The sequence below is a fragment of the Leptospira kanakyensis genome (assembly GCF_004769235.1).
Lineage (GTDB): Bacteria > Spirochaetota > Leptospiria > Leptospirales > Leptospiraceae > Leptospira_A > Leptospira_A kanakyensis.
This window is the reverse complement of record NZ_RQFG01000005.1, coordinates 403701-519043: the sequence shown is the minus strand read 5'-3', so window position 1 is coordinate 519043 and position 115343 is coordinate 403701. Positions and strand designations below refer to the sequence as shown.

Annotated in this window: 103 protein-coding genes, 2 tRNA genes and 1 pseudogene (2 of these 106 cut by a window edge); 50 read left to right on the top strand and 56 right to left on the bottom strand. The window is 38.7% G+C overall.

The genetic code is table 11. From position 1 onward, the window contains the following. Window positions 1-275 carry the final stretch of an SDR family oxidoreductase gene (locus EHQ16_RS02990; RefSeq protein ID WP_135636479.1) on the top strand. It extends 436 nt beyond the left edge of the window, so 275 of the gene's 711 nt are visible here — the last part of the coding sequence; its start codon lies off the left edge, out of view; the stop codon is at window positions 273-275. Between the two features lie 8 nt (window positions 276-283). On the opposite strand, the gene EHQ16_RS02985 is transcribed toward EHQ16_RS02990, so the two are convergent. From EHQ16_RS02985 to EHQ16_RS02965, 5 genes are read right to left on the bottom strand one after another with little or no spacing between them, the layout of a single operon-like run. Beyond that, entirely contained in the window at window positions 284-802 is a 519-nt protein-coding gene (locus tag EHQ16_RS02985) for a Crp/Fnr family transcriptional regulator (RefSeq protein WP_135636481.1), read from the bottom strand. Next, window positions 792-1226 carry a Crp/Fnr family transcriptional regulator gene (locus EHQ16_RS02980; protein WP_135636483.1) on the bottom strand — a complete coding sequence of 145 codons (435 nt, stop codon included), beginning with the start codon at window positions 1224-1226 and terminating at the stop codon, window positions 792-794. The genes EHQ16_RS02985 and EHQ16_RS02980 overlap by 11 nt, the downstream gene beginning before the upstream one ends. Beyond that, window positions 1226-3160 carry an ankyrin repeat domain-containing protein gene (locus EHQ16_RS02975; RefSeq protein ID WP_135636485.1) on the bottom strand — a complete coding sequence of 645 codons (1935 nt, stop codon included), beginning with the start codon at window positions 3158-3160 and terminating at the stop codon, window positions 1226-1228. Before EHQ16_RS02975 ends, EHQ16_RS02980 begins: the two co-directional genes overlap by 1 nt. Next, the gene (locus EHQ16_RS02970; RefSeq protein ID WP_135636487.1) at window positions 3157-4719 is read right to left on the bottom strand and encodes a peptidoglycan DD-metalloendopeptidase family protein; all 1563 of its coding nucleotides are present in this window, start codon (window positions 4717-4719) and stop codon (window positions 3157-3159) included. Before EHQ16_RS02970 ends, EHQ16_RS02975 begins: the two co-directional genes overlap by 4 nt. Window positions 4720-4769: 50 nt before the next feature. Beyond that, window positions 4770-5285 carry a helix-turn-helix transcriptional regulator gene (locus EHQ16_RS02965; RefSeq protein ID WP_135636489.1) on the bottom strand — a complete coding sequence of 172 codons (516 nt, stop codon included), beginning with the start codon at window positions 5283-5285 and terminating at the stop codon, window positions 4770-4772. Between the two features lie 132 nt (window positions 5286-5417). Between EHQ16_RS02965 and EHQ16_RS02960 the strand changes: the two genes are divergently transcribed. After that, window positions 5418-5777, top strand: coding sequence for a hypothetical protein (locus EHQ16_RS02960; RefSeq protein ID WP_244241904.1), 360 nt, complete (start codon window positions 5418-5420; stop codon window positions 5775-5777). Between the two features lies 1 nt (window position 5778). Here EHQ16_RS02960 and EHQ16_RS02955 read toward each other — a convergent pair whose 3' ends face one another. The 4 genes from EHQ16_RS02955 to EHQ16_RS02940 are packed head-to-tail and all read right to left on the bottom strand — an operon-like array spanning window position 5779 to window position 13508. After that, a complete protein-coding gene (locus EHQ16_RS02955; RefSeq protein WP_135636492.1) occupies window positions 5779-7866 on the bottom strand; it encodes an adenylate/guanylate cyclase domain-containing protein in 2088 nt (695 codons plus the stop codon). Then, entirely contained in the window at window positions 7863-11600 is a 3738-nt protein-coding gene (locus EHQ16_RS02950) for an adenylate/guanylate cyclase domain-containing protein (RefSeq protein ID WP_135636494.1), read from the bottom strand. Before EHQ16_RS02950 ends, EHQ16_RS02955 begins: the two co-directional genes overlap by 4 nt. Window positions 11601-11650: 50 nt before the next feature. Continuing rightward, the gene (locus EHQ16_RS02945) at window positions 11651-12649 is read right to left on the bottom strand and encodes an SPL family radical SAM protein (protein WP_135636496.1); all 999 of its coding nucleotides are present in this window, start codon (window positions 12647-12649) and stop codon (window positions 11651-11653) included. Further along, window positions 12642-13508, bottom strand: coding sequence for a phosphorylase (locus EHQ16_RS02940; RefSeq protein WP_135636497.1), 867 nt, complete (start codon window positions 13506-13508; stop codon window positions 12642-12644). The genes EHQ16_RS02945 and EHQ16_RS02940 overlap by 8 nt, the downstream gene beginning before the upstream one ends. Window positions 13509-13517: 9 nt before the next feature. Here EHQ16_RS02940 and EHQ16_RS02935 point away from each other — a divergent pair, with 9 nt between their 5' ends. From EHQ16_RS02935 to EHQ16_RS02895, 9 genes are all read left to right on the top strand, one after another. Beyond that, window positions 13518-14078, top strand: a complete 561-nt coding sequence (locus EHQ16_RS02935) for a glutathione peroxidase (protein WP_135636499.1) — start codon at window positions 13518-13520, stop codon at window positions 14076-14078. Next, window positions 14062-14934, top strand: coding sequence for a ChaN family lipoprotein (locus EHQ16_RS02930; RefSeq protein ID WP_135636501.1), 873 nt, complete (start codon window positions 14062-14064; stop codon window positions 14932-14934). The genes EHQ16_RS02935 and EHQ16_RS02930 overlap by 17 nt, the downstream gene beginning before the upstream one ends. 15 nt (window positions 14935-14949) lie before the next feature. Next, a complete protein-coding gene (locus tag EHQ16_RS02925) occupies window positions 14950-17547 on the top strand; it encodes a transglycosylase domain-containing protein (protein WP_135636502.1) in 2598 nt (865 codons plus the stop codon). Then, the gene (locus EHQ16_RS02920) at window positions 17548-18516 is read left to right on the top strand and encodes a hypothetical protein (protein WP_135636504.1); all 969 of its coding nucleotides are present in this window, start codon (window positions 17548-17550) and stop codon (window positions 18514-18516) included. Beyond that, entirely contained in the window at window positions 18516-18977 is a 462-nt protein-coding gene (locus EHQ16_RS02915) for a hypothetical protein (protein WP_135636506.1), read from the top strand. The genes EHQ16_RS02920 and EHQ16_RS02915 overlap by 1 nt, the downstream gene beginning before the upstream one ends. Window positions 18978-19297: 320 nt before the next feature. After that, complete coding sequence (locus EHQ16_RS02910) at window positions 19298-19522, top strand: hypothetical protein (RefSeq protein ID WP_135636508.1); 225 nt, start codon at window positions 19298-19300, stop codon at window positions 19520-19522. A gap of 10 nt (window positions 19523-19532) precedes the next feature. Further along, window positions 19533-19811 (top strand): hypothetical protein, encoded by a 279-nt coding sequence (locus EHQ16_RS02905; protein WP_135636510.1) that lies wholly within the window; start codon window positions 19533-19535, stop codon window positions 19809-19811. 141 nt (window positions 19812-19952) lie between these two features. After that, window positions 19953-20261, top strand: coding sequence for a nucleotidyltransferase domain-containing protein (locus EHQ16_RS02900; RefSeq protein ID WP_208742223.1), 309 nt, complete (start codon window positions 19953-19955; stop codon window positions 20259-20261). Beyond that, window positions 20251-20640: a HEPN domain-containing protein gene (locus EHQ16_RS02895; RefSeq protein WP_135636514.1), complete on the top strand. Its 390-nt coding sequence runs from the start codon at window positions 20251-20253 to the stop codon at window positions 20638-20640. The genes EHQ16_RS02900 and EHQ16_RS02895 overlap by 11 nt, the downstream gene beginning before the upstream one ends. 473 nt (window positions 20641-21113) lie before the next feature. On the opposite strand, the gene EHQ16_RS02890 is transcribed toward EHQ16_RS02895, so the two are convergent. Continuing rightward, window positions 21114-21195, bottom strand: a tRNA-Tyr gene (locus EHQ16_RS02890). A gap of 12 nt (window positions 21196-21207) precedes the next feature. Next, window positions 21208-21282, bottom strand: a tRNA-Thr gene (locus EHQ16_RS02885). An 84-nt stretch (window positions 21283-21366) separates the two neighbouring features. Here EHQ16_RS02885 and EHQ16_RS02880 point away from each other — a divergent pair. Genes EHQ16_RS02880 through EHQ16_RS02865 form a run of 4 tightly spaced genes read left to right on the top strand, consistent with a single transcriptional unit; the run spans window position 21367 to window position 24478 of the window. After that, entirely contained in the window at window positions 21367-21756 is a 390-nt protein-coding gene (locus EHQ16_RS02880) for a hypothetical protein (RefSeq protein ID WP_135636516.1), read from the top strand. Between the two features lie 9 nt (window positions 21757-21765). Next, complete coding sequence (locus tag EHQ16_RS02875) at window positions 21766-22578, top strand: transketolase (RefSeq protein ID WP_135586449.1); 813 nt, start codon at window positions 21766-21768, stop codon at window positions 22576-22578. A gap of 49 nt (window positions 22579-22627) precedes the next feature. After that, the gene (locus EHQ16_RS02870) at window positions 22628-23521 is read left to right on the top strand and encodes a transglutaminase-like domain-containing protein (protein ID WP_135586450.1); all 894 of its coding nucleotides are present in this window, start codon (window positions 22628-22630) and stop codon (window positions 23519-23521) included. A gap of 3 nt (window positions 23522-23524) precedes the next feature. Further along, complete coding sequence (locus tag EHQ16_RS02865; protein WP_135636518.1) at window positions 23525-24478, top strand: polyprenyl synthetase family protein; 954 nt, start codon at window positions 23525-23527, stop codon at window positions 24476-24478. Here EHQ16_RS02865 and EHQ16_RS02860 read toward each other — a convergent pair. Together EHQ16_RS02860 and EHQ16_RS02855 are read right to left on the bottom strand one after the other, a co-directional pair. Continuing rightward, window positions 24475-26679, bottom strand: coding sequence for an ATP-binding protein (locus tag EHQ16_RS02860; protein WP_135636519.1), 2205 nt, complete (start codon window positions 26677-26679; stop codon window positions 24475-24477). The genes EHQ16_RS02865 and EHQ16_RS02860 overlap by 4 nt on opposite strands. A gap of 24 nt (window positions 26680-26703) precedes the next feature. Beyond that, window positions 26704-27411, bottom strand: coding sequence for an LIC10920 family plasminogen-binding lipoprotein (locus EHQ16_RS02855; protein WP_135636521.1), 708 nt, complete (start codon window positions 27409-27411; stop codon window positions 26704-26706). An 88-nt stretch (window positions 27412-27499) separates the two neighbouring features. Between EHQ16_RS02855 and EHQ16_RS02850 the strand changes: the two genes are divergently transcribed. Genes EHQ16_RS02850 through EHQ16_RS02835 form a run of 4 tightly spaced genes read left to right on the top strand, consistent with a single transcriptional unit; the run spans window position 27500 to window position 32430 of the window. Next, a complete protein-coding gene (locus EHQ16_RS02850) occupies window positions 27500-29308 on the top strand; it encodes a chloride channel protein (RefSeq protein ID WP_135636523.1) in 1809 nt (602 codons plus the stop codon). A 38-nt stretch (window positions 29309-29346) separates the two neighbouring features. Next, window positions 29347-29895 carry an ATP-dependent zinc protease family protein gene (locus EHQ16_RS02845; protein ID WP_135637316.1) on the top strand — a complete coding sequence of 183 codons (549 nt, stop codon included), beginning with the start codon at window positions 29347-29349 and terminating at the stop codon, window positions 29893-29895. Window position 29896: 1 nt separating this feature from the next. After that, complete coding sequence (locus EHQ16_RS02840) at window positions 29897-31483, top strand: 7TM domain-containing protein (protein ID WP_135636525.1); 1587 nt, start codon at window positions 29897-29899, stop codon at window positions 31481-31483. Then, window positions 31480-32430 carry an alpha-L-glutamate ligase-like protein gene (locus tag EHQ16_RS02835; protein ID WP_135636526.1) on the top strand — a complete coding sequence of 317 codons (951 nt, stop codon included), beginning with the start codon at window positions 31480-31482 and terminating at the stop codon, window positions 32428-32430. The genes EHQ16_RS02840 and EHQ16_RS02835 overlap by 4 nt, the downstream gene beginning before the upstream one ends. Before the next feature lie 15 nt (window positions 32431-32445). On the opposite strand, the gene EHQ16_RS02830 is transcribed toward EHQ16_RS02835, so the two are convergent. Further along, the gene (locus tag EHQ16_RS02830) at window positions 32446-32958 is read right to left on the bottom strand and encodes a DUF6580 family putative transport protein (protein ID WP_135636528.1); all 513 of its coding nucleotides are present in this window, start codon (window positions 32956-32958) and stop codon (window positions 32446-32448) included. 83 nt (window positions 32959-33041) lie between these two features. Here EHQ16_RS02830 and mazG point away from each other — a divergent pair, with 83 nt between their 5' ends. The 3 genes from mazG to EHQ16_RS02815 are packed head-to-tail and all read left to right on the top strand — an operon-like array spanning window position 33042 to window position 34816. After that, complete coding sequence (mazG, locus tag EHQ16_RS02825) at window positions 33042-33959, top strand: nucleoside triphosphate pyrophosphohydrolase (protein ID WP_135636530.1); 918 nt, start codon at window positions 33042-33044, stop codon at window positions 33957-33959. A gap of 2 nt (window positions 33960-33961) precedes the next feature. Then, window positions 33962-34345: an LIC_13241 domain-containing protein gene (locus tag EHQ16_RS02820; RefSeq protein WP_135636532.1), complete on the top strand. Its 384-nt coding sequence runs from the start codon at window positions 33962-33964 to the stop codon at window positions 34343-34345. Next, window positions 34346-34816: a hypothetical protein gene (locus EHQ16_RS02815; protein ID WP_135636534.1), complete on the top strand. Its 471-nt coding sequence runs from the start codon at window positions 34346-34348 to the stop codon at window positions 34814-34816. A 131-nt stretch (window positions 34817-34947) separates the two neighbouring features. Here EHQ16_RS02815 and lpxD read toward each other — a convergent pair whose 3' ends face one another. The 4 genes from lpxD to EHQ16_RS02795 form a co-directional block, all read right to left on the bottom strand. Further along, window positions 34948-36006: a UDP-3-O-(3-hydroxymyristoyl)glucosamine N-acyltransferase gene (gene lpxD / locus EHQ16_RS02810; protein ID WP_135636536.1), complete on the bottom strand. Its 1059-nt coding sequence runs from the start codon at window positions 36004-36006 to the stop codon at window positions 34948-34950. 95 nt (window positions 36007-36101) lie between these two features. Next, window positions 36102-36536 carry a DoxX family protein gene (locus EHQ16_RS02805; protein ID WP_135636543.1) on the bottom strand — a complete coding sequence of 145 codons (435 nt, stop codon included), beginning with the start codon at window positions 36534-36536 and terminating at the stop codon, window positions 36102-36104. A gap of 80 nt (window positions 36537-36616) precedes the next feature. Then, on the bottom strand, window positions 36617-37258 hold the full coding sequence (locus tag EHQ16_RS02800; RefSeq protein ID WP_135636549.1) for a RibD family protein: 642 nt from the start codon (window positions 37256-37258) through the stop codon (window positions 36617-36619). After that, window positions 37255-37452 (bottom strand): (2Fe-2S)-binding protein, encoded by a 198-nt coding sequence (locus EHQ16_RS02795; protein WP_265370187.1) that lies wholly within the window; start codon window positions 37450-37452, stop codon window positions 37255-37257. The genes EHQ16_RS02800 and EHQ16_RS02795 overlap by 4 nt, the downstream gene beginning before the upstream one ends. 111 nt (window positions 37453-37563) lie before the next feature. Between EHQ16_RS02795 and EHQ16_RS02790 the strand changes: the two genes are divergently transcribed. Beyond that, complete coding sequence (locus EHQ16_RS02790; RefSeq protein WP_135636554.1) at window positions 37564-38919, top strand: MFS transporter; 1356 nt, start codon at window positions 37564-37566, stop codon at window positions 38917-38919. Continuing rightward, window positions 38916-39143, top strand: coding sequence for a hypothetical protein (locus tag EHQ16_RS02785; protein WP_135636560.1), 228 nt, complete (start codon window positions 38916-38918; stop codon window positions 39141-39143). The genes EHQ16_RS02790 and EHQ16_RS02785 overlap by 4 nt, the downstream gene beginning before the upstream one ends. Here the strand turns inward: EHQ16_RS02785 and EHQ16_RS02780 are convergent. From EHQ16_RS02780 to EHQ16_RS02765, 4 genes are all read right to left on the bottom strand, one after another. Then, window positions 39140-39949, bottom strand: coding sequence for an LIC13212 family protein (locus EHQ16_RS02780; RefSeq protein WP_135636565.1), 810 nt, complete (start codon window positions 39947-39949; stop codon window positions 39140-39142). The genes EHQ16_RS02785 and EHQ16_RS02780 overlap by 4 nt on opposite strands. Before the next feature lie 70 nt (window positions 39950-40019). Further along, complete coding sequence (locus EHQ16_RS02775) at window positions 40020-41066, bottom strand: alpha/beta hydrolase (RefSeq protein ID WP_135636571.1); 1047 nt, start codon at window positions 41064-41066, stop codon at window positions 40020-40022. After that, window positions 41066-42571, bottom strand: a complete 1506-nt coding sequence (locus EHQ16_RS02770) for a DUF2779 domain-containing protein (protein WP_135636574.1) — start codon at window positions 42569-42571, stop codon at window positions 41066-41068. Before EHQ16_RS02770 ends, EHQ16_RS02775 begins: the two co-directional genes overlap by 1 nt. After that, entirely contained in the window at window positions 42564-43556 is a 993-nt protein-coding gene (locus EHQ16_RS02765) for a helix-turn-helix transcriptional regulator (protein WP_135636576.1), read from the bottom strand. Before EHQ16_RS02765 ends, EHQ16_RS02770 begins: the two co-directional genes overlap by 8 nt. Window positions 43557-43619: 63 nt before the next feature. On the opposite strand from EHQ16_RS02765, the gene EHQ16_RS02760 reads away from it, so the two are divergent. Continuing rightward, entirely contained in the window at window positions 43620-44384 is a 765-nt protein-coding gene (locus tag EHQ16_RS02760) for an LIC13411 family adhesin (protein ID WP_135636578.1), read from the top strand. Between the two features lie 2 nt (window positions 44385-44386). Here EHQ16_RS02760 and EHQ16_RS02755 read toward each other — a convergent pair whose 3' ends face one another. From EHQ16_RS02755 to EHQ16_RS02700, 12 genes are all read right to left on the bottom strand, one after another. After that, window positions 44387-44749, bottom strand: coding sequence for an LIC13410 family lipoprotein (locus EHQ16_RS02755; protein WP_135636580.1), 363 nt, complete (start codon window positions 44747-44749; stop codon window positions 44387-44389). A 33-nt stretch (window positions 44750-44782) separates the two neighbouring features. Further along, entirely contained in the window at window positions 44783-46036 is a 1254-nt protein-coding gene (locus tag EHQ16_RS02750; protein WP_135636582.1) for an MFS transporter, read from the bottom strand. Between the two features lie 4 nt (window positions 46037-46040). Further along, a complete protein-coding gene (locus tag EHQ16_RS02745; protein WP_135586495.1) occupies window positions 46041-46721 on the bottom strand; it encodes a biliverdin-producing heme oxygenase in 681 nt (226 codons plus the stop codon). A gap of 78 nt (window positions 46722-46799) precedes the next feature. After that, window positions 46800-47930 carry a hypothetical protein gene (locus EHQ16_RS02740; protein WP_135636583.1) on the bottom strand — a complete coding sequence of 377 codons (1131 nt, stop codon included), beginning with the start codon at window positions 47928-47930 and terminating at the stop codon, window positions 46800-46802. After that, the gene (locus EHQ16_RS02735; protein WP_135636585.1) at window positions 47927-48703 is read right to left on the bottom strand and encodes a GNAT family N-acetyltransferase; all 777 of its coding nucleotides are present in this window, start codon (window positions 48701-48703) and stop codon (window positions 47927-47929) included. The genes EHQ16_RS02740 and EHQ16_RS02735 overlap by 4 nt, the downstream gene beginning before the upstream one ends. Window positions 48704-48858: 155 nt before the next feature. After that, window positions 48859-49512: an SOS response-associated peptidase family protein gene (locus EHQ16_RS02730; protein WP_135636587.1), complete on the bottom strand. Its 654-nt coding sequence runs from the start codon at window positions 49510-49512 to the stop codon at window positions 48859-48861. Window positions 49513-49595: 83 nt separating this feature from the next. Beyond that, window positions 49596-51296, bottom strand: coding sequence for a hypothetical protein (locus EHQ16_RS02725; RefSeq protein WP_135636589.1), 1701 nt, complete (start codon window positions 51294-51296; stop codon window positions 49596-49598). Beyond that, complete coding sequence (gene polA / locus EHQ16_RS02720; RefSeq protein WP_135636591.1) at window positions 51283-54102, bottom strand: DNA polymerase I; 2820 nt, start codon at window positions 54100-54102, stop codon at window positions 51283-51285. Before polA ends, EHQ16_RS02725 begins: the two co-directional genes overlap by 14 nt. Then, the gene (locus tag EHQ16_RS02715) at window positions 54099-55205 is read right to left on the bottom strand and encodes a glycosyltransferase (protein ID WP_135636593.1); all 1107 of its coding nucleotides are present in this window, start codon (window positions 55203-55205) and stop codon (window positions 54099-54101) included. Before EHQ16_RS02715 ends, polA begins: the two co-directional genes overlap by 4 nt. A gap of 1 nt (window position 55206) precedes the next feature. Next, window positions 55207-55749 (bottom strand): ATP-binding protein, encoded by a 543-nt coding sequence (locus EHQ16_RS02710; RefSeq protein WP_135637318.1) that lies wholly within the window; start codon window positions 55747-55749, stop codon window positions 55207-55209. 159 nt (window positions 55750-55908) lie between these two features. After that, a complete protein-coding gene (gltX, locus tag EHQ16_RS02705; RefSeq protein WP_135636595.1) occupies window positions 55909-57459 on the bottom strand; it encodes a glutamate--tRNA ligase in 1551 nt (516 codons plus the stop codon). Then, window positions 57456-58169 carry a hypothetical protein gene (locus EHQ16_RS02700; protein WP_135636597.1) on the bottom strand — a complete coding sequence of 238 codons (714 nt, stop codon included), beginning with the start codon at window positions 58167-58169 and terminating at the stop codon, window positions 57456-57458. The genes gltX and EHQ16_RS02700 overlap by 4 nt, the downstream gene beginning before the upstream one ends. 239 nt (window positions 58170-58408) lie before the next feature. Here EHQ16_RS02700 and EHQ16_RS02695 point away from each other — a divergent pair, with 239 nt between their 5' ends. The 5 genes from EHQ16_RS02695 (at window position 58409) to EHQ16_RS02675 (ending at window position 66886) form a co-directional block, all read left to right on the top strand. Further along, window positions 58409-59779, top strand: coding sequence for a DNA gyrase subunit A (locus tag EHQ16_RS02695; protein ID WP_135636599.1), 1371 nt, complete (start codon window positions 58409-58411; stop codon window positions 59777-59779). Window positions 59780-59785: 6 nt separating this feature from the next. Beyond that, complete coding sequence (locus tag EHQ16_RS02690; protein WP_135636601.1) at window positions 59786-61912, top strand: toprim domain-containing protein; 2127 nt, start codon at window positions 59786-59788, stop codon at window positions 61910-61912. A 122-nt stretch (window positions 61913-62034) separates the two neighbouring features. Then, complete coding sequence (locus EHQ16_RS02685; RefSeq protein WP_244241901.1) at window positions 62035-63966, top strand: serine hydrolase domain-containing protein; 1932 nt, start codon at window positions 62035-62037, stop codon at window positions 63964-63966. A gap of 96 nt (window positions 63967-64062) precedes the next feature. Beyond that, window positions 64063-64722, top strand: a complete 660-nt coding sequence (locus EHQ16_RS02680) for a hypothetical protein (RefSeq protein ID WP_135636603.1) — start codon at window positions 64063-64065, stop codon at window positions 64720-64722. Window positions 64723-64891: 169 nt separating this feature from the next. Then, window positions 64892-66886, top strand: coding sequence for an Lnb N-terminal periplasmic domain-containing protein (locus EHQ16_RS02675; RefSeq protein WP_244241900.1), 1995 nt, complete (start codon window positions 64892-64894; stop codon window positions 66884-66886). 38 nt (window positions 66887-66924) lie between these two features. Here the strand turns inward: EHQ16_RS02675 and EHQ16_RS02670 are convergent, their stop codons facing one another. The 3 genes from EHQ16_RS02670 to EHQ16_RS02660 are packed head-to-tail and all read right to left on the bottom strand — an operon-like array spanning window position 66925 to window position 69456. Beyond that, a complete protein-coding gene (locus tag EHQ16_RS02670) occupies window positions 66925-68256 on the bottom strand; it encodes a DUF445 family protein (protein ID WP_135636605.1) in 1332 nt (443 codons plus the stop codon). 1 nt (window position 68257) lies between these two features. Next, a complete protein-coding gene (locus tag EHQ16_RS02665; RefSeq protein ID WP_135636607.1) occupies window positions 68258-69031 on the bottom strand; it encodes an SDR family NAD(P)-dependent oxidoreductase in 774 nt (257 codons plus the stop codon). Then, window positions 69028-69456 (bottom strand): GNAT family N-acetyltransferase, encoded by a 429-nt coding sequence (locus tag EHQ16_RS02660; protein ID WP_135636609.1) that lies wholly within the window; start codon window positions 69454-69456, stop codon window positions 69028-69030. The genes EHQ16_RS02665 and EHQ16_RS02660 overlap by 4 nt, the downstream gene beginning before the upstream one ends. 50 nt (window positions 69457-69506) lie before the next feature. Here EHQ16_RS02660 and EHQ16_RS02655 point away from each other — a divergent pair, with 50 nt between their 5' ends. Both EHQ16_RS02655 and EHQ16_RS02650 read left to right on the top strand, forming a co-directional pair. Continuing rightward, complete coding sequence (locus tag EHQ16_RS02655) at window positions 69507-70424, top strand: tetratricopeptide repeat protein (RefSeq protein WP_135636611.1); 918 nt, start codon at window positions 69507-69509, stop codon at window positions 70422-70424. Between the two features lie 11 nt (window positions 70425-70435). Further along, a complete protein-coding gene (locus EHQ16_RS02650) occupies window positions 70436-71362 on the top strand; it encodes a DNA-processing protein DprA (protein WP_135636614.1) in 927 nt (308 codons plus the stop codon). On the opposite strand, the gene EHQ16_RS02645 is transcribed toward EHQ16_RS02650, so the two are convergent. Further along, complete coding sequence (locus EHQ16_RS02645; RefSeq protein WP_135636616.1) at window positions 71352-72386, bottom strand: calcium/sodium antiporter; 1035 nt, start codon at window positions 72384-72386, stop codon at window positions 71352-71354. The two genes, EHQ16_RS02650 and EHQ16_RS02645, sit on opposite strands and share 11 nt — an antisense overlap. On the opposite strand from EHQ16_RS02645, the gene EHQ16_RS02640 reads away from it, so the two are divergent. After that, complete coding sequence (locus EHQ16_RS02640; RefSeq protein WP_135636618.1) at window positions 72385-73026, top strand: hypothetical protein; 642 nt, start codon at window positions 72385-72387, stop codon at window positions 73024-73026. The genes EHQ16_RS02645 and EHQ16_RS02640 overlap by 2 nt on opposite strands. Window positions 73027-73151: 125 nt before the next feature. On the opposite strand, the gene EHQ16_RS02635 is transcribed toward EHQ16_RS02640, so the two are convergent. From EHQ16_RS02635 to EHQ16_RS02625, 3 genes are read right to left on the bottom strand one after another with little or no spacing between them, the layout of a single operon-like run. Next, the gene (locus EHQ16_RS02635; RefSeq protein ID WP_135636620.1) at window positions 73152-75416 is read right to left on the bottom strand and encodes an arginine/lysine/ornithine decarboxylase; all 2265 of its coding nucleotides are present in this window, start codon (window positions 75414-75416) and stop codon (window positions 73152-73154) included. Window positions 75417-75465: 49 nt separating this feature from the next. Further along, a complete protein-coding gene (locus tag EHQ16_RS02630; RefSeq protein WP_135636622.1) occupies window positions 75466-77784 on the bottom strand; it encodes a hypothetical protein in 2319 nt (772 codons plus the stop codon). Next, entirely contained in the window at window positions 77781-79055 is a 1275-nt protein-coding gene (locus EHQ16_RS02625; RefSeq protein WP_135636624.1) for a valine--pyruvate transaminase, read from the bottom strand. Before EHQ16_RS02625 ends, EHQ16_RS02630 begins: the two co-directional genes overlap by 4 nt. Before the next feature lie 133 nt (window positions 79056-79188). Here EHQ16_RS02625 and EHQ16_RS02620 point away from each other — a divergent pair, with 133 nt between their 5' ends. Together EHQ16_RS02620 and EHQ16_RS02615 are read left to right on the top strand one after the other, a co-directional pair. After that, window positions 79189-80283, top strand: coding sequence for a DegT/DnrJ/EryC1/StrS family aminotransferase (locus EHQ16_RS02620; protein ID WP_135636626.1), 1095 nt, complete (start codon window positions 79189-79191; stop codon window positions 80281-80283). Window positions 80284-80391: 108 nt separating this feature from the next. After that, entirely contained in the window at window positions 80392-81435 is a 1044-nt protein-coding gene (locus EHQ16_RS02615) for a hypothetical protein (RefSeq protein WP_135636628.1), read from the top strand. A gap of 21 nt (window positions 81436-81456) precedes the next feature. On the opposite strand, the gene EHQ16_RS02610 is transcribed toward EHQ16_RS02615, so the two are convergent. Beyond that, complete coding sequence (locus EHQ16_RS02610) at window positions 81457-82245, bottom strand: NADase-type glycan-binding domain-containing protein (RefSeq protein WP_135636630.1); 789 nt, start codon at window positions 82243-82245, stop codon at window positions 81457-81459. 50 nt (window positions 82246-82295) lie between these two features. Between EHQ16_RS02610 and cutA the strand changes: the two are divergent. Next, window positions 82296-82619 (top strand): annotated as a pseudogene (gene cutA / locus EHQ16_RS02605) (divalent-cation tolerance protein CutA). Here the strand turns inward: cutA and EHQ16_RS02600 are convergent. Continuing rightward, entirely contained in the window at window positions 82589-83326 is a 738-nt protein-coding gene (locus tag EHQ16_RS02600; protein WP_135636632.1) for a glutathione S-transferase family protein, read from the bottom strand. The pseudogene cutA and the gene EHQ16_RS02600 sit on opposite strands and share 31 nt — an antisense overlap. 102 nt (window positions 83327-83428) lie before the next feature. Here EHQ16_RS02600 and EHQ16_RS02595 point away from each other — a divergent pair, with 102 nt between their 5' ends. From EHQ16_RS02595 to EHQ16_RS02585, 3 genes are all read left to right on the top strand, one after another. Then, a complete protein-coding gene (locus EHQ16_RS02595) occupies window positions 83429-84634 on the top strand; it encodes a M23 family metallopeptidase (protein ID WP_135636634.1) in 1206 nt (401 codons plus the stop codon). Then, window positions 84631-85836 carry a M23 family metallopeptidase gene (locus tag EHQ16_RS02590; RefSeq protein ID WP_244241899.1) on the top strand — a complete coding sequence of 402 codons (1206 nt, stop codon included), beginning with the start codon at window positions 84631-84633 and terminating at the stop codon, window positions 85834-85836. The genes EHQ16_RS02595 and EHQ16_RS02590 overlap by 4 nt, the downstream gene beginning before the upstream one ends. Window positions 85837-85990: 154 nt before the next feature. Beyond that, window positions 85991-86371: a DUF2237 family protein gene (locus EHQ16_RS02585; RefSeq protein ID WP_135636636.1), complete on the top strand. Its 381-nt coding sequence runs from the start codon at window positions 85991-85993 to the stop codon at window positions 86369-86371. On the opposite strand, the gene EHQ16_RS02580 is transcribed toward EHQ16_RS02585, so the two are convergent. Both EHQ16_RS02580 and EHQ16_RS02575 read right to left on the bottom strand, forming a co-directional pair. Then, window positions 86368-87621: a phospholipase C/P1 nuclease family protein gene (locus EHQ16_RS02580; RefSeq protein WP_135636638.1), complete on the bottom strand. Its 1254-nt coding sequence runs from the start codon at window positions 87619-87621 to the stop codon at window positions 86368-86370. The two genes, EHQ16_RS02585 and EHQ16_RS02580, sit on opposite strands and share 4 nt — an antisense overlap. 4 nt (window positions 87622-87625) lie before the next feature. Next, window positions 87626-88468 carry an SH3 domain-containing protein gene (locus tag EHQ16_RS02575; RefSeq protein ID WP_135636640.1) on the bottom strand — a complete coding sequence of 281 codons (843 nt, stop codon included), beginning with the start codon at window positions 88466-88468 and terminating at the stop codon, window positions 87626-87628. Between the two features lie 119 nt (window positions 88469-88587). Here EHQ16_RS02575 and EHQ16_RS02570 point away from each other — a divergent pair, with 119 nt between their 5' ends. Continuing rightward, on the top strand, window positions 88588-89454 hold the full coding sequence (locus EHQ16_RS02570; protein WP_135636642.1) for a hypothetical protein: 867 nt from the start codon (window positions 88588-88590) through the stop codon (window positions 89452-89454). A gap of 121 nt (window positions 89455-89575) precedes the next feature. On the opposite strand, the gene EHQ16_RS02565 is transcribed toward EHQ16_RS02570, so the two are convergent. Beyond that, a complete protein-coding gene (locus tag EHQ16_RS02565) occupies window positions 89576-90232 on the bottom strand; it encodes an HD domain-containing protein (RefSeq protein WP_135636644.1) in 657 nt (218 codons plus the stop codon). A gap of 239 nt (window positions 90233-90471) precedes the next feature. Here EHQ16_RS02565 and EHQ16_RS02560 point away from each other — a divergent pair, with 239 nt between their 5' ends. Beyond that, window positions 90472-91203, top strand: a complete 732-nt coding sequence (locus tag EHQ16_RS02560; protein WP_135636646.1) for a PmeII family type II restriction endonuclease — start codon at window positions 90472-90474, stop codon at window positions 91201-91203. A 9-nt stretch (window positions 91204-91212) separates the two neighbouring features. Here the strand turns inward: EHQ16_RS02560 and EHQ16_RS02555 are convergent, their stop codons facing one another. The 3 genes from EHQ16_RS02555 to ilvC form a co-directional block, all read right to left on the bottom strand. Beyond that, the gene (locus EHQ16_RS02555) at window positions 91213-92637 is read right to left on the bottom strand and encodes a DNA cytosine methyltransferase (protein WP_208742222.1); all 1425 of its coding nucleotides are present in this window, start codon (window positions 92635-92637) and stop codon (window positions 91213-91215) included. 120 nt (window positions 92638-92757) lie between these two features. After that, a complete protein-coding gene (locus EHQ16_RS02550; RefSeq protein ID WP_135636648.1) occupies window positions 92758-94077 on the bottom strand; it encodes a thiolase family protein in 1320 nt (439 codons plus the stop codon). Between the two features lie 51 nt (window positions 94078-94128). Further along, window positions 94129-95130 carry a ketol-acid reductoisomerase gene (ilvC, locus tag EHQ16_RS02545; protein ID WP_135636650.1) on the bottom strand — a complete coding sequence of 334 codons (1002 nt, stop codon included), beginning with the start codon at window positions 95128-95130 and terminating at the stop codon, window positions 94129-94131. 240 nt (window positions 95131-95370) lie between these two features. On the opposite strand from ilvC, the gene EHQ16_RS02540 reads away from it, so the two are divergent. The 3 genes from EHQ16_RS02540 (at window position 95371) to EHQ16_RS02530 (ending at window position 97256) form a co-directional block, all read left to right on the top strand. Beyond that, a complete protein-coding gene (locus tag EHQ16_RS02540) occupies window positions 95371-95781 on the top strand; it encodes a hypothetical protein (protein WP_135636652.1) in 411 nt (136 codons plus the stop codon). Window positions 95782-95998: 217 nt separating this feature from the next. Next, the gene (locus tag EHQ16_RS02535; protein WP_135636654.1) at window positions 95999-96688 is read left to right on the top strand and encodes a hypothetical protein; all 690 of its coding nucleotides are present in this window, start codon (window positions 95999-96001) and stop codon (window positions 96686-96688) included. A gap of 61 nt (window positions 96689-96749) precedes the next feature. Then, window positions 96750-97256: a hypothetical protein gene (locus EHQ16_RS02530; RefSeq protein ID WP_244241897.1), complete on the top strand. Its 507-nt coding sequence runs from the start codon at window positions 96750-96752 to the stop codon at window positions 97254-97256. Window positions 97257-97274: 18 nt separating this feature from the next. On the opposite strand, the gene EHQ16_RS02525 is transcribed toward EHQ16_RS02530, so the two are convergent. Together EHQ16_RS02525 and EHQ16_RS02520 are read right to left on the bottom strand one after the other, a co-directional pair. After that, a complete protein-coding gene (locus EHQ16_RS02525) occupies window positions 97275-99035 on the bottom strand; it encodes a PP2C family protein-serine/threonine phosphatase (RefSeq protein ID WP_135636656.1) in 1761 nt (586 codons plus the stop codon). Next, window positions 99032-100909: an ABC-F family ATP-binding cassette domain-containing protein gene (locus EHQ16_RS02520; protein ID WP_135636658.1), complete on the bottom strand. Its 1878-nt coding sequence runs from the start codon at window positions 100907-100909 to the stop codon at window positions 99032-99034. The genes EHQ16_RS02525 and EHQ16_RS02520 overlap by 4 nt, the downstream gene beginning before the upstream one ends. 144 nt (window positions 100910-101053) lie before the next feature. Between EHQ16_RS02520 and epsC the strand changes: the two genes are divergently transcribed. Then, on the top strand, window positions 101054-101920 hold the full coding sequence (epsC, locus tag EHQ16_RS02515) for a serine O-acetyltransferase EpsC (protein ID WP_135636660.1): 867 nt from the start codon (window positions 101054-101056) through the stop codon (window positions 101918-101920). Between the two features lie 15 nt (window positions 101921-101935). On the opposite strand, the gene EHQ16_RS02510 is transcribed toward epsC, so the two are convergent. The 3 genes from EHQ16_RS02510 to EHQ16_RS02500 form a co-directional block, all read right to left on the bottom strand. After that, window positions 101936-103459 (bottom strand): family 2A encapsulin nanocompartment cargo protein cysteine desulfurase, encoded by a 1524-nt coding sequence (locus tag EHQ16_RS02510; RefSeq protein WP_135636662.1) that lies wholly within the window; start codon window positions 103457-103459, stop codon window positions 101936-101938. Next, window positions 103446-104381, bottom strand: a complete 936-nt coding sequence (locus tag EHQ16_RS02505) for a family 2A encapsulin nanocompartment shell protein (protein ID WP_135586579.1) — start codon at window positions 104379-104381, stop codon at window positions 103446-103448. The genes EHQ16_RS02510 and EHQ16_RS02505 overlap by 14 nt, the downstream gene beginning before the upstream one ends. A gap of 138 nt (window positions 104382-104519) precedes the next feature. Beyond that, window positions 104520-108014, bottom strand: a complete 3495-nt coding sequence (locus tag EHQ16_RS02500) for a PAS domain-containing protein (RefSeq protein WP_135636664.1) — start codon at window positions 108012-108014, stop codon at window positions 104520-104522. Between the two features lie 56 nt (window positions 108015-108070). Between EHQ16_RS02500 and EHQ16_RS02495 the strand changes: the two genes are divergently transcribed. From EHQ16_RS02495 to EHQ16_RS02480, 4 genes are all read left to right on the top strand, one after another. Further along, a complete protein-coding gene (locus EHQ16_RS02495) occupies window positions 108071-110680 on the top strand; it encodes a hypothetical protein (RefSeq protein WP_135637328.1) in 2610 nt (869 codons plus the stop codon). A gap of 174 nt (window positions 110681-110854) precedes the next feature. Beyond that, entirely contained in the window at window positions 110855-112225 is a 1371-nt protein-coding gene (locus EHQ16_RS02490; protein ID WP_135636666.1) for a hemolysin family protein, read from the top strand. Next, window positions 112226-112756 (top strand): phosphopantothenoylcysteine decarboxylase, encoded by a 531-nt coding sequence (locus EHQ16_RS02485; RefSeq protein WP_135636669.1) that lies wholly within the window; start codon window positions 112226-112228, stop codon window positions 112754-112756. After that, the gene (locus EHQ16_RS02480) at window positions 112753-113430 is read left to right on the top strand and encodes a phosphopantothenoylcysteine decarboxylase domain-containing protein (protein ID WP_135636671.1); all 678 of its coding nucleotides are present in this window, start codon (window positions 112753-112755) and stop codon (window positions 113428-113430) included. Before EHQ16_RS02485 ends, EHQ16_RS02480 begins: the two co-directional genes overlap by 4 nt. Here the strand turns inward: EHQ16_RS02480 and EHQ16_RS02475 are convergent. Both EHQ16_RS02475 and EHQ16_RS02470 read right to left on the bottom strand, forming a co-directional pair. Further along, window positions 113416-113772, bottom strand: a complete 357-nt coding sequence (locus tag EHQ16_RS02475; RefSeq protein ID WP_135636673.1) for a DMT family protein — start codon at window positions 113770-113772, stop codon at window positions 113416-113418. The two genes, EHQ16_RS02480 and EHQ16_RS02475, sit on opposite strands and share 15 nt — an antisense overlap. A gap of 98 nt (window positions 113773-113870) precedes the next feature. Further along, on the bottom strand, window positions 113871-114626 hold the full coding sequence (locus EHQ16_RS02470; protein WP_135636675.1) for an SIR2 family NAD-dependent protein deacylase: 756 nt from the start codon (window positions 114624-114626) through the stop codon (window positions 113871-113873). Window positions 114627-114700: 74 nt separating this feature from the next. On the opposite strand from EHQ16_RS02470, the gene EHQ16_RS02465 reads away from it, so the two are divergent. Then, window positions 114701-115343: the 5' portion of an aminotransferase class I/II-fold pyridoxal phosphate-dependent enzyme gene (locus EHQ16_RS02465; protein ID WP_135636677.1), read on the top strand. 515 nt of this gene lie beyond the right edge of the window; 643 of the gene's 1158 nt are visible here — the first part of the coding sequence; it begins with the start codon at window positions 114701-114703; its stop codon lies beyond the right edge, outside the window.

The following is a 115343-nucleotide window of genomic DNA, read 5'->3' as shown; positions in this document are numbered from 1 at the left end:
CTCTCAAAGCAGGGATCCATCACTATGCTAGGGAATTATTTGCTGAGTTAAGAAAGTTTGGTGTAAAAGTTCATTTGATCATTCCTGACATTACGAAAACCGATTTTTATAACCATTTGAATTTTGAACCCGATGAAGATCCAAAGTCATATTTATTACCAGACCAAATTGCAAGTGTGATTAAAGATTTAGTTTTAAACGATCAAGGTTGGGTGGTTCCAGAAATTCAAATTTCACCAGAACTCTTTAAATTAAAAAGAAAAAAACAGAATTAACTGAAGGATCATTCTCCTACTGGAGTTTCATTTTCCACAAATGGATCGGGAGGAGTTTCGGATCCATCACCTTCTGCATTTTCAGCAGAAGAACCATTTGATGCTGAAGTTATTTTTGCAACGATAGAATCTTCATCTTGTTGTCGTTTGATCGCTCTGATTTTTCCATCTGTTTCATAAAGTCGTTCGATTACTTTTTTAAGAAGTAAAAATAAAAATTCCGGACTTTCCTGACTCATCTGCACAAAAGTAGTTCGGTTGATGATCCCGAGTTTTGCAGTTTCTGAAACCACTACGATGGATGCGGCTCTTGGGCTGTTATTGATAATTGCCATCTCACCAAAGAATTCTCCTGGTAAGATACTTCTTAACTTTATATGTTTCCCTTCAATTTGTTTGTAAATATCTAGCTGCCCTTCAAATAAAAAGAACATTGCGCCGTTAGAAGGAACTCCCTCTTTAAAGAGAACCTCTCCACGTTTGATATTGATCATACTAAGTTTTGCGAGAGATTCTTTAAGTCCCATCACTTGACTCCGTAAGATCTTTTAATTTTTGTTCTGCTTCAATCAAACGTTCCACGTAAGTTTGTAATAGAGCATAAACAAACATAGGGTTCGAATTTGCAATTCGAGTTAAATTCTGTTTATCTAAAATCCCAAGTTGGGCTCTGTCTGATTCAATAAAAACTGTCATGGCCCTTGGATGGCTGGAGATCAGGGCAATCTCTCCAAAAAATTCTCCAGTAGCAAGTTTTCTCACTTCATGGAAATTTCCTTGGTCAGGTGCTCCCATACCTACAGAAAGAGAACCACTTAAGATGAAATACATTTTCTCGTTAGACGGTTCACCTTCTCTAACTATAATTTCTCCTCGTTTGAATGTCTTTGTAGGGACAGTATTCACGAAGTCAAAGATGTTGATTCGATTGTCTTTTTTAGGAATGGACATTAAAGGCCGCGGTAAATCTCAATCAGTTCCGGTAATCTTTTTTCCTCTGCATATTCCAGAGGTGATTTTCCTGTTTTATCTTCTAATTTAGAATCTCCGCCGTTCAAAACGAAAACTCTTGCCAATTCCAAAATGGAATCACTTTTACCAGGATCAAACTGGATTGCTAGTTCGGAAAGTATAGTTTTCCCTAGTTTGTCTTGTTGGTTGATGTTCGCTCGTCTTTCTACTAGGAATAGTACTAGTTTCTTATACGATTCCGTTTGTGTGTTTTCTCTTGAGGTTAAAAACTTTTGGATGGCTTTGTGTAAAACGGTTAGACCATTATTGTCTGTTAGGTTAGGGTCGGCACCTAAGGTAATCAGTTGTGACATGGTTTCGATTCGATTTCGATTTAAAGCAATATGGAGAGCACTTAACCCTCGTTTGTTTTTTGTGTTGGGGTTTACTGATTTTGTGACAAGTAGTTTGATTGTTTCATCAGCAAACTTTTGTTCTTTTTTATCAATATCCAATTTACAAACCGTTGTAATTAAGTTTTCACCTTCTTCGTTTAAAGATTGGAGGTCAGCGCCAGCACTAACTAAGAGTTTAAATCCCTCAGCATCCTTTCTTTCAATGGTAGCAAAAACCAAACTGGAACCATCTTTTTGTTTGTGATTAGGATTGGCTTTCTTTGACAAAAGAAATTTAGTTATGTTTAATCCTTTGTTTTCTAAAGCTAAACTGAGTGCTGTTTCCCCAGTTTTTTCATTTAATACATCAACTGGGACATTTTTTTTCAGTAACTCTTCTACAATTTTTAGCCCAGATTTCCGGGATGCCAGATGGATGGGAAGGTATCCGGCTGTGTTAGGTGTTAATACATCTGCATTTTTTTGAATTAGAATTTCGGCAACAGACCATTTTGCAGATTCGATAGATTCTTCTAATGGATTTTTGTTTGTGGAAAGAATTTGGTTGGGATTAGCACCAGAATCCAAAACCAATTTTAATAGATTGGAATCATTTTTTTGTAATGCTAGTTCGAATAAAGTTTTTCCACTTAAGTTTTTGGTATCAACACCCAGACCTTTTTTTAATAATAAACTGATTGCGGTTAGGTTCTTTTTTAAGGCTGCATAAAAAAGTAAGGATTCTCCTTCTGGAGTTTTTGAATTCGCATCGGCGCCACGGTTCAGTAGAACTTCTAAACCTTGCGTAAAACCTTTTTCAATCGCAAATACAATCGGTCGGATGGACTTAGTGTCTTCTGTATTTGGATTGGCATTAGAATCTAAACTTAAGTTTAAAAGTTTTAAGTTTTTTTGATCGATAGATACAAAAACAGCAGTCCTTCCTGTAAGATCCGGAAGATTGATATCGGCTCCATTTTGTAGAAGGTATGTGATAGAATCAGTTTTTGATTTTTCAAAAGCCAAATACAGTGGAGATTTTCGTGGATTGTTTCTTAGGTTTACATCGGCTTTACTTTCCACGAGTAACTTTTGTACCGCGAGATTTGCTTTTAAAACGGCAACATGGAGCGCTGTATTTCCGTCCGCATCATAAGCATTCAGATCAGCCCCTTTTTCCACAATGGTTTTGATTTGGTTTGTGAATCGAGAAGTCACTACATAGTGTAACAATGTTTTGCCGGATAAATCTCTTTTGTTGAGATCTGCACCATGGTTTAATAAAATTTCAAACTGTTTTGTTTTATTTTTTTCGACCGCAAGGACTAACAAAGTTTTTCCTGATTCATCACTGGCATTGATGTCACCACCGCTAGTTATGGCAGTTTCGAATTCCTTCAGATTCCCTTTGGTTAAAATTTGTACCATATCGGGAGGGGTCGTTTCTGTGTTTGTTTCCGCTGGGTTATTTTGGGAAAAAACGCTGTTAGCGGTAATGAATAAAAGGAGAAAACTAAAAGTAAAAAGTTTATGTTTCATTTGGGTAAATAGGCATCTGGATCCAAAGCTTGTTGGTCGGGGCCTTTCCTAACTTCAAAATGTAAATGTGGGCCGGTGGATTTTCCGGTATTTCCAACCTGACCAATGATATCGCCAGATCGGACACTGTCACCTTCTTTTACTTGTCGTTCATTTTGGTGAGCGTAGTAGGTGAATATATTGTTTTTATGGCTTAGAATTGTGAGCATCCCATAACCACCGCTAGTTGTAATGGTTCGCCAAACCTTTCCGTCACTAACTGCTTTAATCGGAGTGCCTATGGATGCTGGCAAATCAATCCCTGAATGAAAAGCACCGACTTTTCCGGTAACAGGATCTACCCTTGTTCCAAAGTTAGAAGATACATAACGATCGTTATCGACTGGAATTTGAAAGTATTTGGAAATGTCATCGTTATCCACAAGAGGGCCGCGGTCTTTGGAAACAAATCCACCAAATACCCAACCTTCCCATTCATCATTCCAAGATACATACAACCATTTGGATCTAACACCACCGATGGTTTCTATTTCCTTTTTTGTATCAATGATTTTGATTTTCTCGTCACCAGGAATTGTTGTCACAACCGAACCATAATCGTTTGGTTCGTCTCGCATTCTTAGACTTGTGGAACGAACATATCGTTTTTCACCCGTTTTTAGTTCATCTGGGTTTTCTTGTGGATAAGAAATTTCTCCTGGTTGCACTTCGTAAGATACAACTTCTGATGCACTTAGATAACCACCGAAAACCCATCCATTTCCATACGCAGAAGAAATCTGGTGCCACTGCGATGTGATTCCGTCAATGGTTTCTTCATTGGAACTTGAGGTTTCAATTTTGACTTTCAGACCTTTTGGTAATCTTGCTACCACGTAGGCGTTGACATCTGGTTCTCCTCTCAGATTAAGTGAACTTGCCTCTACCCACATGTTTTTTCCTTTTTTTGAGTCCGAGTATTGATTGTTAGGTGTTTCTGAAATCCTTCCAGAGAGAGAGGATAAATCTAAAGACAATCCATCTGTGTTCCTTGATTTAACTGCGGGTTTATTCGTTGAGAGCAGATCCTGGGTAATGTAACCTTCTTGTTTGGATTTGGTTCGCAAAAGCACCCAATGAGGTTTTTCTGTTTTGGCTGTTACGTCTTGTTTGAGAACCATCACCACTTCTACGGATTCTCCTTTTTTGACTTTTATCTGTGAACGAGAGGAAGGATTTTGAGAAGGTTCTAATTGTAGATAAAAACTTTCGGCTGCAGTGGCAGATAAGGATTTGGATTTTTTATCTTTAGCCCCGGGGTTTGCGTTATGGTCGGAAATCCCTTCTGCCGATTTTAAGTCGATAGGGGAAGATGAGATTTTGAGGCCAGGAAATCTGTTTTGGATACGACTGACGAAGTCATTGTATTTTTGTAAAATTTCTTCCTGTTTCTTTTGGTTTGTGGTAACAAGACTGGATTGTCTTTGTTTGTCTTTTTCCTCGAGATTGTTTTGAGAAAAAAGGGGTAAGGAACCAAACAATAGAAAAATAGACGTGATGAGGATTCTCTGATTTTTCATAAAACAACCTAAAAAAACCAAAGAAAACGGGAATGGTCAAGGTTTTTTGTTCACTCTTCCTCGGGCAGTAGGGGTGTTAAAAAATAAGAGATAAATTCCAATTTTCCTCTCATGGAAGATTTTTCATAGATAGAGGCAGTTTGGTTTTCGATGGTGCGGAGGCTTTTTTTGCGAACCGCAGCAATTTGTTTTTGAGAGAACCCACGAAGGAGTAAGATGGCGATTTCTGTTTCTGCTTCGGACAATTTCCATTCTTCCATTTGGGCTTTTGCTTCAGCCCAGAATCCTAGTTCTGGATTTTTTAAAATTCTGTTGGTACGTTTTAAATCATGGATTTGAGATTTGGCGTGAACGTTTTCGACAGCCTCAGCCTTCAATTCTTTGTAAAGAATGAAAACCACAAGAAAGGAAGAGATAGCAATGAAGGATTCTACCGTGGCAATGATGATCCGAAAACGATCAAAGTATACTGGATTTGTTAAGGTGAATGCTTCCTCAGCAATCCATACCAGAAGAGATAAAACATAAAATGCTAAAAAAAGAATTCTTACCTGGCGAGTCTCCATGTTTCTTTATAAACTTTGTGACTACTCCCTGGATGTGCAAGCTAGTTTCTTAGGTAGTACCCACATTTGCGGTTTTCCTCCATGGAAGGATTCCAAAAACCGTGAGATAGTAGTTACATGAACCGATGGAAATTGAAAATTTGGTTTCTTTGTTTCGGAATTGTTTTGGTTTTTTGGGGATGTTCTTCTTCCAAAAACTATGAAACAAGGTCTCAGTGTATGGATCGTTGTGTCCGCGAACAATATGTTTGTGCCCTTGCTTTGGGCCCACAATTGGATAATGCGGCAGCCACCACAGTGACCTGTGTGAGTTTGTACATGATTTGTTATGAAAAATGCCCAGTGACTTCCTCAAGAAGTGGCTCTTACTCTCGCTCCAGTAGTTCTTCGTCTGGTTCAGGAAATAGTGGAGGAGGAAACTCTAGTTCCGGTTCTGGTTCAGGATCTGGATCGGGAAGTGGTTCGAGTTCTTCTTCGGGAGGAGGGAATTAAACTAAGATCCAGTTTGTCGGTAGATGATCTTGGCACCAATCTGCAGATTTTTATATAAGTCTAGAAAGATTTGGTTGGGAACCATACCTTCTGCGTCTCTTGAAAATTCAGGACGCAGTCGTTTTAAAAAATACATCCCTAGTTCCCCTTTGTTTTTGGCCTTTACCTTTCCCCTGTATTCACATTCAAAAAATCGTTTTACCTTGTCGTAGGTAGTTTCGGAAAGATTGATTTCACCAGCATCTCCCGAACTTTCCATACGACTAGCTGTGTTGACAGTATCTCCCCAAACATCATAGGCAAATTTTGTTTTTCCAACAACTCCTGCAACAACAGGTCCAGTATGGATTCCAATCCGAATTTCCCAAAATTCTTGGCCTAACATTTGTTTGAAGGAGCGGATTTGTGTCATAAAGGATTTAATTTCCATAGCGAAAAGACAAGCATCCACGGGATGAGTGAAATTTCCTTGAGGGATCCCACCGGCTGCCATATAAGAATCACCAATGGTTTTTAGTTTTTCGAAATTGTGACGAACTGCGATATCATCAAATTGAGAAAAACATCCATCTAATTGTTCAATGAGATCTTCCGGAGAAAGCGATTCTGCTGCGGATGTGAAGTTTTTAAAATCAGTAAAAAGGATACTGACAGATTCGTATTCCATAGGAACAACTTCTCCACGTTCAATGAGTTCATCTGCTAGATCACCAGGAAGGATGTTCCGAATGAAATGGAGAGTTTTTTCCCTTTCTTTTTCTAAGTCTCGCCTAAGGTTTGCATTGTGGATCGCACCGGCTACTTGTTCACAAAAAGATGTGATTTCTGCGAACTCATCCTTTGTCCAATCTTGTTCTCTGGTAAGCCTTGTAACACAAATGATCCCGATGGTTTGTCCTTGGACAACAAGTGGAATTTGTCCAAAAAGTTCTAATTTAAAACTATCTACAATCGAAGTATCAATGGTGGATAGTTGTTTCCATTTGATTGATTTTTTTAAGTAAACAGGTTTTTGTTTTTCGTAAGTTCTAAAAAGCGAACCTATGTTTGGTGAAAGGACGGGCCGAAAGGTGCGGAGGAAATTACTCACAAGAAGGCCTTTGTTGAACACTTCTGCACCTTCCATAAGAGGAACCAAAGAGTTAGTTTTGGGATCTACGAGAAGGATAAAACCTAACTCCACTCTGTGGTTTATTTTAAGGTAAGTGAATACTTCTCTCGTTATATCTTCAATTTGTGAAAAAGAGTTAATTTTCCTATTGAACCGGTGTAAGTTTTCTAACTTTAATCTGTTGGTTTCAATATTTTCTTTTTCTTTTTGGATTGTGATATTCCCTTGTTTGAGTTCATCCAATAAGTATCCTGTTTCGATGGTTCCCGCTATATAATCTGCTATGATTTTGATTTGGTTGAGTTGTTGTTCGGTGAGTTCAAATATCCCTGAATAATCTAATAAATCCAAGGTGCCAATGAATTTGTTACGTAAGTAAAGAGGTACAATCAAAAGGGATTTTAAATTGGCTGATTGTTTGTTGGCAAGTTCTACCCCTTCCGTTTTGTAAGATTCAAAATCTTGAATGTAAAAACTTCTTTTTCGTTTTCTAACATATGCATGTGCATACATGGTTACGTAAGGATCCGAAACAGGAATTGGTCTGCTGATAATTTCTTCTTTTGTCTTTGTTGTCAGTTCTTCGGGGAAGTTACTGTGAAAAAATTCCAAGGCTTCTGATTCTTGTTTATAAACATACAAAAGATAATGAGGAACTTTGAATTTTTCCCGAATATAACGACCTAAAATTTTTAAAATTTCTTTTAAATCAGAAGCGGAATTGATTTCCCGAAGGAGCCCATCCAAATCAGAAAGTTGGCTATAAGAATCGACAAGTTTATCGGAAAAATCTTCGGAGATGGATTTTGTGCTGACTAGTTCCTTTTCTTTTTCAGCCAATTCTTCTTTTAAGACAATAACTTCCTCTTGTAATTGGAAGATATTTTTTTCTTTCTCTTCTTTTTGTTTGTATAAGGAATACATTCCATAAAGAATTCCAACAAAAAGAATCGCGATGGCAAAAAGACCGTAGATCATTTGATTAAAATTTTAGCTCCACGTTTTTGTTGGGTGTATAATCTTCCAAATTTTTCATTCGGCATAGATCCTGTATCATCCGACAAATCCGGTTTTAAAGATAACAATTCATAAATAGGAACTTGGTCTCCTTCGTATGTATTGATTTGTCGTTGGTTGCCGATATGGAATAATCGTTTTACTTTTTCCATTGTTTCTTGTGAGATATTGATTGGAACTCCTACACCACCTCGCCGTATGGCTTGGGTTTGTGTGACTGTTTTTCCCCATACATCATAGTTAAATTTAGATTTCCCAATCACTCCTGCGACTACCGGCCCTGAATGGATTGCAATTGTGATTCCGTTGGGACGGAACGGAATGTCTCTAAAGTCTTCAATCATTCGGTTGACTTCATCTTTGATCTGTAAGGCGGCAAGGCAGGCATCCACTGCATGAGTGAAATTTCCTACAGGAAGTCCTCCGGCCGCGAGATACATATCCCCTGTCATACGAAGTTTTTCCATTCCTTGTGCTTTGATGATTTCATCAAAACGAGAGAAGTATAAATCCAAACCTTCGATGAGTTCTTCTGGAGTGAGTTGTCCCGTAATCTGTGAAAACCCAGGGAAACTGGTCATAAGTAAGGTTACGTTTTCAAATTCAACAGGGTTTACTCTGCCTTTTTTCTGTAACTCTTCGGCAACGTTTTTCGGAAGGATATTGAGTAGAAGAGAATCAGATCTTAGTTTTTCTTCTTCGATTTTTTTTAGTAAAAAATGATTGTTGATCGCACTGGCAATATGTTCCGAAACACCTACAATGGAATTCACTTCATCAATATTCAATTGGATGTTTTCATCGCTGATCCCATAAACTGCCATAGCAACCACCTCGTCGTTGTTAACGAGTGGAGAAATCAGAAATCCTTTCATCCCCGATTTGTCTGTGATTTGTTTGTCGATGGCAAAGGGCATAGACTTAGGAACATGTTTCATATAAAAATGGCGTTTTCTTTGGTAACATTTATATATGAATCCACTTTCTTCTCTGAGGGGAAAACGAAGGGATTTAAAATAATTTATATTCTCATCAACTAATAGATCGAATCCAGAGTGATTTAAATATCTGAATTCATTGTATTCTTTATCGAGAAAATAGAGAACACAATGTTCGATTTTGTAGTTTTTGCGAATGAATCCAAAAATTTCTGCGAGAATATTTTCTAAATTGTTCTGAGAGTTTACAGTTTTTGCAAACTCATTCATTTTTTGAATTTCAGCTTTTGCTTGTTCTGATTTTTTACGTTCAGCTTCCGTAATTTGTAATAAAAGCGAGTTTTGAATGGCTCCCGCAATTTGATCACAAAATCCGGAAATCCGTCGGAGAACTTCTCGTGTGACTTCCATTGGTTTTTGGTAAGAAGTGAAATAAGCCATACCAATCACTTCGTTTTGTACCACAAGAGGAACCGCAACAAAAGAAGTAAGACTTAGTTTTGTAAAAATCTGTTCGTCTAACTCGGATTCGTATTTTTTTGGTGGTTTGGGAACAAACAGTGCTCTTTTTCTGGCATAAGTTTTATAAATGATCCCACCTTTTTCGTTTAGGGGAACTCTAAATGATTTTGCAAATAACAATTGTTCTTCTGTTGCATAAGGTGGAATGGTCGTATTGTAGGTGTATAACTCTTTTTTCTTTGTATCAATAAGTTGTAGGAGAGTGGCTTCGATTTCGAATGTTTTTAAGATATAGTTAAACATCTCTTCGATGATTTGTGAGAGACTTGACTCCGAATTGATTTTTTTGGTGAATTCGTTTAGTTTGACTACTTCGTTTTTTGCATTCTCCATTTGCATCCTTGCATTTTCTGCGATGAACTTTTCTCGGTTCATTTCTTCGACAAGGATGGAGTTGGTTACGGCTGTTGCGATGTTTTCTGCCGTATTCTCGACTAACTGGAGTTGGGATCTGGAAAAACTAGTACCTTTTAATACACTAAAAAGAGCTAACATGGCAATGACTTTCCCTTGTGAGCTGAGGGGGATGATCATTCCTGGATGTTTTCCAATCAGTTGCACAAACTTTTGATTGGATTCGTTGAGACGTGATTCCCAAACTTTAGCAAATCGGAAAGGCCGGTTCCTTTTGTAGACATGATAAAAAAGTCCTGCACTTGGATCGAGAGGGAAACTCACACCTTGGAGTTTAGATTCTAAGGTAAGTCCAGAGTTTGGTGATACAACAGATTTATGATAAATGAGTTTAGAATTTTCAGAATCTACGAGTAATAAAATCATCGAGTCACAATACACTTCATCATTCAAATAATCGAATGCTTTGGCGAGAATACTATCTAATTCGAGAGAGGTATTGAGGGTTTTTGCAAATTCGTTCAGACGTTCAATGTTGGCTTTAGAACTTTCTAATTCTTGAGTTCTTTCGACAACAATGTCTTCTAATCCTTCTTTTAGGATATTTAATTCTTTGTTGGAAACTTCCAAACGTTCTTTTAGTTTTTCAATAGAAAGGTAGGCTCTTGTGAATCCATAAGAAAGGATATAACCTTGGAATAAAATAAAACCCAAAAAACCAAATGGGGTTAAGTTCATTGTATTGATGACATTGTTTTGGTAGAGGATGTCATGAACCACCGTTCCAAAAACAAAACTAAATCCAATGAGAGATAAACCAGCCCCCACAGTGTCAGAACGGTATGCCATAATGATGGCTATGGTGATTCGGACGCAGACTGAAATGAGAAAGATTTGGAAAAAATGGATTTTGGCACTGAAGACTGCAACTGGTAAAAATAAAGAAATAAGAAAAGGTGTGATGAGGATGTATAACACCCACATGGTTCTTTGGCCCACTGTGTTTGGAAAAACCAATCGGTAAAAGTAAGCGAAAACAATTGTTGCAATATAGATGGTTGCAAATTCCAAACGAATGAGAAAATCCATCGGCATATCCGGAAATATACTGAGAATGTTCCTTTCTCCTATCGTGAGAAGTCGCATAACAATGAGTAAACTAAATAACGATATAAAAAGACTGGCTTTGTCTTGTCTGCGCATGACAAAAAGTCCCAAATGGTATAAGGCCCAAAGGAAGATACTTCCTGCTAGAAAGGAAGTAATTTGGTAACTGCGATTGACTTTGTCATATAACATTCGTCTTTCGCCAACTTCCATACTTTCCCAAAACCCACCTTTGGAATAATGAAAGTTGGAAATTTCATAAACAATTTCAGTTTCACCAGAGAGAGGTTCTAAATCCATAAGAACCGATTTATAGGATGGTTCAAAATAGTTGGGATTGATTCCGAAACTACCTTGTTCTACGATTAGTTTGCCGTTGATGTACAATCGATAGGCAGAAGAAAGGTCTAAGTTATGAAAGGCCAAACTAGGTGTGTTTGGTGGGAAAAAAACTTTTAATTTATATGTCGCATAACCAAATCCATCTAAGGTTTCGCCAAACCAATCTACACCTTTCCAATTAGAAGGAACAGTTTGGTAGATGTATTTTGGTTCTTTTCCAAATTCGGAATCAATTTGAATGCTAGTGTTTGTTTGTTTCCAATAAAATTCCCATTCTCCATCTAGAGTGATGTTTCCATCTTTGTTGAAATCCCATGAGGACAAGTCCATCTTTCCTTCTTTCGCGATTGGTTTGTTGCGATTGACTTCCTTACAATGAGACAATCCAAAGAACAGGCCGAATAGGAATAACAAAAAGACTCTTTTCTTCATAGGTAGGCTACTAAGGTTAAGAACTAGTGATGGAAAAGAAAAGGAAAAATTCAAGAATAGCTGACTTTTATTTGAGAAGGAGAAAAATGTTTTTTTAGTGCTCCTGACATAAGATTTAAAATTTCTTCTGTTTCTAATTTTGAATAAGAAACTATTTTATCTTTTTTTTCAAAATCATGAAATAAAATGGAAGAGTCCTTTCTGACATCAGTCATCCTCTTCAAAAAATCAATATTCATCCGAAATCCACCTATACTAATGTCAAGAATGCCTTCCATGTTTAGTTCTTTCCCTAAAGTGTCGGCTAACGATTGGTAATGGGTTTGCCATTCGGGCACTCGTAAGATGGGATCAATGCATATTCGAACCTTCCATCCATCTTTTATGGCTTGGCCTATTGCCTTTAGCCTTGCTTGCAGTGATGGAGTTCCATGTTCAATCGATTCAATGATGGATTGTGGGCTAATCGTCCAGGCAAGGATGACATTGGGATTTGGGGAATATTTGGCAATTTGACCGTAGTTAGTTGACTTAGTTCGGATTTCTAAACTCAAATTTGGTTCGTTTGTCGCAAATTCCAACCATGCTTTTGTGGCAGGAAAGAACGATTCTAGAGCCAAAAGGTCTGTATCGTAGGATAAAGCGAGATATAAGGATTTATTTTTGTCCAAAAACTCTTTTGTGGCAGAAAAAAAATCTTCCCAATTGACAAATAACACGAGATTGGCGGAAGGAAACATCCCTTGTAAATAACAATATTCGCAATCATAAATACAGTTGAGGGCGAGTGTGTTGTAGTAAAAATGCGGATGAGAGAAGTTAGGTGAAAAATCACTTCCTTTGTATAAAAATTGGTCTTTTTTTTCGGCTAAAATCAGCTTGGGAGATTCTTTTTGGATTCTAAAGTTTTGGGAATTCCGATTGAAACTATCTTTGTAATGTCGAATTGAGATAGGAATGGCATTGGGAAATCGATTTAGAATTTCCTTTGTACGAAAATGATCTAAAATACTTTCTTCAATGTAAATATGAGAAAAAGCCTTAAACATGGAGAGTTTCCCTCCACTGGTCGAAGTAGTTTTTGAGATCGGTTTTGGATTTTAAATTGATTTTGTCAGATTCCTCAGGAAAAGGAAGTTGCGAATTGGGATGGCGCAATCGGAAAAAACGGACGGATTTTTTTAAGTCATGCCTCATTGTCTCTGTTAGGCGTAGGTTTTGGATGAAAGATTCAACCAAAGGCCAATCCACGGTTTCAATGGAATCGGCATTCACCCAAGGAAGAGGTCTTGTCCATTCTTCAAAAAGTCCCTCCATTGTTTTAGCCATCATTGTTTCCACATCTTCTGCTTGGCAAAATTTTCCTTCTAAATGATCAGACACCAATTTCCCGACAGCAATGTTTTCCAATGGAAAATAAAGAGAAGCCGCTTCAAAAAATCCTGACCCTTCCATATCCACAAGGTTTAGGTTTTCTAACTCTTCTGAGTTTAAAGATATAAAACGATCTCTTTGTTTTTCTTTGGTGACTGGTCTATCAAAAGTTTTGAGATTTGTTTCTTTTTTGAAGTTTGAATTTAGAATGCGATCGGGATAAAAATCTTTAGAAGAACTCACATCAGATATTTTATTGATCCAAAAAAAATCACCTAATTTGTGTTCGGATCTTCCTGAACCTGCAATTCCTAAATTCCAAACCTTCATTTGGTTTCTTTCTGGTTTGCTGAGGGTGTGGGCAAATTCGGAAACTGCCAAAGCCATAGAAAGTTTGCCTGTTCCAGAGATAATGATATAATGATTATCTTTTTGGAAGATCCTAAATTTTCCAGAATGGGAAATGGGTTTCGCTTCTAGTTTTGTCAGCCAGGGTTTGGCCTCAGAAAGAACAGCGAAAAACAATGCAGACATAGTCTAAACATGAAACAGGGGGGTTCCATGCAAAGAAAAGTTTTGTTTGCTATTTTTCTCTTTATCGGTTTTCATATCTATGCTGGAGGAAAAAAAATGTCATTCCATGATTTTAAATCCGTATCCATCCAAGGGAAGGAAGTTTCTCTTTCCGAATACAAAGGGCATCCTGTCCTTGTTGTGAACGTTGCATCTAAATGTGGTTATACGCCACAATACGATGGTTTAGAAAAAGTCCATCAAACATATAAGGATAAAGGTTTGAAAGTGGTTGGATTTCCTTCTAATGATTTTGGTGGCCAAGAACCAGGAACCGAATCCCAAATTGCTGAGTTTTGCAAACTCAACTTTGGAGTGAGTTTTGATCTAATGAAAAAAACAAAAGTTCTTGGAAACGATAAAGATCCCATTTATCAGTTTTTAACCGAAAATGCAAAAGAAAAAGGGGATGTGAAGTGGAACTTCGAAAAGTTCCTCATCGATAAAAATGGAAATGTTGTTGGTAGATTTCCTTCGGGAACCAAACCGGAATCTGCGGAGTTAAAACAAGCCATTGAAAATCTTCTTTAATCGATTTGTTTTATCGTTTCTTTTTGTATTTTTAAGTATTGGAATCTCTGCCGAGGAATCTACATCGTCCGTACAAATTGTCCGGACATCCACGGCAGAAACTGTTTCGATTTCTGATATTGTTAAAGAATCTTCCAAATACAATGTCATTGTTCTTGGCGAAGAACATGACAATCAGGATCTCCATCGTTTTTATGAAACTTTGTTTAAAGGAATTTCGGATCTAGAACCTACTTCCTTGTCTTTGGAGATGTTGGAACAAGACGGGCAAAATATAACCAACGAATTCTTAAATGGAACCATCACCGAGTCTCACTTTCTTTCTTCTACTACCCATTGGAAATCCTTCAAAACCGATTATTTACCGTTAGTTCTACTTGCGAAAGATAAAAAATTGAATGTGGTTGCTGCCAATCCACCAAGACGGTATGTAAATTTAATTTCTAGAAAGGGTTTGGCTGCCTACCGCGAGTTTTCTGATTCGGCGCTTACCTTCCTTCCTCCTGCTTATAGTTTAGAAAAATACTTAACAGAAGATTACAAACAGCGGTTAACTGATTTGTTTGCGGGAGGGCATGGAACTGGCCACGGTTCTGAAAATTCCTATTTGGTTCTCGGCCAAGCAACTTGGGACCAAGGGATGGCGGAATCAATTTCCCGCGAATTTTACAAAACTAGAAAGAAGGTGGTTCATTTGAATGGTCGATTTCATTCCGATCGGAACGGTGGTGTCGTACATAGACTACGAGAAATGGGGCTTTCGGTTCTAGTCATCTCTGGGTTTGTCAAAGATCGAGAAGAAAGCCGCGAATTTATGAAAATCGCTGATTTTGTAATTTTAACAAACGTCCGATAAGAATAGGGAGAACCTATGTCGGAACCTTCTCCTAAATATCTTTGTCCACATTGCCAAAAAGCGTCACGTTTACCGGAACCAATTCCCAAAGAAGGTAAATTCCAGCTAACGTGTGCTCATTGCAAAGAGAAGGTGATCCTTAATTTTTCCGATTATCGTTTTGAAATTTTAAAAGTGGTTCCTAAAGAACCTGTATTTTCGGATACGGCCCAATCGTTCCAATCTTTTAAAATCCCAACAGAATCCATCGGAAAATCAAATTCGATTAAAGAAAAAACAGACACTAAGTCCAAACCGTTTTGGGAAAGAAAGGTAGTTTTTGAAAGAGAACCAGAGGTTCGAACTTTCAAACCAAAACCACTCAAACAAAGACTGAGCGGTGTTAACAGTGGGCGGGGTAAGTCCCAAAAATTTTCTTATCTGAAACTTACGTTTACCGTCACTTCCATTTGTTTATTTTTGTTTATACTTGGCTTCTCTTACTTTGTCGCAGGAGTGCTGGCTACTAAAAAAGAAGTGCCTCTGTATTTAGAATCTCTATCAAAAAACATTCCTACAAAAATTTTGGATCGGAATGGACAGATGGTGAGTGAAATTTTCCAAAAAAGAACTTCCACCTTACGTTTGCAAGATTATCCGGAAGATATGATTTCAATTCTTTTGAATATTGAAGATCAGAAGTTTTTCTTTCATGGTGGGATTGATTATTCAGCTATCCTTAGAGCATTTTTTAAAAATATTGTTAATTTAAGTTATAAACAAGGTGCCTCCACCATCACACAACAGTTAGCAAGAATTATCTTGGATGACCGTCGTAAAAGTTTAAATCGTAAATGGAGAGAAGCACAACTGGCTTTTGCTTTAGAATCAGTCCTCACTAAAGAACAAATTTTAGAAACTTATATGAACCATGTTTATTTAGGGCATGGTGCCTTTGGATTTGGAGAGGGAGTTAAGTTTTATTTCCAGAAGAATCCAATGGAATTAAACAAAGAAGAAATGGTGCTCCTTGCATCCCTTCCTTCTGCACCTAATAAATACTCTCCTTTAAAAAATCCCGAAGATTCTTACACTCGTGTTCGCGCCATTTTACAGATGTTTCGTAATCGAGGCATTTATCCTAACTTAGATCGAGACAAGTTTGTTAGTTTTTATCATAACCTATCCACTCGGTCTCCGAATGAAACTGTTTTTGGATCCAGGCAAGACATTGCACCGTATGTAACAGAACATGTTCGTGGAATTCTTTCTTCCTTGGAAGGAGACAAAAATATTTACGAAAGTGGTGGTTATACAGTGGAAACTACTTTGGATCGTGGGGCACAAGAACTCATTGGCCCCATGGTTCGTGATTACTTGAATCGTAATCGTAAATCTGGAAAAATCCAAAAAAAACGTGTCCGAGTAAAACCGGAATCTCCTATGGATTTAGCATTCCGACAAAAGATGGAAGAAGTATCTATTTTAAATGAAATGGTTTGGAATCCTGATAGTTTGGAATCCGAAAAAGATACAAGTTCTGTCCAGGCAGCGATTGTCGGCATCCAACCAAACACGGGTCAGGTGTTATTTCTACATGGTGGGGAAGAGTTTAATTCACAAAACCAATTCAACCGTGCCACTCAAATGCGTAGACAAACGGGAAGTTCCATCAAGGCAGTGTTATATGCATCAGCAATTGATGCCGGTGTCATTCAATCCGGAACAAGAATTTTAGATGCTCCATTGTATTACAGAGGTGGTGGTGGGAAAGAATGGGCTCCTGAAAATTTAGGAGGAAGTTTTGATGGAGAAATTTCTCTACGCACAGCCCTTGTGAAATCCAAAAACACAGCAGCCGTCCAAGTGGCGGAACGATTGGGTAGTGCAGGCATTGAACGTTATTTTACAAAATACTTTTTTCCAAATGATGCAGAGAAAAAAAATAGATACAGAGGAGATTTGTCTTTGGCTCTGGGAACCCTAGAGATTTCTCCCTTAGAGATGGCCTCAGCTTTTACTGGTTTTGTCAACCAAGGAACAGTCAAACGTCCTTATCTCATCCAAAGGATTAAAAATGCAAAAGGTGTGGTTTTGTATGAAGTGGGCGGCACCGATGAGTTTAAATTAAAACTTCCGCCAGAACGCCAAGTGATTCGTCCCGACACAGCAGAAGTGATGGTATCTTTACTCAGAGACAGTGGCCGTGCCAGTGGAGTTCGGAACGGTGGTTATGCGGGTGATTTAGTTGGAAAAACCGGAACCACAAACGATTATAAAGATGCATGGTTTGTGGGCGCAAGACCCGATTTATCATTAGCCATCTGGATTGGTTATGACAATCCAAAATTTGGAATGGGCCCCAGTGGACTTGGTGGTGCAGTGGCAGCTCCACTTTGGGGAGAAATTGTATCTTCCATTGATAAAAAAAACATCATTCCTAAAATCCAATTCAGCCAACCTGTTTATGCGAAACCATATAAAATTTGTTCCTTAACAGGAAAACAAGCAGGTGTCAATTGTCCAGTGGCAAATGAATTGTATCTTTCTGATTATCCACCTGAAGGAATTTGTACAGAAGACCATAAAGCAACACATTCAGAGAACAAAGATTTGATGAAAGGATTGTATTAGATGAAATTAGCAAACCAAACTTTCATTTGTTTCATTCTAATATTATTTTTGTTTGGTTTATCTCCGTCTTTGGTTGCCAATTCATTTTATGAAGAAGGGTATGAGATGGAACAGTTGAATACTCTTTTCGCTATCCCTTTGTATGAAAAAGCATTAACACAGAAACCATCCGGAAAATTACAAAAGGCAGTAGTATCCAGGCTTTTCTTTTTGTATAAAAAACATGGAAAGTTATTAGATGCATTGTTTTTAGGAAGTAAGTTCCCTCCACTCATCCCTTCGAAAGAAAGAGGTTGGATTTGGACTCATTTAAGCGAAATTTATAAACCAATCACCGTTTCTGAACTTTCTGCAACTTATGTGCTCGCAGCCAAGGCCGCTCCTGATAAATTTACGGAACTATCAGAACATCTGAAAATTACCAACTCACAAAAGTTATATGAATTTGCCTCGATCATTCTTTTGAAACGAAAACAATACAAAGTGATTTTATCGATTTATGCAGAAAACCCTGCAATGGCAAAAACTCCATTGTTTATTGGTATTTCTGAGTTTAAAATTGGAGCCGATGCCGGTAAGGAATTTTTAAAAACCATTTTGGGTGAATCAGAATCAGAAAGATCTGACCAGGAAAAATCGGATGTATTGTATCTGATGGGTGTGTACTATCGCCAAACAACGGAATATGATCTCTCTGCAAGATATTTTCGAATGAGTGGAAGTTTTGGATCCAAGCCAAGAGCGGATTTAGAAACAACAAAATCTCTGGTTCTAAAAGGTAATGCCAAAGAGATGTGCTCTACATTTAAATTTTCACCATCTTCCACAGATGAAATCGAAACCCTTTTGCATTTTTATTGTTCGCCAAACGCCAACAATTCTTGGAAACCTTTTGAACCAAGCATTCGTATCTTAGCCGAAAGAGAAGGGAATGAATTTTTAACATTACTCTTTCCGGGGACAAATTAGTGAAGTCATTCTCCCTTTCCTTTATTTTTGTTGTTTGTTTGATTCTATTTTCCATCTGTCCCGTGTTCTCTAATTTTTTAGTCACACCGGAACAGAATCTACGATTGGAACTTGTGGGATCTGCCAGGGATCAAATTCGTTTTTGCAAACAGAAACCGTTACAGGTATTTGGACGCAATCAAATCGCTCCGTCGGTGACTTGTCAATTTTTACCAGAAGTAGAAGTGAGTTTGGATCATTTTTTTATGGAAGAATTAACAGAGACAGAAGAAACGCAGTGGGCTTTCTATGATTCCTCGGGCAAACAATTGTTTCCGACTGTATCTTGGGAAGGACAAGAACCATTGAATTTCATTTCGGTCGTGCGGTCTAAACGCGGTCAGTTCGGGGTGCAGTTGCAGAGAAAAAAAGATGGAGCTTATTTTTTCTATCGCACGAAGATTCAGAACTGGATGATTTAGATTTTCTGTTATTTATAATCCTTCAATTCATTCAAACAAATGATCAGATAAAAAAGTTTCTAAAAACCGTTCTTTCTGTTTTAAAAACGTTTGAATTCCGTTCAAAACGGTTTGAAGGGAAGTTTGATTGGAAAAGTGAGTTGAGTCATATTCTAATTTACGAATATTTTTTCGGAAGTATGAAGATGAGAAAGATTGGGTCGAAAATTGGACATAATCAAAAGAGAATATTCGTATGTGCGGTGCTACCAAAGTTCCTTGGCGTTGTTTTATGGATCTTGTTCTCCATCGTCAATTGCACGGATCAAAAATTTTATTGTATGGAAAGCGTAAGAAGAGGAGGAGGACTCGAAGGTGATGCAGAATCACTTTGCTTAAGCTATTTGGCTTTAGAAAATTCTGTAAAAATCGATGAAGAACGTGGACGCCCTTCTTCGGCTACTCGTTTTTTGGCAGATCAAAATCTAGTGGGTTGTCTATATAAAACCATCGAAGAACGGAAATGTGAAAACAAATCTGAATACATCCCGCATTTTGGATATTAGGTGAATTGATATGAAGCTGATTCAAAATGTATTTTATCTGGTGATCATTGTGATTCTAACAAACTGTTCCGTTGGCAAAAAGGAAGATGCGTGTAAATACTATCTGGAAAGAGATTATAAATTTTATTGTAATGGACTCGCTTTTTCAGTTGCAACGTATAAAGAAGATCGAAATTTGGCACAAGTGATTACCTCCAATATTACCTTAGTTGGTTGTGCCACGTATTTCAAAAAGAAAAAGGAATGTGAAAGCGAAGAAAATCAATACCTCCCAGGTTTTTATGAATGAATTTATTTTTTGAAATATCTGAAATTGACATAATCTATGTCAATTGATATGGCAAACTGTTTGATCTTACTGAATCAATTAAGATGAAAAGAATCACTGATTCCTACTTGATTTTTTATTAAATCGTTGTATTCTTTGGCTATGGAAGATGAGTTAGAAATTCTAAAAAGCCAAATTATTTCACTCGTAAATCCATTAAAGATTATCCTTTTTGGATCAAGAGCCACTAGCACTGCCGGAAAGAATAGTGATTACGATCTTTTAATCATTATGCCTGATGGTACAAATAAAAGAGAAATCGCACAATATATTTATAAGAAGGTAGATCATATCAAAATCTCATTTGATATTGTAGTGGCAACTCCGGAAACTCTCAAAAAATATTCAAATAACCGTCATTTAATTTATTTTCATGCTCTTCAAGATGGTTTAGAACTTTATGCAGCATGATGACCCAGGTTCTCCAGAGGCTTGGTTAGTTCATGCAAAAAGCGACTTACTTCTGGCAAAACTTAGCGATAGAAATGATATTTTATTGAACCAACTTTGCTTTCATGCTCAACAAACTGCTGAAAAATCTTTAAAAGCTGTCTTGATAAAAGAGAATGCCGAATTTCTATTTACGCACAATATTAAAACTCTAATACTTTCTTTACCTGATCGAATTGAAAAACCTAGTTTCTTCGATGAGCTTGCCATTTTAACTGACTATGCCGTCTCTACTCGATATCCGGGTGATTATGAAGAAATTTTTGAAGCTGAATATGCAAAGGCAATTGAATTAGCTGAACTTGTTTTTAAATGGGCTAATCATTTAATTAAAAATTAATTTTTATAAATGGACGACTACGCATAACAGGTAATTGTCTCGGCAGAGAAGGCATTCGCCCACCCTTCGCTCCGCCATCCTGGCTCCGTTCGCTCGGGCCCGTCACCACTCACTTTTCCGCATCCATGCGGAAACTTCTCCCTATGGGTCGAAGTCGTTCGGGTTCTATTCGAATCCTTCAATTAGTTGTTAGTTGGGGATTTGTTTGTGGTTAAAAGACTTCTTAGTTTGGGCAGGGAAGGATTCGCCCACCCTTCGCTCCGCCATCCTGGCTTCGCTTGCTCGGGCCCGTCGTCGCTCTTTTCCGCATCCATGCGGAAACTTCTCCTTCCACCCTTGGTTGTCTTCGACACCCAACCTCGCCTACGCTTTCTATAAAAGCTTCGCGGGGTCGAAGTCGAGCTTCCTCTATTCGAATCCTTCAATTAGTTGTTAGTTGGAGATTTTGTTTGTGGTTAAGGGACTTCTTTGATTGGGCAGGGAAGGATTCGAACCTTCGAAGGTAAAACCAGCAGATTTACAGTCTGCCCTCGTTGGCCACTTGAGTACCTACCCGAAGAAGTTGCATGGAGCCGCCTGAGGGATTTGAACCTCCGACCGGCTGTTTACAAAACAGCTGCTCTACCACTGAGCTAAGGCGGCATGCATATCCAATTTTTGGGAAAAGCGGTTAAGGTCAAATAAAAATTCTTTGAGTGGAGAAGGTTTCTTTCAGAATGACAGGAGATGGCACTGTTTTGGGTCAATTCTCTGATGACGCTCTCCCTAATTGGATTTTATTTGGGGTATTTTTTTCGAAAGAGAGACCAAAAACGGCACAGGATCTTCAATTCACTTGGGATTTTGGCAAATCTTTCTGCGGCTGTTTATCTCCTCAGCATAAAGTATCTGTTAGGTGGTATAACCGATCACCAAATTTATCCAACAGCCCCGGAAATTGTGATTCATATCCATCGTTTTTTTGCCGCGATAGCGCTTGTCCTTATGTTGTGTATGGGATATTTGGGATGGAAAAGAAAACGTAACTTACATGTAAAATTGCATTACATCTTTTTGCCATTGTACACGATTGTTTATATCTCCGGTCTGTTTTTATTTCAATCAAAACCGCTTTAAGGAATGTTCATGGAAAAAATTGAAGTCGCAAAGAAATTTGCAAAAGATATCCGAATCCAAGTAATCAAAATGGTTACGGCTGCTAACTCTGGTCACCCAGGTGGCCCTCTTGGTCTTGCCGATATCTACGCAGCACTTTATACTTCTATTTTAAATCATGATCCAAAAAATCCTGAATGGCCAGAAAGAGATCGCCTCATTCTTTCTAACGGCCACGTTTGCGCTGTACGTTATGCATCTATGGGACTTTCTGGATATTTCCCCGTAGAAGATTTACTTACATTTCGTAATATCAATTCTTACCTCCAAGGACATCCATCCACTCGTTACATGAAGGGAATCGAATCTAGTTCAGGTTCTCTTGGACAAGGTCTTTCTGTTTCTGTTGGTTTGGCTCTTGGTGCGAAACTAAAAAAAGAGACATATAAAATTTATACATGCATCTCTGATGGTGAATGTGGTGAAGGAATGACTTGGGAAGCTGCACAATCGGCAGTTCACTTCAAAACTGATAACCTCATTGCTTTTATGGATCGTAACTACATTCAAATTGATGGTAATACTGAAGAAGTAATGAAGTTAGAACCATTGGATAAGAAGTTTGAGATGTTTGGTTGGAACGTAATCAATGCAGACGGACATAATATGGAAGATATCTTTGCTGCATTTGCAAAAGCAAAACAACATACTGGTGGACCAACTCTCATCGTGTTTAGAACTATTTTAGGTAAAGGTGTTTCTTACATGGAAAACAATCCTAAATGGCATGGAACTCCTCCGAACAAAGAACAAGAAGCACAAGCACTTGCAGAATTAGTTTAATCTTTCAGATTCGATTGACAATTTTGTTTTTATATAGATAGTTTTTCTAATGGGACAAACTTCTTTTCCTGATTTTTATCCAGACGATATCACTCGTCTATTGTATGATTGGGAAATTGCTCCTCCAGAAAAAAAACGTTTTTTATTAAAACTCATCGCATCTCGGGTTCCTTGGCAGATCCAATTGGAATCTGCTTTGGAAGAAGTAAAAGATCCTTACTTACGAGTTCAGGCCCGTAGTTTAAAATCAGAAATCACTCGCCATAGACTTCGTCATTCCTTCTTCAAACTCACGTTACGTGGGAATACAAATCATTATAAAGATCTGGAAGAGATGTGTGTGCAACTTTCTAGTATTGGTTTTCCTGATCAAAACTACGCGGAAATCAAACACGAATTGGATCGGATCGCTCTTCGAGTGTCTGAGTTGTATGATGATCATTCTGGATATCTGACAGATGAATTAAAAGTCCAAATCCTTTGCCAAGTTTTATTCCAAGAAGAAGGGTTTGTTGGAAATATCCAAAATTATAATGATCCCGGAAATTCTTATTTATTCCAAGTGATCAAAAGTCGGTTGGGGATTCCAATTTCTCTTTCCGTAGTGTATTTGTTAGTTGGTCAAAGATTGGGACTCCCTCTTTATGGAACCAATTTGCCACTTCATTTCCTTTTACAATATGAGTCGGAAGGATATTTTACCTACATTGATCCTTTTCACGGCGGTGTTTTATTAGATAAATTCACATGCGAAAAGTTTTTAGAAGCAAACGGATACACTAATTCACCTAAATATTTCACGAAAGCCTCTACACTTTCTATGATCAAACGTATGTGCAGAAATCTGATCCATATCTATCGGGACAACCAAACCAAAGAAATGGAAAATACGATTAAAGATCATTTGCAGATTCTAGAAAGCCGATCCACTCATGTGGAATAATCAATGAAATCAAATCTTCATATCCAATCTATATTATCTAAGTTTGATAAAAATTTAGATGGAATCATTACAGAAGACATTCCCGTTCTTAAAAAAATAAAAAAACATGTCATCACTTCTGGTGGGAAACGGATCCGGCCGTTTTCGCATTATCTATTTTGCCAATTTTTAAATGTTAAAGATGTTAGTTGGCTTGATGTAGGAAGTGTTGCGGAACTCATCCATGCGGCCAGTTTACTGCATGATGATGTGGTAGACAATGCTCCTATCCGTCGAGGCAAACCAACGATTGGATCTTTGTTTGGTAATAAAACTGCCATCCTCGCCGGTGATTATCTCTTGGCTTGTGGGATCAGTCGACTCAACTCACTGGGAAATCCTGAGTTAATGGAAATTTTTTCCCAAGTTTTGAAAGATCTTTCTGTCAGTGAACTTTTGCAAATGGAATGGGAAAAAAATCCTAAAATTTCCTTAAAAGTTTATGATTCTATCATTTATGGGAAAACAGCTTCGCTTTTTGGCGTTTGTACAGAGTCGGCAGCCATCCTTGCCGGTAAGTCGAAAAAAGAAAGGACAGTGATCCGTGATTTCGGTGTTAGGTTAGGAAAACTTTTCCAAAAGAAAGATGATTGTTTGGATTATTTTGTGGAATCCAGTGCGAGTGGTAAGGAATTTTTAAAAGATTTTAAAAATGGACTCTATACGTATCCCGTTCTTGTCCTGAGAGAAAGTTTGAGTCTTATCGAAAAAAGAAAGTTGGAATCTGTATTTAAAAAAGAAGAAAGAAGTTCAATCGATGAAACTTATATTCTTGGACTAATGGAATCTAAAAAAATTTCTGAAAAACTTCATAAAGAGTTAAACGCAGAAAAAAACTATCTTCTTGGTTTTTTAAATCAATTCCCTGCTAGCGGTGAACGTCAGTTATTTGTCGAACAATTGGAGCGTTTGACTTAAGTTTCTTCTACAAATGGTTCGTTGGGATCAATGAATTCAATGACTGGCAATAAAACAGAAAAACAAGTTCTGCCTGGTTCAGATTCTATTTGAATGTTTCCTTTGTGTTTTTCGATGATCGATTTTGTAATTCCAAGACCCATTCCTGTTCCTTCTCCGTGATCTTTGGTCGTAAAGAAGGGATCAAAAATTTTGTTCTGAATCTCTAGTGGAATCCCAGGGCCATTATCAATTACTTTGACCTCCACTTTATTTCCCTTTTGTTCGGTAGTGATCATCAGGTTTCCTTTTTGGTTCATGGCCTCTAAACCATTTAAAATCAAATTGGTCCATACTCGGATCAAATCTTCTGGCCAACCCAGTATAGTTGCATCGGTAATAAAAGTTTTTTTCAAAGAAACTTTTCCGCGCATTCGGTATTGATAAATGGTAATGACTGTCTCTATGTTTTCTAATAAAGTAAAAATTCGTCTTTCTTCTGCCTTTGTGACACGGGAGAAGTTTTTAAGAGCCAAAATAGTTTTGGAAGATCGATCCACTGCAATTTGGATGATGGATAAGTGAAGCCTAAAGTTCTTTTCTTCTAAAATGAGATTGGAAAGTTTTTCTTGTCCTTTTTTTAGTAATTTAATTTCGTCTTCGTATAAGTTTGTGATCCCTACATCTAAAAATCTTTCTAATACGGCTTCTTCAAATTCTAATCCATTGTCTTTAAAGATTTTTTTAAGATCTGCTTTTTTATCTTTCCTTTCTGTGTAACTGGCAACAAGTCCAAAGTCGGATTGGAAACTCATAATTTGTTTCATGGTTTTGATTTCTGAAGCTGTGAGTGAAGAATAAATATTTTCTTTGGAACCCAAGTTTTTAATTTCATTTTCTTTCGATTCAATGAGAGTTTCAATGGATGCTTTGATGGCACTTAAGGGGTTATTGATCTCGTGAGCCACACCAGCAATTAGTTTTCCTAACTCTGACATCTTTTCAGAAAACACAAGTTTACTTTCTGTATGACTAATCTGTAATAGGGCTTTTTCTAATTCTTCTTTTTGTGTTTGGATTTCCTTTGTCCTTTCCAAAACCATTGTTTCTAACTCTGCGTTTTCTTTGGTGACGGATTCTTCTTTTTTGATTCTTGTTTGGATTTGAAATTTTGAAATGGCAATGGTGAAGATTGTCATCTGTAGTGCTGCTCCAATTTCGTTGGCAGAACTTAAGAAGGGGTAAGATGGCAATAAACCCAGGTTTGTAAGAATCAGCAGGCCAGTGCTAATTTGTCTAACAAAGAAAGCATAAAAGAGTACGTTTGCATTTTCTTTCTTTGTGATTAAACTATAAACTGCATATCCAAAAGTAACAGTAGTCAAAATCAAACTATTGGAATATATAAATCGAAAGTAGATTTGTAAATCTATGAACACAATCAGAATAGAAACCAACAAAAACATTGCATAAACGATAAAATATTTATCAGCGTTTGGATATTTTTCTTTGGTGTGTAGAAACTCACGTAAAAAAATCACAAGCCCAAATGGTGTTAAGGAAATGAGTCCCGGTACATACCGATAAAACCATTCATAATTACTGGCACCATACTCATACAAAAGACCAGATCTTAAGGTGTTTGTGAATAAAATGGATAAAGTCGCAAAGGTAAGTAATAAATAAACTCTTTCTCTGAGTAATACAAACTGAGTTGCCGAAAGTAAACAAACTAAGATACAGAGCCCTAAATGAAATCCCTGCCAAAGAGATAAAGATTTTGTATATTGTAATAAACTAAATTCGTCTCGAATTGTAAAATTGATTCTATGCGCATCATCTGAATGGATTTTAAAGAGGTAAGTTCCTTTTTCTTTTGCAGGTAAAACAAATCCTCCTGTAAATAAAACATCTGGATTTTTTTTTCTAAGTAGTCCTGTTTGGATCTGAGATACTGGTTTATCGTTTTGAAATAACGTAAGGTCTAATTCTGATATCATTCCATTTTCAAAATGGAAGTATCTAGATGCATTTTCTTCTAATTGGATTTGGTAGTAGTGGTAGTTTTCTGTAAAGCCAAAGTAAAAGTGATTGTTATAGTCTTTGGGACTTAGATCGGAGAGTTTTGTATTAGCGTTTGTTCCTAAATGCCAAAGTCCCAAACTTCCTTCTGCCCCGAGGGCCAAAGGAAGTAAAAGAAGACAAAAAAGGATTCGATACAATCTTTATGGTCTGTTAGGTTAAAGTTATTGTGGAACGATATTTGGCGCGTTACACTTTATGGTTCCAGAAATAATCACGGGCTTTGCATCTGAGCTTGTGTCTTGCACCAAACAAGTTTTTGAATCCGCAGTAAAACATTGTGTCGTTGTTATCGCAGAAGTACAGTTAACTCCATCTGTAGTGTTACACTGACGCAAGATAGTTGTGCTTGCTGATGTTGAACTATACGTTCCGTTTAATTTGATTTCTAAATTGAAGAAAGAGATTTGCTGCGCGCTTTGGAGCGCGGTATCAATGTTGATTCCTTGGTTGAACCATTTCACAACCCCTTGTGTGCCTTGTACTGTTTTTCCGAAGAGGCCACCGGCTAATACAAAGCCTTGTTGCGGGTCTACTGTTCCTTGTGTTTGAGTACTATCGTAAGTAAACCTAAGATTAAGTGTTTCCTTTGTTTTGAAAATCAACTGAGAAATTACGGTAAATCGAGTGTTGTTAGTTGTGGATGTAGTCCCTGTGGTTCCTCCCGTAGTACCTGTCCCTGTAGTTGAGGTAGTAGCTGGACTTGCTTGCCCACAACTAGTCGTTACGCTGGTATCTACCTCCGCGTTAAACGGATATAGGGCAGGGGTACTATCATCCAGAATGGATAAGGCCGCATTGTTTTCGTTTTTAAGACCACAAGCGGCAAAAACGGAAGAAAATACCAAAAGGATAACAATCGATCGAAACATACCATCCAAGCGTGACAAGAATTCATTCCCTGGTCAAGAGGATTCAGAATTTCCTTGGGAAATTTAGACAAAATCAGAAACTTGACCAATGGGTTCAATTTTCGGTCTAAAAGGAGTGTTTTCTATCCAGGGACCGCGATCGATTTATGTCTATTCCCTATTCATTGGTCTTCTCTCTGGTTTTGGCGCCTATGGATTCAATTGGGCCTTAACTTGGACGGAATCCTTTACCTTCGGTAACCTTATGGGTTACAATCCGGGTATCCCTTCCGGTGATATGCATTTCCATTCCATCGGAAATGTCGGATCAATTTCCCCTTTTTGGATCCTTTTTTTACCAGCAATTGGTGGCCTCCTTGTTGGGATCATCACCAGTTTCTTTTGTATGGAAGCCCAAGGTGGTGGCACCGATTCACTCATTTATTCCTTCCATTTTAAAGAAGGAAAAATCCAGGCCAAAGTTCCATTTTATAAAGCTCTCGCCACCATACTTACATTAGGTTCTGGTGGGTCAGGGGGAAAGGAAGGGCCGACAGCACAAATAGGGGCAGGGTTTGGTTCTAGTTTGGCTGGATTTCTCGGTGCAGGTGCCAGAGCTCGTAGAACCTTGATGTTGGCAGGGACTGCGGGAGGACTCGGGGCCATCTTTCGCGCACCACTTGGCGGAGCCATCACTGCTGTGGAAATGGTGTACCAAGAAGATATCGAAAGTGATTCTCTGGTTCCTTGTATTCTTTCTTCTGTAACGGCATATTTAACTTATACAAGCATTGCAGGAAGTGGATCTATATTTTCCGTTCAGGAATATAGTCTGAATGATTACAGGCATATTCCTTTATACATTGTACTTGGGCTTCTTTGTTATGTGGTAGGTTTTTTCTTTGTGAAGGTCTATCATTTCGTACAGGATGTTTTTTCTAAACTTCCCTTACCAAATTTCTTAAAACCAGCGTTTGGTGGACTGATTGTTGGCTGTATTGCGTTATTATTTCCCGAAGTTTTGGGTTCTGGATTTGGACTCATCCAAAGAATGATCAATGGAGAAGTTTTAGAATCTACCAGTTTCGGTTTTTCTGGCCCATTCTTTTTATTGGCCGTTGCCTTATTTAAAGTTTTTTCTACATCCGTGACTGTGGGTTCGGGGAGTTCTGGTGGATTACTTGGCCCTTCTTTTGCCATCGGTGGTATGTTAGGTGCCTTTGTTGGTGCTATGGCTCAAACTTTATTCCCAGAATTGAATATTATTATCTTTCCTTTCCTTCTCGTGGGTATGGGTTCTTTTTTTGCTGGTGTAGCAAGGGCTCCGATTGCCGGAATGGTTATGGTTTGTGATATGATTGGAAGTTATGAACTTTTACCTCCACTCATGATTGTTTCTGTGATTGCCGTTGTTTTATCTCATAAGTTTTCTATTTATAGAAACCAAATCAAAAACAGATTTTTATCTCCCTCTCACCATTGGGATATGAACCAAGACATTATGGATCGGATTCGAATCACCGATCATTTTTCTGAATTTAGAAAATATGCAATGGTATCAGAACATGTTTCTTTGACAGAGTTACAAACCAATGCACCGGGGATCCAGGCCAGCGATTTCATTCTTGTTGGGCCAGAGGAAGAATATAAGGGGATAGTTTCTCTTCGAAAAAATAGAATCCTTCCAGAATTTGAAGAAGATTTAAAAAATCTCATTACCTGCGGAGAAATTGTGCAAGATGTTCCTTCTGTTAACAGAAATGACACATTAGGCAAAGCGCTACAAATTCTTTTAGAATATGATGTCGACAAACTTGCGATTGTTGAAGATGGTAAATGTTTGGGTTATTTAAGATACATTGATTTGTTCAATGCATACCAAAATGAAGTGAAAAATAAACAACGTAAGTCAGTATGAGATTCTCCAATCATTTTATGAAATTTAAATCCATTCTAATGGGCCGATTGATTCCGCGTTTATCATTACTAGTTTTATTTGGGATTGTGACTCTACTTTTCAATTGTTTTGGAGCAAGACAAGTGGTGGAGAAAAAACCTGACTCTCATATCAAACCCATTGTCATTCCGCCACAATATTTAAAACCCATTGTGGGTCGAGTAGAGTGGGTCGAATTTCCAAATTGGAAACTCAAACTGCGAGCCAGGGTCGATACTGGTGCAAAATCTTGTTCCATTCATGCAGTGAATATAGAAAGGATCACCGAAAATGGTGAGGTTTTTGTTTTTTTTGATACCTTTGTCGATGAAAAACCAGTTCGATTGAAAAGTAAGTTTGTTAAGGAAGCGAAAGTGACGAGTACTAGTGGTGTTTCAGAAACTAGAATCATTATTAGTGAAGTGATGAAGATGGGAAAGTATAAAGAAGAAGTAATTATCAATTTGAATGATAGAACCAATTTGACTTATCCTATTCTTATTGGGCGAAATTTTCTGATGGGAAAATTTCTTGTCGATGTTTCTTTATCACATGCGTTAGGGGATTAGTTTGGATCGTAAAACATTAATTACCGTCTCCATACTCATCATTTTACCGATAGTCTCTATTCTCTATAAGTTAAATGTTGCGGAACTTTCATTACTTCCTGTAGAAGTGGATGATACTGTGAATCTACAAGTGGTGATCCTTCCCAAAGAGAATGTAGCCATTTCAGAAGTCACATTCCCTATTCCAAAACAATTCATTCAATCCAGAGTTTTAAAATCCAATACCAAAATTGAGGATTTAGATTTTAGGCTCCAAAAGAAACAATATGGACATCTAGGGATCTGGGAAGGAGAGGATTGGAACTCATCGATTGGGTATTATGCAAAAATAAAAATCCTTCCTTATACACACACACAGCCGGAACCAGAAATTATAACGACTCCCGGCAAACAAAATGCGAAAGAACCTTATTACCTTTCTTTAAAAAACTTCTCTCCAGAAGAAATACGTTTAGCAAAAAAATTGTTTGAACAAATCCATCCCTACGACAAAGACAATGTTGCCTCTGCCAAACAAATTTATTATTTTATTTCAGAAGAAGTTTTGAACACTACGAAAGAAATTACTCTTTCTGATACAATTCGTTTGAATAATGGAAACGCTTATACGCAGTCCATTTTGTTTTCGTTACTTTGTCGAATGAAAGGAATCCAAGCGAGGACAGTTGCTGGTTTTGATCTGTCAAAACAAAACGGAAAGGACAATAAAACAAAACTTACTTTTTGGAATGAAATCCGAATTCATGGGAAATGGTATTTTGTTTCTACTTATAAAAACATATTTGCCGGGCATGTGAATGGTTATTTGCCACTTTGGAAATCAGTAGAGGAAAGGAGATCTCTCGGTGAAGATCCGGCTACTTTTCGTTATACTGCTTATATTACCAAATCGAATGTGAATCGTTATAATTTTAAAGAATATAGTGAAGAAGTGGCATCGAGTAATAGTTTCCTCAGATATTATTCTTTGTATAGTTTGCCAACACCCTTACAGAATTTGTTTCGATTGGTGATTTTGATTCCTATCGGTGCTTTGGTTTTGTCTGTGGCTAGGAATATGATTGGGATTCCTACCTTTGGAATTTTTACACCGATTCTACTTGCTATGTTTTTTTATGAAACAAATCTCCTATTTGGAATTTGTTTTTTTCTTTTAATGATTGGGCTTGGATTTTTCGAAAGGTATGCTTTGGATAAGTATTATCTACTCGCGGTCCCTAGGCTTTCCATCCTACTCACCATTACCGTCATTACCTTGATTTTGTTTTCTGTTTTGAATGAAGAAATTTCGTTTTTCAATCAAATGAGTGTTACTTTATTTCCTATTGTGATCACCACTATTTTTGTGGAACGTTTTTCCATTATGATCATTGAGGAAGGTGTATTGAATACCTTTGTCACTCTAGCAGGAACTTTACTGATTGCACTTATCAGTTATATGATTTTCTTTTTTGGTTCTTTACAAATTCTCTTTTTCACTCATCCAGAATTATTGTTCATTGTGATTGCCATTCAAATCCTTCTTGGGCAATACAAAGGGTATCGAGTTTCAGAACTTTTCCGTTTTAAGGAAATTTTTAAATCGTGATTTCGCTTTTTAGAAAATTTGAGGAAGAGGGAGTCCTTGGAATCAATCGTAGGGTGGGTGAATACATTTTACCTTATAATCCAAGAGAGTATTATCCATTAGTCGATGATAAATGGAAAACAGCTGAACTTGCCAGACAGTTCCATGTTCCTATGCCTCACCATTATGGAGTTGTAGATGCCTTCGGTGGGATACGGAATGTTCGGGAACTCATCCAAAACAGACCCGGTTTTGTTGTAAAACCAGCTAACGGCGGTATGGGAAACGGTATTCTTGTGATCGCCCGTGAGTCAGAAGGTAGAAATGGTTCCATCAATTATCATAAGGTGGATGATAAAACCATTTCTGAAAAAGAACTGTATCATCATATTTCAGGGATTCTATCGGGACTTTATTCCTTGGATGGTAATTCTGATTCTTGTGTATTACAAGAACGATTGGAATGCCATTCCTTCTTTCGGGAAATTTCCTTTCGGGGGATTCCTGACATTCGGGTCATTGTATTTTTAGGTTATCCAGTAATGGCAATGTTACGTTTGCCTACAATGGAATCAGGGGGAAGGGCCAACCTTCACCAAGGGGCTCTCGGTGTGGGTGTAGAACTTCGCACTGGAACTCTGACTCACTCAGTATGTAATGACAAAATCATCCATCTACATCCGGACACCAAACAAACATTAAGTGGAAGAGTGATTCCTCATTGGGAAACCATTTTGGAGATGGCATCTCGTTGTTATGATATGTCTGGTCTCGGGTATTTAGGAGTAGATATCGTACTCGATGAAATGAGAGGGCCGTTACTTCTTGAAATGAATGCAAGACCAGGGCTTGGAATTCAAATTGCGAATCGAATGGGGTTACGAGATCGTTTGCAGTTAGTGGAAAGGATTAGGAATTCGGCGGATGGTCCCAAAGACAGAGTCCACCGAATGTTTCAAGAGTTGTAAAAGAGAAACTTGTTTTTAAGCGTTTTGTTTTGTTGTAACAAAAACAGTGCGATTGAGAAAAGCCATCGATCCGAAAAGGATTCCTGAATATACTAAATCACCTGCAATGGAGTTTTGGAAAAAAGGAATGGCGAGTGTGAAACAAGTCACGAGGCCAGAAACATCCAAAGTATACATTCCACTTGTTGCCCAAACCGCTAAGTTTGTCAAAATAAAGAATACAACCGATCCAACGACTGTAAATCCAAAGGATTTTGTAAGAGAACTTCCAATTTGTTTTCCAAAGAGGACTGCAAGAATCATAAATCCATACACGACAGGCATTAGGTCATGAAACCCAATGAAAAAATCGGAAACAAACATCGCTAAAATAGGAACAAAAAGTGCCAGTCGTCTATCCGCCAAATAAGCACCAGAAAACAAAGAAACTGCCAAAATTGGCGTAAAATTCGGTGGGTGCGGTAGGACGCGGCTGATGACAGTAGCGATTACCATAAGGATGGCAATAGAGACACGGGATTGGAACATAGGGATAGACTCGTAAAGGGGGGGGCCTTTCGCAAGATAAAATTTCCGTTTGCTTCCCGCAAGGTTCGGGAAAAATACAATCAGTGAACCCTCCTAATTTAGATTCACCCTTGGAAAACCTGCTGGCGCTTACCGCTGATTTGCGTAGTCCCGAAGGTTGTCCCTGGGACAAAGAACAAACCCATCTTTCTGTCATCCCCCATTTACTCGAAGAAACCTACGAGGTTGTGGATACCATTGAACAAGGAGACGACAACCACTTAAAAGAAGAGCTGGGAGATTTACTTTTCCAGATCACTTTTCATAGCCAACTGGCCAAGGAACGAGGGGTTTTTAGTTTTCAGGATGTAGCCAATGATGTATTCCAAAAATTGGTTTATCGCCACCCGCATGTTTATGGAGATACCGATGGAATCCATTCAGGAGATCAGGTTCTTTCCCAGTGGGACAAACTCAAACAAAAAGAAAAAGAGAAAACAGGAAAAGTGGATACCGATAAAAGTATCCTTGCGGGAATTCCAAAGGCACTCCCTGCCATCCAACGTTCTGAAAAAATCCAAAGTAAGGTGACCAAACAAGGGTTTGATTGGCCTACCGTTTCCGGTGTGTTTGAAAAATTTCAAGAAGAAATCAAAGAACTAGATACAGAACTCCAAACGAAAGGATCCCTTAGTTCTAAAAAATTACCTTATGATGAACGTATTGAAGATGAGTTAGGTGATCTATTCTTTTTACTCGTTAATTTATCTAGGAAACTTTCTGTGGATCCAGAAACTTGCCTTCGTCGGGCCAATGAAAAGTTTGAAACCAGGTTCCGTATCGTAGAAGATTTGGTTTCACAAACTGGAAAAACTTTGAAGGATCACTCTTTAGAAGAACTCGATTTGTTTTGGGACCAAGCGAAGTTACAACTAAAAGAGAAGTCTATCATCCCTTCCCCTACCGATTTGATAACAAAAGAAAACAAAGGTTCTGTGAACCAAGGCCCGAATCAAGATTAACAATGAACTCTCTCGATTTAAACGATTTGCCATTTTTAAAAGAAGAATCCCTTCGTGTGTATCGTTGGTTACTTGTACAATTTCCAGAACTAGATACACTAGAAACAAACGAATCTTTTCAGTTTCCCCTCCGTTGGATGACGGAACAAAAAGGGCAAAGATTCGAATGGGTGGTCTCCGATATGGGATCCGTAACACTTAGATTAGGTGGATTAGAAGGGAATCGTAGAAACCCGGCTCCCATTTTTTATTTGAGTTTACGGAAATTAGACGGAGATGTGTTCCATTGGACAGATCCAGAAGGAAATCCCGTTCCTTTCCCCGACCCATCCATTTTGATAGATATCCAAAATCGAATCCAATTGTATTTGGACTCGGTTTCTTAAATGAGAAAGTTAGTTAGATTGATGAAAAATATCTGTTGCCAACAAATAAAGCGGAACTTAAAATCAAAACTTTTGTTTCTCGCGGTTCTATTGATAATACCTGTACACATCATTGCTCTAAATAACAATACACAATGTGATAGGTTCCATATTGGTACTTTTATATATGAGAGCAAATTCGGAAAGATAATCATCGTAAGAAGTGAAAAGGAAGAGATTGATTATAGAGTTTATCCCAATCATTATATTCGGCAATCGGTGAAATGGGTTTCTTCTTGTAAGGCTGAATTGGAGTATCTGGAAATAAATGATCCAATTATACCGGCTGATAATATGATAAAAAGCTCAAATAATAAAGGTTATTTATATATTTTGGAAACATATCCTGATGGTTATTCTTATAAAACAACTGACAATAATACTGGAAAACATAACTTCGGTAAGGTAAAAATCTATAAAGGTCCACTGTAAATAGAGGACAAATCGTCACTACAATGAATATAAAGTTTACTTTTGTATGAGGGTAAAAATGGTAAATATTGTTATTTTGAGACACAGCCTACTTAAAGTAAGCTGTGTTTGAATAGAATTCACAATCCAACTTAGGATTCTTTTGTTTCGATTCCTACTTTCTTTTCAACATTTTCAATACGTTTGAGCCACTTGTTTAGGTTCACAATATTTTTGATATTCACACGATATTTTTGAAATTCTGGGAAAGTGAGTCCCAAATCCCAACCAATATACACATCTTTTGTTTTTGGCGAAGTTCTTAGGCTTGATCCACCGGCAATGATGGTTCCTTCCAATAGTGTTAGGTGATCACTAATGGCACAAGCACCACCGATGATGACGTTGTTTCCTAATGTAACACTTCCAGCAAGACCAGATTGGCCAGCAATGATGACGTGGTCTCCCACCTTACAGTTGTGAGCAATGTGCACCATATTGTCAAATTTACATCCATTGCCTATGGTTGTATCCGTAAGGGCACCGCGGTCAATCGTGCAGTTACTACCTACTTCTACATCATCACCAATCACAACACGACCCACTTGTGGGACTTTATTATGTTTGCCTTCAGCATAAACAAATCCGAATCCATCACCACCGAAACTGGAGTTTCCAAATACAATGAAACGTTTTCCAACAATTGTATCATCGAAGAAAACGCAGTTTTTTCCTATTCTCGAACCGTCACCGATATGAACACGATCACCAATTTTGACTCCATCTTCAATGATACAATCATTTCCAATGACAGAATCTTTTCCAATGGTTACAAAGTGTCCGATGTCTGTGTTGGATCCGATTTTAGCAGATGGATCAAGGACAATATGTGTGCTATGTTTTCCCGATGGTTGTTTTTCTGGAAAAAATTGGCGGATGATTTTTGCGGTGGCCAATTCTACTTTGGGGACAATGATTAAAGCTTTTTCTGTTAAGGAATCCACTATATCAGGAGATACAATGAGTAAACTTGCTTTGCATGTTTTGGCGTCATTCACAAAGGTTTTAGCGGCAACAAAAGAGATTTCATTTGTATTTGCTAAACTAAGAGAAGTGAGTCCTGTAAAAGAAACAGAACTGATACTTTCTGTGTTGTGAAACTTTGCTTCTGGGAGTAATGACTGGAGAGTAGATAGATTGAGTTGGTTCATCTCCGATTCCTTATCAATGGTTTAAGACAAGGAATCAGAGAGGTCAAAGTTTGGCTAACACTATTAAGTAGTCTTAGTCAAGATTTAATAGGGTTTTATCCTTCGATTTTATGGGCAATGATATCATCTAGGGAGAATGAACCAGCACCTTTAATGATCAGAGGGATTGCCAAACCGAAAGTTAAAAGTTGAAATTCGTATCCACCTTTATCAGCAAAAAAACCGTTAGGGAAGTGAACGAGCGCTGCTGCTACGAACATAGTAGCGAAGATTCCAAAAGCGGCAACTCTTGTGAAAAGACCTACGATGAGACCAATCGCACCGAAAAACTCAGCGATGATGGCAAGGAGTGCAAAGAAGTACGGAATGCCCAGTTGTCCAGTGAAGAATCCCATTGTTCCTTCGAAACCGTATCCACCGAATGCACCTAGAACTTTTTGAGCTCCGTGAGGGAGGATGACCACTCCAAGAGTGACACGAAGGATGGTGAGTGTGATGTCTTTGTTTGTTGCGAGTAATTTGTAAAACATAGAACCTCTTATTGCTAAATAGTTTAATATCAAACTACTTAATAATGCCTAAATCCGTCAATCCTAATTTTTGCAAAAATTTAACCTTTTTCGTAAACGAGGAAGATTTCGTTTCCTTTGGTGAAATTGTCTTTGAGGGTCCAACCATTCTTATCGAATCCTGGAAGTTCCATATTCCGGTCAGCAATTCCAGCCAAACCATTTTTCCCGATGATATACGGGACAATCGTTAGATAAATCCGATCCACAAGATCTGCTTCTAAAAAGGAAAAGTTGAGTTTGGGCCCCCCTTCTAAAAGGACATTTTTGTAACCTTTGCGTTTTAGAATCCCTGTGACTTTTTTAGGATCAATGTCATCAGAATCCAAAGCAAAGATCTCTGCTTTGTTTTCTAGGCTTGTTTTGATTTCTTTCAAATTGGTTTTTGTGCAGATAATGAGAGGGATATGGTCAGATTCTTCAAAAACATGTTTGTCTGGGGGAAGGGTTCCTTTGCGTACTAAAATCACTGGCCTTGGGTTTAAGGCATTGGGCACGGCGCGGATTTTGACAATCGGATTGTCATTGATAATAGAGTTTTTCCCTACAAGCACTGCATCGGATTGGGAACGATAGACATCCATTTGAGTTTTATCTTCACTGGATGTGAGTCCATACCAACGGCCATCGGGTCGAACGACCTTTCCGTCCAAGGTCATGGCCATATTGATCGATAATTTCATGAAATTTTCCTCCGTGAGAGATTCTGCAATTCGCGCTGGAGGATGTGGTACACCTGCATGGAGCAGGTGCCGCAACCGGTAGAGGCCCTTGTGGTTTCTCTGATTTGTTCCATGGTCACGGCGCCAGCATGGATGGCCCGAACTAATTCATCTTCCGTCACCATTCGACATAAACAGACCCGTTTGGGTCTCATAAGGGAATTTAAATCGAAAGGATCCATACCTGAACTATTCATTTGACAGATTTACGAAAGGGAGGGAAACTCTTTAATTACTTTCAACCAAGGAAAATTCAATCACCCTCTATGTCCCAAGACAAAAACCCGGAAGCCAAAAAGAAAAAAAACCGTGAAATATTCGGATGGTGTATGTTCGATTTTGCGAATTCGTCGTACACAACGGTCATTATTAGTGTAGTTTACTGCGAAATTTTCACTAATTTAATCGTTCCTTCTGATCCCAATTCGGGTGACCCCTTTCAGTATGGTAGGTCGGTTTGGGCCTGGGCATTGGCGGCCTCTTATGTTTTCGTAGTTTTGACTGGGCCAATTTTTGGTGCCATTTCTGATTACAGTTCTAAAAAGAAATTTTTTCTTTTTTTAAGTTATATCGGCTGTATCATCGCCACCTTCTTGTTATACTATGTGGAACCTGGAATGGTTTGGTTGGGTTTCGTTTTGGTCGCCATTTCTAATTTTTTCTTTGCCTCTGGCGAAAACTTTGCATCCAGTTTTTTACCCTTCCTTGGATCCAAAGAAGACTTAGGAAAAATCTCCGGTTATGCCTGGGGGATTGGATACTTCGGCGGAATAGGTTCCGTATACATTGCTACAAAACTCGGAGCCATCTCGTTAGATAATTTCGAAAATTTAAAATTAGTGGGACCATACACTGCAATTTTCTTTCTTGTCGCGGCCATTCCTACCTTTCTTTTCCTTAAAGAACCTCATTTGCCTTTAGGAGTTTCTCATAGTGTTAACTATTTTAAAATTGGAAAGGATCGTGTGATTCAAACTTTAAAGGATGCTAGTAACTTCAAAGATTTGATGATCTATTTGGTATCCTTGTTTTTTACTATGGCGGCTCTTGCCATTGTCATCTCTTTTGCTTTCATCTATGGTTCTCATGAAATTCATATCGAAGCGGAACACAAAGAAGCTATGTTTATCTTTATCCAAATTTTTGCCGCTGTTGGTGCACTCGCGTTCGGTGTGATCCAAGATAGTATTGGAGCAAAAAAAACATTCAACCTGACACTGGTTCTCTGGCTCATAACTTGTGGATTGATATATTATGTGCATGATGTTACAAACCTGATCAATATGGTTCTTGGTAAAAATTGGACTGTGCAGTGGGTTTTTGTTTTTATTTCTTCTCTCGCGGGAATGGGACTTGGTTCCACACAGTCTGCTTCCAGAGCCCTTGTTGGTATTTTTAGCCCTGAGTCCAAATCGGGAGAATTTTTTGGGATGTGGGGACTTTCTGGAAAAATTGCAGGTGCTGCGGGATTATTTCTTTTTGGATACATCCAAACATTGGTAACTCTTAGAAATGCATTCCTTGTAGTTGCTTTCTTTTATTTTCTATCGCTACTCATTAACTTATTTGTAAACGAAGAAAGGGGAGTGGAGGCGGCTCAGACCTTCCAAGAAAAACCATGATCATAGAAGACGAGGACGATTTTGAATTACACCAGAGCCAAAGAAATTTGGCTCTCGCAACTATAGATGAACTGATGTTGACGAAGATGGATCTATTGGATGCGGAAAAAAAAGTGCCTCGTTTTATTAACAATGCCCTTTCGTATTTAAAGAGGAAGTATGTGACCGAGGAGCAAACGATTTCTCAGCTCCTCATCAGTCGGAGGGAAAAACAACAAAATTAGTTTGTGTTATAATCCAAAATTTTTGTAATCATTTGTTTTTGGTCTAACTCAATGTTTCTGAGTTTAAACGCAGTTTGTTTAGAAATCTTTCTCAACATCTTTTTGTAAGACATCATAATGTGTTTTTGTTTGTCATAAGGCAAAGGATCTTTTTCATCATTGAGAACCATTGCTATGTCTGGTTCAGCTGGTTGCACAGGTTCATTTGGCCAAATGGTATCAGAAGTAAGGGATCTGTAGTATTCCAATCGAATATCAGAATTTGTATCTAACTTTGCTTCTCCTTTCTCATCTTTTTCCGTACCTTCTGATTTCGGAGATGGGTTCACGAGCCTTCTCATTTCTTTTACATGGATGGTTCCATCTGCATTCACTCGACGAAATGCCAAAATGATTTTATCTAAGTCGCTATAGTCTTCTTTAGGATAAATGTATGCAACTCCGTCATACAAAAAAACTGTCGGATAATCAATGTAAGACTGTCCTTGCGGAAGTTTGATTTCCAAATATGGTTTTCCATCTTTATCTTTTTTATAAAGTTCTTTGTGTTCTTCTGGGGTATGTGCTAAATACTGCGCGGCAGTTTTATCCACTCCTAACTCTTGGAGTTTTTTGATTTTTTTAAGGTTCCCGATGATACTTGCGTGAAGGGTATCAATTTCGTTATCACCAAATCCATTTTTTCTTTGAAGATCGATTTGTTTTTGGGTCTCACGTTCTTTTAAGGTAGCAGATGCCGGTTTTTCAGCGTAAAGGCTTGAAATCGCAAATAGGAAAGAGAGAGCGATGGAGAATCGTAAAATCATGACGTACCTCAAGGAAATTCTGTCTTTTATAGTATCGAATCCTTCCTTGTCGATTCTTGAATGGATCGGATCAGATTTTTCTTGTCGAAAAAAAACGGTTTAGGGCTTGGAAGAGGTCTTGTTCCGCTTCTTTTGCCTTGGGAATGAGGCCTGTGAGTTGGATGTATCCGTGGATTAGGGATGGAAAATGGCGTTCTTCCACCTTCACTCCGGCCAATTGGAGGTGTTTGGCATAAGTTTCCCCTTCTTCTCTGAGTGGGTCGTAACCTGCGATCCCGAGGTAAGTGGGGGGTAGACCTTTTAATTCTTTGGGGTCTGCGAGAACGGGAGAGTTTGTATGGAGGAGTCTGTCTTTTTGGCTCGGCAAATAGTTTTGGATGAACCAACGCATAAGAGAACGGGTGAGAACATACTTCTCCCCAAAAAGTTCATAGGTCTCTGATTCTTTGGAGGTATCGAGCATGGGATAAAGTAAGGCTTGGTAGACGGGAACAGGAACCTTGTCTTTTTTGGCCCGAAGGCAAAGTGAGGTGGCAAGTAAGGCCCCCGCACTATCTCCACAAACAGCAATGGCATTTGGTGATCCGCCAAAAAGATAGGCGGAATTGCGAACATACTGGTATGCGAGCCAAACATCGTCATGAGCCGCAGGATATGGATGTTCTGGTGCCAGTCGATAGTCCACAGCAATCACAATACTTTTCGTGTAATGAGACATTTTGCGGCAAAAATTATCATGTGTTTCTAAATTGCCGATGGTGAGTCCACCACCGTGAAAGAAGAGTATGGTGGGAAGATTTCTTTTTTGTGGGTTTGCGTTGTAGACTCGGATAGGAATGAAAGAGGCGCTGGGAGTAGGGATGAGTTTGTCTTCGATGTGAGGGATAGGAAATTCCGGTTCATCGAAGATCCGCATTTGATCGCGGTAATGCCGACGTGCTTTTTCCGGGCTCATTTGTTCCATTTTAGGCAGGAACTTGGCAATGTTACACGCCAAAGCGCAGTGAGGATCTAATTGGTTTGTCTCTGGTTGGTTTGATTTACGAACCAAAGAGGAAATCCAATGTTCCGGTAACGAAAAGACAAGTTGTGCGACTGATTTTTTGATACCTAACATTAAATAACCGATAATCTTTCTTGTAACATTCTATAGATTATAAACAAACCGTAACTATCGAGTTTGCAATAAGCTATCAAATCCTCCAGAACACGTTTTTTTTCTTCGGCTGTCACCTGCTTTTTTATTAATCTTAAATATTGGTAGTTTGCATCTTGTCCTTCGCGAATGGAAAGGCCAAGATGACTCTCTGAACTAAAACACGGTAAAATTTCTTTTAACGACGCTTTCCCATTTTGGCCTGGATGGTAGATCCAAAGTTTTTTGAAAGGCATTGCAAGGTCGATAAACATCGATTTGACTCCTTCCCAGAATTCTAAAAACTCTGGGAAGGCCAAAGCTGTCTCTTGGATGATGAGTTTTTCAAAAAAATCATTAAAAGAGAAGATAGTGATCCCTGGCGGTAGGTCTTTTTGTAATTGGTTCAAAACAGAAACACGTGGATCTGTTCCCAAATCTTCATGTAAATAGGTTTTATGTGTTAGGAGATCCTTTTCACTGTCCCAAATGTGTAAGGAATACAGGTAAGGAACATGTTGGAAAGGTCTTGTCTGCGGATACAGTGGGAGATAAGGATTGATTGATTCAAAATCTAAAAAAGCTACCGTTTTTGTAACATTTGTTAGGTAATTTTCAAAATTTGTCCTGTCAAAATAGGTTTTTCCAGTGATATGTGCTTCTTTTTGAATCCTTTGGATGGGACTTAATTCAGAATTGGGAACAGATTCGTACGAATTGTACCCAAGGGCAAACCACCCTTTGGCTAGTTCGGAACTGTCTCGAAAATCAAATATCTCTTTTGCATTTTCTTTTCCTTTTGCACAATGAGTTGGAGACAAACAGGTTTTGAGTGAACGGCAACTTGGTTTAGAATCTAAAAAGGAAAACTGTACAGATTGTTCGGTGGTTTTATCGATTTCTTTTTGGAATTGTTCCCATTCTGATTCTCGAGTTCCCAACTCTGCATCCATTCGCGGAGTTATGTCTTCTATCAGTAAATAGTCTTCCGGTTGGATCTGGCCACCTGGATAAATGTATTTGGTTTGGATCCGAATCAGTTTGAAGGCAACTAGTTTTAAGGACATACCTTCTGCGATTTTTTTATGAAAATAAAAGGAACGTAGGATGTCTTGTTTGAGAGATCCAATCGGACGGAAGTCCCAAAGGATCCAACCTTCTCGTTCCGAATCATATTCCAAATATTCAACTGTGGAAACAAATTGGCCCATACGAAGGTGGGCATGAAAGATCGATTTTTTTTCCGCAATCCATTCTGAGGTTTTTTGAAAACTCTCTTCTCTTTCCATGGTTCTTTCGATTGTCTGAGATTCTGGAAATTGGTTTTTACAAAGTTGTAAAAATTCGCCCCATTCCAAATGACCACCGAAGGAGGAGGTGGAAGGTTTGGGAACAAGTCCTTGTCTTACCAAATGGAAGGCATTTGTACAACGTAAAAATTGTAAATACTGTGACTTGGTAACAGGTGTTAATGATGGATCAAACAAATTGATACAATGTTTCCCATTGTTTTGTATAGGTTAAAAATGATTCCTTCCAAACTTCGGAACTTTTTACCAAAGCCTCGGGAGAAAGGACAAAAAATTGAAAAAGAGCATTTTGATTTGTTGTAGAAATTTTGTATTCGTTTTCCTGTTTTTGAAACCTAACACCTTCTAAAAACAATTTCCAACGGTCTTCATAATCAGGATGGATTTGAAAGGAAAATTCTAGTTCTGCATGTTTCTTTAGTAACAAAGGATGAAAGTTCAAATCATCATTTGTGATTTTGAGATTGGATAGGAATTCTTCTTTGGATTCTTTTTTGACTACGATTTTTGGTAGGATGAACCTACGGAGCGATTTTTTCCCACGGTCAAAAGCCAGTAGATAAAAGTCGGTAGTATTTTTTCTCACGAGTCGGTAAGGTTCGATGATTCTTTCTCCCGAATCATATCCATATTGGATAGTAAGGGCTCGTTTGTCTTTGATGGCTTGTAGGATTTTTTCTGTATGAGATGAGTCTTGTGTTTCTTCTGATCCGTCCGTCTCTTTTGGTTGTTTGGCAAATTTAGGAATGAGATCTAAATTGTGTGAAAATAGTTTTTGTGAAAGACTAATCCCTTCTGGACTTGGTTCGGTAACAAACAAAACCTTGGAAAGATATTCTAACTCTTCTTTGGTGAACTTTAAACTGCGATCGATGGATTCTTTTTCTAAATAATAAGGGAAATGATCTTCTGACTGGTAACCGAATTGGGCAACCTTGATATTGAATCCGAGGCTTTTGAGTTGGCCCAGGTCACGGTAGAGTTTTTTCCGATCGGATTCAATGTCTTCGTTTTTGTAGAACCGAGGCATGATGTTTCGAAATTTTTGGAAACTAATTCCTTTGGGTTCACGGAGTAAATTAAAGAGTAAAGCGAAGAGACGAACCTCCGTCTCATTCATTTTTTTCACTTCAATCATTGGAAAGTCTTCAAAAGAACCCATATCTCTCCAAATTGTCTGTTTTTTTGATTCCGAAAAGTAGAAAATGAAAAAAACTGGAAAAGAATGCGAACTATCGGCCTCCTCCTTAGCCTCTCTTTTTTTCTACAGTGTGCAACGTATTGGAAAAATCGTAAAAACGATTTTCAAGACATTGTGACCGTTGGGGTTGAAACACCTATGTATGGAGCCGCTGTTAAAGTAGGGCCCTTGCCCATTGGAGTTCTTTTCCAAGGTGGGGAATCAGAAATGGGGAAAAAGGATTTGGGTCGCGGAGCCGGGCTTCGTGGTGGGCAATTTGGAACCTACCATTCCCAGCAGCTCGTCTTTGGAGTGTTAGGTGGCGAAAGTTTTCATTCCGGCCTTCCAACCTTGGATGCCAAAGGCAATTGGCTTGTGGATAAAAAAGGTATCCCTCTCACAAACGATGAAAGGGCCAATGTTAAAAGTTATAAAATGCGTTATTATTCATATTGGTATGATCCTGTCAAAGATCGAAAAAGAAGAAAAAAGGAACATTTCCGCCGTGAGCTTACTAAGGATTTGGTAGCATCAACAGGGAATAAAGAATTTTTAGCTTATCTCCCTGCCGAAGAACAAAAACCATTTGGATACCCACCTGGATATTCTTGGAATGTAGAATTTACCGCAGGGATTTACGGTGGAGCCAGACTTGGATTTAACGTTGCAGAGGCTTTTGATTTTTTAGTGGGATTTACCACTATCGATGTGTTAGATGATGATGTAGAGGGAAAAGTCAAACCAAGTTTCCCTGGTTTTCCTTTCCCCGCTCCCACTGACGCGGAAACTGATTCTACATCAGAGGAATGATTTTATAGTTTAAAATCTTTTGCAGTGATTTTGTTTTTGGGATCAAATGTAAGTTTCAAAAACTTTTCCACTGTATCTGGTTTTTCTTTCAAAGTGTAGTACTGCTCCGGAACATCACGATCTTCTGCAAAATACCATACCATCACGGTTCCGCTAGGATCGATTGATTTTTCAGTCGATTTTCCAAGAACCGCTTCTGTTTTTACCAATCCATCACCCACTTTAATCATATCGATTTCTAATTTACGGAGTGCTGTGTGTGGATGAACTTTGTTACTTCCTGCCTGTACTTTGTTTCCTGATGTACAAGAAACCAAAAACAAAACCGAAGCGAGTGTGCTGAGAATCAAAAGTTTTTTGATCATAAACCCTTACCTTAGATGGACTAAGGTATGATTCTACATGATGGGATCAGGGTTGGCAAGTGATATCTTTTCTCTTTCTTCGTCGATTCGGTTCATTTTTCCCAAAATCTTTTTGAAAAAAGGAATGGTTAAAAACACAAGTCCTATCTCCAAAAATCCAAAAAAGAAAGAAAGGGCAGAAAAACTATATTCTGGTGGTAAAACCGATTCAAAGACCAATTGCATTTGAACGGAAACAACTGGCCCTAACATAAAACCAAGAGAACCTACACCGGTAAATGCTGTCATGGTTGTAGCCGTAAGCCCCGGTTTTGACATTTTACTCGCAAGCATCATGGAAGGTACAAACATCACACCTGCACCAATTCCACAGATGAGTAAAAAGCTGAAAAGAAGCCAGTAATCATTAGTAGTTCCCGATAACCCGAGAAACACTCCATAGATTGTGGATCCCACAAGGACAAGGGGTAGAACACCTGTTTTGCGAGAAAGTAGGGCTGATGGATAAGAAAGTAAACTCATTGGGAAAAGAACCAGTCCCAAAAATACACCGAGCATCCCCGGATGGAAGGCTAGTGTTTCTCGTAAGTGGATATTGAAAGAAGAAATGATAAAACCAACAGTAAAACGATCGATAAAGTTGAATAAAAACGGAACAAACAAAAAAGGATTCTCGAAAATGGCAACCTTCAGGTCATTCAGTTTGAAATCTTTTGCTTTATGGATTCCTTTGTCCTTTAACAGGAGTAAACTAAATAGACCAACAAAGATTAGAATTCCAGAACCTACATAAAATGGCAAAAGGGGATTTTTCCTTCCGAGAATTCCAAGAGGCATTCCAAACGCACCGCCAAGGGATAAAAACATTCCCGTGATGCCCATAAGGATTCCTTTGCCATAGTAACGTTTGTTCTCTGGATCATTTTCACGATCCGCAGCGGAACTAAGAAGGAGTCCAATGATAAAGATATGAGCTGCACCCTCAAGGAATCTTAAAAAAAGAAAGAGTCCCATATCGGTGACAACTGTGAGTGAATAAAAAAGTCCTGCGTCTACAAAACAGAAAAAACTAATGAAGTACTTTCTGTTTTTAAAACGATCTGAAATGATTCCCGCAACCGGTGCAAAAAGAAAGGAACCGAGCATGGGAATACTTGTGAAGTAGGCAACTTCCCAATTCGATCCGAGCAATCGGTCCTTTACAACATCCTTCACTACCGGCACAATCATTGTTACCGGCAACATGGATAAAAAAACTAAAGTGACTAAGGTATACGGGAATCCCAAAAATTTAACCTGCTGGAAGAAGAGTTTGGTAACGATCCATTCCTATATTTTCTTTTAGGTCGGAATCGAGCTCAATAAACAAAAACTTATTCAAATCAAAAGTGGCATTTGCTTCTGCCAATAGTTCTGCTTTTTGTGTATCGTTCAATGGAAGAGTGTCCAAGTTTTGACGATAGATTCCTTTGAAAGCCATAAGGTCTTCAATTTCAGGAAATTCATAAAAAGCAGTTCCTTCATTTCCTTCCAATTCAAAAGTTTTTGCTACTACTTTTTTGATGGATTGGCCACCAGAAAGATCTCCCAAGTAACGGACGTAAGCCTGTGCTACTAACAGTTCTGGTTTTGTTTTTGCAGTATTTTTGATATGGTCAATGTAGTTTTGTGTGGCTTTGGAGATAGAACCACGAAGTTTTGTCCCAAATTTCTTTTGGAAACTCGCGATGTCTTCTCCCAAAGATTTTTCACGAAAGAGAGCTGGAAAGTAAAGTTTGGCAAGGATCGGGTTGTCTTTGTTTTGGCGATAGAGTTCTTCCATCACTGCGTAAACCGCTTGTAGGCTTTCCAATTGGTAGGTATAAGTTTGGGCGTCGAGTCCGCCTCTAAAAATGGCCCGAATGTAAGGAACCTTTTCGGTTTCTTGGTGTTTATCGGCAGTACCTTCTCGTAACATCATTGCTATGGACATAATGGCTCCTGTTGTCTATGTGAGAATGAATCTCATATATGACACTACCCTGACAATTGCAGGTACTGTCAAAGAAAATTATAGGGAATCTTCTTGGACTGGCGTTTTCCAAAATTCGAGGGGGATATTGGCTCTCTGCTCTGGGTAGAGAAAGTAGGAAAGAAAAAACACCAAAATGGAAACAAGAATCCCGATCGTTGCAAGAACTACGTCCTTTCCGACTTTGCGGAAGGTGTCGAGATAGGGAAGGTCTTTGTAGGTGATGACATTTAGAATGATTTCACGACCGGCAAGGAGACCAAGAAAAGCCCAGGTAGTGGACATGGGGATATTGCTTATGTATTGGAAAAAGAAGAGTAAACTTCCATAAACCAAATCCACAATGGTTGCTGCCTTGGCCCACTGGATGTCAGATTTTTCTGAAACCACTCGTTGGATGGTTCCGCCATTGGTGCGAATGATGATGAGTAAGGCAATGATGAGAATAAAAACTGCGGTTAAGAATTCGATGATCCCCAACTGCCTAGGTAAAAATACGGCAATGTTTGCTGTGTCTTGTAATAACCATGCCACCCAAAGATACATTGTAGAAAGCCATTGCAATCTAGACCACCGGCGTTCGGAAACGGGATCGGGTGTGTGGACATCATGGTATTCGTGTGGGTCAACTTTGACTAGGATGGCCCAAACAACAATTGCTGCAAGGAATGCAAGGCCATATCCGAAAAAGGATTTGGTTAACATTTGGTCGATACTCTTGCCGCCAAACAAACCTAATACGAGAAATGTTGTAGAAACAGGTGCCCTAAGTCTCGTGATGACTACAAGTAAAACCGGTGCGAGAAGTTGGAGGAGGTTGAAGTCTTTGGTTTCAGGAATAGAATCTAATCTATGAAAATGGATTTCGCCGCCGTGTAAAAACCAAGCGATCAAATGAACAAAAAATAAAAGACCACCAAAAACGAGAATCTTTTGGAGCCAGTGGACCGATTTTTTACTTTCGATAAAGGTTCCGATGGTTTGGACTGCATCGTTTCCGGCCACAGAGAACGATGCAATCGCAAAAGAAAACCATCCGAGATAATACCGAGGAAGGCCCAGGAAATAACCAGCACAGATCGTAAGAACCAAAAAAAGGGTAAAACCGAAAAATCGAATTTGATCCTGTTTTGTGGGGTGCTGGTAATCTATTTCCTGGTTAAGGCTCATGCATTCATATAGTGTTTCGCATATCTCTCCGTGATTTCCTTGCGGTCGAAAAGAATAAACACATCTGTAGTACCAAAAACAGAATCCAGTGCAGGAATTCCACAGATTTTAGCACCTACCCGGAGGTATCCTTTCAAAAGTGGAGGGATATTTTTGGAGATTGTTTTTGGATCTTCTACTTGAAAATCGGCATCAAACCCAGGGAGAACAAAGTCAGGGTTTGGATACACCCGAAATTCTTCCGGAGCAATGGCGTCTTTTGCTTTCAAAAATCCATAAGATTGAGAAGCAACTCCCGCGTCAGTGGAGTGGATGGATCCGCAACCCATGAGGTAACGAACATTATGTTTATTCATAAACTCTGCAAGCCCTTGCCAAAGTAAAGAGATCACCGAACCATCGCGGTAGTCAGGGTGAACACAAGAACGTCCTACTTCTGCAATTTCATCGGGAAGGTTATAAATAGAAGTGATATCAAATTCGTTTTCACTGTAAAAACCAATTCCGTTTTTTGCATTTTGGCGTGTTAAAATTCGGTAAGTTCCTACAATTTTTTTGTCATCTGTTGATTTATCGATAACGATTAAGTGGTGGCAGTACAAATCGTACTCATCACGGTCTTTACGAGTGGCAGAAGATTGTGGCAGACCTTCTCCCATTTCTAAGTTGAACACTTCATAACGTAGTGCAAGTGCTCTTTCAATTTCTAGTTGGTTTTCAGCCAAACGAACTTCTAGGATTCGTTCTGTTTTGCTTATTGTATTTGGTTTCATCGGAATGTATCCTCTTGTTTATCTGAGGATAAGGTAAAATGAATCGGTTACGACAATGTGACAAAAGGGTGAAAATCAGTGAATGGAAGGAATTGTTTGTTTGTTACAAATTGGTGACAGTTAAAATGTATTGAAGATTGGGAAATATTTGAGTTTTATATTTCGTCGAATAGAGTTTGTTCCTTGTTCAGATCGACTTCCGTTGTATCATCTGGAGTGAACCTATACAATAAGTCTGTAATGTCTTTTGGATTTTTGACAGAATGGTCCAACCAATTATTTTGATTTTGCAATGGCATAACAATAGGTTGGCGGTGTTTGTTTTCTCCATCGTTATGGATGGTTTTCATTTTTTCGTTTGCTTCACCAGTAAGAATCGTAATCCAACGAATTCCATTTTCTTCCCCCCATAATCCAACAAAATAGGAATTAGGATTTTTGAATGTAATTTCATATTTATGTTTTTTGCCAGTCCGTTGGGTTTGCCATTCAAAAAAAGAATGAACGGGCACAAGGATACGGTTCTGCATGTACTGGCTCCAATACGGAGAGGAAACTAATTTTTCCGATTTTGTATTGGTAAGAAAGTCTGGACACCAAGATGGTTTTGTTCCCCAGACATTGGTTGAAGAAATGATTTTTTCACCATCAATTTGAAACGATTGGATCTGGCTTTTGGGATGTTTGATTTCAAAAAGGGCGGAGTTTGCTTTGATGTGTCTATTGATTGTATCTTGGGATAGCCTATGAAACCAATCAGATTGTTTTTCACCCTCTAATACAAGTCTCCAAGATAACAAGTTACACATAGTGGTAAAATTTGAGTCTGGAATCAGTTTGTGTCAAATAGATTAAGCCAGGTTGGAAATGAGAAAGTCTGAAAGAAATTGTATTAGAATATTTTGCAATTTACCCAAGGTTTTCGGAAATACCAAACACTCCGAACAAAAGAATAAAAAATAGTAACATTTGGAATATCCTTTGTTGGTTGTATCGCAAGGTATCCATTATAGGAACAAGGCTCTAAACCTGGAATGGAGGTAACAAATCCAGGATGATACTTTTGATTGAAAATCAAAGTTTCTCCTTTGGGTAAATTATCAAACTCATATCGATCTGGTTTCCATGATTTAGGTTTGAATTCTTTTTTTGTAGAAAGAAGATATACTTCTCCTCTGTAATCCTTGTCAGTGATGGTTTGGTTTGTGAAATAGAAGGTTAAGTTTTCATATATATCGTTTGTCGAAAGGTTTGACTGGATGGCGGGTAACATCCTCGAATCAGAACCGTAATCAGGAACTGTGGGCACAGTGATTGGATAGACATTTGGGTTCTTAATGTCTATCTTTGGTAAAGGTAGAATAAAAATCTCAGATAAGTATTTTGTATTCATTAGTTTTGTATCTTGGGTATGGAAGAGGAAACAAAGGATAGTCAGAATTTCTAAACCTTTATGATACCTAGAGGGAATCCAGTCCCATAGATTTTGAAATCCCACCGCCAAACACCAAGTATATAAAAATACAACACTGAGGCTCCAACGAGGGTACACTCGTTCCCATGAATAAATGGGCAACTGTTCGAGGAGTGACGCAGGTGAATAGGGAGAAATTTTTCCCATCATCATCCACAAAACAAGTCCTAGTAAAAATAAAACCGGTAACATTCTTTTTTTTATGAAAAAAAGTAGAAGGAAAAGGTAGAGTGGGAATTGTCCTAAATAGTTTCCATATTCCCAATACCGATATTGCATTTGAGAAATGGACGTTGTGAGGTGAGGGTGTTGGGAAGATCCAAAAAAAATAAAATACAGGTCTTTATGGGTAAGTGAAAACGTGTCTGCTACAAAATGCCTTCCTACTTTGTGAATGAATTCATAAGTAGGAACCCACTTGAAGGAGAGGACAACTAATATAAATAAAGTTAAAATGGAAAGATTGATGAAACTTTGTTTTGGGGATTTGGAAATGTAAATTTCTCGGGGAACTAAAAAGAATAGAAGGAGGAGGATTTGTGTTAGCGGGTAAATGCTTCCTTCAGATAACAAAATATAGGTGATTATGGTAATTAAGATTCCAATTCCCCAATTTCTATTTTGAACAAAATATAAAATGTAAAACACGAGGGATGGTAAAAATAATCCCGGAATTTGGTTTAAATGACCCGCATATAATTTTTGAAATACAAATCCCGAAAATTGAAATAAAAATACAAAGAATAATGATGATAAGCTGGTGGACTTTGTATAAAGCCGAAAGGAATGAAAGTTTAGAAATCCAGAAAGGATAAAGTATACGAGAAAACTAATTTTGAGCGCATTCAGTGTAGGAAAAAAAAGAACAAGTAGATGCGTGATACTTCCCACCTTACTTGTTGGATTCTCCCAAACGGGAAACCCTGCTCCGTAATAAGGATTCCATAAAGGAATGGTTCCAAATTCTAAAAATGATTTTCTTAAAAATTCGACATGGAAACTATACATGTCCCAATCAAAACGACCATAGAGGTTGTCCGATTCGAATAGGACTTTTGCATTCCAGAGGTAGAGTGTAAAAAAAACTAAAACTAAGGCAAATGGCCTAATGTGCTTCATCCCAATCACCGCCAAACTTACCTTGGGCGACAATCGGAACTTTTAGTTTCATCGCAGATTCCATTTCTTCTTTTGCCATTTGGTAGAATTCTTTTTTTTCCTTCGGATTCACTTCGAAAACAAGTTCGTCATGGACTTGGAGAAGGAGTTTAGAATCAAAACCGTTCTTTTTGATTTTGTTATGGATTTGGATCATCGCAAGCTTTATCATATCGGCCGATGTTCCCTGGATGGGAGAGTTAATCGCAACACGTTTGGCCGCTTCACTTGCCATTTTGTGTTTGGAATGGATGTCTGGTAAGTAACGTCTGCGACCAAGAAGTGTTTCCACATATCCATGTTCTTTGCAGAACTCCACAATTTCTTCCATATAAGTTTGAACACCTTTGTAGGTGGCAAAATACTTTTCGATAAACTCTTTTGCTTCTTTCCGGCTAATTCTTAAATTATTTGAAAGACCAAAGGATGTGACTCCATATATTACTGAAAAGTTTACCACTTTTGCTTTGTTTCGCATATCTGGTGTTACCTGGTCTTCGGAAACTCCAAAGATCCCAGCGGCAGTTTTTCTGTGGATATCCGCTCCTGATTGATAAGCACTCATCATTTGCGGATCATTGGCAAAGTGGGCCATAATTCTAAGTTCAATTTGGCTATAGTCGAGAGAAAGAATCTCGTAACCTTTTTTTGCAATAAAACCCTTTCTAAGTAATCTCCCTTCCTCATCTTTGATGGGGATGTTTTGTAAGTTTGGATTTGTGGAAGATAACCTTCCCGTAGCCGCAATAGTTTGGTTATAACTTGTATGGATTCGTCCCGTTTTGGGATTGATGAGTGTTGGTAGAGTGTCTGTATAAGTGGATTTTAGTTTTGAGAATTTACGAAGTCCAAGTAAATCATCGATGATGGGATGGGTTCCTTGGAGAGATTCTAGAACCGAATGGTCGGTAGAATATCCTGTTTGTGTTTTTTTCTCAGCAGGTAATCTTAAATCTTCGAATAAAACGGTTTGGAGTTCTTTCGTTGAGTTAACGTTAAATGGTCTTCCTGCGTAGAAGTGAATGTTTTTTTCGTGTTCTTTGATTTTTGTTTCAAAGATTTTGGAAAGTGATTCAAAATATCCTTTTTCTACTGCAATCCCTTCAAATTCCATATCAGCCAAAGTATGTAACACTGGCATTTCAATTTCATATAAAAGTTTTTTGTGAATTCCTTCTTCCATTTTTGGTGAGAGAACATTATGAAGTTGAAGGGTAATGTCTGCATCTTCGCAGGCATATTCGGAAACTTTTTCTGGATCAATATCGTATAAGTTTTGTTTTTTCTTTCCCGTTCCAACTAATTCATCGTAAGTGATGGTTTTGTAATCCAAATAGTCAACAGCCATATCATCCATATTGTGGCGGCGTTCCCCTGGATTCAAAAGGTAAGAGGCTAACATCGTATCAAAATGAATTCCCGCTAACTCTACACCATAATTACGAAGCACTAAAAGATCGTATTTGATGTTTTGTCCCACTTTTTTCCATTTGGGATCGGTAAACATTGGTTTTAAAACAGAAAGGCTTTCTTCGGGAGAAGGGAGTAGATGGCTATAGATGGACTCTGGGTGAGAGAAAGCTATATAGTAAGCGACTCCAGGTTCCTGAGAAAAGGAAACCCCAAGTAACTCAGCAAGCATTGGATCTTGAGAAGTGGTTTCTGTATCGACACAAATTATTTTTTTAGGATCGAGTTTTGAGACAATTTTTTTCAATTCATCCAAGGTTTGGATTCGTTTGTAATTCTTTTTTGTTACCGCAGAACCTTTGTTTGATTTTTTGTCAGTTTCTTCGTTTGCTTCATCTTCTTTAGATTGTTTTCCTTTTTTGCCAGTGGATGGTTCGGCAGTTTTATCTTTAGAATCTCCATCACTTGCGATCGGAATCCCAGCTTGTTTGGCAAGATCACGGTGGAGGACATTGTATCCTTCATCTTTGAAGTATTGTACTTTTGCCGGATCATAATAATTTGGAATTTTTAGATCTGTTTTTTTTATATCGAGTTTGAGGTTGGTGACAATGGTCGCCAGTTTCCGAGATAAAAAGGCATTCTCTTTTTCAGCAGCCAACTTATCAATGAGTGATTTGTTTTTGATTTTATCTAGTTTTTTATAAATGGTTTCCAAATCTCCAAACTCTTGGATGAGTTTGGCGGCTCCCTTTTCTCCAATCCCTTTGACTCCGGGAATGTTGTCAGAGGCATCACCTAACAGACCCATATAATCGGTGACTTGTTCTTTGGTGATTCCAATATTTGTTTTGACCCATTTAGGATCTATTTTTTCAAATTCGGAAACACCACGTTTCCCACGTAACATGTGTATGTTTTTGTCGAGGACTTGGTATAAGTCTTTATCACTGGAAAGTATGACGATTTCTTCAAAATCTTTTCCGAATTTTTTACATAATGATCCTATGATATCGTCAGCTTCGATTCCATCTATTTTATACATAGGGAACTCTAAAGCCTTTAACATTTCATAGATTTTATGAATCTGAGGTTTTAAATCCTCTGGCATTGGTTTTCTATGTGCTTTGTAATCCTCATACAAATCGTTTCTTTCAAGTCTTGTGCCCGGATCAAAGGTAAAAGCAATATGGGTTACTTTTTCATCTTGTAGGAGTTTGAATAACATCCGCCAAAATCCAAAAATGGCGCCGCTTGGTAGTCCTGTTTTGGAATTGGTAAGGTTAGAAGCGGCAAATGCAAAATAAGCCCGGAAAGCCAAAGCATGGCCGTCAATGATGAGTAATCTTCCGCTCATGTTCCTTCTCCGTACAAAGAATCTCCTAAAAAGGAATAATAGATTAGTTTTGTTTTTTCAACCGTTTTGGTAACAGAAAATCGTTTTACCGAAGTTTTGTTGAAGGTTCCGAACTTGGTTCTTAATTCTTCGGTTCCAACAAGTTTGTCCAAACCTTGGGCGATACTTTCTGAATCTCCCACCGAACAAACGTAAGCTCCTTCGTTGTGATCCAACATTTCACCAATCCCTCCGCCATTCGTGGCAACGATAGGAAGGCCTGATGCCATCGCATCCAAAACAGAAGTTCCAAGGCCTTCTTCTTTGGAAGTGAGCGTAAAAATATCAAATAAAGAAAGAAGAGCAGGGATGTCCTTACGATAACCTGTGAAAATGACTTTGTCTTTGATTCCTAATTGTTCTGCTTGGTTTTTGAGTTTGTTCTCTAACTTCCCATCACCAACAATCATCAGCCGAAAGTCAACGTTTGTTCTCATCTTTGCTACGGCATTCAGTAAAGTCTCTTGGTCTTTGTGATCGACAAGGGCGGCCACATTTCCAATCACAATACATTTTTTGGGAATATGAAATTCTTCTCTTAAGTATTCGTGAGGGGCAGATTTAGAAAAACGTTTTAAATCAATCCCCGAATACACTGTAATGATTCTTTCTGGAACAATTTTACTTGAAATCATTACTTCTTTGATTTTTTGAGACACTGGCAGGTAATAATCGTTAGCCGGATGTTGGTATTTCCATCTAGAGAAAAAACTTGATTTTGGTTTGAAGTCAACTCTACGAGAAACAATCAAAGGAATGTTTAAGTGGTTTCGTTTGGCAAGTAAAGCGAGTGTATGCGCATGAGCGGTATGTGTATGAATGAGTTTTACATTTTTAGAAATACAGAGAGATCGAATATTCTTATATGCTTTTCTATCCCACTCGCCACGCATGTCAATGGGAACAAATTCATAACCATTCTCTTTACATTTTGTTTCTAAAGGGGAATTCGGTTGGCCTACAACCATTTGTGGGATTTTAAAATTGGCCAGTCCTTGGACTAAATAATAAAGCTGCTGTTCTCCACCACGCCATTCGCGGGAAGTGTTGATATGAAGGATCAAATTATAAGTGTTTGGAACGGTCGTATTCGAGAGCGATGATGGAACCCATAACTTTGAACCCCGCCGGTGCTTCGTCTACCATTCCTTCTCCGTGAAACATTACTTTAACGGAGTCCATCATGGCATTGATAATTTTCAATCCTTTTCCCATGTTCTTATGTTTTTGGCCTGAACCATTATAAGGAAGGGTATCCGGTTTTTTACTTTGGTGGTTTTTGATGTGATCAAGGAAGGTGCTAAAACATTGGGATTGGTTGGAACGAAGGAGTTCTTTGTCTGTGTCGGGAAGGGAACCTTCCTCTGAGAGTCCTGATCCATAATCCAAAATATACAATGTGAATTTGGAGGAATCAATCCTCCAACGACAGATAATGGTTTCATCACAATGGCAGGAAACATTTGCTGCGACTGCATTGGTCAGGGCTTCATCAGCAGCCAATTCAATGTGCATGATATTGTCTGCACTAAACCCGTTCCCTTCCAAGGTGCCTTTTAGCTCTTTTCTGAAATGTTTGACAGAGGACATATCAGGGGGTAGGAACATCGCATACGACCCAGGTGAGGGACATAACAAATACGGTAAAACTTCAGATGGTGCTGTCAACTGCCGCTATCTCCCCCTCTCTCTATCATATTACACGATGGAGAGGGAGAAAAAAAGTCAAAAATCCCTGATTGGGGACTGTGGTTCAGAAAAAATTTCCTAAATCGCGATGTTTAGCGACTTTGCCAGCTGTTCCATCCTGTGGATGAGCTTTTCTTGGCCAAGAAGGCTAAAGAGGATGGGAAGTTCGAGGCCATGGGATTTTCCCGTAGTGATGGCTCGGATCGGCATAAAGAGCGTCCTTCCTTTTTCCCCCGTAGTTTCTCCTGCCTTGGTCATGGCTTCTTTGTATTCATCCGGGTTTGATAACGGTTTTGCTTTGACCGCTTGGTAAAAAGCAGAGACTACCGCTTTACCGTTCCCATCCAAAACAAGTTGTTTGGCTTCCTCGTTTTCAAATTGAAGATTTTCTAAAAAGAATTCTTCGATGTAGGGCGGAGCTTGGATGAGGCGATCCAAATACACACGCACTGAATCTAAAATGGAGAGGAGTTGTGGGTTTGTTCCCGACTTATAAGTTTCTGGGATTTGGCAGTCCTTTAAGAAAGGTTCGAGTTCCTTCCCTAAGGTTTCAATTTTTACATCGCGGATGTATTTGTTCGACATCCAGTTGAGTTTTGATTTTGGGTTTAAATATTCTGCAAGTCCAAGTAAAGATAACTTATTAAAATCAACAGTTTCCTTTTCTTCTTCTTTTAGTTTTTTAAATACATCAAAGGTAGCAGGGGATTTAGAGCAGCGTTCCACATCAAAGACGGAACAAAGTTCTTCATCGCTCATGTATTCTTTTCCATCGGGAGAAGTCCATCCGAGAAGTGCCATGTAGTTACGCATGGTATCACTCGAATATCCTAAGTCACGGAAAGCAAGGACGGATGTCGCACCCGCGCGTTTGGAAAGTTTTTTTCCATCGGTTCCTACGATTTCACTGGCATGAGCAAACCTTGGGAGTGGAAATCCAAAGGCTTCAAAAATTAAAATTTGGCGAGGAGTGTTAGAAAGGTGTCCTACTCCACGAATCACATGTGTGATTTTCATTAGCGCATCATCGATCACCACAGCATAGTTATACGAAGGAAATCCATCAGACTTCACAATGATAAAGTCACCAATGAGTTTGGATTCAAACTTTACTTTTCCTTGGATCATATCATCTACGATGACAATTTTATGAGGAGTTTTGAATCTTACAGTAAAGGGAATTTTTTTCTCAATTTGGGAATTGATTTCTGCATCAGTAAGGTCTGAACATTTTCCATCATAGATGTAAGGAATTCCCATGGCATCGGCTTGTTTTTTTTTGCCTTCCAATTCTTCTGCAGAACAAAAACAACGATAAGCTTTTTTTTCGGAAATCAGTTTGTCAGTGTATTCTTTATAAATATGAATTCTTTCGGACTGAGTGTACGGGCCGTTCGGGCCACCAACTCCCGGGCCTTCATCACATTCCATCCCGAGCCACTTTAAAGATTCTAAAATGATTTTGAAAGATGCTTCTGTAGAACGGTCCTGGTCCGTATCTTCGATCCGAAGTAAAAATTTTCCCTTTTTGGCCTTAGCATATAAATAATTAAATAAAGCTGTTCTTGCTCCACCTACATGGAGAAATCCAGATGGGGATGGGGCAAAACGAGTGCGAACTTCTGTCATTTCATTTCCTCTTTGAGTAAAAAGTCTCCGATCCGCTTGTAACCAAAAGGTTCTTTTGTTTTGGTAGTGAGCCCATTGGTATAAGGCGGAACAAAGAAAATTTGTGTATCATTTTCTTTATAGATAAGTTTGAAAAATAGTTTGTCGGTTTCTGTTACGTTCAATTCATAACGAAGTTGTAAGTAATCGTAATAATTAGATACATGTTCCGATTTGATGGTATTGTTTTCTTGTTTGGTAAATACTGTTGAGTTTGGAAAAAATTCAATACTTCCCAAACTATGTGACCAACGGCTATCCCCACCAAGTTTGGAACGAGTTCCTTCCTCGATAAGTGTTCCTGTGTCACCACCTAATTCAAATATATCGAACTCTTCTATTTCTGTTTTATTTGCTTCTACATTCAATTTATTTTCTAGTAGTGTCTGAAGTGTAGAACCTTTTGATTCTGAAAAATATGATTCTGTATAAATAAAGAAAATTCGTTTTTCTGTTTCTTCTTTTTTAAACTTTCCGATCTTTTTGTTCCAAATGATTTTATAAGATTCAAATGGTTCGTTTCCAAATTCTGCTTTTACTTTTGATAAAAAATTACCTTCGTAAGCAAGAAAACTGAGTTCAATTTTCTCTGCATATCCTGTGGATTTTCCCGGTTCCCATTCAATGAATCGGAAGTGAGAAGACCCTTCTTTGAAAAATAATTGGCTCATTTTTCTAGGAGATTTTAGGTAAAGGACAGAAGCGGGAATTTCTGAAATTGGCTCTCGGATGATGAGTGATTTCAGGTTCTGGCAGTTGGATCCAGAAAAAAAAATCAAGATACAAAAAAGCCAATAGAATCGGGAGTATTCTTGAGTTTCCGGGGACATAGACAGGTGCGTATCGCCAGTCTAAAAAGGGAAAACCGCTTGACAAGTCAATTCACCCCATCCCTGTGTCATTGGAACCCATGAAGAACGAAGAACAGTATCCAAAACGCCCCTTTGAAGACCAAGTGAATGATGACCAAAGGAAATACTCTCGCTATGTATGCGATTCAAGAGCCATTCCGCAAGAAATTGATGGTCTAAAGCCTGTTCAACGAAGGATTTTATGGGCGATGTGGAACTCAGATGCCCGTAACCGACACACCAAAACGGTAAAAGTTGCCGGTCTTGCTATGGGATACCATCCGCATGGAGATCGTTCGATCCAAGATGCGCTCTCACAAATGGCACAAGACTTTGCTTTTGCCAACAACTATCCCTTGGTAAATGGAGAAGGAACTTTCGGAGACGTTTTAGACCCGAATGCAATTGCTTCTCCTCGTTATACGGAAGTCAAACTTTCTGACTTTGCCAAGGATTTGGGTTTTTTCGAAAGTTTGCCCGACATCGATTATGTCAAAAACTACGATGAAACGGAAGATGAACCCATCCATTTCGTAGGAAAAGTTCCAGTTGTACTCTTAAATAACATCCAAGGAATTGCAACGGGTTTCCGTTGTTTCATTCCAGCTCATAAACTCAGCGACATCATTGAATCTCAGGTAACTTATTTAAAAACAGGGAAACCTAAAAAGGTCACCCCATGGTACAAAGGGTACGGTGGGGAAGTGAAGTTGTCCAAAAATGACAATGGTAGCACTGTGATGTCCACTACCTTCGGATTCAAAAAAGAAGACGGAAAGTTGTTCCTCGTTGACGCGCCGATGAACTGGAACCGAGAAAAGGTAGTAAACTATTTAGATGATTTGATTGAGAAAAAAGACAATTGGTTAAAGGACTATGTAGATCATTCCAGCCAAACGTTTAAAATTGAACTTGTTGCGAAAAAAGGGGAAGAACCTTCTGAAAAGGAAATCAAAGAACTTTTTTCCAAAGAAAACAACGAAGTCCTAACCATCAACGTCATCACTCATGAAGGTAAACTTCGTAACTTCACTCCTGAAGAAATCATCAAACGATTCTGTGATTTTAGAAAAACACATCTCATCCGCCGTTTCAAACGTTTGGCGGGACTCGAAAAAGAAAAAATCGATCGTAACTCCGAACTCATTCGATTCATCAAAGAAAAATGGAATGAGAAAGTAACAGGGATTAAATCTAAGAAAGAATTTGAAGACAAATTGAAAGCAGCCAAGTTCGTTTATTTCGAATGGTTGAGTTCAATTCCTGTCTATAGAATGACTTTGGAAGAAGTTCGCAAATGTGAAGATGCCATTGTAGAAGCAAAAACAAAATACACCGAGTATACGGCATTACAAAAAGACGACAAAAAACTCACCGGTTTTATGACCGATGAACTTGATGAACTGAAGAAAAAATGGGATCCGAAATAAAGTATTATGGCTCAAAAAACTGAAAAAACCTCAGGAAATTCGCGAAATTTTAAGAAATTATCTCACGTAGAACACGTGCGGATGAGGACAGGGATGTGGCTTGGCCAAAACTCATTGTCCACTTTCGAACAACATTTTTTTACTAAGGACAGTGCGGGAACGTACGAAGTGTCACATGAAGAACTATCTGACATTCCTGCTAAAATCAAATGTTTAGATGAAGCTTGTATGAACTGTGTGGATGAGTATCGTAAAAACTTAAACGACAAATCCATTCCAGAAAAAGACAAGATGAACAAACTCATTGTACAGTTGTCTACAGATCGTAAACGAGTTACCATCCAAGACAATGGTCGTGGGATTCCTGCGGACAATGCAGAAGGTGTTTACCTCCACTTGATGTATGGAGAAAACTTTGATGATATTGCAAAAGAAGATCATGTTGCTGGACAAAACGGTGTGGGGATCTCTCTTGTAAGAATGGTTTCTTCTTTTTTTAAAGTGAAAACCATCAATGGTGGAAAAGCTTATAAGAAGATGTTTAGCATTCATGATGATGCTAAAAAAGTCATTCGTAGTTTCAAACTTCCTAAAGAAGATATGGAAAGAGTGTTTTTATATTTTGATGAACACGGAACTTTTGCAGACTGTCCTCTTCTTTCCGCAGACCAAATCAAACAACTGAAAGCTCCTTGTGACAAAACAGGGATGACTGCTGTGATTGAAACTGCTAAAAAAGAAGACCACGGAACCACTGTTGAGTTTGAATTAAACCCTGCTTATTTTAACAACCTGGACACTACTTTTAACATTAATTTGGTGAAACAGTATCTCCAAGACATCGCCATGTCGAATCCAGGTTTGGAAGTTGTATTCATCCACAAAACGGGAAAGGAAAAATACAAATTCAAAAAGGGTTTTGATGAAATCTTTAGTAACTCCGAGATGGTTTACTATAAATTAGATTATGCGGATAAAACATCTGCGTCTCAAATCCACATGGAAACCTATGTGGTTTTGGGCCAAAACAAAAACCTAACTTGGGTGAACTCGATTTTTTGCCCTCAAGGTGGATCGGCCATTGAGTATTTGGAAAACAGACTTTGTGATGAGGTTCGTAAAAAATCTCAGATTGTCAGTTTAGAAAAGAAACTCAACACACAATGTACACGTAATGACGTCAGAAGTTGTTTCCACATGTATGTGAACCTTCGGATCCTCAATCCACGTTTTAAATCCCAAGATAAGTCTTACCTCATCAATGATTTGAATGAGGACATTCGAAAGTCTGTGGATAAACACCTCGACAAACTTTTGAAGAAAACTGGCCTCATCGAAGAAATTAAGATGGTGATGGAACGTAGAACCCAGTTAAAACAGCTCGAGGACGCGCAGAAAGGCCTCCGCAAGGCGTCTCGGAACAATATCCCTAAGTTGATGCCTCCGACGGGCAAACCAAACGATCCAGGCCGAATTCTTTTTGTGGCGGAAGGGGACTCTGCGATTGCGGGTTTACGCCCTGCAAGAAATCCTAAGTTACATGGACTTTTCCCTCTGCGTGGAAAACCGCTTAACTGTAAGGGGATGTCTCTTGCCAAAGCCATGCAAAATGAAGAGATGAAAAACATCGTTGCCATCGTGGGCCTTCCACTCGACCAAAAGGTGAAGTCCATTGATGAACTTCATTACGATCGCATCAGTATCATCACAGATGCGGATTTTGATGGTTATGCCATTCGTTCTCTCATGTTGTCTTTTTTCTATGAGTATTGGCCGGAACTTTTTGATTTAGGTTTTATCAATATCTCTGCGGCACCACTTTATGAAGTGGATGTAAAGTGGAAGGATGCAAAAAAAGAAACTGTATTCTGTATTGATGATTCCGACTATGATAAGTTAGTTGCTCGTGTGAACAAACAAGGTGCCGAAATCACTCGTAAAAAACGAAACAAGGGACTTGGGGAAACAGGGAAAGAGGCTATGAAGTATGCTGTCGATCATTGTATGACCACCATCACTGTGGGAAACAAAAAGACTGCTAAAAATACGCAAGACCTTTGGTTTCACAAAGACTATGCGGACAAACGCCGCGAAGCCATTTCTGAATACTCAATGAGTGCGATCCAAGACTAAAATAGTTCTAAAATCCATTCAGTGTTAGATGTTAGAATGTCACTGATTCTTTTTTGAATAGCGATCACTCCTCATTCCGTAGGTTTGAGGGGTTTCTCGTTTTATGGGCTTGCGGTGGATTCATGATTTTATTTTTTAAAGGAATGAAATCTCGGTCTCCTAAAAAAACAAAGTCTCGACTTGATTCCAAAAAATCACCATCTAAAACCCAAACCAAGGTAAAGAAAGATCCTCTCCTTCCTATCCGACCTTTACCTATACTTTTTCCTCTCCCACCATTCTCCAATCGCAAACGAATTTCTTTTTTCCTTTTTTTTAACATTTTATTTTTCTTCCAATGTTCTTCTTTGCAAGAGAAACCGAAGGAGGTTTATCACAACAACGTTGTTACTACAGAGACAGAGATTTTATCCAAAATAGACGGACTACAAAATTCAGGAATCCAATCCTTGGCATACATGTATATGTTAGGTGATGGGGTGGTTCATGCCGGAAACCATGGGGGAGATGAAAAAATACAAGTTCCAAGATTTAAAGTTGGAAGTATCACCAAACTATTTACTGGGATTGCTCTTTTACAATTACAAGACAAGGGCAAACTGAAACTAGATGACGAGGTTTCTAAGTATTTACCCGAAATCAAAAAGATGCAAAGTCGGGGAAAAAATTTTCCTGAGATCACCCTTCGTGACATCCTCACCCACCAATCGGGACTTCCCTCTGATTTAGCCTCCGGTTTTTTTCTTTCCCCCGAAGCAAATGACAATGAGATCTTGGAATCCTTTCATTCCCTTCCGAAACATCTCACCGATATGGAAAGAAATGAACCTGGTAAAACCCATTCTTATTCCAATTTTGGATTTGGACTTCTTGGAGTTGTGATCGAACGAGTGTCAGGTCTTGGGATCGAAGAATATTTCCAAAAAGAAATTTTTAAAAAAGCAGGAATGAAACATTCCACCTTACTTGAGTTTCATGAAGGATCAGATCTTGTTCCTGGTTACTATGGTTTTTTTTGGAAAACAAAAACAAAACCTCAGAAAATTCGAGATTTAACTGCGGGTTCTCTTTCTTCCACCGGGGAAGATATGGGCCTTTTTATGAAAGCTTTGTTTCAAAGTAAAAAAGGGAAAGGTTTACTCTCTAAAGAGAGTTTTGCGGAATTCCATCGCATCCAAAAAGGCCCAAGTTCCAATTTTCAAATGAAACTTGGGCTTCCGGTTTTACTCCAAGAAAAGATCGGAGGTGGGAAAACAGTTTGGATTTCGGGACATTCCGGATCCCTTCCACCTTACTTTGCTGATTTGGTTTATGATCCAGAAACAGAAATTGTCAGTTTCCTCGCAGGGAATACCACTGGTTTTGCCACGGCAGAAATCCAACCAACAAACAACGAAATTCTGAACACTGTATTTGAATATAAATCAGGAAATTCTTTGGAACCACTCCCGCTTCCAGAAAGAAAAGAACAAAATCGATTGGATGGATACTTTGGGCTTTATGTTTCTCCTTTTGGAATCCATGAGTTGAAGGAAGGAAATCCTCCCAAACTAGAAATCATGGGATTCGATTTTGATTTGGTGGAAAAGGAAAATCGATTTGGGGTCAATTTATCTCTGTTTTTCGGCTTAATTCCCATAAGAGACAAAAAGTTGGAATCCTTACGTCTGGAATTTGAAAATTGGGATCAGGATAAAATCTTTAATTTATACTCTCCTAATATGGTAAAAGGAAGTCTCGGGTTTGCCCATAAGTTCCAACCTAACCAAAATCTACCGGAAGAGTCTTATTTTACCCGTTATTCGACCAAAGATCCCCATTCTTTGATTCCTCAGTTGGGATTAGAGAAGGACAAACGTGGTTTTCTTTTGCTTTCCATCAACTATTCGCTTGGTGGCTTAAGTTATTCCACCACCTTACCTTGCCAGATGGAATCTGCTACAAACCTTCGGATTTTGGGATACGGTCGAAACCTGGGAGAAAGGGTGGAAATTAAAAAATTCGCAGGAAAACCTGTTTTGGTCTATTCGGGAATTGAGTTTATCGGGGATTAGCGGTTAGACGATTTTTTTTCTTAATTTCTAATTGAAAGTGATTGATTCCGTACAATTCTACCTCAGTTTTAGGTAAATTTTCATTTGAGGTCAGACATGAATTTTAAAAAGTCTTTGGCATTAGCAAGCATTTGTTTGTTAATTTTAAACTGTAGTCATTCGCTTAGGATCACCAATGGGGAAGAGTTAAATGTTAGCTCTAGTTTCCCACTTCAAAACCAACTCAGAATTGGTTTATCCTCTCCGCAAATGGATGACTACGCAACTAAAAAGTACATTGAATCCGTTGCGGATGCACTTTCTCGTAATAGTAGCGTATCAAGAGTAGTTTATCCTTACAAAGCAAGCCTTCACGCAAGCCAAGTTGATGTGGTAATCGATCTTTCTGTAACAACAAAATACGATGGAAAATGGTCAAATTTTTTCATTAACTGGCCAGGTTTCTTAATTTGGGCTCCGGCAGTATGGGGTTACGGATACAAAGCAGACATTGAAACAAAAGGAAATATTTCTTTTACAAAAAAGAAAGCAAATGACTCGTTCACACTTCCTTTAGTGGTTCACTTCCGCCAAGCAGAAATCGACAGAACTTGGACTGAAATCAGCTGGTTTGAAATTACTGCTATCGCATTCGTTGGTGGTTTTTATATGACTACTTACGATGATGATTTAACTCCTGAATTCATTACAAAGTTTACTCCACAATATTCTCAACTTGTTGTGAACAGAATTCTTAAATCTTTAGAGTCAAATTAATTCTGAAATATCATTCATTTTGAAAGAATAGAATTCTATTCATTAATTTCAAAAATTGATCAAAGGAAAATGAAATTCCCTTTGGTCAATGTGAGTGGAAGACGCTAAACTGTTTTACAGTTTGGCGTTTTTTATGTAAAATCAGAACTTTCCAATATTGGTGACTCTGGTGTTTTCCCTTCCTCATTACCTCCTTATCTCGTTATTATTTTTTTTCACCACTACGGTTGGGGCCACAGAACCTTCGTTTGATTCGAATCTCCTTGAATTGGATTTTGTCACTTCTCGGAAACAAGGAGAAAATCTTCCTAAAACTTCTAGAGCAGAGCAATATTTGAAAGAGTTAGTTGCAGAAGCCAAAGAAAAACATTTAGCAGAAGAAACACATTGGTACAGGTTATTAAGATTTAAAAAAACGAGATGGGGGTTTTGGGAGAGTGAGGTGGATAACAAACGTTATTTCCTTTCCAAAGAAGGAAAATACAATCCAGAAAAAGAACTCATTGCCACACTCTATAGTTTTTTTACGGAAGAAACCATTCCCGAAGGGTTGTTACATCCACAATGTTCTTATCCAGAAAGATACCACTGGTTAAAAGAGAAGTTGAATTTTGATATAAATCGACTACCTGAAGTTACCTGTGAAAGGTTTGAAGTTTGGAAAAAATCTTTAGATCCTGATTCCTTATCAGTTATTTTTGCCTCTTATTATATGCAAACACCGGCTTCAATGTTTGGACATACACTGGTCAAACTAAATAACAAAGTAAATGAGAATGCCGAGTTGTTGGATTATGGAGTCAATTATGCTGCTAACCCAGGAGAGATGAATGTTTTTTCTTATGTTTATAAAGGTTTAATTGGTGGTTATTCGGGTAACTTTTCAATTTTTCCTTATTACCTGAAGGTGAACGAATATAATGATTTGGAAAGTCGTGATATTTGGGAATACAAACTGAATTTGAAACCTGACGAAAAAGAAAGGTTTTTGCGCCACCTTTGGGAGATGGGAAGAGCAGATTTTGATTATTATTTTATCAACGAAAACTGTTCCTACCATTTGGTAGAAATTTTAGAAGTTGCGATTCCAGAATTAAATATAAGTAACCAAGTAGGTTGGATGGTGACTCCAAGTGACACCATAAAAAAATATATGGCAGAAGAAGGGCTTGTTCTTTCCAGAAAATATCGTCCTTCCTTATATTCCAAAATTAAATATAAAATCAATGAAATGTCAGAGGAGGAACGAAATACATACTTTGAAATGATTCGTTTGGAAAAAACATTCTTTCCTGATCCTAAAGAAAATTTTCGGATTTCTCTAGTGACTGATGCAGTGTTGGATACATTTAGGTATCGTGATTCCACCAATAATAATACACATTCAAAAAAACATAAAGACTACTATGACAAGTTACTCGTTTTCCGGAGCAAACAAAATGATGAATATACGACAAAGGAAACATTCCCTTTATCGACTCCACCTGAAGAATCCCATCCGCTCAGTCGGGTGGCGTCATCATTCGGTGTGTCTTCCTTAGGAAATTTTGTCGAACTTCGATATCGAATTGTTTATCATGATTTGTTAAATGTGAGTAGAGGCCACACTCCTAATTCGGAGTTGGCATTTTTTGATACGACGATAAGGACTTATGAAAACAAAAAGCCAGAATTAACTTCTATGAGTGTAATCAAGTTAACATCCATAAGTCCATATAATTCAATCTCTAAAGATTTTTCATATATGGTAGATACGGGAATACAAACTGCCGTTTATCGAAAAAACGATGAAACTCTCAGGAAACAAGTTGGTAATTTTGATTTTCGTTTTGGGTATTCTTTTTCAAATGAATTTGGAAAAACACCTATGAGTTTTGGTGTTCTGAGTGTTCTTGCTGGTGTCAAAGCCCAAAACGGAAGGATGTTTGAAAATGATGTTCGGTATGGTGTCAATTTTAGTTTGTTGTATCAAAAGGAATGGGGTGCTTGGAAAATTTTTACAGGTGCCACAGCTCAAAATTACCAACTCAGTCAAAACTTTAATACATATTATGCTACCATTAAGGTTCGGTATGCATTTTCAAATAGGCATGAACTCCGAGTGGAAGTTAACGGAGAAAGATTTTATGAAGAAACCCTTATATCCTATCATTATTTATTTTAACTTTTTGGCTGAGTAAAATATATAGAAATATTTAATAATCATCCCTCTGTGGGGATTCGTTTTTGATTTCTGTAATGTGCAATGTAGGTAATCAGGACAAGGGCTCCCACAGGAACTGCAAAATAGATATGAACTTGGATGAGTCCTGCGATCATTCCCAAAATTCCACCTAAGAATTGTATGACTACGAGATTTCCTCCAGTATTATCCAAAATCATTTTTTCTAAATCATCGGTGTCAAGTGCCATCACCCGTTCTTCAACAAGGGCTGTGACATTGATATTGTGGACAAATTTTTCAATATTGGTTTTGAGATAAACCTTACCTTCTTCACTGTTCATAAATTCGAGCAGGCGTTTTTTGACCCAATCCACAGCACGAAAAAAGTTTTTTTCAATTTCTTCCCAATTGTTCGGATCATCCAGATAAGCCTGTAACCTCTCGATTCCCGATGGTAAAAGGTTTTGCCTTGCGTAATCACCACTGGCTTCCAACCAATTGGAAATTTTTCCTGTAATGAATTCTTGTGTTTCTTTCGAGTTCAGTCTTTCTTGGAGACCGGCCATCATCTCATCCATCATTTTCATAAACTGGTCGGAGGTTTCCGGATCTTTGACAAATCGCTCTAAAAGTTCACGAATGGCTTCTTCGTTAAAGGAAAAAATCTTTTTCACTCCAATTCCAATTTTACCAAGCGTACTTCTGGTTTTTAAATACTCTTCTAACCCTTCGTTGAGTAAGTTTGCAAGTTTTGGCATCTCTTCAAGTAATACAACTCGAAGTTGTTTTCCTAACTCTTCGCGATTGGTTTCTTCCGTAAGATAGTATGTTAGGCGTTCTTTTGTATAGTCCCAAAGTTTTTGAACTTCTTCTGGACGTTCTGCCATCTTCTTCATGGTTTCTTCTGAAAAATCAAAGATAACTTCTAAAATTTCTGGCCCTCTTTCTTTTAACATGGAAATGATTTTTGTCACAAGCATGGTTCTGATTTCTACGTTGTGAATGGCTTCATCAATTTCTTTGACGATTTTTTGGATTCCCGTTTCTACTAAGTTACGTTCGTAGATATAAGTTAAAATAATATCGGGGTGGAGTAAGTTACTTTGGATGCTTTCTCCGAGTGATTTAGCAATTTTCGATTTGTTTTTAGGGACAAGGCCTGACCAACCAAGCACCTTACCGTGTTTAGGTTGGAATAACATTTTGATTGCGAGAAAATTGGTGAAGTATCCCACCATCCCTGCCATAAGGATCACGAAGACAGCATTGACCCAAACATTCCCTTCGTAGTAAAGTTGAAAACCCCCACCAATGATGGAGAAAATTACAAGTAGTCTACGATACCAGGCATCTAATTTAGCAACGTCCATCCTAATCCTCTTCTAGTTTTAGATATTTGCCGCTTAACTTTCGTAAGAAACCTCGCGGGATCATTTCTGAAATAGTAATGGCACCTTGGTTGAAGGAACCTGTGATACATACAGCTTGGTTATAACGAAGGGCGTCCAAAGATTCTTCCACTACTACACTTGCATCTTGCCACATAAAAGATGGGTATTTGGATTTGTTGATTCCTGCTCTTTGGTGAAAATCGGAATGAGTGAGTCCGGGACAAAGAGCCTGGACATAAATTCCGTAAGGTTTGGCTTCTTCATGGATGGATTCAGTAAATGACTTTACGAATGCTTTGGTCGCGGCATAAATCGCACTACCAGGTGCTGGCAAATAACCAGCGATAGATGCAACATTGATCAAATATCCTTTTTTATTTTTTTTGAACCGGCCCAGTGCCACATGACTTAAATGCACTAATGTTTTTACATTTAAATTGACTTCATCTAGTTCTTTGTCGAGAGGTAATGCTGCAAACTCACCTACAGTTCCGAAGCCTGCATTGTTTACAACGAGTTCCACATCTTTATCTTTTGCGATAATCTCAGCTAGTTCTTCCACATCTTTTTTTTTGGTAAGATCCAAAGCGAAGTATTTTAAAATACCCCGAGATTTGGGTTCTAATTCTAATATTACTTTTTTTAAATCGGATTCCGTACGAGAAATTAAAAAGACATTATAGTCTTTCGCAAGAGCACGAACAAATTCTTTTCCAATTCCTTGGGATGCGCCAGTGACATATGCATTTTTCATTCTAATGGATTCCTCTTCATCAGGACAGCTGTGGATCCGTCCGGATAGTATTTTTTACGTCTCTCTAATTCTGTAAACCCAACGGACTTGTAAAGACCAAAGGCGGCAATATTTGATTCCTTCACTTCCAAAAAGAATTCTTTTTTTGGAAATTCCTGGAATAGGGCCGTCAAAAGTTCCTTTGCCAAACCTAACTTTCGATAGTTGGGAAGTGTTGCAATCCGAAAGATTTCAATCTCCCAGGGGGTTTCACAAACAAGAGCGTAACTCTGTGTTTCTGGATCTCCCAAACCAAAAGCCACATGGAATTCTAAATGAGTTTGGATCATTTTATCCGTCCATTCTTCACCGGGAAAACAAAGGGATTCCCATTGGAGGAGGAGGGAAAGATCGGATTCACCCAACCTTCGAAAACTATGAGACATAATCACATTTTTTTCTTTTCATCCAAAAGAAAGAAACTAAAATCGAACTGATGGGCACAAAAAACAGCAGGTTTACTTTGGTTTCCTTGCCACTAGGATTTCTTTTCCTCCTGCTTGGCTTTAGTTTGGTTGGCTGTGACTATCTCAAGTCACTTACTGAATCCAAATACCGCAAACGGATTGGCGGGGAATTGCCTTCTGAAAAAGACATCGTGAATTGGAAAGAGAAGTTGGCTTTGGAAGAGGCCGAAATCGAAGAGATGGACAAACGGATTCGGAAAATGGTCCAAAAGTCCAACCAGTCAGCCGCCCTTTCTTGGAAAATTGCTCGGGCCTATATGCGGGCCGGCTCTGCTGATCTGGGTGCCCGTTATTATGAAGAAGCGATTGGAGAAACCTTACCCAATTCGAAACAAGGTGGATTTGAAATCCATTCCTATGAATCTGCATTACCATTTTTTGAAAAAGCCATCCAATCCGGAAAGTTGGATAAACAGTTGTTATATGAAACTGCAGTAGCGTATGCCAATGCTTCTAAAGATATGGGTTGGGAATCAGTCCGACGAAATCGGGCCATCGGACTTTTTAAACAACTTTCAAAAATTGATAAAGAAGATTCCCGATTCCCGTTTCAATTGGCTCTCATTTATTTTGATTCTTCATTGAAGGATGAAGCTTGGAACGGGAAACTTGCCAGTGGGTATGATGAAGTGGAAACTGCATTTTCACTTCTCGACCAAATTTTACGCAAAGAACCTTACAATGTTCCAACACGGTTTGCTAAGGCTAATTTTTTATACCAAGTGGGAAAAACAAATTTGGCTTATGATGAATACACACGAATTAAGTCCATATTGGAAGAGATGAAAGAAAAAGGTTCTATCCGTGAACCTTTGGATGAAAATTCTTCGTATCGTAATGTCATTAAAAACTTAAACCAATTGGGGGCCCAAAACAAATCTAACTGACCACTCTCTTTGTGGTAGTTTCGATTTTAGGCCATTCGCGAATTTCTTCTTTTCTTCGCAGAACAAAACTTTGGCGTCAGTTCAGTCAATTTTCGGAATTGTATGCCGCTCTCCCTCATTATTTTGAAGAAGATTTTTGGAACCAATGTTTGGAAGAATGTATCCAATGGGAAAAATCGAAAGATCCGAATTGGAAACTACTCAATTTTTATGATCCAGAGTATCCAAAAAATTTAAAAGAGATATTTGATCCGCCTATGGTTTTTGCCTGTTTGGGAAATCTTCAGGTATTGCAGTCTCAGTTGGTTGCCATTGTTGGGACAAGGAAATCTTCGCCAGTATCGCTTTCTGCCACAAGGAAACTCGTGGAATTACTTTCGGTAAACAAAGAATTGGCGGTAGTATCGGGTATGGCACTCGGAATTGATCGGGAGGCTTTTTTATCTGCTCTGGAATTTGGACTTCCTGTGATAGGGGTGCTTGGAACTACTTTAGGAATGGAATACCCACCAGGGAACCGGGATCTTTACAAACGAATCAAAGAAGATGCGAACCAACTTCTCATCACCGAATTTTTACTCAAAACAGAACCTGCCAAGTGGACATTTCCCAAAAGGAATCGTGTGATCTCTGGCCTTGCGGACAAAGTGTACATCATGGAATCGGGTCGAAAATCGGGAACTATATCTACAGCTTACAGTGCTATGGAACAAAACCGAGAGATATTTGTTTTTGATCATCCAAAACAATTTGATAACGAAGGAGGAAGGTTACTCCTCCGGCAAGGGGCACAAAGGTTATTTGGAGAAACTAAGATCCCAAAAGAAAAACCGGAATCACAAGGTAAGGAGATAAGTTATGAAGAATGGAGAAACAAACGAACCATCCCTTCTGGAATGAGAAGAGATGGTGGTTGGAATTTAGATTTTACCCTTTAAATACAAATCCAGCGAGTGTCGCCACGATGTAAATGAAAAGTAAAAAAACACCAAACGGTCGTTTGATTTTGTCTTTTGAAAAAACAATTCCTAAACGAAAGAGCACAAGAACGATGAGCATCGACGGAAAGTAGAATGTAAAAAAACTAACGGGAGCTTCGAGCCCGTTTTTAGTCACAGCAGCGGCGGCCCCGGAAACAAAAAGAACATTCAAAATATCTGCCCCAATGATGTTACCAACCGCAAGTTCAGAGTGCCCACGACGAGAGGCTTGGATAGCAGTGACAAGTTCCGGAAGGGAAGTTCCAAAGGCAACGAGTGTGGCTCCAATGATGGAATCAGGGATGGACAACCGAACCGCTGTTTCTTGGACAGAAGGGATGAGAACCTTGGAAGACAATATCACAAGAGTGATGGCAACTACCAGTTTTAAAAGGATCACCCAGAAAGGGGATTCATCATATTCAGTTGTGGCATCAATCCCTGCTTCGACTTCTCCTGGTTTGGAACGAGACCAACGAATGCTGAGATAAATATAAACAGCAAGGAGAATCAAAAATACAAAACCGGTTCCTTGGTCGATCCTTCCCCCAGTGGAGAAAACGGATGTTAGGTTAGTCCAAGGTAGGGCAGCAAAAACAAGTAAAAAACCAGAAAGGACTTGGATCCAACCTTGGCGATTGACAAGTCGTTTGTCAATGTCAGGTGGGGAAATGAGGATGGCGATTCCTAAAATTAAGCCCGTGTCGCAGATGATGGAACCTACGGCATTTCCGAGTGCGATTCCTGGATTTCCCTCTAGGGCAGAGAGAACCGATACGGAAACTTCGGGAAGGGTTGTGCCTAAACTCACGATGGTGGCCCCAATGATCATTTTGGGAACTCCCCATCTTGTCGAAAGGGAAACTGCCTCATCAACAAGTACGTCAGCGGCTTTTCCTAAAACAAGGATGGAGCCGATGATGACGAGTAAAAGAACTGGCAAAGGAAGGGTTTGAAAAGTTGCAGTAAGAAATGCATCCATGGATAAAGGTCAGAATATGGAAAACTTCATCCGACTGCGACTCTTTCTTTGGGTAGGGACCCTCGGATTTTTTTCTCCGGTACTCGGAGAACCACGATTGCCCAAGGAACCCAACCTTCCTTCTCTCCCTCAGGAAGAATCGAAAGAACCACGAAATGCTCGTGGAGACAAAGACAATTCTGAACCCAAGGTTTTAAATCTTACCCTTTGCGATGGTAGGACTGTCCGTGGTGAATCATCTAGCGGCAGTCAGTCGATGTCGTTTGAACATTCGAAAGATGGAATTCTCTACAAAAAGAAACTGAATACAAACGAACTGGACTCGGTGCGAATTGACTCTTGGGAAATCAAACAAAAACGAGAAGAAAAAAAAGGGATCACGTATGAAGTGGTTCCTAAAAAAATTCGGATCCGCACCCGTAATGGAGAAGTGTTTTATAAAGAAACTGGTGTTTCCGATTTAAAACTTCTAAACATCGAAATTAAAAACAATAATGGAGAAACCACTCTCTTTTCCTTTTGGGTTGATTTGAAATATCCTGATGGGAAATGGTATTCTGGATTGCCCAGTTTGAAACCAAACCAAGAAACAAGGGAAGATTGTTTGAAAGATGTGGTGAAGATGATTGAGTGGGAATAATCATTCCTTAATCACAAAGTTGGTTCGCTTAACCCAGAATTCTTTGTCACTGTTGTTGTGATTGTTACTAAAAACCAATCCCAGACTAGAATTTTCTTTGGTCTGGAATTGGATCTTAATCTTTTTTATTCGGATACACAATCCACATAGTAAGTCACATGGCCTGACTCTGATTTTTCTTCCACAAGGCCGTGGATATCAGTTTCAAAACCAGGGAACTTGGAGTTAAACTCCCGTGCGAATTGTAAGTAACGAATGATTGTCATGTTGAACTTTTCTCCTGGGATGAGAAGTGGGATTCCCGGAGGATAAGGTGTGAGTAGGACTGACGTGATTCGTCCTTCCAATTCATCAATCGGAACCCTTTCAATGTCGCGGTGTGCCATTTTAGAAAATGCTTCCGAAGGTTTCATCGCAGGGATCATGGGGCTCAAATACATCTCCGTTGTTAGGTGAGAAATATTGTTTGCTCGGTAAACTTCGTGCATCGATTGGCAAAGGTCACGTAACCCAATCCGATCATACTTGGGATAAGCAGCGGTAAACTTTGGCATCACACGCCAGAGTGGTTGGTTCGAATCATAATCATCTTTGAACTGTTGTAATTCGGTCACCATGGTATTCCATCGACCTTTGGTAATCCCGATGGTAAACATGATAAAGAAACTATAAAGTCCTGTTTTTTCTACGATGATTCCATGTTCTGCTAAGTATTTAGTGAGAATGAGAGCAGGGATTCCCCAGTCAGCAAATTCTCCTTCCACACTCATACCAGGAGTGATGACCGTTGCTTTGATGGGATCAAGCATATTGAACCCCTCTGCAATGTCACCAAACCCGTGCCAACGGTCATTGGCTTTGAGAATCCATTCGTCCCTTTCTCCTGCACCTTCTTCCACAAGAGCCTCAGGGCCCCAAACACTAAACCACCAATCTTCTTCGAGTTCTAAATCCACTTTCCGCATGGCACGTCGGAAATCGAGTGCCTCTTCAATGGATTCTTCCACAAGGGCATTTCCACCAGGAGATTCCATCATGGCCGCTGCGACATCGCAAGAAGCAATGATGGCATACTGCGGACTCGTACTTGTATGCATTAAAAAGGCTTCGTTGAATAAGTTTCTATCCAAAGTTTCTTTCTCACTGTTTTGCACAAGGATCTGGCTTGCTTGGGAAAGACCAGCTAGAAGTTTGTGTGTGGACTGGGTGGCAAAGATCATACTTTCTTTTGGTCTTGGTCTGTCCGATCCAATGGCATGCATTCCTGAATAGAATCTATGAAAGGAAGCATGAGGAAGCCACGCTTCATCAAAGTGGAGGGTTGAAATTTTACCATCTAACTCAGATTTGATGTCTTCTACATTGTATAAAATTCCATCGTAAGTACTTTGTGTGATGGTGAGGATTCTTGGATTTCCTTTGACTTCTTTGGCAAAGGGATGTTCCGCAATTTTTTTCTGAATGTTTTCCCATTTGAATTCAGATTTGGGAATGGGACCGATGATTCCAAAATGGTTTCTTGTCGGCATTAAAAAAACAGGAATAGCACCAGTCATTGTAATGGCATGAAGGATACTTTTGTGGCAGTTACGGTCTACAATCACAACGTCGCCAGGGGCAACCGTACTATGCCAAACAATTTTGTTTGAAGTGGAAGTTCCATTGGTCACAAAATACAAACTATCACATTGGAAAATTCGTGCGGCGTTTCTTTCACTGGCAGAAATAGGGCCTGTATGGTCGAGTAATTGGCCTAGTTCGTCTACCGCATTACAAACGTCAGCTCGTAGCATGTTCTCACCAAAAAATTGGTGGAACATTTGTCCTACGGGACTTTTTAAAAAAGCAACCCCACCCGAGTGACCAGGGCAGTGCCAACTATAACTTCCATCATGTGCGTATTGCGTTAAGGCACGAAAGAAAGGAGGTGGTAAACTATCTAAGTAAGATTTAACTTCTCTATGAATGGCACGAGCCATAAACTCTGGTGTGTCTTCAAACATATGAATGAAGCCATGGAGTTCTTTTAAAATGCTATTAGGAATATGACGACTGGTTCTTGTTTCCCCATAAAGAAACAACGGTATGTCGGCGTTCCTATGACGCACTTGTGTCACAAAATCTTTGAGTTGGCGGAGGGCATCGGGAACTTCACCTTCTGTTTCCGGAGTGAACTCTTCATCGTCAATGGAGAGGATGAATCCACAAGCCCGACTCTGTTGTTGCACAAAACTGGTTAAATCTCCGTAACTGGTAACACCCAGAACTTCAATCCCTTCGCCTTCTAAGGCCTTTGCAATAGCTCGAATGCCAAGACCACTGGCATTTTCGGAACGAAAATCTTCATCGATGATGATGATAGGAAATTGTACGATACCGTTTTGATACATCACACTCCATAGGAGGAGTGACCCGTAGGGAATCAAATGATTTTAGTATCTAAACTCGTTTTTTCGGAAGGTATTTATAATACTCCATCTCTACCGTGTTGATGAGGTAGGTGTAGTATTTAACTAGTTTTTTATCGAACTTCTTTTTATTCATTTCTTCTCTGTAGTGATCAGCAAGTTGGCCACGAAAGAGAGCCGATTTCATATCATTACGATTGATAAGAATGGTGTTTGGAAGATCCCGAATGGCAACATCATCGGGAATGAGAATGGTGGAAACTGATTGTAAAACCGCGTATTCGACAGTAGAAGCCACTTTGTCGTCGTCCTTTTCTTTTCCGAGGGTCATGTTGTTGCGTTTGATATTGTCTAAGTTTTCGTAAATACGCGAACGTAAGGATTTTGGATCCAGAACCTTATCTGTGATTTTGTTGAATCGTTTAGGAAATACGAAGTTATCTGCGGCTTTGTAGATATGAGAAAGTTTTTCTTCTTTTTTATTTGTTTCGGCTTCATCTTCGTAAGATGCAGAGGCACTGGAGCTGTAGGTTGGTTTTCCCCAGTCACCAACTCCTGAAAATTTCCCTGAATTTTTGATGTCTTCTCGGATTTCTTCTGTGGATTTTTCTCGGAAGTAGATGGCAGCCATAAACCCAAGCACAACAGAAAAGGGAACACCAAAAAAGATTGGCATCGCCGAACGGAGGTAATATGCTCCCGTGATAAAGATAAGAGTGCTGACTACAAAAGTCAAAATACCAGGAACCACATTGAACCTTGAGCGAATTTCATTGGAACGTTCTTTTTCCAATTCTTCCACTTCCATATTTTTGACATCAGCATTGAGTTTTGCAATTAACTCAGGTTTTAGTTTGTTATTGAGCTCAGGATGTTTGGGATTGGAAAGTTTGTGGTTGATGATTTTGGCATAACCCAATTGTTTTTTGTATTCAGGATTGGTTCTGCCTTCAAACGCTAGTTTGTGGATGACTGCGGCCATATACCCGTGATCTACCACATAATAAACCGATCTTCCGTCAGGAAGTTTTTCTTCATAATAAGAATGATCAGAAAATACATCGTCTTTTAATCGTTTGATGTATTCGTTGGTTTTTTCTTCTGAAGTGATTCCTGCTTTTGCTACTTCTTCTTCAAAATCAATTCGGAGGAGTGTGTTATGATTTTTTGTATGTTCAGGGATTCGAGAGATAACTGCATTTTTGACAGTGCCGTAGATGTTATCATCTTTACGAGTCAGAACCGATCCCTTTTCTTCCGAAAGTCTCTTTAAAATTTTAACACTGAGTTCAATTGTTTCTTTCACTGAAAGAGATTTGTTTCCTTTCTCTGTTGGATAAGGAAAGTTTTCGATGATTGATAAAAACTTTTTCACTTCTTCTTCCGGATTCATTTTTGATTCTAAAGAAGGAAATTTTGGTTTGGAGATATAATCACTAAACGTTGCCAAAAAAGATTCATACTTAGCATCTTTGGCAAGTTTTGTGAGTTGGTCTTTTGTGAAATGTTCCAATCCATTCATATGAGCAAGGATTTGGTTCACTACTTCTGGTAATCGTCTGAAACTTCCATCAGGTAAGATGTTTAGTTCATCGATGACAATATGGTAGTCAGCAAGAATGGAAACTGCTAAGTTTTGTTCTCTCGCAAACACTGTGAAGTCTTGGAGAAAGTCTGGCATGGGGATGTAAGGTAAATTTCCAAATCCCTTTCTGACCAATGAAGAAATTTCTGCTTCGAGAGAACCAAGTTTAGGATAGAGCCAAGTGTTTCCTTCTTTGTTCTTTTGTAAGAGGAGAGATCCAGGATTTTCATCATCCCAGTTCCTTCCTTTTTTGCCTCGGTTCTCGAGTAATACTTTGATGAGTTCTTGCGAAAAACGAAAACAAGCCTGTCTGTATGGTTGGGTGTCTGTTTTGTTTTCGTTTTGTGGGGCGACCAGTGCAATTTTAGAAGAAATTTTACTGCCCGTACGAATGAGATAAGGATAAGCGTAAGCGGCTCTATTTTGGCCACGATGGTCGATGTCTAAAATTTGCCTGAGGGCATGGTAGATGGAATTTTCGGAACGACCTTGGGCTCCGAGGTTTGTATACTTTCCGAGTGCTTCCGGAAGTTTATCCACGGTCATTAGGTATGATGCATGTTTTTCTTTGCTTCCGTGTTTTTCGACACGTTTGTGCCAGTCTTTCAGTTCATCTAAGATACAACGTGCTGTGGGTGTGAGGCTTCCCACAGAATCAGACAAAAAAATGTAAGACTGTGCAGATGGTCTATCCATTGAACTTTCGTCTTTGGACGAGGGGTTCTCAACGACTGTGTCTGATAGATCAATGCTGTCTTCGCTCATTTGGATTTCGCCTGGTGAGAAGCCACTATCTCCGAAAGGATATGGGCTCCCCTGGCTAATTCTTCTTCTGGACGACAATATGTCAAACGTATGCAATCTTGAGTGTGTGAAAAATCTGAGTTTAATCCCGGAAAGAAATAATGTCCTGACACAATGAAGAGTCGTTTATCTTTACAAAGGTGATAAAGTTTGTGGTTGGTGACTGATAACTTGGGAAAACGAATCCAAAGAAAAAATCCACCCATTGGTTCATGGATTTCATATTCGACTCCCCGTTTCTGAAATTCCGATTCAAAAATGGACACGGCAAGTTCTCTTTTTTTGTCATAAAACGGACGTAAGACGTTTTTTGCAAGGTTTGTGAGGATGTCCTTACGAAAGAGAATTTCCATCATATAAACACCTAAATTTCCCACAGCCAGATTCCCTACAGCAGCATAAGAGGATAAGGTTTCAATCGTATCGGGATTTGAAACAACGATGCCCAAACGAACCCCCGGGAGTCCAATTTTAGAGAAACTAAGGGAAAGGGTTCTACCTTCCTTGTAATGGATCGGTTCTTCCGATCCAATCAAATTGGGAAAAGGATTTCCATAGGCTAAATCAATGAAGAGAGGAAGGTTTTGTTTTTTTGTTTTCTCTTCCATCCATTCGATGTCGGCATTTGATAAAATATTTCCCGTGGGATTTGTAGGACGAGACAAGGCCACACAACCAATCTCGGAAAGATCAAAATCTGTTTTGTTTAATCCGTATCGAAATCTATGATTTCCTGTCGGAATCACTTCTGGTTTGGTAGCCAAAAAAGCATCGGCTTCGATGGACTGGTCCGCATAACCGATGTATTCCGGAACTATCGGTAGGAGAATTTTTTTAAAACTCCCATCCTTCATCTTCCCGGAATGGATATTGAGTAAATAGGAATAGGCATTTTGACTGCCATTAAAAAAGGCAATATTGTCTTTGGTGAGTCTTGCACCTAAGTGGGGAGATAGGGATTCTGCGGCCAGGGAACGAAAACGATCATTCCCGATCGGAGCCTGGTAATCTCCGAGAAGGGCGGAAAGGCACGGGTCACTCGCGAGTTCGCGAAAACAATCAGCAAAAATTGCCTCTGCTTCCGGGATATGGGCCGGATTTCCTCCCCCAAGGAGAATTTCATCCGGGTGGCCCGTCACTTGGCCCAAATCTTCCATCAGGGAACGGATTCCTTGGTTTTGGCGTAGGCGGTTGGCCCAAAGGGAGGAGGGAGAGTCCATCATGGGGGCCATATTCGTGAGACTCCCTCCTGCCAGAACCATTTTTCCAATGAATTCCTAAAATTATGTTCTCATTTCGAAAAATGAAGTGACATAATACGGAAATCGGCTATTTAAGTGACATAATATATAGGAGTGCTGTTGGATGAGCACCGAAACAATACAAAGACCTGTTCGAAAAGAAAAAGATATCGAATTTTTTAAACCGACCCTTTCTCGGGAAGATTTGAAAGGTGTTTTAGAATGCCTTGTGGACGAACACCTATCAAATGGTGAAATCGTAGAAAGATTTGAAAAAACCTTCTGCCATACTTTCAAAATCAAATATGCCATATCTTCTAATTCCCTCACCTCGGCATACCACCTAGCATTACTTGCATTAGGTGTGAAAGCGGGAGATTCCGTTTTACTTTCTAGTTATGCACCGATTTCGGCATTGGATGCCATTTTTCTATTACAAGCAAAACCAGTGCTTGTGGATTTAAAACGAAATTCCTTTCACCTTTGCCCGGAAGAATTCCTCCGTAAAAAAAATGAATCTGGTGCGAAGTTTGCTTTATTTGATCATAGTTTTGGATCTCTCATTCGACTCAGTGATTATTCCATCGAGGGATTAGAAGTGGTAGAAGACTTTACCGAAGCCATTGGTGCCACTTCCGAAACAATCTCCGTTGGCAAACAATCCAAAATTGCAATTTGTGGACTCAGTGCAGAAAACATCATCACCACTGGTAACGGTGCGATGATCATCACTTCTGAAGTTTCCTTATCAAACTCGATAAAATCATACAAAACGGGATCATCCGCCAAACGTAACTTTGGTGAACCAAAGTATGATTACAATTTGGTTGATTACCAAGCTGCTCTTGGAATTGAACAACTTTCTAAACTGGGTGTAATTTTAGAACGTAAGAAAAAAATTGCATCTGCCTATTTACAAGCTGTTCAAAATTCTAGATTAGAAACCTATTTCCAAAATTCCACGGAAGATACATTTCAAAGATTCCCGATTGTTGTTTCCGGACAAAACTACGAAGAGATCCAAAGGTATTTTAAATCCATCCACATCGGTACACAAAAAACTGTAGAGGAACCTTTGCACCGTGTTTTGGAAGAAAACCATTTGGAATTTCCAAACGCGGAACGCCTTTACCAAAGAGGGCATTGTATTCCTATTTACCCTAACCTAACAAAAGATAATGTACAACGGATTGCCACTGCTATCCGACGAATCTATTGATTGGCTCCATCGCTTTATTATCTAGACTCATTATTTGAGTATAGATTGTATCCAACACCTCCGAATTTAGATTCCTCCCTCAAACGGAGGAATCGTTGTTTGGAGAAGATGTTTTTTCCCATCTCAAGGGCCGAAGATTTCGTTTTAGTCGAAGAGCTTCCTGGTGACGAAATTTATACTCACTGGAAAAATTCTGGGCTTAACCCGGGAACACCCATCCAAGAAGGGGACTTACTTGGTGAAGTCTCTCTTGTCGAATGGGGGTGTCGAAACGAATGGTATGAAGGCAGGCTTTTAGAAGATCCAATTCGAATCGAAACCTCTCGTTATCTCAATTCAAAAATCACTCAGCTTGATTTTAGGAAACACCACTCGCCCTTAGCTGCGAAAATAATCACATCCGAAGAACATTTGTTTGCTGAACTCGAAGAGGCCAAACTCCCTTTGGTTTTAAAAAGTGAGTTCGGACTTGCAGGTAGAAATCATATTATTTTTAAATCAGCTTCTGATTCCTGGAAGATGTCTCAAGTGAACAAAAAACTTTTTGGATTTCCTATTCTCGCTGAGTTTTGGGTAGGGGAGGAAAGGTTTTTTGATTTTTCAACACTCTGGGATGTTCGTGATGGAGAGTTTTTTTATTTAACATCTACCGCAATGCTCATTGATAAAGAAGGGGTGTTTCGTGGGATTCGAATTGGTGGATCGGAACTTCCTTATTCTGCTTCCTTTTTACCTCCTGTGATGGATTTGGTAAAAGATACCAAAGGATTGATACCAAACGAGTATTCAGGGCCATGTGCCATCGATGGGTTTTTATTTAGAGAAGAGGGTAGGGTTCAGGTTCAACCAGTATCAGAATTTAATTTTCGTTATTCGATCGGACGTATTTTATGGGAAGTGCGAAAAAAAAGAAATCCAAAACTGGAAGTGGTGACTGGAATTTTGATTTTGCCTTATCCCAAACAAGGTTCGATTGATGAATGGCAAACGATAGAACGTTTGGAAAAAGAATTAGATATTAAGTTGATTCTTTTAACACCCGTTAGAGATTTAATCGGCAAACCATACCAAAATACTGTTTTGTATTTTGAGACCACGGAAGAAAAAGAACCTTCCGTGGTGGAATCCATTTGGCAATCTTGGATGAATTAAACTAAAGAATTAAATTTTGCGTTACACTCCATCTCTGTTGGAGATAAACTCATGTTTTCCATTGATTTCGAGAGTTGGATCAGATGGATTCCCTCGGCGTTTGATTTCCAAAATATCGGTATTGGTGAGGGGAAGGGTTGCTTCTAAACTAACAATGACCTTGTCTCCTTTTTCTGTCCATGTACATAACATCTTGGCTGTTTCATATCCCATCTCACAAGTTCCATCATTATGCAGTTGGATCCTTGCGATGTTGGATTTTGTTTTCCACTTTCCAATGGCCCAAGTATTTTTGGGAGGAATGAGAGCTGATCCCGCTTGGTCTGAATTGAATACTAATTCTGCAATGGCAGTGTTTTCCGAGTTGGTTCCTTTATAAACTTCTTGGATGGTGAGAGAAATTTCTTTGGCATGAAGTTCTGATTTGAACTCAATCCTTTGGAGTGACAAACTATCTTTTAAAGTCACAATTTCCTCATTTCCATCTTCAGTAGATATTTTTAGCTTTTTGATTCGATTGTTTGCGGCCCATAGTTTGGGATCACCAAATCCATTGTAGATGGAAAGGGAACGAAAGCTAATTGGTGATTTGTATTTGATTTGTAAAGATTCTCCAATTCCTTCGCCAAGTGCGCCTTCAACCCAACTGGTTTTGAGTTTTCCATCCATAGCAAGGATTGGTGTATATTTTTTGGATTGTGGTTGCAGTTGACTAGAAGAAGTAACACTCGGAGGATTGAGTGGTTCTGCAAAAAGGGGCAGACAAATGGCGGTTATTAATAAGTAAGTTTTGGAATTTGGAAAAGACATACACAAAATCATAAGTATATAAAATTTTTATCAAGTAGGAAATAAATTTAATGAATGAACCATGGGAATACAATACGATCTATGTTACTTTCGCAAGTGAAGAAGAGGCGAAACAAATTGCAAAAAAAGTGGTGATGGAACGCCTCGCGGCTTGTGCAAATATCATCAAAGGAATGGAATCTGTTTATGTTTGGAAAGGGTAAATCGAAGAATCTTCTGAAACTGTTTGTTTGTTGAAAACAACTAAGGATAAGTCAGATATTTTAATGCAGAGGATCAAAGAATTACATTCTTATGATACTCCCTGCATTGTGGTTTGGCCGATTGTCTCTGGAAATCCTGATTATTTGGATTGGTTGCGAAATTCCTTGTAAAATTCTTTAATTCTATCGAATAACAACTCGACCCCTAATTCCTTTCTCCAGGTGAAAAAAGACTCAGGCATTTGTACTGATCTAAACCAAGGATAAGCAGGAGATTCTTTTGGTTCTGCGAGCATTCCCATAAGACTAGCTAATGTTAGATCCACTCTTCCAAAAGAGTTTCCATTAAAAAACTTTCTATCTTTGTATATAGAAATTAATTCTTTTGAACCTTCATCTAGTGCTTGTTTAACGACTTCTAAGTTTTTAGGAGTAATTTTATACCTTCTTTTGAGAGAAAGAGCAATCAAATCAAAATGTTCTGGTGCCGCTACCGTATCCGATAACGAAGCCGGTTCTAATAAAAATAATTTACCTACAATTTCGGGGTAATCAAGAATATGAAAATAGAGCATTGTTTGTAAACTTTTCCCGATTTGGATGTCGATTTTCTCTTCCATTTGTTTTTCTTCTGGGGTGGCTTTATGACCAAATGCCTTTTCTTCAATGACATCTAAAATATTTCCAGAACCTTGGATGACTCCAGAATCCGTCTCTAAAACAGGCACATACAAATCGGTCACAATTGGTTTTAGGGTTTTGATGTGTTCACCTGGGACCAAGGCCTTTAGTTCAAAAGAATAGTTTGCAAGTTCCAATCCCCATCTGGCTTTTTCAGAAAAATGAGAGATGGGGAATGTGTATAAGATTGGAGTCATGTGTCGAAGTTTAAAGAGAAGAAATCATTCGGCAATCAAGTTTTTTAGGAAGGAAAATGGATTGTCACCTACATTTCCATTCGTTAACATGATTCCTGTTTTATGAGATTTGGCATATTTATTCTTTTTTTGTTTTGTCCTATTGGATTCTTATTTGCCAAAGAACATTCTGAATTCTGCTCCATGGACAGACTCTGTGTCATTTATGTGCAGGACAAAACGGGGGTAGATGTTTACTTTCAAAACAAAATTGCAATAGAAGAAACCGACACAACTTTATCAGTCAATGCTAGTTATAAAAACATGAAAAGTTCAGTGAAACTCCCTTTGGTGACTGTATTAAAAGGGCCAAAAAGAAAAAAACTCTTTCGTTTGAATGTAAATAAACCTAACAAACGTTGGGTATATCAAATTAAATACAGATGGATTCTCGGGAATTTTGGAGTCAGGCACGATTCCAAGGTTATTTACGAATTACCTTTTGACAAGGGTTTGAAAGTTCGTGTGTATCAAGGTTATAAGGGATCCAAAAGCCATCAAGGTGACAACCGTTATTCGATCGATTTTGGATTAAAGGAGGGTGAGTTAATCACCGCTGCCAGAGACGGAATTGTCGTTGATACAGAAGAAAAAAATACAGAAGGTGGATTTGAAATCAAATACATCCACTCGGCCAATTATGTAAAAATTTTACATGAAGATGGGACGATCGGCCAGTATGCTCATCTTCGTTATATGGGTGTTCTTGTCAAACGAGGACAAAAGGTAAGTGCGGGAACGCCAATTGGTTATACGGGGAGCACTGGATTTAGTGATGGCCCCCATTTGCATTTTGAAGTCTATAAACCAACACCGAGTCTCCGGAAAAAAACAATTCCTACTTTGTTTCGAACTGAATCCTCCGATTCTGAAATGATTGCGGAAGGGCAACTCCATTGGCGTAGGGATACAAACGAACCTCTAGTCAAAATAGATTCGGATGCGGACGAAATCCAAATTTGTGAATCGGTTCAAAACTTAGAAAGACTGGGATGTAATGTTACTTCGTTCGCAAAAACGGCTCCTATGTATTTTTATATTCCTCTTTTAAAGCCATCCAGGCATAAGATACAAATTTCCGTTCGTAAAAATGGCACCTCTATTATAAAATTGTATAATTGGGAGACAAACCCAGAATGGTGGGACACCTATTTGGATATCCAATTTGAGGAATCTTCTGAACCTTTGGAAGGAGATTGGACGGCAACGATCTCCATTGATGGGGTAGTTCAAAAAGAAATGTCATTTCAATTAACGAGCATAAAGTGATTCGATCCGTAGTAATATTTTTTTTTAGTTTTTGTTTTTCCTTTAGTATTTATGCAGAATCAAATGTTACAGAAGAGTGTAACCAAGAATGGGTTTGTTTGATTCAAACAAAAGATGAAGATGGAATTCAGCTTTCGATTCGTAATCACAATCCAAATCCTAAAGTTACCAATTCTGTATTGTTGAATGCAACTTTCGTAAACTTTAAAACTGATATTAGTTTTCCTTATTTTGTTGTTGTCAAAGGCCCCGCGCCAGTTTATATTACAAAGTTTTTTTTAGAAGATAGAACGAAAGATGCCTTCCATTCTTTTGCGTTTCGAGTCAGACCAGGAGATTGGGATAGTATTCATGATGATTCGGTAAGTTACTTATTACCTTTTGCACGTGGCATTCGAGCGAAAGTTGTCCAAGGGTATAACGGCTCTGTGACTCATTTCGGTAGTTTTGCGAATGCGATTGATTTTGGAATTCCCGTTGGAACGCCTGTGCATGCAGCTAGAAAAGGTTATGTGATGGCAACAGAGTCCAAGTATTCTGAAGGTGGATTTCGTAAAGACCTTCTCTCAAAGGCAAATTTTATCATCATACAACATGAAGATGGTACATTGGGGAATTATGCCCACTTAATGAAAAATGGAGTTGTTGTCAAAGTCGGTGATATGATAGAAGCGGGTCAGTTGATTGGATACTCAGGTAATACTGGTTATACGCAGGGACCACATCTCCATTTTGAAGTTCATAAACCAAACAGACAATTAGAAGTGACAACCATTCCAACACTATTTAAAACTCAATACTCGGAACGAGATACTTTGAATGAACTTTTTATGTATTGGCATCCAAGACCAGGAATTGATCCGATTAAAGCAGAAATTTTAGAAGAAGACATTCAGATTTGTAAATTAAATTCAAAAAAAGAAAGGGTACAATGTGGTGAAACCTCTTTTCGGTTAGGTGATAATTTTTTGGTATCCTTAGAATTTGTTAGGCCAGGAAACCACAAGATTGAATTGGATATTTCCATTGAAGGAAAGGCCTTTGAGGCGATGAAGTTGGACTGGGTCGCGGAGAAAAATTTGGCCATTGAAGCCAGATATGTTTCGATTACCAGTAATCCTAAATTTACGGGGCGGTGGAAGGTGCGGGTACGGGTCAATGGAGAGGAAAAAAAGATTCTTTTTTTTGATGTGCGTGCGTAATCGTTTGACAAGTAAATATATGTTTAGTAGATTGACTGTAGGCTTTCCAAGACCTTTTGGTCGTTCTATTGGGGGTGCAAACCCCCATCTTTTTTCTCTTCTAAACTCAGATTCGTCTTCCCAGATTTGATTCTTTCCCTAGTTTGAGATTCCTATGGACATGGATGAATCTTTAAATGTATTTGGCGGGCCTCTGGTTCCCTGCTCCACAAATCCGCTCACAGGTTTTTTTCGGGATGGTTGTTGTAATACTTCGGATGACGATCTTGGATCTCATACCGTATGTGTTCTGGCAACGGAAGAATTTTTAGAGTCCCAAAAACAAAGTGGGAATGATCTCATCACTCCTTGGCCGCAATATGCTTTTCCGGGAGTCAATCCTGGAGAACGTTGGTGCCTTTGTGCATCGAGGTGGTTGGAAGCTTATCGTAATGGGGTAGCTCCCAAAGTTTTTTTGGAATCTACCCACAAACGCGCGTTAGAAATCATTCCATTGGAGTTATTGGAACGATTTGCCGTTGAAGAAATAGGTTAGTTTGATTTTAAAGCATCCAAATAGGCTCTTGTGTGTTTGGATGTATTGTTAAGTAATGTTCCTAAAATTGTATGGATAGGATGTGTTGGTTCGTATAGAGTTTCATATTTTGGGATATCTAAATTCTCCAATTGTTCATCCATAGGATCACCGGCGTCATAAGCTTCTTTACATACATTTCCTCTTAGAAGATCAATTCCTTGCCACTTTACAAAACTTTGTTCTGAAAACTCAGTGATTGAGTTTGCCACAGGGTGATCCCAGTTTTTTGTTTCGATCAAATTACGAATTAAATAGTATTGGTATTCTTCAATTAGGGTATGTCTTCCTGAAATAAAGTTAATCATATTATTTTTCGGTGATTGGTAACCAACGATAGATACAAGTTGAACGCCAATTTGTTTTGCGGCACTGACTCTTGGTAATACAGAAGAGTGGTATGGTTGTGTTAGGTCTTGGATGTAATGAAGAGCCCAACCCGCAAATCGATACCCCCAATAAGGATGGCCTGTGCGAAAGGCTAATTTGGATAATTCGGTAAACTGGTGAATTCGGTATTCGGGATAAGTTTGTTTTAGAAATCCTGCGAGAGCAAAAATAATACCAGGTTCGTAATAAAAACCCATATGGAAAGGAGCTTGGGATGAAAATTCGATTGCTGGATTTCCAAATGGTTGGCTCCCGAATCCGTAAATTTTTCCTACTTCACTTCCATTATCTTCAAATAGATACAAATCTAAGTCGTAATCTGGTTCATCGGTAGCAGAGACCAAAACTTCATCCGCGCCGATGATTTGCCCTTCTTGTAAGGATAAAAAAGTTTCATTCACTAGTTTACCTTTTTCATTAAGAGTTGTAAGTTGATCTAATGGAAGTTTGGTTCCATTTCTTTTGGGAACTGCTTGGATGTACAATGCTGCTTTATGATTTGGGTTCACCCGAAGGGCTTTATAAAAACTGAGAACAAGGTCAGCATCCTTCGTTGTTTTTGAAAATTTCAAACTTTCGATAGTTGGTGTTAAGTGAGGTAACTTTTTTAGTGCCCATTCTTCGGATATAGAAAGAGTTTCTTGGATGGATGATTTTTCTTTGGATAAAAAGGATTTTAAAGACTCCACTTTGACTTTTGGGGTGGGTTTACCTTTCCAATGATCTTTTAAAATTAGATAGGTGATTCCTGCATGGTTGTTCCAGGAAAAGATAGGAAAAGTAAATACTAAAATGACAACACTAACGATAAATTGTTTCATAAAATTATTGAGATTCCTTTTTTTGGAAGGTAGTTCCGTTCCAAATGTATTCTGATTTGTAGTACTCGTGGAAGTTAGAGTCTTCTATGTCGAAACTATGAGTTAACTCTTGGATGGTATTCTTTTTTCCTTTTGTAATTTTTCTTTGTGTTTTAATATCCGCATTTAGTGTTTCACTTGGAAAAACTAACCAAGATTCGGCGCAGGAAGGTGGATCACAGGATCCAGGGTTCCACGAGAATTGTGATATTAGTTTTTTGTCTGGAGAGATAGTAATCAATTGTTCATTGGTATAACCATATTCGATTTCGGAAAAAACCAAGTAAGTTAATCCAAATAAAAATTTAGGACTGGGTGTAAACTCAGACGATGGATAAATTTGATGTTTCCAACTTTCATTGCTGACAGGGCCAACCTCCCATTTGGATTGGGAGAGGAGTTTGTCTCCTTGGATGAGTTTTAATTCGATTTTACCGAGTTTGACTCCTAAATTTTTACATAAGATTGTATGATCTTCGATAGGAAAGGAATAATCGGCAATGAGTCCTCCCCAAATATAACCTATTTCATTTTCCGATTTTACCTCGTACCAATATTCTTTTACTGAATCTTGTTCCATGATTTGGTTCGTTTTTGCGAGGATGGTCACGGCGGATCCAATCGAAAGTTTCTTTTTCACCTTTGACTTGAGGTTGTCGGCATCCCTTAGGTTGACATTGTCACCAAATATCTGATAGGTGGATCCTATCGTTTTTTCATGAATGTAATTATCCCAATGATTTTGTGGGAAGAGGGGAAAAACATATAAGAAAACTAGAATGTAGAGTAAGGACTTGTAACCCGACATAGTGTAAAAAATAGGGAACTAAGTCTTAAGAGTCGATCTCTTTTCCGGGAAGGAGGTTTTTTTCGCAAGGGAATCAGTCGACAATGATAGTATAGGTCTTTCATCGAAAAGGATTTTAAATGATACTCGCTGAAGTAATGAAACCATATTCAACGGAACAAATTCGAATGTTGGAAGAGAGGATGAATGCCTATGAAACTTGGGTATTTGTGCTTGTGCTGATAGTTGCCGTACTTGTCCTAGTGGCTGTCATGCAAAGGCTGACGATTGCCAAGTTGAAATCTCTAGAACTATTCAAATCAAAATCTACATCGAAAGATGGTAATATTCTTTCAAATCAGAATCTGGCATTTGCTTCAGAGATCTCAGTCCCTGATATTCATACCATCACTCAAACACCAATTCATTCGGCAATGACCGTCCAAGGAAAAGATTTACCTGATCCTGGTATGGTTTTTAAATATATAGTTCCTTTGAATAAAAACAAAATTATTACGATAGGACAACGAGAAGGAAATGTTATTACAAGATCTACCGAAGTTTTGGATCACCATCTAACAGTTGATATTGAAGCATTAGATGTTTCTAATTTAGAGATTTTGTCTTATAGTTTGGAGTTTCGAAGAGAAGGAAAAGTATTAATTCAGTTTCCTGGTTCTAAAGATTTTCACGAGATGGGTGTAAAAGAAAAGTTTTATATTTCCAAGGCATTAACTTTTGAAGGCGAATCTTGTTTCGAAACCTTAGACACAAATCATCCTTTGCGATTTCGGATTGGAAGTCGGATTGGGATGGATGGAAAATTTAAAACTGGTTATTTTGAATTTCATTTGTTTACGAAAGACGTATTCGAAAAGACGGATTCCGGAAATAAACGTATTGAAAAAAACTTTTATTTGAAGTTGGTTAAGATTTTTCCCGGGTATGATACTGCTGGTCAAACGAAAGAGGGATTGGTTCCGATGTTGGGGCGGTTTGGGGGGTAGGGTGTGAATCTTATATCCCCGCCCTGATTAGGGTGGGGAACTAGACCCGCCTCCCAATGCACACTTTCTATCATAAAACCTTTGTATTCTCAATTCCTTTTCATAAAACCTAAATTTCTTTCTAAATAAGTTCACCCTTTTGTAAACTATGAATCTCACTTTTTAAATTATGCCGGCTTCGCATTTCGTATTGATCAAAAAAAACATCAGTTTGGAAGAGCCGAACTGTTTCGGTAAAATGACGCAAAACTTGAATGCGCCCCTTCCTGTAATCCTCATCTGAGTAGGCAGAATATTCTTTTCTGATATTTTTTGTGTATTCTAAATATTCTTCTTCATCACTTCCCAAAATGGAAAGATCCATATCCAAGAAATATTTTGTATCAGAATGATATTTTTCATCTAATCTGTGTGATTTGGTCGCGAGGATGTGGTGTAAACAAATTTCAATTCGTTCCTTTGTTATTCCTAATTCTTCAAGTTTTGTTTCTGCAATTTTTGCACTTTCTTCTTCATTCGTTTTTGATTTTGGATCATATATTAGATCATGATAGTAGAGTGCAAAGAGAACCATTTCTGGATCTTTTAGTTTCGTTTTTATATTTTCAAATTCACCTAACATTTGGTAGATGTGATTTAGGTTGTGATAGGAGCGATGTGATTCCGAATACCTGGTTTTGATTTCCTCCCATAGGGATTGGCTGAATGGAGAATTTAGATTTGTAAACTTGGCGATTAAGGATACAAATTTTGTTTTACATTCGTCGTGAATTTTCATGGATTAAACCTCTGGGGGAGGGCATTGCGGCCTGTGAATCTTATATCCCCGCCCTGAATTGGGTGGGGAACTAGACCCGCCACCCAATACGCTCCTCTTACCACACTCCTTCCGTTTTCACAATCCCTTTCGGTGATTTACAAATTTCTTTCTAAAAAAGTTCATCTTTTTAATGTTAAGAAGCCGTTTGAAAAATAATCGACTTTTTACTTTGTGATTTAACGATCGTGATGTTACCCATGAATCAAACACTTCTAAACCTTGTTTTAGATTACGTATCCAATAATATTGGAACCTTTCATAAAAAAAGGATTCAAAGTTTAGATACTCTCAAATTGGATAAAGTTTTAAGAAGAAAAAATCCATATTTATTCAAAGCAAAATACCAACTCACTTCAGAACAAATTATAAAAAGTTTAATCGATGCTCATATTTCATCTGCAGAAGAAGGTATTTTTGGAGATTGGCTTGAGGAACTTGCAATTTATGTAAATGCTCAAGTTTATGGTGGGAAAAAATCAGGGATCACGGGGATTGATTTAGAATTTGACTTAGATCAGATTCGTTATTTGGTCTCTATCAAATCTGGGCCAAACTGGGGGAATAGCAGCCAAATCAAAAAAATGGAATCCGACTTTAAAACGGCTGCCAAAACATTAAGAACCAGTAATTCCGGATTAATTGTTAAGGCTATTAATGGCTGTTGTTATGGTAGAGATAACAAACCAGATAAAGGGGATTATTTAAAACTTTGTGGCCAAAGGTTTTGGGAATTTATTTCAGGTGAAGAAGAATTGTATTCCGAATTGATCGAACCATTGGGTCATACAGCAAAAACTAACGATGATTTGTATCAAGAGGCCTATGCTAAAATGATCAATAAGTTTACCATTGAATTTGGGAAGGATTTTTGTAAGGCCGATGGTGCCATCGATTGGGAAAAACTTGTCCATTTCAATTCAGCAAAATGATCAGTTAAGTTATTTTGTTTTTGATAGCTCCCTTTTTTGTGTTTTTTTAACAAATTCCTGTTTGAAGGAAGTATGGTCGGTTTTCATATAACGAGAAAATTTAAAATCATCATATTTTTTACTGATTTGTTTTCGGTTGAGTAAATTTAAAATCATCTTCCCTATATGATAACCAAGGCTTATGGGAACAGCATTTCCTATTTGTCTGTATTGGCTGACAATCGTTCCAAAAAATTCATAATCATCCGGGAATTCTTGAATGCGTTTGTATTCTTGGATGCTTAGAGGCCTGTTCCATTTTGGATGTGCCAAATCAGTGGCAGGCATTGCAGGATTTGTAACCAATGTAGGTGCCGGTTTATTCCAAGCCAATCTTCGTAAAAAACCAGTTCGTCCGCCGCCAGAATAAAAACTTTTGCCCATTGCTTCTTTTTGTATTTCTATTGGTAAGTGTTTCCAATACTGATCTTCTTTTAACATTCGATAGTATTTTAATCTTTTTTCAGGGAACTGAATGTAAGTTTGATCCGATTCTTTTAAATCAGAAGTTACATCACGAAAGGTTCGCCATGTTGGTAAATTGAACTCTCCTGATTCAGAGTGTGTTGGAGTTAAGTAGGGAATTTCAATATTGTCTCTGCTACAGATGATGACAATTCGTTCCCTTTTTTGTGGTGATCCAAAGTTTGCCGCATTGTATAGGTTAAACGATACTTTATACTTTGCTTTTTCTAATAAAAAAATTATAAAATTTAAAGCTCCACCAGGGAGTTCATTTTGTGACAATGCAGGGAACTGTGGCCCTCTATATTGATGAGGTCTGTGATTCAAAGGAGCAGAAAGAAGTCCTCTTACATTTTCGATTACAATAAACTTTGGGTTTAACAAAATTGCTTTTTCAATAAACTCTAAAAACACATTCCCACGTTCATCTTCAAAACCTTTTCGTTTTCCTGCGGTGCTGAAGGCTTGGCAGGGTGGACCACCGATGACAAGATCAATTTCTGAGTTTGCATCTAAGTTCGCAAATTTACGAATGTCCTTTACCGAATACCCGTTGATATCTCCGATGAGTCCAAGATCAGGATGGTTTAATGTAATTGTTTTTCTGGTATCGGGATCAATTTCACTAGCAAGTAAAACATCAATCCCTGCTTTTTTTAAACCAATGTCCAAACCCATAGCACCTGAAAAAAAACTAAGAGCCACCGGCGATTTGTTTGGTTTTTTACGAGAAATCCTGTCAGGAACATCTGTTTCAATGTTCATCATAATTCGTTTGTCTGATGTGATTTCTTTTGGAATCAACCAAGAGGTTCCGACCATCTCAGCAGGTAATTTTTTCTTTCGAATGAGAGTCCTCACGTATTGAGGAGAAACTGAAATAAAACTGGCGAATTCTTCAACAGTAAAGGTATTCGTTTTTATTTCCACAGGGAAACTAAATCATAGTCCATTATGCTGGTCAACCATTTCCAAATAAAAAAGCCAAGGTTTCCCTTGGCTTTTCCATCGATCTTTCGAACGAAACTTAATCCGAATTTAAAATTCGATTTAAGCTCTTTCTACGATCATAGATCCTGCGATCCCACCGTGTGCACATGCAGTCACAAGTACCTTTTTCACGTCTTTGTTTTCTTCAAAGTCCATGATAGCGTTGTGAAGGAGTCTCACCCCAGTAGCACCAAACGGGTGTCCAATGGAGATAGATCCACCGTTCGGGTTGATTTTTTTCTCATCAAATTTCTTTTCCCAGTCAAGACCAGTTCTAGATTTGATTTCTTCAAGAGCCGCTACTGCTGTTGCAGCAAATGCTTCGTGGATTTCGATGATGTCGATGTTTTCGATTTTATCACCAGTTTCACCAAGAAGTGCAATCGTTGCTTCCGCTTGGCCAAGACCCATAAGGTTTGGATCCACACCACGCATGTTAAAACCATTCACATAAGCTTTTGCAGTAAGACCTAATTTTTTAGCCGCATCTTCAGATGCTACAATGATACCAGCCGCTCCATCAGAACGTGGGCTTGCATTGAAGATAGAAAGTGTTGGTCCATGAGATTTCTTTAAGTATTTGCTGTATTTTTCTTTGAACTGGTCAAATTTCATTTGAGGGTTGTCAAAGAGTAACATCGCACGACCCATACGAGTAGGGTTTTTGACTAGGCCTTCACGAAGAAGAACTGCTTCGTCAGCTTGTAACATGTTACCTTCGTCATCTTTCACTTCCATAATATATGGTTTGTAACGACCTTCTTGAGTGGCATCAAAGGCACGTTTGAAAGATTCGTAAGCTACTTTGTCTTGTGTTTCACGAGCAAGTGCGTAGTTTTGTGCGAGAATTTCTGCCGTTACTTGCATACCGAAAGAAGTTTCACCATCACCAAGTCCGTCTTCTAGTGTATCACGAAGTTCTACACCTTCAGGAAGGTCATTAGGAAGAAGTTTAACAAGTGCATCTAAACTGTTTGTTTTTTTGTTAAGGCGAGCATTTTTAACAACAAATGGCATAGAAGTTTGTGACTCTTCACCAATCACTAGGAAAACTTTTCCTTCACCAAGGGAAATACGACGAGTTGCTTCCGCAACTGCTTCCAAACCAGATACACAGTTGTTTGCAACTGTAAGGCATGGAATTTCCATAGGAAGTCCAAGCAAGTTTGCAATCACACGTGCCGAGTTAGGTGCGTTAGAAAAACCTTCTCCAACGATCACACCGTCAATATCAGTAGGTTTCAAACCACTGCGTTTCATAACTTCTTCACCAACGATTTTACCAAGGTGGTGACCAGAGTAATGCGAGAGCGCCTTTCCAATTTGAGCAAAAGGAGTTCGTGCAGGTGCTGCGAGTACTATCTTTTGTGTTACTTTCATATAAAATCCCTTCTTCCTTTCTTTAGACTAAAACTTTAGTTACCTTAAAAATTACTTCGCAAGCCATTTCATCATCGAACGTAGTTTAGTTCCTACTGCTTCGATGGGGTGGGCTGCATTTTTTTCTTTGAGTTTTTTGTATTCTGGGTATCCAGCTTTTGTATCCGCCATCCAACGTTTAGCGAACGCTGCACCTTTATCTTTTTGGATATCAGTGAGAACGTCTTTCATACGAGCTTTCACGCCAGCATCAATGATACGTGGTCCGCTGATATAATCTCCATACTCTGCAGTATCAGAGATGGAATAACGCATACGTGCCAGTCCACCTTCGTAAATTAAATCAGTGATGAGTTTCACTTCATGTAAACATTCGAAGTAAGCGATTTCTGGATCGTATCCTGCTTCTGTTAGTGTTTCGAATCCACTCATGATGAGGTTCGCAACACCACCACAAAGAACTACTTGTTCCCCAAAAAGGTCAGTTTCTGTTTCTTCACGGAAAGATGTTTCTAAAATTCCAGCTCTTCCTCCGCCTACTCCACTTGCGTGAGCGAGGGCGCGAGCTTTTGCTTGGCCAGTTGCATCTTGGTAAATTGCAATTAAACAAGGAACTCCACCACCTTCTGTGTAAACACGGCGAACGAGGTGTCCTGGACCTTTCGGAGCTACCATATACACGTCTACGTTTTTAGGAGGAGTGATGAGATCGTAATGGATGTTAAATCCATGAGAGAATACAAGAGCCTTTCCTTCGGTAAGGTTTGGTTCAATATCCGCCTTATACATGTCAGCTTGGATTGTGTCTGGAGCAAGGATTTGGATGATGTCTGCTTTTTTTGCAGCTTCCGCAACATTGTACACTTCAAAGCCAGCTTCTTTGGCTTCTTTTACTGATTTAGATCCGTCGCGAAGTCCAATAATGACTTTCAAACCAGAATCTTTCATGTTTTGAGCTTGGGCGTGACCTTGGCTTCCGTAGCCAATCACTGCAATGGTTTTACCTTTAAGGAGATTTAGATCGCAACTGTCGTCGTAATAGATATTTGCCATGGATGGGCACACTTCCTGCGGAAAATTTAACTTATTTTTCCATCATTTTTAACTATAAGGAGGGAAACAAGAACGAATTAGGGCGCCTTTCCTTGCTGTCTCCGGACTCCGCGTTCGCTTCGGTCCTTCGGACGGCTAACGCCTCCTGCGCATCAAGGGCGCTTAGTGACATAATATTTTATCCCCTTGGCCAGAAATTCTCTAACCAGACCAAATGATTGGCATAGGTGATTTCCGCAAATGCGGAAACCCTCCATTGGTGCACGGGAATTTTCACCCTATACTGAATTCATGATGAACAGAATCAATTTAGAATCCGTTGAAAAACTAAACTGTCAAAGGCTCGTTAGGTTTGTTTGTTCTTTGTTTTTTGTAAGTAGTTTGGCACTACTCGGCGGGGGCTGTGTGAGTACCAATGGTTACAATGACTACTATTCGGATAGAACTTACGATGCAAGAGGTCGAGATTTCCGACATTCTCCCTACCATAGCGGTGGATCCTACTACCGACAACCTATGTATAACAACTATCCTTACCAAGGAGGGAGGTCTTCTTTCCAATCTCCCCATCATGGTGGCGGTCACAATCCCTTCCATGTCCCTGCAGGAAGATACCACAATATGGGAAATCCCGGGAAATGGAGGTTATAAATCTTGGGGAATTTAAATCCAATTTTACCCTCTTCGGGTTTGAGTGAGATTTTTTATACACTCTATCCGAAGAGAACGGAACCAAACCTCCGATTTGTCTCTTATTTTTACTTTTTTCTTCCTATCTTCGTTTTCCTTTCGTTAGGTTGCGTCAGTCTCCTGCCTCCTTGTATTGAAGAATTTTTAGAAACACCTGAGACCAAGGAATGAACTGTTAGTGAAATATTTTTATTTAAGTTTGATTGTTTTCTTTTATCAATGTGCTTTTGCCAACTTAGAGCAAAAGCTAAAACCCTTTTCCGAAAATACAACAAAAGGAAAGATCAGTGAATCCATTACCATCCTAAACCAAAATCGAGTTTTTTCCCAAAAAAAATATACGGGTTGGTATGAAATGAATCCTATATTTGGATTGAGTCGCAGTGAATACTTTGCGAAAAAACAACAGGAAATTGGAGTTTCTCGTTATCATTGGAAAACAATTTATACTCATAATATAGAAGATAAAGATTTCGAACTTACAAATGTCAAAACCGACTATGTGATTTTCGTAGTTGCAAACCAACCTAAAAGTAATTGGGAACAAGCTAGTTTTGGCCAAGTTTTACAGATCTTAACCATTTGTTTATTTCCATGCAAAGACAACTTGAGTTTAGAAGTTACAGTTAAGTTGTATCATCAAAACCGGTTGGTTTCTGAGAAAAAAACACTTCAACTTGCCACTCGTTTCATTAGTCCTTGGTATGCTTTGGTTCCTCATCAGTTTCAGATGAGAGATTATGGTTTAGCATTCAATGAACCAAATGTTGTTTCCACCTTATACTTACAAGGTTTCCAGGAAGCCATTGATGATATCTATCTCCATCTTCCTAACCAAGTGGAACAAGAGGCAAAGATACATCCCTAATGGAAAATAAACCATCTGTATCATTTGATGAATGAGTATTCTCGAGGAGATAAATTGTAAAATGGATCAATTGAAAATAAGAAAACAAACGAGGAAGGGTGTGAGTCGATTTAGAATTGGAAGTGATTGTCTTTTCTTTTGTATCTCCACGTTGTTTTTTGTTAGTTGTGCGAGTTTACTTCCCCCCGAAAGGAGGATGTATCCGAAAAATCCCTCGCTTCCCAAGGGTATGGACATCCATGATTGGATGGATACAAAAAAGAAACAATTCCCAAATCACTTACAAGTCCATTCCCCTTATGGTGCTGTTTATAAAATGATGTTCTTTCGAAAAGAGAAAACCTTTCTTGGTTCTTATATCTCTTGTAGCGCTTATATCAGACAAATTGATAGTAAGTCGATTGAGCTCGCTGAAATGGCTTCTATCATCAACTACTCGGATTATACCAAATCGGTTGGCAGATACAATAAAGGTGGGGACTTAGGCCCCATGAGTGAAAAGGAAAGAACAGAAATCCTCCTTCCTTGTATCGAAGAATTTTTGGAACCACCCGGAAGCAAGGAATGACTTACCAAAAGAATAAAACTATGATCCAACCTTAACCTTTTCGTCGACACTACCCGTATAACGAATGAGGCCAAAGGTCAAATCGTCTTGGATGGCGGTGATTCCTCCAGAAATTTGGATGACCGATTGGAACACCTGGTCTCGAATTTCTTTTAAAGGGAGTCCCCGCATATCACGAATTAAGTGAAGTAGTCTTTCTTCTCCAAACATTTGTAAGGACTCGGGTTCTCTGGCTTCCGTCAAACCATCGGTGAGCATAACAATCAAATCCCCAGTTTCTAGTTGGAATCTTTCTTCTTCCGCTAAGATGGCAAAAATAGGAGTGATGATCCTTCCCATGGGTTTCAAACTTACCAGTGCTCCCGATTTACGAATGATAAAAAGGGGAAAGTGGCCAGCCCTTGCAAAGGTTAGTGATCCAGAGTCGGTATGAAGGTGGAGTAAACTTGCCGTTACAAAATGTTCTCTAAGGTTAGGAATGATTTGAGTCCGAATGGATTCTAAATTTTCTTTTAGGTCAGAAGGGTCTTCCTTCCATTTGTCGAGAGATGTTTTGACAAGAGCACTAAGAAGAGCCGCGGGAATCCCGTGACCCGAAACGTCACAGATAAAAACACCTAATTCTTGTTTTTCGGGTCTCCATACGATATCGTATAAATCCCCGCCCACTTTCATCATAGGAATGTTCTTAAAAAGGATTTCCACACCTTCGGGAAAAATTTCTTTTTGTGGAAAAAGGGATTCTTGGATGCGTTTGGCCATATCCAATTGTTTTTCGATTTCCACTCGTTGTTCTTCAATGACGGCAGTTCTTTCTAAAACTTTTTTTTCCAACTCTTCATTGGCTTTTTCTTTGAGTTCATTCAGAACTTGCAAAGAGTTCAAAGAGGCTTGTTGTGCCCTTTCTCTTTCTCTAGTGGCTGTTACTAAAAAGTAGGCAATCCCGCTGATACAAAACAAAAAGGCATCCAAAAAAATAAGGGAGTCATTGATAGAGAGACCAGATTCGTCCCTCCTCGCAAAAACACCTTTCCCATCAATCGTAAGTGTAACAGCGGTAAAGGCGAGTACAACGGTGGCAAGTGTAGCTCCGAATTGTCTGAACCGAATGCTTGTAACGATAACAAAAGGGATAGGTAAAAAGAGAAGGGGCCATTCATCACTAAAAGCAATAGTTCCCGAAACATAAACTAAAATGATCCAAAGGAGTAGCTCTACTTGTTTATGAAGTTCTAATTTTAGTTTTGCTTTGGGATGGAACCAAACATAAAGCAAAGGGGCAACAATGAGAAACCCCAACATCTCTCCCGAGAACCAAGTAAAGAATACATTAAAATAAAGTTCTGTAGATAAAAAGTCCCAATACCATAAACTTGTGACACCAAGCACTGTGCTAATGAAGGATCCAGGGATGGTTCCAATACTTAAAAAATAAATAAGGTTCTTTGTCGAATAGATGGGATCTGTTTTTTCTGCGACTCTCTTTATGATTCTATAATTTACATAACTACTGAGAGTGTTTCCGATCCCTATAATAAACGCTGTTTGAATGTGTGGGTTGTTAAAGAAATTAGCGAGTGTGGCACCTAGATAAATTCCCGGAAGAGCAATGGGACCAAGAAGAAGTAGGGAAGCAAGTCCAACACCTTCCGGTGGCCAAACAGGAGATACTTGGCTATTTAAGAAGGCAATTTTAAATCCAATTTGTGCAGAGATGAAATACCCAATGAAGATGATGGGTGTCCAAATCAAAACTCTTGTATAAAGGACAGTCTTCATTCGGATTGAAGCATTTCCCATTCCTCCATTTTGTAAAGAATTTCCGCTTCTATCTTTTGGATTTCTTCAGATATTTTTTGAAGTTCCGTATGATCATTTGCGAATGTACTCAATTTCTTTTCTAGTTCTTGTTTGGAGGATTCTAGTTTGGCGATTTCTGACTCCAATTTCGAGAGTTTCTTTTGGTCTTGTTTGGATTTTTGTGGTTTGTCCGAAACTACTGTCGTTTGTGGAACTTCTTTTGATTTTGGGGAACTCTGTTCGTTTTCTAATTCTAAAGAATCGGTTTCCAAAAAGGAAGAAAAGGTTCCAATGTAATGATCCAGTTTTCCTTCTTTACGAAAGATAAGAAGGCTCTCTGCTGTGCGGTCTAAAAAATAACGATCGTGAGATACGATCACAACGGTTCCTGGAAATTCATCTAAAAATGATTCCAAAACAGAAAGTGTTTGGATGTCCAAATCGTTGGTTGGTTCATCTAAGATGAGAAAGTTCGGCCCAGTCATCAGAATCTGAACGAGGAAAAGCCTCCGCCTTTCACCTCCAGAAAGTTTGGCGATGGGAGTGTATTGTAATTTCCCATCAAAAAGAAACCTTTCCAACATCTTTGATGCTGAAATTTTTTCTCCTGATTCGGTTTCAATCATTTCACCAGCCACATCTTTGATATAATCGAGTACATTTCTTTCCAATGGAAGTTCGGAACTGGTTTGGTCAAAGTATCCAACCTTTGTGTTCATCCCTGGTTTGATGAATCCACTATCAGGCGTAATGCGGCCAGACATAAGGTTCAGAAGTGTAGATTTTCCAATTCCGTTTGGTCCAATGATACCCAGTCTTTCTTTTGCTTTGAAGGTATAAGTGAAATCATTAATGAGTAATTTGTCTGCGATTCCTTTTTTTAGATTATGAATTTCTAAAATGGTTTTCCCTTGGCGTTTGGCAGCAACACTCAGTTCTAGATCTTTTTGTATTTCGCGTTTTTCTCTATTTTGGAGGTCGCTTGCACGATCAATCCTTGCTTTTTGTTTTGTGGAACGAGCTTTGGGTTGGCGTTTCAACCACTTCACTTCTTGTTTGAGAAATTGTTTGATTTTATCTTCTTGTTTTTGAAGGGTTTCTTCTCTCTCAACCTTTCGTTCTAAATAAATCGAATAGTTTCCTTCATAGAGAAAATGACTACCGCGGTCCAGTTCTAAAATTTTGGTTACAATCCGATCCAAAAAATAACGATCGTGTGTGATGAGTATGATGGCTTTGTCGAGGCCAGCCAGATATTCTTCTAACCATAAAATAGATTTTACATCTAAGTGGTTTGTTGGTTCATCCAAAATCAGTAAATTACTTTCATCAATGAGAGATTTGGCCAGTTCGACTTTTTTTAGCATCCCACCTGACAACTCAGACATCTTTCTTTCGAGTCTTTCGACACCTAACTCTTTTAATATGGACTTAATTTGTTGTTCGTAATCCCAAGCAGAAAGTCTGTCCATTTCTTGAGAGGCATTTGTGAATGCATCATCAAGTCCTTCTTCCCCTTCGCTCATTCGTTCGCAAATGTCTTCATACTGGCGGATGGTTTTGACTAGTTTGTTATCACCTTTATAAATATGATCGAGGATGGTTTCCTTGGGATCAAAGATAGGATTTTGATCGAGGATAGAAATTTTAAGATTATTGTTTTTTATGATTTGTCCAGAATCGGTTTCTTCTTTTCCAAGAAGGGCGCGGAGAAGGGTGGATTTACCCGATCCATTGATACCCACAATGGCAAGTTTTTCTCCTTCACTGATAGAGAAGTCAAGATTCGAAAAAAGTTTTTTTTCGCCGATGGTTTTGGAAAGTTTGGATACGGAAACTAGCACAATGTCCATGAGATGGAAATGGGGTCATTCGGACAATCTCATTCAATATTTTGTCATGAATGTACATCTCATTTATCTACTTTGCACCTGATTTTAAGGGAATACGTTTTTTAGCGTTCTCTCTTGATTCATCCAAAGACTTACTGGGTGATCATGTTATCAAACGGACAAGATGAATTATACAATTCGATCCTCAGTCGCCAATCCATCCCCGAATCAGTAGTGGGTGGCAAACAAGTTGCCAGTCGGTTTTTGGAAGAATTGTTTTCTATTCTTTTTTCAGGATACCACTCCGAACGTAACTTCACTTCCAAAGATCAAATTTCAGACCAGTTGGAACTCTTCCGGATCCGTTGGAAAAATTTACTAGAACCTTACTCTGTTTATGCGGAAAAAGTACTTGGTCGCGTCGTTGCTTTGGATGATATTTTACATAACTTCATCGCCAAACTTCCAGGTCTCTACCAATGGATGTGGGAAGATGCCGAAGCAGCTTTTTTAGGAGATCCTGCGGCAGAAAGTATCCAGGAAGTAATCCTCGCCTATTCGGGGTTTTACGCTGGAGCCGTCCACCGAGTTGCCAATTATTTTTTTAAATCCTCGTTGCCGATTTTTCCAAAACTTTTATCTGGTGTGGCACACGAAGCCACAGGGATCGACATCCATCCCGGTGCAGAAATTGGCAGAGCATTTTTTATGGATCATGGAACAGGGATTGTGATTGGTGAAACCACACAAATTGCGGATAATGTAAAGATTTACCAAGGTGTGACTCTTGGGGCACTTTCGGTAAACAAGTCTTTGGCGAAACAAAAACGCCATCCGACGATCGAAGAGGGAGTTGTGATTTATGCAGGAGCCACGATCCTAGGAGGGGAAACTGTCATCGGCAAACAATCCATCATCGGAGGGAATGCTTGGATCACTCAAAGCATTCCCCCTTATTCTGTTGTGTATCAGAAATCAGAAGTGAGAGTTAGAAGTTCGAACGAAATCCAAGGTTTGGATTTTACCATTTGAACTAGAACTAAATCACTAAATCCCAATCCGATTCTGGCTTCCTAACCCGTATAACACTCGGATGAGTGCATCAATGTCTTCACAAGAATTGTAAAAAGCAAGGGAAGGTCTCACTGTTGATTCCAATCCAAATCTTCTTAAGATTGGTTGAGCGCAGTGGTGTCCTGCTCTTACAGCAATTCCTTCTTCTGCTAATTTTTTTCCAATTGCTTCTGTTTTGAATCCATCAATGACAAAGGACAACACACCTGCTTTGTCTTTGGCTGTTCCTATCAAATGGAGGCCAGGAACCTTTAACAATTCTTTGGTGCCATATTCCAATAAATCATGTTCGAAGGCTGAAATTTGTTTCATTCCAAATCGGTTCAGATATTCGATTGCAGCGCCAAGCCCAACAGCATCAGCGATGTTTCCGGTTCCTGCCTCGAAACGAAACGGTGCTTCTTGGAAGGTGGTATGGTCAAAGTTGACATCTTTAATCATATTCCCCCCACCTTGCCAAGGAGGCAAACTGTCGAGAATGGATTTTTTTCCATACACCACACCAATGCCCGTCGGAGCAAAGAGTTTGTGACCACTAAACACAAAGAAGTCGCAATCGATCTCCTGAACATTCACCGGCATATGAGAAACAGATTGAGCTCCATCCACAATCACAAGTGCACCTACTTTATGTGCCGATCTTGTCATCTCTTCCACGGGCACAACGGTTCCGAGCGCATTCGAAACTTGTGTGATGGACACAATTTTTGTTTTTGAGTTTAACAAACGTTCGTATTCGCTGAGAATGATTTGTCCTGAATCATCTACGGGTGCCACTCGTAACTTTGCGCCTTTTTTGGCACAGACCATCTGCCAAGGAACAATGTTTGCGTGGTGTTCCAAATGGGTGATGAGAATTTCGTCACCAGATTGGATGTGTTTGTCAGATAAAATATTGGAAAGTAGGTTAATCCCTTCCGTGGTTCCTCTCACAAATACAATTTCTTCAACACTTCCAGCACCAATAAATCCTTGGACAAGTGACCTGGCTTTTTCATAAGCATCAGTGGATCTTGCTGCTAGTGTATGGGCTGCGCGATGGATATTGGAATTCTCATGAAGATAAAAATGAGATAACCTTTCTATCACCGAAGTTGGTTTTTGTGTGGTAGCCGCATTGTCGAGCCAAACCAAAGGTTTTCCATTGACTGATTCTGTCAAAATAGGAAAATCTCTCCTTGCGGACGCGAGATTCCCTCCACCTGACTGCGGTATGTTGATATTTGGAAAAGACAAAAAATCAGAATAGGAAAAACCTGTGTCTGTTAATTTTAAGTCTTCTAAATAAGGTAAGGACTCTTTTGGTAAATTTTGCGATAGCGAGTCATTTGACGGAAAACCTGTCGTGGAAACGTGACTTCCACCAAACGATTGCAAAACTCCAAACATTTCCTTCGCCATTTTTTCTAATGTTTTTTCATCAGGAAACTGCGACGGGGAACCAGTTGTCAATGAGTCCGGTTTTAATTTTAAAAAACTCGGATCATTTGTATTCATAATAATTTCCCACATCTACATTGTCGAGTGCTGCAATCGCATCGTCAGTAAGTATGGCTGCTGAGCAGTAAAGAGAAATCAAATAAGAACCAATGGCAGATCGGTTGATTCCCATAAAACGAACCGAAAGTCCTGGAGTTTGTTCTCCCGGTAGGTTGGATTGGTATAAACCCACAACCCCTTGTTTTTTTTCACCCACTCGAAGAAGTAAAATACTAGAAGTTCCTGCAGCAGACTTTGGATTGGTTTCGCCATTCACAAGAAGTTTATCCGTAGGAATGAGTGGTAGTCCTCTCCAAGTTAAAAATTGTGCACCAAACAGAGTTACTGTGGCCGGTGGAACACCTCTTCTTGTACATTCACGACCAAAAGCAGCAATGGCAAGTGGGTGTGCTAAAAAGAAAGAAGGTTCTTTCCAAACTTTTGTGATTAAATCATCTAAATCATCAGGAGTAGGAGGTCCCTTTCTAGTGTTAATTCGTTGGTGGGCCGGAACGTTTTTTAGAAGTCCATAATCTTCATTATTGATGAGTTCTAATTCTTGTTTTTCTTTTACACTTTCAATCGCCAAACGAAGTTGTTCATTGATTTGTTCGTGTGGGGAACTGTATAAATCGGAAACTCTAGTTTGTACATCAAGGATTGTGGAGATTAAACTAAGAGTGTATTCGCGAGGTTTTTCTTCGTAGTTAACAAAAGTTTCTGGAAGTTCTTGTTCTCCCTTTTGTCCGCAAAGTACGTCCACTTGCGTATTGGATTTAACACGGTTCACACGAAGGACACCTGCTTCTAAAGGTTTCCAATCTAGTAACCTAACTAAAAAACGTGGGGTGATTGCACCATACTGTGCATTTGTTTTTACCGTATTTGCCAGTTGGCGTGCGGCTAAATCTCCCAAAGCGTGTTGGGTTTGTTCTGCCATAAATGACCTCTTTTTCGGAAATGGATCTTTAATGGTTGAATCATCGATACAGACCGAATACGAGAATCAATGGTCGGTATGAAAATAGGATTGAGTTTTGTGTGATATATTGTACAAATCGTCCAGCTGGCTAGCGGATTACTCGATTTGTAGCCAATGTTTCATCTTTTCAGCAATGGTTTTTAAGACCACGGGTTTGGAAATATAATCGTTCATTCCACAATCTAGGCAACGTTCTTCCTCACCTGACAGAGTGCCGGCGGTAAGCGCAATGATCGGAACAATTTTTCCATTTTCCAATTTACGAATGGCTTTCGTGGCATCGTATCCATTCATCTCTGGCATTTGTACATCCATAAAAACAAGTTGTGGTTCTGTTTGGATAAAATTCTCAACAGCCAGGGCTCCATTCTCTGCTTCGATGATGATGGTTCCTGGTAAAGATTTTTGAACAATGGCTTTGGTTAACATCATATTGACTGGATTGTCTTCTACAATCATCACTTTGATTTTTTCAGTTGTTTGTATTGGTTTGACAGGTTCGTAGTTCGGTGTGGATACTTCAGAACTTTTACCAGAAATCATTTTTTCTAAACTATCATACAAAATATTTGTTTGGATGGGTTTGAGTAGGATGGATTGGATTCCAAGTTCCCTTCCTTTTTTGTAAATGGTTTCATCATTGGTTGATGTATGAAGAGAAAAGAACGGTTTTTTTAGTTTTTTTGTTTCGATGGTCTTTAGGAGTTTTTCTATAAATTCTAATCCGTTGATTTCCGGCATATTAAAATCTGTGATGATCACATCGTAAATGGTTCCAGAGGCAATCATCTCAAAGGCATCCGTAGGTGAACGGAAACAATCGACTTGGATTCCTTTATATGTTAACATTTCTTGGATTACAAATAAGTTAGTTTCGTTGTCGTCGATCACCATAACTTTTTTGATTTTGTTTAGTTCTGGTTCTGTGTTTCTTTCGTTGTCGGCAAGGGTAGTAATTTTGAAAAAGAATCTGGATCCTTTGTCGCGTTCCGATTCCAACTCCATTTTGGAATCAAAAAGATGTAATAGTTTACTAGAAATAGATAAACCTAAACCCGTTCCACCAAACTGACGTGTGGTGGATGTGTCGGCCTGTGAAAACACTTCGAAGATTTTGTCTCGATTTTCGGGACTGATGCCAATCCCAGTATCAATCACTTCGAAGAGAAACTCATATTCATTATTTTCTTTTGGTTCGGCAGAAATTTTAATTTGGATTTCACCTTTTAAAGTGAATTTGAGAGCATTTCCAATTAAGTTTAATAGAATTTGGCGTAAACGCAAAGAATCGACAAAAATATTTCTCGGGACTTTTGGTGAAATGTTGAGAATGAGTTCTAAACCTTTTTCGTATGCTTTGTGTTTTACGATCTCCGCAATTTGGTGGAGCAAATCATAGATATTGATTCTTTCTTTATAAAGCTCCATTTTTCCGGATTCAATTTTAGAAAAATCTAATATATCGTTGATAAGGTCGAGGAGTGAATTTGCGGAAAGGTATACCGTTTCCATATATTTTTTTTGCACTTCATTTAGGTCTGTCCGCATCAGTAAATCAGAGAAACCAATCACACCATTGAGTGGAGTTCTGATTTCATGACTCATATTCGCAAGGAAGTCTGATTTTGCTTGTGATGCTTTTTCTGCATTTTCCCTAGCAATGATAAGAGCTTTTTCGAGTAGTTTTCGATCCGTGATATCAGTATGGGTTCCGATCATTCGGAGAGGTTTACCGTCTTCAGTCCATTCGATAACTTTTCCACGGTCTAAAATCCATTTATAAGAACCATTTTTGCATAACATCCGATGTTCATTTACATAAACGGAAGTTTTTCCCTCAAAATGTTTGTCTAAGTCTGAAAAATAGTTTGGTTTGTCTTCGGGATGGACTCGTGATTCCCATTCCGAAATATCCGATCCAATTTCTTCTTCTGTATAACCTAACATGTTTTTCCATTGGTTGGAAAAAAATACTTTGTTTGTTTGGGAATTCCAATCCCAGATCCCATCTCCAGAACCTTCAAGGGCAAATTGCCAACGGCTTTCACTAGCACGTAACGCTTCTTCGGTGGCTTTGTGGGCCGAGATATCAATTCCAATTCCTAGGTATCCAGTAATTTCCCCTTTTTTGTTTTTGCTGGCAGTGACAACAAGTTGGACGGGGAACTCTGTTTTGTCTTTCCTAACATAAGTCCATTCATGTGAATCGTATTCGCTTAACTTTGCTCTATGTACAAAAGTGTCGAACCCTGAAATGGGAACTCCAAATTCGCGAGACAAAGAAGCGGCTCTTTTTTGAATTTCTTCTGGTCTATGGAAAATTTCTGGAGAAGTTTTTCCAACTACTTCTTCTGCATCGTATTGTAAATGGTATTCGGCGCCTTTGTTGAAATGAGTGATGATTCCATTTGTGTCCGCACCAATGATTGTTACATGAGTTGTGGCATCTAAGATGGTTTCTAATTTAGCAAGAGCATCATCTCTTTGTTTGTCGGAGTTAACATTTTTTGTAATATCTTGAAAACTTCCAAAAACTCTGATACATTTTCCATTTTTAAATACAGAGTGGCCGATGGTTCGTGCCCATTTCAATTTACCTAGTTTTGTTTTGATTTGAAGGACTAAGTCGTATGAAGAACCTTTGTTTACTGCATCGTTAAATGCTTCTAATAAAAGTTCGCGTTGTGATTCCACTGGATAAAATTCAAAAGCAGAATGAAGTAGCGGAACATAGTCATCTGGCACTTCGTGGATTCTTTTTGTTTCTTTTGCCCAATACAAAGTGTTGTTGACTAAATCAACATCCCAGGCACCTACATTGGCAGCTGCATTGGTTTCTTCAAAAAGAAGTTTGATCCTTGCCAGTTCATCTCTTTGTTTAATGATTTCTAATTCTTTATCTTTTCGTTCAGTAATATCTATGAGATAAGAAATCTTTTCAGTAGGAAGGGAACTGAAATAACTAACCACAGAATAATCGGAAACATAAATATAAGTTCCATCTTGTTTTTTGAATCGATACTCTCTTTGGTAAGTACGCGATTTATTTTTGATCTGTAATCTTTCTTCTTCATGGGCTTTTTCTTTGTCATCGGGATGGAGGAGGTCATCCGGATTCAACATCCCTTTTTTAAAATCTCCTGTCTGGTAACCTAAATTTAAGGAGACATTAGGAGAAACATAGGTTGTTAAAAATTCCGCATCGTATTTAAACCTAAAGATGACATACGGACCACTGTCCAAAATCACATTTTCAATACTGAAGTTGGGTTCCCCACGTAAGATCACCCCAGGTGTGTTTTTAGATTCCAAATACCGCCCAGAGATCCGAAAAGGATTTCCTAATAGACTCGTTGTGAATTGGAATGGGGTTCGTCTTGCCAATGTTTCCTGGCAAAGGTTTGTGAGGATCAGGGTGTCCCGGGGAATGATATGAAGATCATTGATGTGTTTCCCCGTAGAGATGGAGTCAGGTGGCAAATACAGATTTGGCGAAGTGCGAGAAAATTGAATTTCTAGGAAAGGATCGAGGTAGATGAGAAATTCATCGAAACTCTCCACAATGGATTGGTAGTTGAAACTTTCTGCCATGAATCGTTATGTCACTTGACCAAATCGATTGGTCTTAAAGAGTAATGGATACGATGATGAATCGCCTGTCACTTTCTATTTTTCTCTGCTGTATTTCTGTAGTTCCAACAGCAAATTTGATGAGCCAATCCCAACGAAATCATGGTTGGGTGGTATCTGGATCTTCCTCCAAACTCCTCATCCAAGGAAAAGAAATACTGAATGCCAGAGATGAATTTCGCTTCAAATCACCGGAAGGGATGTCCCAAATCCAAGAGATCGATTACTATCTCATGTTAGGGGAGTATTACCTTCGCAAAAAAGACAAAGTAGGCATCGCGAATATTCTTTATGATCTCAGAACCAAAAAAGGTGAATATTCATTCGCAGATTTTTTATTAACATCTCTCTGGAAACAGTCGCAAGGTGAAGAAGTCCAAGCAATTAAAACCTTGGATTCATACATCCAAAAAGAACCAAATACCTATTTCCGCAACCTAGCAAAAAATATGCGAACCAATCTTTTCCAAGCAGGAGAAGATGAAAAAAAATCCATGATCCGAATGGATTGCCAAAAAAATAAACCCTACTATTCTTTATGTAGAGTTTTCCGATTACAGTATTATATCGATCTTCCCTCGGGCAAAGAGAAAGATATGCATAAACATTTTGTGAACATTATGCGTGTCAGTTCTCCATTTTTTGAAGATCCAAATTTAGAATGGATCCCACTTCTGGATCGAATCGACGAAGACCTTCCTGCCAAACTAACCTTTCTCGGTTTTGTAAGAGAAGGGATCCATTTACAAAAAATGATTATGGATTTGGAAAAAATCACAGATGGTTCCATCGGTGAAAATTCCAACGAAAGGATGGCCTTTCTCCAAATTTTAGGAGGAGACCTTTCGGGTGCTGAAGAATCCCTTTTGAATTTCTTAAGGTCGGCCAAGGGAAAAAAAACATCCATTTTAAATCGTGTGTATGTTAAGTTAGGTGCTCTGGCTTATTTTCAAAAAGACTATAAAAAATCTTTAGATTACTATTTAAAGTTAGATTTGAATAACTGGTCGGCCGACATCCACCATCCTTTTCTGAATGAACCAATGTCCATTTCTGAAGTTAAGGATTTAATTTCTGTTTCTTTATATAAAGTGAGTGGGGCAGAAGCAGCACTCAAAGCCTTACAAAAAATCAAAGATCCCGAAAAGTTAACAGAAGCAGATATCTGGCCCAAACTTAGAATTTCGCAAATGTTAATGGATCAAAATCCTGAGTTATCCTCTCGAATGACTGATGAAATCATTTATATGGCTCAGGAAAAAAAATGGAGAAGGTTGGAATATGCCGCTACCATTTTACAGGGATACAATCAAATTTATCGAAAGGAATTCCGTAAATCCACCATTGAGCTAACAAAGAGTAGGGGAATTTTGGATGAAGAAAATGCGTTTTATGCGGCAGAGTTTCTTCGTAATTTCGGATTTGTTTTTGCCCATACGGCTTCAGGTAAAAAAGGCCCAGTGAATGGAAACATTCGGGATGGGGTCGCCGATTATCTACAAAACAATCTTTATGAAGATTTGTATTATATTCGTAACTATAGACCACTCGCTTTCTCAACAGATTTGTTTTTTGAATATGCACTGAGTCATTTACGAGATGATAACGATGTATGGGGACTTCTTGATTCTGTTTACAAATACAATTCGGTGAAGTGGGCTCGTGGAGTGAAGGGAAGTCCTCATTCTCTTTTCCAAATTCAATTTGTAGACAAACAATTCCAGTATTTGTCTGGATTTTCTACCGCAAGGGAATCAAAGTTTTTTGATTCTACTTATGCCGATAGTAGGGAAACCGAAAGCCAAATCCAAAGGAAAAATGACGAAGAGTCGGTTCGAAATTTGGAATCTGCCAAACTGCCAACAGTTCTTTTGTTGCCTTACAAAGATGAGTTTTATCTTTTTACCTTCAATCCAAAAGAATCCAAAAGAAACCAACTCAGTTGGAAAGTAATCCATTCCCAAAGACCAGATACAACAGAGGTGATCGAATCGGTTAAGGATTTGGTGAATGCCAATAAAGATAGTGACTCTGTACAAATTTATTTGAATGAATCAGGTACAAGTCTTATGCGTTCTCTCAAAAAAGAAATGAGAGACATTCAATTTGTGTTTTTTTTCTCTCTCCTACCTGGTTCGGACCCTCACAAACCTTTGGGTGTGTTTTCCTGGAAATGTCCGACAAATATGCGTTCGTTGGAAGGTAAAGGAATGAATTTGGTAGATACGTCTTATTTTGAGGGATCTCGTATCTTAAAAGAAAAAGAAAGATTACATCTTTGGGATTTTCCGGCAAACACAGGTTCTGCGGGCCAAATCACAAACCTATCTTGGTCTTGTAAGTCTGATTCTGGAAATTTTGAAGAAATTCCATTTTTAAAATTATTCCGTAGGATTGATTACCGGACTGTACCTCGGATGGTCGTTTATACCGAACGTGTTTTGGGAAGGCCTTGGTCGGATTACTCCTCACACTACCAATGGCTGCATTTTTGGTTTCGATCTGGAACTAAAAAAATTGGATACTTACCCACGCTCCCTGTTTTGGATTCTGGATCTGTTTCGGGACTGACCGAACCTTCCAAATACCGGGAAGAGGGTGTTTGGATCCAGGCCACAGCCTTATAAAAGTGACATAATCATTGGCAAACTTTTGGAACTGAGGGATTCATTCCCTCTGCATTTCCGGTAAAAATAAGCCAAAATTATAGGCGACACTAGGAGAACACTCCAAAATACTTAATTCTATTCCTCATAAGCAATGGACCCTGATCATAATACTTTAGTGGTGCTCGAGTTTCTATGGAAATAATCGGCATCTTTCTCATCTTCCTCCTCGTCTTTGTTAATGGTTTCTTCGTCGCAGCCGAATTTGCCATGGTTTCTATCCGGCCTTCTCGTCTCGAGGAGCTGGTCAAAGAAAACAGAGCCATGTCTCATATTGCCAAAAAGGCAATTTCTAAAATTGATGATATGTTATCCGTTTGCCAAGTGGGAATCACTGTGGCAAGTTTACTCCTCGGTTGGATCGGTGAGGCCTTGTTCGCAAGTGTTGTCTCTGGATTCCTCCACATGTTCCATATCGAATTGGATCTTGTGACCATCCATAGTATCTCGATCGGAGTTTCTTTTACCTTCATCACTTTGTTACACGTGATTTTGGGGGAACTCGTTCCTAAGACACTTGCCATCCAAAACACTGAATCAATTGCTCTGGGAGTTTCGGCTCCTATGTGGTTTTTCTATTATTTATTTTTTCCAGTTACGTTCATTATGAATCGTCTCGCTGGTGGAATCCTTACACTTTTCCGTTTGCAACGAACTGGTGATAAGTATGTTCATTCAGCGGAAGAGCTCATGATCATCATTGAAGAACAGAGAAAACAAGGTCGGATTGATAATGCAGAAATGCAACTCATCCAAAAGACTTTTGATTTTTCGGAACATACTGCTAAAGACGTAATGACACATAGGCTTTCAATCATTGGAATCCCACAGGAGTCCACAATTGATAAAATGCTTCCGCTCATCGCCGAACATAGTTTTTCAAGATACCCTGTGTATGACCAAACCTTAGATCGAATTGTAGGGATTGTTCACGTTCAGAAGTATTTAAAATGGCAAGCGGCTCATCTTTCTGCGAAAGGTAAAAAAGAAAAGATCACTACCATTATGGAAAAAGATTTTGTGAAAGTTCCAGAATCTATGTCCATCGAACGAGTGATGACAAAACTCCGTGAAAAAAAACAACATATGGCTATTGTCATTGATGAATACGGTGGAGTTTCCGGCTTACTTACGTTAGAAGATATCATCGAAGAATTTTTTGGTGAAATCCGAGACGAAACAGATACGGATGAAGTGGATGTAACTTCCAAAAATAAAAAAACAAAAACCATTTCTTTAGATGGAGAAACTGAACTTTCTAGTTTGTCAGATATTTTGGAAGGGGAAGAACCTTCTGATATGGAAGAAGTCAGAACCATCGCTGGTTATTTTATGGAAAAGAACGAAGATATGCCAAAAGAAGGTAGCATCGTTCAAATTAAAAAAGGTAGCCTGAAGGTAAAAAAAATGGAAGGGAATAAAATCATCTCCATTTTGTTCACTCCTAAATTGGAAGAAGATAATGATTCCGAATTGGACAGGGAACTTTCCTACGAGGATAGGTAAATGAAAGAAATTGTCATCGCCGTTTCTGGATCCATTGCTTCTTATAAGGCTTGTGAATTGGTTAGAGGACTTACCAAACAAGGGTATCCCGTTCGTGTGATTATGACGTCTAATGCTACCAAATTTGTTGGAAAAATTACCTTTGAAGCATTAACAGGAAAACCGGTAAGGGTGGATGAATTTGATACCGGTATGGCACATATCGAAATCAAAAATATTGCCTCAGTTCTTGCTGTAGTTCCGGCTTCTGCCAATATCATTGGTAAAATGGCAAATGGAATAGCCGATGACTTGGTGACTTCAACCTATCTTGCCTGCACCTCTCCTGTGTTAGTGGCTCCATCTATGAATCCTGGAATGTATTTACATCCTGCAGTCCAAAGAAATTTAAAAACCTTAAAATCGGATGGAGTTACCATTGTTTCTCCTGATAAAGGGATTGTGGTTTGTGGGGATGAGGGATACGGAAAACTTGCCACCGTTGAATCCATCATGGAAGAAATTATCAAACTCCATACAACCAATTCATGAATCTAAAATTCAAACGAGTCATCGTCACTTCTGGACCCACTAGGGAATGGATAGATCCTGTACGTTATATATCCAATGCTTCTTCGGGAAAAATGGGTTATGAAATTGCCACCTCTTTTTTGAAATACCCTGTAGAAGTCGTTTATATTCATGGAAATACTTTAGAACGATATTCCCATGTTACAGGCGCTAAACGAAATATTGAAGTGGAAACTACCATCCAACTTCGTGATGCTGTATTATCTGAAATTATTAATGATAGTTTGCTTGTGATGGCTGCTGCTCCAGCAGACTTTCGCCCCATAATGACTGCGGAACATAAAATCAAAAAAGAAAAAACTTCGGAAGGAACCAAAGGTTTACTTCTCGAGTTAGAAGAAAATCCTGATGTTTTGCAACAAGTCACAGAATATGTTTCCGAACATAAAATTTTAAACTCACTTCGTGTTGGGTTCGCTGCTGAAACAAAAGAGTTGGAACGATACGCGAAAGACAAACTGGTTCGAAAAGGTCTTAACTATATTGTTGGAAATTATGTTGGATCAGGCAAAGGGTTTGGAGAAGTTGACTCTACTGTTCGTGTATTTGGTGTTAGTGGGTTGGAAAAAGAAATTGGCCCACTTCCTAAAGAAAAAATTGCGGAAGAACTTGTTTCTTTTTTAGTGTCCGTTTGATTTGGTTCCAAAACCAAAAGCAAAATAACCCGCAAGTAGTATCAGTCCAAAACTTACGATATAATTCCATTTGATTTTTTCACCTAAGAAAACTGTGGCAAAAAGAATGAACACTAAGATGGTGATGACTTCTTGGATGATTTTTAATTGGAAGCCTTCAAATTTATAAACGGTAAATCCAATTCGATTGGCAGGAACCATAAGAACGTATTCAAAAAATGCAATTCCCCAAGAGAATAGAATGACATAAAACATATTGGTGGACTTGGCATATTTTAAATGTCCATACCAAGCAAAGGTCATAAAAATATTGGAAAGTACGAGTAGGATGATCGTTAACATAAATTTCTCTGGATCTATTGGTTTTGATTCACTGTTTAGTGAATGGATTACGATTTACAGATATTCAATTTTGATACCTTCTTATATCAAACCAAATATTACTTTAAAACCACATCCCCGAAAACTTCCTTAAAAATCTCAGGAAGGATTTCTCCTGACTTGCCACCAAAATGAAGTTGAACGGACGGGGTGAGAGAAGTGGTTTCTGGATTGATTTCAATCCCAAGAGCACCGTTCCGAATGGCAGTCAGTGCTAAGTTGGCGGGAACCGATACATTCGCACTAGTTCCTACAACAAAAACAATATGAGCTTCTTTACTTTGTTCCCATGCTTTTGTGAGGAGTCGATTGTCGTAACCTTCTCCAAACCAAACAATATCTGGTCGTAAAAGTGATTCACAAGCCGGGCAAAATTTAAGGCCAGATTGATTGATCCCATCTTCATCCAATGTATATTTTTCTTTGCAAACTGTACACCTTGCACGAAAAATATTACCATGAATTTCCAGGAGGTTTTTACTTCCTGCTCTAGGATGGAGCCCATCTACATTTTGTGTGATGAGATTTACCGTTTTTGAAAATGATTGCCAATTGGCAATTGTTAGGTGTCCGTCATTTGGTTTTGCTTCGGAACATATCTTTCGCCGGTAGTCATACCATTCCCAAACCACTTCCGGATGGTTGGCAAAGGCCTCTGGTGTGGCAAGTTCTTCCGCTTTGAACTTTTTCCAATACCCACCTTCCCCGCGAAACGTAGGAATCCCACTTTCGCTAGAGATACCTGCTCCCGTAAGAAACAAAATATTCCGAGCGGAGCGGATACGTTGGATGAGGTCGGGAGTGAGAAGACTCATTTATGGGATCATTCTAACAAAATAGGTAAAAAATTAAATCGGAAAAAAATCTGGAAAAAGAAAACTGGCAGTCAATGGCAAATCATTGGGAAGAAGTCCAAAAAAAACTAGATTCCATTCGCGAAAAACAATTGTTTCGGGAAACTCGCAACTACCAAGGAATTGATTTTTGTTCCAACGACTATATGGGAATGGCAACTAATCCCAGTATGTTGGAGTTTTTCCAAACAAAAAAGAATATTTATCCCTTTGGATCCACTGCCGCTCGTTTGGTTCGGGGAAACTCTAATTCGATGGATCAATTTGAATCGGAGTTTGCTCATTTTGTCGAAGGGGAAGCCGCACTTCTTGTTTCCACAGGATTCACTGCGAACTTTGGCCTTTTGGATTCCATTGCTGCTCCCGACTGTTATCTGTTTACCGATCGTTTGAACCATGCATCCATTCTAGATGGAATTCGAATTTCGGGTGCTCAGAAAAAATACTATCATCATTTGGATATGAATCACCTCCAATCTTTATTAGAAAAAGCTGATTTAGAAGACCCGAACCATAAAAAGAAACGAATTGTGGTTACGGAAACTTTATTTAGTATGGATGGCGATTCTCCCGATTTAAAAACCTTACTTGCATTAAAAAGAAAGTTTGGCTTTGTTCTTGTTTTGGATGAAGCTCATGCCTTCGGGATTTATGGTGTTCACGGGAAGGGACTTGTCT

Excerpts from the sequence above, each read along its gene's own strand:
- EHQ16_RS02985 (WP_135636481.1), bottom strand. The coding sequence starts at position 802 with ATGGGACTTAAAGAATCTCTCGCAAAACTTAGTATGATCAATATCAAA.
- EHQ16_RS02980 (WP_135636483.1), bottom strand. The coding sequence starts at position 1,226 with ATGTCCATTCCTAAAAAAGACAATCGAATCAACATCTTTGACTTCGTG.
- EHQ16_RS02975 (WP_135636485.1), bottom strand. The coding sequence starts at position 3,160 with ATGAAACATAAACTTTTTACTTTTAGTTTTCTCCTTTTATTCATTACC.
- EHQ16_RS02970 (WP_135636487.1), bottom strand. The coding sequence starts at position 4,719 with ATGAAAAATCAGAGAATCCTCATCACGTCTATTTTTCTATTGTTTGGT.
- EHQ16_RS02965 (WP_135636489.1), bottom strand. The coding sequence starts at position 5,285 with ATGGAGACTCGCCAGGTAAGAATTCTTTTTTTAGCATTTTATGTTTTA.
- EHQ16_RS02955 (WP_135636492.1), bottom strand. The coding sequence starts at position 7,866 with ATGATCTACGGTCTTTTTGCCATCGCGATTCTTTTTGTTGGAATTCTT.
- EHQ16_RS02950 (WP_135636494.1), bottom strand. The coding sequence starts at position 11,600 with ATGAAGAAAAGAGTCTTTTTGTTATTCCTATTCGGCCTGTTCTTTGGA.
- EHQ16_RS02945 (WP_135636496.1), bottom strand. The coding sequence starts at position 12,649 with ATGTTTAAGGCTTTTTCTCATATTTACATTGAAGAAAGTATTTTAGAT.
- EHQ16_RS02940 (WP_135636497.1), bottom strand. The coding sequence starts at position 13,508 with ATGTCTGCATTGTTTTTCGCTGTTCTTTCTGAGGCCAAACCCTGGCTG.
- EHQ16_RS02935 (WP_135636499.1), top strand. The coding sequence starts at position 13,518 with ATGAAACAGGGGGGTTCCATGCAAAGAAAAGTTTTGTTTGCTATTTTT.
- EHQ16_RS02925 (WP_135636502.1), top strand. The coding sequence starts at position 14,950 with ATGTCGGAACCTTCTCCTAAATATCTTTGTCCACATTGCCAAAAAGCG.
- EHQ16_RS02920 (WP_135636504.1), top strand. The coding sequence starts at position 17,548 with ATGAAATTAGCAAACCAAACTTTCATTTGTTTCATTCTAATATTATTT.
- EHQ16_RS02910 (WP_135636508.1), top strand. The coding sequence starts at position 19,298 with ATGGAAAGCGTAAGAAGAGGAGGAGGACTCGAAGGTGATGCAGAATCA.
- EHQ16_RS02905 (WP_135636510.1), top strand. The coding sequence starts at position 19,533 with ATGAAGCTGATTCAAAATGTATTTTATCTGGTGATCATTGTGATTCTA.
- EHQ16_RS02900 (WP_208742223.1), top strand. The coding sequence starts at position 19,953 with ATGGAAGATGAGTTAGAAATTCTAAAAAGCCAAATTATTTCACTCGTA.
- EHQ16_RS02895 (WP_135636514.1), top strand. The coding sequence starts at position 20,251 with ATGCAGCATGATGACCCAGGTTCTCCAGAGGCTTGGTTAGTTCATGCA.
- EHQ16_RS02880 (WP_135636516.1), top strand. The coding sequence starts at position 21,367 with ATGGCACTGTTTTGGGTCAATTCTCTGATGACGCTCTCCCTAATTGGA.
- EHQ16_RS02875 (WP_135586449.1), top strand. The coding sequence starts at position 21,766 with ATGGAAAAAATTGAAGTCGCAAAGAAATTTGCAAAAGATATCCGAATC.
- EHQ16_RS02870 (WP_135586450.1), top strand. The coding sequence starts at position 22,628 with ATGGGACAAACTTCTTTTCCTGATTTTTATCCAGACGATATCACTCGT.
- EHQ16_RS02865 (WP_135636518.1), top strand. The coding sequence starts at position 23,525 with ATGAAATCAAATCTTCATATCCAATCTATATTATCTAAGTTTGATAAA.
- EHQ16_RS02855 (WP_135636521.1), bottom strand. The coding sequence starts at position 27,411 with ATGTTTCGATCGATTGTTATCCTTTTGGTATTTTCTTCCGTTTTTGCC.
- EHQ16_RS02850 (WP_135636523.1), top strand. The coding sequence starts at position 27,500 with ATGGGTTCAATTTTCGGTCTAAAAGGAGTGTTTTCTATCCAGGGACCG.
- EHQ16_RS02845 (WP_135637316.1), top strand. The coding sequence starts at position 29,347 with ATGGGCCGATTGATTCCGCGTTTATCATTACTAGTTTTATTTGGGATT.
- EHQ16_RS02830 (WP_135636528.1), bottom strand. The coding sequence starts at position 32,958 with ATGTTCCAATCCCGTGTCTCTATTGCCATCCTTATGGTAATCGCTACT.
- EHQ16_RS02820 (WP_135636532.1), top strand. The coding sequence starts at position 33,962 with ATGAACTCTCTCGATTTAAACGATTTGCCATTTTTAAAAGAAGAATCC.
- EHQ16_RS02815 (WP_135636534.1), top strand. The coding sequence starts at position 34,346 with ATGAGAAAGTTAGTTAGATTGATGAAAAATATCTGTTGCCAACAAATA.
- lpxD (WP_135636536.1), bottom strand. The coding sequence starts at position 36,006 with ATGAACCAACTCAATCTATCTACTCTCCAGTCATTACTCCCAGAAGCA.
- EHQ16_RS02805 (WP_135636543.1), bottom strand. The coding sequence starts at position 36,536 with ATGTTTTACAAATTACTCGCAACAAACAAAGACATCACACTCACCATC.
- EHQ16_RS02800 (WP_135636549.1), bottom strand. The coding sequence starts at position 37,258 with ATGAAATTATCGATCAATATGGCCATGACCTTGGACGGAAAGGTCGTT.
- EHQ16_RS02795 (WP_265370187.1), bottom strand. The coding sequence starts at position 37,452 with ATGAGACCCAAACGGGTCTGTTTATGTCGAATGGTGACGGAAGATGAA.
- EHQ16_RS02790 (WP_135636554.1), top strand. The coding sequence starts at position 37,564 with ATGTCCCAAGACAAAAACCCGGAAGCCAAAAAGAAAAAAAACCGTGAA.
- EHQ16_RS02785 (WP_135636560.1), top strand. The coding sequence starts at position 38,916 with ATGATCATAGAAGACGAGGACGATTTTGAATTACACCAGAGCCAAAGA.
- EHQ16_RS02780 (WP_135636565.1), bottom strand. The coding sequence starts at position 39,949 with ATGATTTTACGATTCTCCATCGCTCTCTCTTTCCTATTTGCGATTTCA.
- EHQ16_RS02775 (WP_135636571.1), bottom strand. The coding sequence starts at position 41,066 with ATGTTAGGTATCAAAAAATCAGTCGCACAACTTGTCTTTTCGTTACCG.
- EHQ16_RS02765 (WP_135636576.1), bottom strand. The coding sequence starts at position 43,556 with ATGGGTTCTTTTGAAGACTTTCCAATGATTGAAGTGAAAAAAATGAAT.
- EHQ16_RS02760 (WP_135636578.1), top strand. The coding sequence starts at position 43,620 with ATGCGAACTATCGGCCTCCTCCTTAGCCTCTCTTTTTTTCTACAGTGT.
- EHQ16_RS02755 (WP_135636580.1), bottom strand. The coding sequence starts at position 44,749 with ATGATCAAAAAACTTTTGATTCTCAGCACACTCGCTTCGGTTTTGTTT.
- EHQ16_RS02745 (WP_135586495.1), bottom strand. The coding sequence starts at position 46,721 with ATGTCCATAGCAATGATGTTACGAGAAGGTACTGCCGATAAACACCAA.
- EHQ16_RS02740 (WP_135636583.1), bottom strand. The coding sequence starts at position 47,930 with ATGAGCCTTAACCAGGAAATAGATTACCAGCACCCCACAAAACAGGAT.
- EHQ16_RS02735 (WP_135636585.1), bottom strand. The coding sequence starts at position 48,703 with ATGAAACCAAATACAATAAGCAAAACAGAACGAATCCTAGAAGTTCGT.
- EHQ16_RS02730 (WP_135636587.1), bottom strand. The coding sequence starts at position 49,512 with ATGTGTAACTTGTTATCTTGGAGACTTGTATTAGAGGGTGAAAAACAA.
- EHQ16_RS02725 (WP_135636589.1), bottom strand. The coding sequence starts at position 51,296 with ATGAAGCACATTAGGCCATTTGCCTTAGTTTTAGTTTTTTTTACACTC.
- polA (WP_135636591.1), bottom strand. The coding sequence starts at position 54,102 with ATGAGCGGAAGATTACTCATCATTGACGGCCATGCTTTGGCTTTCCGG.
- EHQ16_RS02710 (WP_135637318.1), bottom strand. The coding sequence starts at position 55,749 with ATGTTCCTACCCCCTGATATGTCCTCTGTCAAACATTTCAGAAAAGAG.
- gltX (WP_135636595.1), bottom strand. The coding sequence starts at position 57,459 with ATGACAGAAGTTCGCACTCGTTTTGCCCCATCCCCATCTGGATTTCTC.
- EHQ16_RS02700 (WP_135636597.1), bottom strand. The coding sequence starts at position 58,169 with ATGAGCCAATTATTTTTCAAAGAAGGGTCTTCTCACTTCCGATTCATT.
- EHQ16_RS02695 (WP_135636599.1), top strand. The coding sequence starts at position 58,409 with ATGAAGAACGAAGAACAGTATCCAAAACGCCCCTTTGAAGACCAAGTG.
- EHQ16_RS02690 (WP_135636601.1), top strand. The coding sequence starts at position 59,786 with ATGGCTCAAAAAACTGAAAAAACCTCAGGAAATTCGCGAAATTTTAAG.
- EHQ16_RS02685 (WP_244241901.1), top strand. The coding sequence starts at position 62,035 with ATGATTTTATTTTTTAAAGGAATGAAATCTCGGTCTCCTAAAAAAACA.
- EHQ16_RS02680 (WP_135636603.1), top strand. The coding sequence starts at position 64,063 with ATGAATTTTAAAAAGTCTTTGGCATTAGCAAGCATTTGTTTGTTAATT.
- EHQ16_RS02670 (WP_135636605.1), bottom strand. The coding sequence starts at position 68,256 with ATGGACGTTGCTAAATTAGATGCCTGGTATCGTAGACTACTTGTAATT.
- EHQ16_RS02665 (WP_135636607.1), bottom strand. The coding sequence starts at position 69,031 with ATGAAAAATGCATATGTCACTGGCGCATCCCAAGGAATTGGAAAAGAA.
- EHQ16_RS02660 (WP_135636609.1), bottom strand. The coding sequence starts at position 69,456 with ATGTCTCATAGTTTTCGAAGGTTGGGTGAATCCGATCTTTCCCTCCTC.
- EHQ16_RS02655 (WP_135636611.1), top strand. The coding sequence starts at position 69,507 with ATGGGCACAAAAAACAGCAGGTTTACTTTGGTTTCCTTGCCACTAGGA.
- EHQ16_RS02640 (WP_135636618.1), top strand. The coding sequence starts at position 72,385 with ATGGATAAAGGTCAGAATATGGAAAACTTCATCCGACTGCGACTCTTT.
- EHQ16_RS02645 (WP_135636616.1), bottom strand. The coding sequence starts at position 72,386 with ATGGATGCATTTCTTACTGCAACTTTTCAAACCCTTCCTTTGCCAGTT.
- EHQ16_RS02635 (WP_135636620.1), bottom strand. The coding sequence starts at position 75,416 with ATGTATCAAAACGGTATCGTACAATTTCCTATCATCATCATCGATGAA.
- EHQ16_RS02630 (WP_135636622.1), bottom strand. The coding sequence starts at position 77,784 with ATGAGCGAAGACAGCATTGATCTATCAGACACAGTCGTTGAGAACCCC.
- EHQ16_RS02625 (WP_135636624.1), bottom strand. The coding sequence starts at position 79,055 with ATGGCCCCCATGATGGACTCTCCCTCCTCCCTTTGGGCCAACCGCCTA.
- EHQ16_RS02620 (WP_135636626.1), top strand. The coding sequence starts at position 79,189 with ATGAGCACCGAAACAATACAAAGACCTGTTCGAAAAGAAAAAGATATC.
- EHQ16_RS02615 (WP_135636628.1), top strand. The coding sequence starts at position 80,392 with ATGTTTTTTCCCATCTCAAGGGCCGAAGATTTCGTTTTAGTCGAAGAG.
- EHQ16_RS02610 (WP_135636630.1), bottom strand. The coding sequence starts at position 82,245 with ATGTCTTTTCCAAATTCCAAAACTTACTTATTAATAACCGCCATTTGT.
- EHQ16_RS02600 (WP_135636632.1), bottom strand. The coding sequence starts at position 83,326 with ATGACTCCAATCTTATACACATTCCCCATCTCTCATTTTTCTGAAAAA.
- EHQ16_RS02595 (WP_135636634.1), top strand. The coding sequence starts at position 83,429 with ATGAGATTTGGCATATTTATTCTTTTTTTGTTTTGTCCTATTGGATTC.
- EHQ16_RS02585 (WP_135636636.1), top strand. The coding sequence starts at position 85,991 with ATGGACATGGATGAATCTTTAAATGTATTTGGCGGGCCTCTGGTTCCC.
- EHQ16_RS02580 (WP_135636638.1), bottom strand. The coding sequence starts at position 87,621 with ATGAAACAATTTATCGTTAGTGTTGTCATTTTAGTATTTACTTTTCCT.
- EHQ16_RS02575 (WP_135636640.1), bottom strand. The coding sequence starts at position 88,468 with ATGTCGGGTTACAAGTCCTTACTCTACATTCTAGTTTTCTTATATGTT.
- EHQ16_RS02570 (WP_135636642.1), top strand. The coding sequence starts at position 88,588 with ATGATACTCGCTGAAGTAATGAAACCATATTCAACGGAACAAATTCGA.
- EHQ16_RS02565 (WP_135636644.1), bottom strand. The coding sequence starts at position 90,232 with ATGAAAATTCACGACGAATGTAAAACAAAATTTGTATCCTTAATCGCC.
- EHQ16_RS02560 (WP_135636646.1), top strand. The coding sequence starts at position 90,472 with ATGAATCAAACACTTCTAAACCTTGTTTTAGATTACGTATCCAATAAT.
- EHQ16_RS02550 (WP_135636648.1), bottom strand. The coding sequence starts at position 94,077 with ATGAAAGTAACACAAAAGATAGTACTCGCAGCACCTGCACGAACTCCT.
- ilvC (WP_135636650.1), bottom strand. The coding sequence starts at position 95,130 with ATGGCAAATATCTATTACGACGACAGTTGCGATCTAAATCTCCTTAAA.
- EHQ16_RS02540 (WP_135636652.1), top strand. The coding sequence starts at position 95,371 with ATGCGGAAACCCTCCATTGGTGCACGGGAATTTTCACCCTATACTGAA.
- EHQ16_RS02530 (WP_244241897.1), top strand. The coding sequence starts at position 96,750 with ATGGATCAATTGAAAATAAGAAAACAAACGAGGAAGGGTGTGAGTCGA.
- EHQ16_RS02525 (WP_135636656.1), bottom strand. The coding sequence starts at position 99,035 with ATGAAGACTGTCCTTTATACAAGAGTTTTGATTTGGACACCCATCATC.
- EHQ16_RS02520 (WP_135636658.1), bottom strand. The coding sequence starts at position 100,909 with ATGGACATTGTGCTAGTTTCCGTATCCAAACTTTCCAAAACCATCGGC.
- epsC (WP_135636660.1), top strand. The coding sequence starts at position 101,054 with ATGTTATCAAACGGACAAGATGAATTATACAATTCGATCCTCAGTCGC.
- EHQ16_RS02510 (WP_135636662.1), bottom strand. The coding sequence starts at position 103,459 with ATGAATACAAATGATCCGAGTTTTTTAAAATTAAAACCGGACTCATTG.
- EHQ16_RS02505 (WP_135586579.1), bottom strand. The coding sequence starts at position 104,381 with ATGGCAGAACAAACCCAACACGCTTTGGGAGATTTAGCCGCACGCCAA.
- EHQ16_RS02500 (WP_135636664.1), bottom strand. The coding sequence starts at position 108,014 with ATGGCAGAAAGTTTCAACTACCAATCCATTGTGGAGAGTTTCGATGAA.
- EHQ16_RS02495 (WP_135637328.1), top strand. The coding sequence starts at position 108,071 with ATGAATCGCCTGTCACTTTCTATTTTTCTCTGCTGTATTTCTGTAGTT.
- EHQ16_RS02490 (WP_135636666.1), top strand. The coding sequence starts at position 110,855 with ATGGAAATAATCGGCATCTTTCTCATCTTCCTCCTCGTCTTTGTTAAT.
- EHQ16_RS02485 (WP_135636669.1), top strand. The coding sequence starts at position 112,226 with ATGAAAGAAATTGTCATCGCCGTTTCTGGATCCATTGCTTCTTATAAG.
- EHQ16_RS02480 (WP_135636671.1), top strand. The coding sequence starts at position 112,753 with ATGAATCTAAAATTCAAACGAGTCATCGTCACTTCTGGACCCACTAGG.
- EHQ16_RS02475 (WP_135636673.1), bottom strand. The coding sequence starts at position 113,772 with ATGTTAACGATCATCCTACTCGTACTTTCCAATATTTTTATGACCTTT.
- EHQ16_RS02470 (WP_135636675.1), bottom strand. The coding sequence starts at position 114,626 with ATGAGTCTTCTCACTCCCGACCTCATCCAACGTATCCGCTCCGCTCGG.